This is a genomic window from Streptomyces sp. PH10-H1 (assembly GCF_030063355.1).
Classification (GTDB): Bacteria; Actinomycetota; Actinomycetes; order Streptomycetales; family Streptomycetaceae; genus Actinacidiphila.
Window position 1 is genome coordinate 1 of record NZ_JASISZ010000010.1, and the last position, 113,510, is coordinate 113,510.

Annotated in this window: 104 protein-coding genes, 5 tRNA genes and 5 pseudogenes (1 of these 114 running past the window's edge); 77 read left to right on the plus strand and 37 right to left on the minus strand. The window is 70.4% G+C overall.

Annotation, left to right across the window (positions count from 1 at the left end; translation table 11 throughout):
• Window positions 1-798: pseudogene (locus tag QMK24_RS08900) on the minus strand (PucR family transcriptional regulator); the annotation flags it as partial.
• 134 nt (window positions 799-932) lie between these two features.
• Between QMK24_RS08900 and QMK24_RS08905 the strand changes: the two are divergent.
• A complete protein-coding gene (locus QMK24_RS08905; protein WP_283464781.1) occupies window positions 933-1,862 on the plus strand; it encodes a proline dehydrogenase family protein in 930 nt (309 codons plus the stop codon).
• Between the two features lie 43 nt (window positions 1,863-1,905).
• Window positions 1,906-3,534: an L-glutamate gamma-semialdehyde dehydrogenase gene (gene pruA / locus QMK24_RS08910; protein WP_283464782.1), complete on the plus strand. Its 1,629-nt coding sequence runs from the start codon at window positions 1,906-1,908 to the stop codon at window positions 3,532-3,534.
• 510 nt (window positions 3,535-4,044) lie between these two features.
• On the opposite strand, the gene QMK24_RS08915 is transcribed toward pruA, so the two are convergent.
• The gene (locus QMK24_RS08915; protein WP_283464783.1) at window positions 4,045-5,637 is read right to left on the minus strand and encodes a purple acid phosphatase family protein; all 1,593 of its coding nucleotides are present in this window, start codon (window positions 5,635-5,637) and stop codon (window positions 4,045-4,047) included.
• A 129-nt stretch (window positions 5,638-5,766) separates the two neighbouring features.
• Here QMK24_RS08915 and QMK24_RS08920 point away from each other — a divergent pair, with 129 nt between their 5' ends.
• A complete protein-coding gene (locus QMK24_RS08920; RefSeq protein WP_283464784.1) occupies window positions 5,767-6,804 on the plus strand; it encodes a 3-isopropylmalate dehydrogenase in 1,038 nt (345 codons plus the stop codon).
• Window positions 6,805-6,991: 187 nt separating this feature from the next.
• A complete protein-coding gene (locus tag QMK24_RS08925) occupies window positions 6,992-8,095 on the plus strand; it encodes a branched-chain amino acid aminotransferase (protein ID WP_283464785.1) in 1,104 nt (367 codons plus the stop codon).
• Window positions 8,096-8,167: 72 nt separating this feature from the next.
• Here QMK24_RS08925 and QMK24_RS08930 read toward each other — a convergent pair whose 3' ends face one another.
• Complete coding sequence (locus QMK24_RS08930) at window positions 8,168-9,643, minus strand: cytosine permease (RefSeq protein ID WP_283464786.1); 1,476 nt, start codon at window positions 9,641-9,643, stop codon at window positions 8,168-8,170.
• A gap of 137 nt (window positions 9,644-9,780) precedes the next feature.
• Between QMK24_RS08930 and ureA the strand changes: the two genes are divergently transcribed.
• From ureA to cimA, 6 genes are all read left to right on the plus strand, one after another.
• Window positions 9,781-10,530, plus strand: a complete 750-nt coding sequence (ureA, locus tag QMK24_RS08935) for an urease subunit gamma (protein ID WP_283464787.1) — start codon at window positions 9,781-9,783, stop codon at window positions 10,528-10,530.
• Entirely contained in the window at window positions 10,527-12,218 is a 1,692-nt protein-coding gene (locus QMK24_RS08940; RefSeq protein ID WP_283464788.1) for an urease subunit alpha, read from the plus strand. The genes ureA and QMK24_RS08940 overlap by 4 nt, the downstream gene beginning before the upstream one ends.
• A gap of 48 nt (window positions 12,219-12,266) precedes the next feature.
• Window positions 12,267-13,301 carry an agmatine deiminase family protein gene (locus QMK24_RS08945; RefSeq protein ID WP_283464789.1) on the plus strand — a complete coding sequence of 345 codons (1,035 nt, stop codon included), beginning with the start codon at window positions 12,267-12,269 and terminating at the stop codon, window positions 13,299-13,301.
• A 15-nt stretch (window positions 13,302-13,316) separates the two neighbouring features.
• A complete protein-coding gene (locus tag QMK24_RS08950) occupies window positions 13,317-13,928 on the plus strand; it encodes a TetR/AcrR family transcriptional regulator (protein ID WP_283464790.1) in 612 nt (203 codons plus the stop codon).
• A gap of 81 nt (window positions 13,929-14,009) precedes the next feature.
• Window positions 14,010-15,374: an MFS transporter gene (locus tag QMK24_RS08955; protein ID WP_502962452.1), complete on the plus strand. Its 1,365-nt coding sequence runs from the start codon at window positions 14,010-14,012 to the stop codon at window positions 15,372-15,374.
• Window positions 15,375-15,651: 277 nt separating this feature from the next.
• Window positions 15,652-17,250 (plus strand): citramalate synthase, encoded by a 1,599-nt coding sequence (cimA, locus tag QMK24_RS08960; RefSeq protein ID WP_283464791.1) that lies wholly within the window; start codon window positions 15,652-15,654, stop codon window positions 17,248-17,250.
• Window positions 17,251-17,593: 343 nt separating this feature from the next.
• Here the strand turns inward: cimA and QMK24_RS08965 are convergent.
• A pseudogene (locus QMK24_RS08965) lies at window positions 17,594-17,836 on the minus strand (helix-turn-helix domain-containing protein); the annotation flags it as partial.
• Window positions 17,837-17,948: 112 nt separating this feature from the next.
• On the opposite strand from QMK24_RS08965, the pseudogene QMK24_RS08970 reads away from it, so the two are divergent.
• Window positions 17,949-18,350, plus strand: a pseudogene (locus QMK24_RS08970) (ATP-binding protein); the annotation flags it as partial.
• 104 nt (window positions 18,351-18,454) lie between these two features.
• Here the strand turns inward: QMK24_RS08970 and QMK24_RS08975 are convergent.
• The 3 genes from QMK24_RS08975 to QMK24_RS08985 all read right to left on the minus strand — a co-directional run bounded on the left by QMK24_RS08975 (window position 18,455) and on the right by QMK24_RS08985 (window position 22,123).
• Window positions 18,455-19,303, minus strand: a complete 849-nt coding sequence (locus QMK24_RS08975; RefSeq protein WP_283464792.1) for a class II fructose-bisphosphate aldolase — start codon at window positions 19,301-19,303, stop codon at window positions 18,455-18,457.
• 41 nt (window positions 19,304-19,344) lie between these two features.
• The gene (locus tag QMK24_RS08980) at window positions 19,345-20,223 is read right to left on the minus strand and encodes an SIS domain-containing protein (RefSeq protein WP_283464793.1); all 879 of its coding nucleotides are present in this window, start codon (window positions 20,221-20,223) and stop codon (window positions 19,345-19,347) included.
• A 136-nt stretch (window positions 20,224-20,359) separates the two neighbouring features.
• The gene (locus QMK24_RS08985) at window positions 20,360-22,123 is read right to left on the minus strand and encodes a glycoside hydrolase family 35 protein (RefSeq protein WP_283464794.1); all 1,764 of its coding nucleotides are present in this window, start codon (window positions 22,121-22,123) and stop codon (window positions 20,360-20,362) included.
• A 188-nt stretch (window positions 22,124-22,311) separates the two neighbouring features.
• Between QMK24_RS08985 and QMK24_RS08990 the strand changes: the two genes are divergently transcribed.
• The 6 genes from QMK24_RS08990 (at window position 22,312) to QMK24_RS09015 (ending at window position 29,322) form a co-directional block, all read left to right on the plus strand.
• The gene (locus QMK24_RS08990) at window positions 22,312-24,690 is read left to right on the plus strand and encodes a polysaccharide lyase 8 family protein (protein ID WP_283464795.1); all 2,379 of its coding nucleotides are present in this window, start codon (window positions 22,312-22,314) and stop codon (window positions 24,688-24,690) included.
• A gap of 69 nt (window positions 24,691-24,759) precedes the next feature.
• Window positions 24,760-25,323, plus strand: a complete 564-nt coding sequence (locus QMK24_RS08995; protein ID WP_283464796.1) for a GNAT family N-acetyltransferase — start codon at window positions 24,760-24,762, stop codon at window positions 25,321-25,323.
• A gap of 100 nt (window positions 25,324-25,423) precedes the next feature.
• Entirely contained in the window at window positions 25,424-26,482 is a 1,059-nt protein-coding gene (locus QMK24_RS09000; RefSeq protein WP_283464797.1) for an HpcH/HpaI aldolase/citrate lyase family protein, read from the plus strand.
• Between the two features lie 5 nt (window positions 26,483-26,487).
• On the plus strand, window positions 26,488-27,360 hold the full coding sequence (locus QMK24_RS09005) for an HpcH/HpaI aldolase/citrate lyase family protein (RefSeq protein ID WP_283464798.1): 873 nt from the start codon (window positions 26,488-26,490) through the stop codon (window positions 27,358-27,360).
• Window positions 27,361-27,507: 147 nt separating this feature from the next.
• Window positions 27,508-29,091 carry an acyl-CoA carboxylase subunit beta gene (locus QMK24_RS09010; RefSeq protein ID WP_283464799.1) on the plus strand — a complete coding sequence of 528 codons (1,584 nt, stop codon included), beginning with the start codon at window positions 27,508-27,510 and terminating at the stop codon, window positions 29,089-29,091.
• A 6-nt stretch (window positions 29,092-29,097) separates the two neighbouring features.
• Window positions 29,098-29,322, plus strand: a complete 225-nt coding sequence (locus tag QMK24_RS09015) for an acyl-CoA carboxylase epsilon subunit (protein ID WP_283464800.1) — start codon at window positions 29,098-29,100, stop codon at window positions 29,320-29,322.
• 66 nt (window positions 29,323-29,388) lie between these two features.
• On the opposite strand, the gene QMK24_RS09020 is transcribed toward QMK24_RS09015, so the two are convergent.
• The 8 genes from QMK24_RS09020 to QMK24_RS09055 all read right to left on the minus strand — a co-directional run bounded on the left by QMK24_RS09020 (window position 29,389) and on the right by QMK24_RS09055 (window position 39,798).
• A complete protein-coding gene (locus QMK24_RS09020) occupies window positions 29,389-29,967 on the minus strand; it encodes a GTP-binding protein (RefSeq protein WP_283464801.1) in 579 nt (192 codons plus the stop codon).
• Entirely contained in the window at window positions 29,948-30,478 is a 531-nt protein-coding gene (locus tag QMK24_RS09025; protein WP_283464802.1) for a DUF742 domain-containing protein, read from the minus strand. The genes QMK24_RS09020 and QMK24_RS09025 overlap by 20 nt, the downstream gene beginning before the upstream one ends.
• 99 nt (window positions 30,479-30,577) lie before the next feature.
• Window positions 30,578-30,991, minus strand: coding sequence for a roadblock/LC7 domain-containing protein (locus QMK24_RS09030; RefSeq protein ID WP_269272720.1), 414 nt, complete (start codon window positions 30,989-30,991; stop codon window positions 30,578-30,580).
• 9 nt (window positions 30,992-31,000) lie between these two features.
• A complete protein-coding gene (locus tag QMK24_RS09035; protein WP_283464804.1) occupies window positions 31,001-34,123 on the minus strand; it encodes a sensor histidine kinase in 3,123 nt (1,040 codons plus the stop codon).
• 312 nt (window positions 34,124-34,435) lie between these two features.
• Window positions 34,436-35,041, minus strand: coding sequence for a GTP-binding protein (locus QMK24_RS09040; protein ID WP_374117340.1), 606 nt, complete (start codon window positions 35,039-35,041; stop codon window positions 34,436-34,438).
• On the minus strand, window positions 35,022-35,429 hold the full coding sequence (locus QMK24_RS09045) for a DUF742 domain-containing protein (RefSeq protein ID WP_283464806.1): 408 nt from the start codon (window positions 35,427-35,429) through the stop codon (window positions 35,022-35,024). Before QMK24_RS09045 ends, QMK24_RS09040 begins: the two co-directional genes overlap by 20 nt.
• Before the next feature lie 67 nt (window positions 35,430-35,496).
• Window positions 35,497-35,910: a roadblock/LC7 domain-containing protein gene (locus QMK24_RS09050; RefSeq protein WP_285370762.1), complete on the minus strand. Its 414-nt coding sequence runs from the start codon at window positions 35,908-35,910 to the stop codon at window positions 35,497-35,499.
• A 9-nt stretch (window positions 35,911-35,919) separates the two neighbouring features.
• On the minus strand, window positions 35,920-39,798 hold the full coding sequence (locus tag QMK24_RS09055; RefSeq protein ID WP_283464807.1) for a sensor histidine kinase: 3,879 nt from the start codon (window positions 39,796-39,798) through the stop codon (window positions 35,920-35,922).
• Window positions 39,799-40,390: 592 nt separating this feature from the next.
• Between QMK24_RS09055 and QMK24_RS09060 the strand changes: the two genes are divergently transcribed.
• The 9 genes and pseudogenes from QMK24_RS09060 to QMK24_RS09100 all read left to right on the plus strand — a co-directional run bounded on the left by QMK24_RS09060 (window position 40,391) and on the right by QMK24_RS09100 (window position 44,005).
• On the plus strand, window positions 40,391-40,573 hold the full coding sequence (locus tag QMK24_RS09060; RefSeq protein WP_283464808.1) for a hypothetical protein: 183 nt from the start codon (window positions 40,391-40,393) through the stop codon (window positions 40,571-40,573).
• Window positions 40,574-40,700: 127 nt separating this feature from the next.
• Window positions 40,701-41,483 carry a fumarylacetoacetate hydrolase family protein gene (locus QMK24_RS09065; protein WP_283464809.1) on the plus strand — a complete coding sequence of 261 codons (783 nt, stop codon included), beginning with the start codon at window positions 40,701-40,703 and terminating at the stop codon, window positions 41,481-41,483.
• The gene (gltX, locus tag QMK24_RS09070) at window positions 41,476-42,954 is read left to right on the plus strand and encodes a glutamate--tRNA ligase (RefSeq protein ID WP_283464811.1); all 1,479 of its coding nucleotides are present in this window, start codon (window positions 41,476-41,478) and stop codon (window positions 42,952-42,954) included. The genes QMK24_RS09065 and gltX overlap by 8 nt, the downstream gene beginning before the upstream one ends.
• A gap of 98 nt (window positions 42,955-43,052) precedes the next feature.
• Window positions 43,053-43,319, plus strand: a pseudogene (locus QMK24_RS09075) (HAD family hydrolase); the annotation flags it as partial.
• A gap of 200 nt (window positions 43,320-43,519) precedes the next feature.
• A tRNA-Gln gene (locus tag QMK24_RS09080) sits at window positions 43,520-43,591 on the plus strand.
• A 21-nt stretch (window positions 43,592-43,612) separates the two neighbouring features.
• Window positions 43,613-43,685 (plus strand) — tRNA-Glu (locus tag QMK24_RS09085).
• Between the two features lie 61 nt (window positions 43,686-43,746).
• Window positions 43,747-43,819 (plus strand) — tRNA-Glu (locus QMK24_RS09090).
• Window positions 43,820-43,831: 12 nt separating this feature from the next.
• Window positions 43,832-43,903 (plus strand) — tRNA-Gln (locus tag QMK24_RS09095).
• A 29-nt stretch (window positions 43,904-43,932) separates the two neighbouring features.
• A tRNA-Glu gene (locus QMK24_RS09100) sits at window positions 43,933-44,005 on the plus strand.
• A 99-nt stretch (window positions 44,006-44,104) separates the two neighbouring features.
• On the opposite strand, the gene QMK24_RS09105 is transcribed toward QMK24_RS09100, so the two are convergent.
• Window positions 44,105-44,752 carry a MerR family transcriptional regulator gene (locus QMK24_RS09105; protein ID WP_283464812.1) on the minus strand — a complete coding sequence of 216 codons (648 nt, stop codon included), beginning with the start codon at window positions 44,750-44,752 and terminating at the stop codon, window positions 44,105-44,107.
• Between the two features lie 84 nt (window positions 44,753-44,836).
• Between QMK24_RS09105 and QMK24_RS09110 the strand changes: the two genes are divergently transcribed.
• Window positions 44,837-45,328, plus strand: coding sequence for a DUF4188 domain-containing protein (locus QMK24_RS09110; protein ID WP_283464942.1), 492 nt, complete (start codon window positions 44,837-44,839; stop codon window positions 45,326-45,328).
• A 110-nt stretch (window positions 45,329-45,438) separates the two neighbouring features.
• On the opposite strand, the gene ndgR is transcribed toward QMK24_RS09110, so the two are convergent.
• Window positions 45,439-46,155, minus strand: a complete 717-nt coding sequence (ndgR, locus tag QMK24_RS09115) for an IclR family transcriptional regulator NdgR (protein WP_138356489.1) — start codon at window positions 46,153-46,155, stop codon at window positions 45,439-45,441.
• A gap of 161 nt (window positions 46,156-46,316) precedes the next feature.
• On the opposite strand from ndgR, the gene leuC reads away from it, so the two are divergent.
• The 4 genes from leuC (at window position 46,317) to QMK24_RS09135 (ending at window position 49,499) form a co-directional block, all read left to right on the plus strand.
• Complete coding sequence (gene leuC / locus QMK24_RS09120; protein ID WP_283464814.1) at window positions 46,317-47,747, plus strand: 3-isopropylmalate dehydratase large subunit; 1,431 nt, start codon at window positions 46,317-46,319, stop codon at window positions 47,745-47,747.
• Between the two features lie 5 nt (window positions 47,748-47,752).
• Window positions 47,753-48,346: a 3-isopropylmalate dehydratase small subunit gene (gene leuD / locus QMK24_RS09125; RefSeq protein ID WP_283464815.1), complete on the plus strand. Its 594-nt coding sequence runs from the start codon at window positions 47,753-47,755 to the stop codon at window positions 48,344-48,346.
• A 153-nt stretch (window positions 48,347-48,499) separates the two neighbouring features.
• Window positions 48,500-48,733, plus strand: a complete 234-nt coding sequence (locus QMK24_RS09130; protein WP_283464817.1) for an SCO5555 family protein — start codon at window positions 48,500-48,502, stop codon at window positions 48,731-48,733.
• Between the two features lie 124 nt (window positions 48,734-48,857).
• A complete protein-coding gene (locus QMK24_RS09135) occupies window positions 48,858-49,499 on the plus strand; it encodes an HU family DNA-binding protein (RefSeq protein WP_283464818.1) in 642 nt (213 codons plus the stop codon).
• Between the two features lie 154 nt (window positions 49,500-49,653).
• Here QMK24_RS09135 and QMK24_RS09140 read toward each other — a convergent pair whose 3' ends face one another.
• Window positions 49,654-49,881, minus strand: coding sequence for a hypothetical protein (locus tag QMK24_RS09140; protein ID WP_283464820.1), 228 nt, complete (start codon window positions 49,879-49,881; stop codon window positions 49,654-49,656).
• 84 nt (window positions 49,882-49,965) lie between these two features.
• Window positions 49,966-50,598: a 2-phospho-L-lactate guanylyltransferase gene (cofC, locus tag QMK24_RS09145; protein ID WP_283464944.1), complete on the minus strand. Its 633-nt coding sequence runs from the start codon at window positions 50,596-50,598 to the stop codon at window positions 49,966-49,968.
• A gap of 454 nt (window positions 50,599-51,052) precedes the next feature.
• On the opposite strand from cofC, the gene QMK24_RS09150 reads away from it, so the two are divergent.
• Genes QMK24_RS09150 through QMK24_RS09160 form a run of 3 tightly spaced genes read left to right on the plus strand, consistent with a single transcriptional unit; the run spans window position 51,053 to window position 54,067 of the window.
• A complete protein-coding gene (locus QMK24_RS09150; RefSeq protein WP_283464822.1) occupies window positions 51,053-51,898 on the plus strand; it encodes a lysophospholipid acyltransferase family protein in 846 nt (281 codons plus the stop codon).
• A complete protein-coding gene (locus QMK24_RS09155) occupies window positions 51,899-52,900 on the plus strand; it encodes an NAD(P)H-dependent glycerol-3-phosphate dehydrogenase (RefSeq protein ID WP_283464823.1) in 1,002 nt (333 codons plus the stop codon).
• 12 nt (window positions 52,901-52,912) lie between these two features.
• The gene (locus QMK24_RS09160; RefSeq protein ID WP_283464824.1) at window positions 52,913-54,067 is read left to right on the plus strand and encodes a D-alanine--D-alanine ligase family protein; all 1,155 of its coding nucleotides are present in this window, start codon (window positions 52,913-52,915) and stop codon (window positions 54,065-54,067) included.
• A gap of 12 nt (window positions 54,068-54,079) precedes the next feature.
• Here the strand turns inward: QMK24_RS09160 and QMK24_RS09165 are convergent, their stop codons facing one another.
• Entirely contained in the window at window positions 54,080-54,559 is a 480-nt protein-coding gene (locus QMK24_RS09165; RefSeq protein ID WP_283464825.1) for a DUF3515 domain-containing protein, read from the minus strand.
• 20 nt (window positions 54,560-54,579) lie between these two features.
• The gene (locus QMK24_RS09170) at window positions 54,580-54,813 is read right to left on the minus strand and encodes an Lrp/AsnC family transcriptional regulator (protein ID WP_283464826.1); all 234 of its coding nucleotides are present in this window, start codon (window positions 54,811-54,813) and stop codon (window positions 54,580-54,582) included.
• A gap of 148 nt (window positions 54,814-54,961) precedes the next feature.
• Between QMK24_RS09170 and QMK24_RS09175 the strand changes: the two genes are divergently transcribed.
• Together QMK24_RS09175 and thiD are read left to right on the plus strand one after the other, a co-directional pair.
• Window positions 54,962-55,942, plus strand: a complete 981-nt coding sequence (locus QMK24_RS09175) for a thiamine-phosphate kinase (RefSeq protein WP_283464827.1) — start codon at window positions 54,962-54,964, stop codon at window positions 55,940-55,942.
• 42 nt (window positions 55,943-55,984) lie between these two features.
• On the plus strand, window positions 55,985-56,818 hold the full coding sequence (gene thiD / locus QMK24_RS09180; protein ID WP_283464828.1) for a bifunctional hydroxymethylpyrimidine kinase/phosphomethylpyrimidine kinase: 834 nt from the start codon (window positions 55,985-55,987) through the stop codon (window positions 56,816-56,818).
• A 117-nt stretch (window positions 56,819-56,935) separates the two neighbouring features.
• Here the strand turns inward: thiD and rpmB are convergent, their stop codons facing one another.
• Window positions 56,936-57,121 carry a 50S ribosomal protein L28 gene (rpmB, locus tag QMK24_RS09185; RefSeq protein WP_138356476.1) on the minus strand — a complete coding sequence of 62 codons (186 nt, stop codon included), beginning with the start codon at window positions 57,119-57,121 and terminating at the stop codon, window positions 56,936-56,938.
• A 209-nt stretch (window positions 57,122-57,330) separates the two neighbouring features.
• On the opposite strand from rpmB, the gene QMK24_RS09190 reads away from it, so the two are divergent.
• From QMK24_RS09190 to mutM, 10 genes are all read left to right on the plus strand, one after another.
• The gene (locus QMK24_RS09190; protein WP_283464829.1) at window positions 57,331-59,025 is read left to right on the plus strand and encodes a DAK2 domain-containing protein; all 1,695 of its coding nucleotides are present in this window, start codon (window positions 57,331-57,333) and stop codon (window positions 59,023-59,025) included.
• Between the two features lie 92 nt (window positions 59,026-59,117).
• The gene (gene recG / locus QMK24_RS09195; RefSeq protein WP_283464830.1) at window positions 59,118-61,310 is read left to right on the plus strand and encodes an ATP-dependent DNA helicase RecG; all 2,193 of its coding nucleotides are present in this window, start codon (window positions 59,118-59,120) and stop codon (window positions 61,308-61,310) included.
• A gap of 84 nt (window positions 61,311-61,394) precedes the next feature.
• Window positions 61,395-61,913 carry a hypothetical protein gene (locus tag QMK24_RS09200; RefSeq protein WP_283464831.1) on the plus strand — a complete coding sequence of 173 codons (519 nt, stop codon included), beginning with the start codon at window positions 61,395-61,397 and terminating at the stop codon, window positions 61,911-61,913.
• 69 nt (window positions 61,914-61,982) lie between these two features.
• Window positions 61,983-62,564, plus strand: a complete 582-nt coding sequence (gene rsmD, locus QMK24_RS09205; protein WP_283464945.1) for a 16S rRNA (guanine(966)-N(2))-methyltransferase RsmD — start codon at window positions 61,983-61,985, stop codon at window positions 62,562-62,564.
• A 26-nt stretch (window positions 62,565-62,590) separates the two neighbouring features.
• Window positions 62,591-63,070 carry a pantetheine-phosphate adenylyltransferase gene (gene coaD, locus QMK24_RS09210; RefSeq protein ID WP_283464832.1) on the plus strand — a complete coding sequence of 160 codons (480 nt, stop codon included), beginning with the start codon at window positions 62,591-62,593 and terminating at the stop codon, window positions 63,068-63,070.
• Window positions 63,071-63,127: 57 nt separating this feature from the next.
• A complete protein-coding gene (locus tag QMK24_RS09215; protein WP_283464833.1) occupies window positions 63,128-64,207 on the plus strand; it encodes a cell division initiation protein in 1,080 nt (359 codons plus the stop codon).
• 155 nt (window positions 64,208-64,362) lie between these two features.
• The gene (locus QMK24_RS09220) at window positions 64,363-64,980 is read left to right on the plus strand and encodes a YceD family protein (protein WP_283464835.1); all 618 of its coding nucleotides are present in this window, start codon (window positions 64,363-64,365) and stop codon (window positions 64,978-64,980) included.
• A gap of 2 nt (window positions 64,981-64,982) precedes the next feature.
• Complete coding sequence (gene rpmF / locus QMK24_RS09225; protein ID WP_283464836.1) at window positions 64,983-65,156, plus strand: 50S ribosomal protein L32; 174 nt, start codon at window positions 64,983-64,985, stop codon at window positions 65,154-65,156.
• 19 nt (window positions 65,157-65,175) lie between these two features.
• Window positions 65,176-65,913, plus strand: a complete 738-nt coding sequence (gene rnc / locus QMK24_RS09230; protein WP_283464837.1) for a ribonuclease III — start codon at window positions 65,176-65,178, stop codon at window positions 65,911-65,913.
• 70 nt (window positions 65,914-65,983) lie between these two features.
• Complete coding sequence (gene mutM, locus QMK24_RS09235; RefSeq protein ID WP_283464840.1) at window positions 65,984-66,850, plus strand: bifunctional DNA-formamidopyrimidine glycosylase/DNA-(apurinic or apyrimidinic site) lyase; 867 nt, start codon at window positions 65,984-65,986, stop codon at window positions 66,848-66,850.
• On the opposite strand, the gene QMK24_RS09240 is transcribed toward mutM, so the two are convergent.
• Together QMK24_RS09240 and QMK24_RS09245 are read right to left on the minus strand one after the other, a co-directional pair.
• Window positions 66,823-67,233: a winged helix-turn-helix transcriptional regulator gene (locus QMK24_RS09240; RefSeq protein ID WP_283464842.1), complete on the minus strand. Its 411-nt coding sequence runs from the start codon at window positions 67,231-67,233 to the stop codon at window positions 66,823-66,825. The two genes, mutM and QMK24_RS09240, sit on opposite strands and share 28 nt — an antisense overlap.
• Before the next feature lie 70 nt (window positions 67,234-67,303).
• On the minus strand, window positions 67,304-68,155 hold the full coding sequence (locus QMK24_RS09245; RefSeq protein ID WP_283464844.1) for a CAP domain-containing protein: 852 nt from the start codon (window positions 68,153-68,155) through the stop codon (window positions 67,304-67,306).
• A 122-nt stretch (window positions 68,156-68,277) separates the two neighbouring features.
• Here QMK24_RS09245 and QMK24_RS09250 point away from each other — a divergent pair, with 122 nt between their 5' ends.
• The 4 genes from QMK24_RS09250 (at window position 68,278) to QMK24_RS09265 (ending at window position 74,660) form a co-directional block, all read left to right on the plus strand.
• Window positions 68,278-68,559: an acylphosphatase gene (locus QMK24_RS09250; protein WP_283464845.1), complete on the plus strand. Its 282-nt coding sequence runs from the start codon at window positions 68,278-68,280 to the stop codon at window positions 68,557-68,559.
• 343 nt (window positions 68,560-68,902) lie between these two features.
• A complete protein-coding gene (locus tag QMK24_RS09255; RefSeq protein WP_283464847.1) occupies window positions 68,903-69,106 on the plus strand; it encodes a hypothetical protein in 204 nt (67 codons plus the stop codon).
• Between the two features lie 180 nt (window positions 69,107-69,286).
• Window positions 69,287-73,006, plus strand: coding sequence for an AAA family ATPase (locus tag QMK24_RS09260; protein WP_283464849.1), 3,720 nt, complete (start codon window positions 69,287-69,289; stop codon window positions 73,004-73,006).
• Window positions 73,007-73,241: 235 nt separating this feature from the next.
• Window positions 73,242-74,660: a sugar porter family MFS transporter gene (locus QMK24_RS09265; RefSeq protein WP_283464850.1), complete on the plus strand. Its 1,419-nt coding sequence runs from the start codon at window positions 73,242-73,244 to the stop codon at window positions 74,658-74,660.
• Between the two features lie 28 nt (window positions 74,661-74,688).
• Here the strand turns inward: QMK24_RS09265 and QMK24_RS09270 are convergent, their stop codons facing one another.
• A complete protein-coding gene (locus QMK24_RS09270; RefSeq protein ID WP_283464852.1) occupies window positions 74,689-75,675 on the minus strand; it encodes an LLM class flavin-dependent oxidoreductase in 987 nt (328 codons plus the stop codon).
• Window positions 75,676-75,951: 276 nt separating this feature from the next.
• Between QMK24_RS09270 and ftsY the strand changes: the two genes are divergently transcribed.
• Entirely contained in the window at window positions 75,952-77,157 is a 1,206-nt protein-coding gene (gene ftsY / locus QMK24_RS09275; RefSeq protein WP_283464853.1) for a signal recognition particle-docking protein FtsY, read from the plus strand.
• A gap of 208 nt (window positions 77,158-77,365) precedes the next feature.
• Here ftsY and QMK24_RS09280 read toward each other — a convergent pair whose 3' ends face one another.
• A complete protein-coding gene (locus tag QMK24_RS09280; RefSeq protein WP_283464854.1) occupies window positions 77,366-78,049 on the minus strand; it encodes a bifunctional DNA primase/polymerase in 684 nt (227 codons plus the stop codon).
• Between the two features lie 276 nt (window positions 78,050-78,325).
• On the opposite strand from QMK24_RS09280, the gene nsdA reads away from it, so the two are divergent.
• The 6 genes from nsdA (at window position 78,326) to QMK24_RS09310 (ending at window position 86,542) form a co-directional block, all read left to right on the plus strand.
• Window positions 78,326-79,786 (plus strand): transcriptional repressor NsdA, encoded by a 1,461-nt coding sequence (gene nsdA, locus QMK24_RS09285; protein ID WP_283464855.1) that lies wholly within the window; start codon window positions 78,326-78,328, stop codon window positions 79,784-79,786.
• A 278-nt stretch (window positions 79,787-80,064) separates the two neighbouring features.
• Complete coding sequence (locus QMK24_RS09290) at window positions 80,065-81,417, plus strand: ammonium transporter (RefSeq protein ID WP_283464856.1); 1,353 nt, start codon at window positions 80,065-80,067, stop codon at window positions 81,415-81,417.
• On the plus strand, window positions 81,414-81,752 hold the full coding sequence (locus tag QMK24_RS09295; protein WP_283464857.1) for a P-II family nitrogen regulator: 339 nt from the start codon (window positions 81,414-81,416) through the stop codon (window positions 81,750-81,752). The genes QMK24_RS09290 and QMK24_RS09295 overlap by 4 nt, the downstream gene beginning before the upstream one ends.
• Window positions 81,753-81,779: 27 nt before the next feature.
• Window positions 81,780-84,263: a [protein-PII] uridylyltransferase gene (locus QMK24_RS09300; protein WP_283464859.1), complete on the plus strand. Its 2,484-nt coding sequence runs from the start codon at window positions 81,780-81,782 to the stop codon at window positions 84,261-84,263.
• 142 nt (window positions 84,264-84,405) lie between these two features.
• Window positions 84,406-85,947 (plus strand): signal recognition particle protein, encoded by a 1,542-nt coding sequence (ffh, locus tag QMK24_RS09305; protein WP_283464861.1) that lies wholly within the window; start codon window positions 84,406-84,408, stop codon window positions 85,945-85,947.
• A gap of 79 nt (window positions 85,948-86,026) precedes the next feature.
• Window positions 86,027-86,542: a GNAT family N-acetyltransferase gene (locus QMK24_RS09310; RefSeq protein ID WP_283464862.1), complete on the plus strand. Its 516-nt coding sequence runs from the start codon at window positions 86,027-86,029 to the stop codon at window positions 86,540-86,542.
• Between the two features lie 52 nt (window positions 86,543-86,594).
• Here QMK24_RS09310 and QMK24_RS09315 read toward each other — a convergent pair whose 3' ends face one another.
• Together QMK24_RS09315 and QMK24_RS09320 are read right to left on the minus strand one after the other, a co-directional pair.
• Entirely contained in the window at window positions 86,595-87,491 is an 897-nt protein-coding gene (locus QMK24_RS09315; protein WP_283464863.1) for an NAD(P)H-binding protein, read from the minus strand.
• 42 nt (window positions 87,492-87,533) lie between these two features.
• The gene (locus QMK24_RS09320) at window positions 87,534-89,480 is read right to left on the minus strand and encodes a glycoside hydrolase family 20 protein (protein ID WP_283464864.1); all 1,947 of its coding nucleotides are present in this window, start codon (window positions 89,478-89,480) and stop codon (window positions 87,534-87,536) included.
• 213 nt (window positions 89,481-89,693) lie between these two features.
• On the opposite strand from QMK24_RS09320, the gene ftsH reads away from it, so the two are divergent.
• Entirely contained in the window at window positions 89,694-91,613 is a 1,920-nt protein-coding gene (gene ftsH, locus QMK24_RS09325) for an ATP-dependent zinc metalloprotease FtsH (RefSeq protein ID WP_283464866.1), read from the plus strand.
• A gap of 140 nt (window positions 91,614-91,753) precedes the next feature.
• On the opposite strand, the gene QMK24_RS09330 is transcribed toward ftsH, so the two are convergent.
• The gene (locus tag QMK24_RS09330) at window positions 91,754-92,578 is read right to left on the minus strand and encodes a methyltransferase domain-containing protein (RefSeq protein WP_283464867.1); all 825 of its coding nucleotides are present in this window, start codon (window positions 92,576-92,578) and stop codon (window positions 91,754-91,756) included.
• A 151-nt stretch (window positions 92,579-92,729) separates the two neighbouring features.
• Between QMK24_RS09330 and proS the strand changes: the two genes are divergently transcribed.
• From proS to QMK24_RS09405, 15 genes and pseudogenes are all read left to right on the plus strand, one after another.
• The gene (gene proS / locus QMK24_RS09335) at window positions 92,730-94,142 is read left to right on the plus strand and encodes a proline--tRNA ligase (protein WP_283464868.1); all 1,413 of its coding nucleotides are present in this window, start codon (window positions 92,730-92,732) and stop codon (window positions 94,140-94,142) included.
• A 232-nt stretch (window positions 94,143-94,374) separates the two neighbouring features.
• Window positions 94,375-94,971: a hypothetical protein gene (locus tag QMK24_RS09340; protein WP_283464870.1), complete on the plus strand. Its 597-nt coding sequence runs from the start codon at window positions 94,375-94,377 to the stop codon at window positions 94,969-94,971.
• Window positions 94,972-95,166: 195 nt separating this feature from the next.
• Window positions 95,167-95,616, plus strand: a complete 450-nt coding sequence (gene rpsP / locus QMK24_RS09345; RefSeq protein ID WP_283464871.1) for a 30S ribosomal protein S16 — start codon at window positions 95,167-95,169, stop codon at window positions 95,614-95,616.
• A gap of 2 nt (window positions 95,617-95,618) precedes the next feature.
• Window positions 95,619-95,858, plus strand: a complete 240-nt coding sequence (locus QMK24_RS09350; protein ID WP_269273729.1) for an RNA-binding protein — start codon at window positions 95,619-95,621, stop codon at window positions 95,856-95,858.
• 178 nt (window positions 95,859-96,036) lie between these two features.
• Window positions 96,037-96,600 carry a ribosome maturation factor RimM gene (rimM, locus tag QMK24_RS09355; RefSeq protein WP_283464872.1) on the plus strand — a complete coding sequence of 188 codons (564 nt, stop codon included), beginning with the start codon at window positions 96,037-96,039 and terminating at the stop codon, window positions 96,598-96,600.
• Entirely contained in the window at window positions 96,600-97,409 is an 810-nt protein-coding gene (gene trmD / locus QMK24_RS09360) for a tRNA (guanosine(37)-N1)-methyltransferase TrmD (RefSeq protein WP_283464873.1), read from the plus strand. The genes rimM and trmD overlap by 1 nt, the downstream gene beginning before the upstream one ends.
• A 135-nt stretch (window positions 97,410-97,544) precedes the next feature.
• Entirely contained in the window at window positions 97,545-97,892 is a 348-nt protein-coding gene (gene rplS, locus QMK24_RS09365; RefSeq protein ID WP_138356441.1) for a 50S ribosomal protein L19, read from the plus strand.
• A gap of 66 nt (window positions 97,893-97,958) precedes the next feature.
• Window positions 97,959-98,690, plus strand: a complete 732-nt coding sequence (lepB, locus tag QMK24_RS09370) for a signal peptidase I (protein WP_283464874.1) — start codon at window positions 97,959-97,961, stop codon at window positions 98,688-98,690.
• On the plus strand, window positions 98,683-99,906 hold the full coding sequence (gene lepB / locus QMK24_RS09375) for a signal peptidase I (RefSeq protein ID WP_283464876.1): 1,224 nt from the start codon (window positions 98,683-98,685) through the stop codon (window positions 99,904-99,906). The genes lepB (QMK24_RS09370) and lepB (QMK24_RS09375) overlap by 8 nt, the downstream gene beginning before the upstream one ends.
• On the plus strand, window positions 99,797-100,774 hold the full coding sequence (lepB, locus tag QMK24_RS09380) for a signal peptidase I (protein ID WP_502962459.1): 978 nt from the start codon (window positions 99,797-99,799) through the stop codon (window positions 100,772-100,774). The genes lepB (QMK24_RS09375) and lepB (QMK24_RS09380) overlap by 110 nt, the downstream gene beginning before the upstream one ends.
• Window positions 100,775-100,808: 34 nt before the next feature.
• Window positions 100,809-101,525 (plus strand): signal peptidase I, encoded by a 717-nt coding sequence (gene lepB, locus QMK24_RS09385; RefSeq protein WP_283464878.1) that lies wholly within the window; start codon window positions 100,809-100,811, stop codon window positions 101,523-101,525.
• Entirely contained in the window at window positions 101,525-102,004 is a 480-nt protein-coding gene (locus QMK24_RS09390; RefSeq protein ID WP_283464946.1) for an NUDIX hydrolase, read from the plus strand. Before lepB (QMK24_RS09385) ends, QMK24_RS09390 begins: the two co-directional genes overlap by 1 nt.
• Window positions 102,005-102,043: 39 nt before the next feature.
• Window positions 102,044-102,373 carry a DUF2469 domain-containing protein gene (locus QMK24_RS09395; protein ID WP_283464879.1) on the plus strand — a complete coding sequence of 110 codons (330 nt, stop codon included), beginning with the start codon at window positions 102,044-102,046 and terminating at the stop codon, window positions 102,371-102,373.
• Between the two features lie 129 nt (window positions 102,374-102,502).
• Complete coding sequence (locus QMK24_RS09400; protein WP_283464880.1) at window positions 102,503-102,862, plus strand: YraN family protein; 360 nt, start codon at window positions 102,503-102,505, stop codon at window positions 102,860-102,862.
• Window positions 102,862-103,023: pseudogene (locus QMK24_RS09405) on the plus strand (magnesium chelatase domain-containing protein); the annotation flags it as partial. The gene QMK24_RS09400 and the pseudogene QMK24_RS09405, both read left to right, overlap by 1 nt.
• A 73-nt stretch (window positions 103,024-103,096) precedes the next feature.
• Here the strand turns inward: QMK24_RS09405 and QMK24_RS09410 are convergent.
• Window positions 103,097-103,309: a hypothetical protein gene (locus QMK24_RS09410; protein WP_283464949.1), complete on the minus strand. Its 213-nt coding sequence runs from the start codon at window positions 103,307-103,309 to the stop codon at window positions 103,097-103,099.
• 83 nt (window positions 103,310-103,392) lie between these two features.
• Complete coding sequence (locus QMK24_RS09415) at window positions 103,393-103,587, minus strand: NUDIX hydrolase (protein WP_283464881.1); 195 nt, start codon at window positions 103,585-103,587, stop codon at window positions 103,393-103,395.
• 153 nt (window positions 103,588-103,740) lie between these two features.
• Here QMK24_RS09415 and QMK24_RS09420 point away from each other — a divergent pair, with 153 nt between their 5' ends.
• Both QMK24_RS09420 and QMK24_RS09425 read left to right on the plus strand, forming a co-directional pair.
• Window positions 103,741-105,195 carry an MFS transporter gene (locus QMK24_RS09420; protein ID WP_283464882.1) on the plus strand — a complete coding sequence of 485 codons (1,455 nt, stop codon included), beginning with the start codon at window positions 103,741-103,743 and terminating at the stop codon, window positions 105,193-105,195.
• Window positions 105,192-105,386: a hypothetical protein gene (locus QMK24_RS09425; RefSeq protein WP_283464883.1), complete on the plus strand. Its 195-nt coding sequence runs from the start codon at window positions 105,192-105,194 to the stop codon at window positions 105,384-105,386. The genes QMK24_RS09420 and QMK24_RS09425 overlap by 4 nt, the downstream gene beginning before the upstream one ends.
• On the opposite strand, the gene QMK24_RS09430 is transcribed toward QMK24_RS09425, so the two are convergent.
• From QMK24_RS09430 to QMK24_RS09440, 3 genes are all read right to left on the minus strand, one after another.
• The gene (locus tag QMK24_RS09430; RefSeq protein WP_283464884.1) at window positions 105,347-106,180 is read right to left on the minus strand and encodes a phosphatase PAP2 family protein; all 834 of its coding nucleotides are present in this window, start codon (window positions 106,178-106,180) and stop codon (window positions 105,347-105,349) included. The two genes, QMK24_RS09425 and QMK24_RS09430, sit on opposite strands and share 40 nt — an antisense overlap.
• On the minus strand, window positions 106,177-107,085 hold the full coding sequence (gene lgt / locus QMK24_RS09435; RefSeq protein ID WP_283464947.1) for a prolipoprotein diacylglyceryl transferase: 909 nt from the start codon (window positions 107,083-107,085) through the stop codon (window positions 106,177-106,179). Before lgt ends, QMK24_RS09430 begins: the two co-directional genes overlap by 4 nt.
• Window positions 107,086-107,535: 450 nt before the next feature.
• Window positions 107,536-109,023: a SulP family inorganic anion transporter gene (locus QMK24_RS09440; protein ID WP_283464885.1), complete on the minus strand. Its 1,488-nt coding sequence runs from the start codon at window positions 109,021-109,023 to the stop codon at window positions 107,536-107,538.
• Window positions 109,024-109,423: 400 nt separating this feature from the next.
• On the opposite strand from QMK24_RS09440, the gene QMK24_RS09445 reads away from it, so the two are divergent.
• On the plus strand, window positions 109,424-109,837 hold the full coding sequence (locus QMK24_RS09445; protein WP_283464886.1) for a MerR family transcriptional regulator: 414 nt from the start codon (window positions 109,424-109,426) through the stop codon (window positions 109,835-109,837).
• A 60-nt stretch (window positions 109,838-109,897) separates the two neighbouring features.
• On the opposite strand, the gene QMK24_RS09450 is transcribed toward QMK24_RS09445, so the two are convergent.
• Genes QMK24_RS09450 through QMK24_RS09460 form a run of 3 tightly spaced genes read right to left on the minus strand, consistent with a single transcriptional unit; the run spans window position 109,898 to window position 112,709 of the window.
• On the minus strand, window positions 109,898-110,455 hold the full coding sequence (locus QMK24_RS09450) for a hypothetical protein (protein WP_283464887.1): 558 nt from the start codon (window positions 110,453-110,455) through the stop codon (window positions 109,898-109,900).
• Window positions 110,452-112,008 (minus strand): tyrosine-type recombinase/integrase, encoded by a 1,557-nt coding sequence (locus QMK24_RS09455; RefSeq protein ID WP_283464888.1) that lies wholly within the window; start codon window positions 112,006-112,008, stop codon window positions 110,452-110,454. The genes QMK24_RS09450 and QMK24_RS09455 overlap by 4 nt, the downstream gene beginning before the upstream one ends.
• A 35-nt stretch (window positions 112,009-112,043) precedes the next feature.
• The gene (locus QMK24_RS09460; protein WP_283464890.1) at window positions 112,044-112,709 is read right to left on the minus strand and encodes a nitroreductase; all 666 of its coding nucleotides are present in this window, start codon (window positions 112,707-112,709) and stop codon (window positions 112,044-112,046) included.
• A gap of 113 nt (window positions 112,710-112,822) precedes the next feature.
• Here QMK24_RS09460 and QMK24_RS09465 point away from each other — a divergent pair, with 113 nt between their 5' ends.
• On the plus strand, window positions 112,823-113,510 hold the 5' portion of the coding sequence (locus tag QMK24_RS09465; protein WP_283464891.1) for an IS5 family transposase. 242 nt of this gene lie beyond the right edge of the window; 688 of the gene's 930 nt are visible here — the first part of the coding sequence; it begins with the start codon at window positions 112,823-112,825; its stop codon lies beyond the right edge, outside the window.

The following is a 113,510-nucleotide window of genomic DNA, read 5'->3' on the forward strand; positions in this document are numbered from 1 at the left end:
CTCCCGCAGCCGGGCGGCGGCGGTGCGGGCGGGGGAGAGGTGCTGGGCCGAACGCAGCCGGACCAGTACGGCCAGCGGCTCGGCGGCGGGCACCGGCCCCAGCGGCCCGGGGGACGGGACCCGGCAGAGCGCGGCGGCACCGGGGGTCGTACGGATCCCGGGCAGCTCCCGCTCGCCGTCGGTGGGGTCGTCGGAACCGGCGGATGCTGAGGCGGAGGCGTCGGGGGCCGCCGTCCAGCCCAGTACGCAGACGAGCGCGTGCACCTCGTCCGCGTCCGGGCCGAGAGCCGCGCGCAGCGCGCCCCGCGCGGTCTCGCGCCGCTCGCCGGGGCCCGCGGTCAGTGCCGCGCGCAGCTCGCGGCCGACGTCGGCGCCCGCCCGGGACTCGGCGGCCAGCCGGTCGCCGATCCGGTCGCAGACCTCCATCGCGGCGATGAGCCGCGGATCCGGGCCGGGCGCGGCGTCCGAGTCGTCCAGCAGCCACACATAGCCGTGGACGATGCCGCGATGGCGCACCGGCAGGCAGATCCGGCCCCGGAAGACGCCCGCGGACGGGGCGGCGGGGATGCGTACCGGGCCGGTGGCGCGGGCGATGCCGAAGCGTTCGAACCAGGAGCGGACCTCGGTCGTCGAGCGGCGGGTGAGGATCGACCGGGTACGGACCGGGTCCATCGCGCCGTCGTCCTCGCTGTCGTGCGCGCCGAAGGCGATCAGCCGGAAATCGCGGTCCTCCAGGGTCGCGGGCGCGCCGACGAGCGCGGACACCTCGTCGACCAATTCCTCGTAGTCACCTCGCACCCCGCCATTGTCTCTTACATCTGTATGAGGGATGCCGCACGGATGCGTGACAGGTGTCGATGGTTCACCGGGTAGGTGGACCCTAGATTTCGCGGTGTTGCTGCCTGTTCATGCTCATCCTGGAGGAGCCCCCCGTGCTCGGTCCCGTGTTGCTCGCCGCCTCGCGCAGCGACCGCATGCGCCGCATCGTCGCCGCCGCGCCGATCACCCGTCCCGTGGTGAACCGTTTCGTCGCCGGTGACGAGCTGCATCCCGCCATGGACACCGTCCGTGAGCTGACCGCGTCCGGTCTTGAGGTCACCCTCGACCACCTGGGCGAGGACGTCACCGACCGGGACACGGCGAACGCGACCCGGGATGCGTACCTGAGCCTGCTGCGGGCCCTGGAGACCGAGGGTCTCGGCACCCGCGCCGAGGTCTCGGTGAAGCTGTCCGCGTTCGGGCAGGCACTGCCCGGCGGCGGCCACGACATAGCGCTGGAGAACGTGCGCGAGGTCGCGGAACTGGCCACCGTGATCGGCACCACGGTCACCCTGGACATGGAGGACCACACCACGGTCGACTCGACCCTGGCGATCCTCGCCGAGCTGCGCCAGGAGCACCCGGACACCGGCGCCGTCATCCAGTCGTATCTGTTCCGCACCGAGGACGACGCCAGGAAGCTGGCCGTGGCCGGCTCGCGCGTACGTCTGGTGAAGGGCGCGTACGACGAGCCCGCGAGCGTCGCCTTCCAGTCCAAGGCCGAGGTCGACACGGCGTATGTGCGCGTCCTGAAGATCCTCATGGAGGGCGAGGGCTACCCGATGGTCGGCTCGCACGACCCGCGCCTCATCGCGATCGCCCAGGAGCTGGCCGCCCGCTACGGCCGCAAGCCCGGCAGCTACGAGTTCCAGATGCTCTACGGCATCCGTACCGCCGAGCAGCGCCGCCTCGCCGACGACGGCGAGCGCATGCGCATCTACGTGCCCTACGGCGCAGACTGGTACGGATACTTCATGCGCCGTCTCGCGGAGCGCCCGGCGAACCTCGCCTTCTTCCTCCGTTCCTTCCTCCCCAGCCGCTGAGCGACCGCCCTCCCGTCGCCGTCAACCCCAAGGAGCGCATTTCATGGACGCTGTGACCCAGGTCCCCACGCCGGTGAACGAGCCGATCCACTCCTACGCCCCCGGGTCCCCGGAGCGCTCGCGGCTCGAAGCGAAGCTGAAGGAGCTGGCCGGCAATCCGGTCGACCTGCCGATGACCATCGGCGGCGAGAAGCGGATGGGCGGCGGCGAGCGCTTCGACGTCGTACAGCCGCACAATCACAGCGCCCGGATCGGCACCTACGCCAACGCCACGGCCAAGGACGCGCAGGACGCGGTGGACGCCGCCCTCGCCGCCGCCCCGGCGTGGCGCGCGCTCTCCTTCGACGACCGCGCCGCAATCATCCTGCGCGCCGCCGACCTGCTGTCCGGCCCCTGGCGCGAGACGCTGGCCGCCTCCACCATGCTCGGCCAGTCGAAGACCGCCCAGCAGGCCGAGATCGACTGCCCGTGCGAGCTCGTCGACTTCTGGCGCTTCAACGTCTCCTTCGCCCGGCAGATCCTCGCCGAGCAGCCGATCAGTAGCGCGGGCGTGTGGAACCGCAGCGACCACCGGCCGCTCGAGGGCTTCGTCTACGCGATCACGCCGTTCAACTTCACGGCCATCGCGGGCAACCTGCCGACCGCCCCCGCCCTGATGGGCAACACCGTCGTATGGAAGCCGTCCCCGACGCAGACCCACGCCGCCGTGCTGCTCATGCAGGTGCTGGAGGCCGCGGGTCTGCCCAAGGGCGTCATCAACCTGGTGACCGGCGACGGCATCGCCGTCTCCGAGGTGGCGCTCACCCACCCGGACCTGGCCGGTATCCACTTCACGGGCTCGACCAGGACCTTCCAGCACCTGTGGAAGACGGTCGGCACCAACATCGAGAAGTACAAGACGTACCCGCGGCTGGTCGGTGAGACCGGTGGCAAGGACTTCGTCGTCGCCCACCCGTCCGCCGACCCGGCGATCCTGAAGACCGCGCTGACCCGCGGCTCCTTCGAGTATCAGGGCCAGAAGTGCTCGGCCTCCTCCCGCGCCTACATCCCGCGCTCCATCTGGGAGAACGGCTTCAAGGAGGAGTTCGCGGCCGAGGTCGACGGCATCACCATGGGTGACGTCACCGACCTGTCGAACTTCATCGGCGCCGTCATCGACGAGCGCGCCTTCGCCAAGAACAAGGCCGCCATCGACCGCGCCAAGGCCGACCCGACGGTCGAGGTCGTCGCCGGCGGCACGTACGACGACTCGGTCGGCTACTTCGTCCGCCCGACCGTCCTGGTCTCGAGCGACCCGGCGAACGAGATCTTCCGCGACGAGTACTTCGGCCCGATCCTCGGTGTCCACGTCTACGAGGACTCCGACTTCGACGCGATGCTCGCCCAGATGGAGTCCGTCTCGCCGTACGCCCTGACCGGCTCGATCATCGCCCAGGACCGCGCCGCCGCGGTCGACGCCATGGAGAAGCTGCGCTTCGCGGCAGGCAACTTCTACATCAACGACAAGTCGACCGGCGCCGTCGTCGGCCAGCAGCCCTTCGGCGGCGGCCGCGCCTCCGGTACGAACGACAAGGCCGGCGCCGCGTCCAACCTGATGCGCTGGACGTCGACCCGCTCCATCAAGGAGACGCTGGTCCCGCCGACCGACTACCGGTACCCGCACCAGGGCTGACCAGCCCCCGCGGCCTCGTCCGCGGCCCGCGCGCAGACCGCCGCCCCCGCTCTCCGGTCCCCATCCGGACGCGGGGGCGGCCTGCGTTCGAGTGGCATCCGTCTCAGATAGTAGGAAGTCCGAGTAACTGTGGAGACATAACGGCGGAGCTGGCCTAGCTTTGTAGGAGCCGAACGACACGCTTCACCAGCGATCGGCGGATGCGAACCGGTGCGATTCCTCGCAGGTCACCCCCTGCAGCGCCCGTTCCCCGCCCCGTTCTGTGGCGACAACCATCTCCTTGATCTTCCTTTGGAGCTGATCACCATGGACGAGACCGCACGCGAGAACGCGATGAAGGCACTGCAGCGCTCGCTCGACCGCCGGGACAACGGCGGCAGCACCGGTCACGAACGCCGCTAGCCGGTAGCAGTGGGTTTGTCCTCAATCGCCGGACGGGCTGAATTCAGCCCGTCCGGCGATTGAGGCCGTTTCGCTTCGCGCGGCGCGCCACCGTGCTGTGTTTGTCGTTCACTTCGCCCTTCGGGCCACCGTGAAGTGGTCGATGCGCTCGCCCGTCTCCGCCAGCGCCGACACCGTGAGGGTCGACGTACGGCCGGCGGACGCCGGCTCGACCTCGACGGCGATGAACGAGTAGCCCGTGTAGCGGACCCGGGACCAGGCGACGTTCTCGGTGACCTTGCCGCCGCCCTTGGCCGAGTGCCAGGTGGCCACGGAGTCGACGTGGTTCTCGTGACCCTCGAACGAGTCGGGGGCCGGGAAGTTGTAGAGGCTGCGGCCCGCGCCGCCGGCCGTCACGTACACGATGCCGTCGCGGTCCGGGTGCACCGTGTCGCCGATGGCGACCGGCTTGGAGACCTTGCCGCCGCGGATCGCGTCGGTGCGCTCGTAGACGTGGTTGTGGCCGTTGACGACCAGGTCGACCTGGTGCTTCTCGAAGAGCGGCACCCACTTCTCCTGCACACCGCCGTCGGAGGCGTGGGCGTTGGTGGTCGAGAAGGCGCAGTGGTGGAAGAAGACCACGATGAAGTCGATACCGCGCTGCTTGCGCAGCTCACCGAGGCGCTGGTCCAGCCACGCGGTCTGCCGGCCGGCGCTGATGTCGTAGTTGGCCGGGATCTCGTACGAGACATCGTTCGCGTCGAGGGCGACGACGGCGGTGTTCCCGTAGACGAAGGAGTACGCGCCCGGCTGGTTCTTCGCGTCCGGGCCGTTGCCCGGCAGGCTCCAGCGGGCCTCCTGGCCGCCGTAGCCGTTGGGGGAGTACCAGGCCTCCATGTCGTGGTTGCCGGTCGTCACCATCCACGGGACGCGGGCGGCCACGGACTCCGTCTGCGCGAGGAACTGGTCCCAGTTCCGCGCGTCGTAGACGTTGGAGTCGGACTGCTGGCCGGAACCGGCCGGGTCGGCGTAGCAGATGTCGCCGGCGTGCAGGTGGAAGGCCGGGTTCTGCGCCAGGATCAGGCTGTCGTTGGCCAGTGCGTGGTAGCTGACGCCCTGGTCGCCGAAGGCGGTGAAGGTGAAGCTCTCACCGCGGTGGGCCGGGGCGGTGGTAAAGGTGCCGATGGTGCCGAACGCCTGCCCGGAGGCCGGGTCGAAGCCCTCGTGGCCGACGCCGTAGTAGTACGTGGTGCCGGGGCGCAGCCCGTCCAGCGCGGCGTGCAGGTAGTACTGGTCGACGGGCGGCAGCTTGCTGTTGAGCAGCTGCGGGGTGTGCAGCGCCCGCACCTCCGCCTCGATCTTGTGGCTGAGCGCCCACGGCCGCAGGCCCACCCGGATGAAGGGCTTCTTGACGGCGAGCGGGACCTGCCAGGAGACCCGGAACTGGGTCTTGGGATCGGCGCCGAAGGCAAGGTGGCGGCCGAAGGGGGCGACGAGCGCGCCGCTGACGTGATGCCCGGTCGCGGGCTTGCTCAGCAGCGTGGTCGAAGCGGCGGTCGCGGTGCCGCTCAGCAGCCCGGCCCCCGCCACCGCACCGGCGGCGGCGACGGTGCCACGTATGACCCGTCGGCGGGTGAGCTTCGAGCGCAGGTATTCGTGCTGTTCGGCCATGCTCATCCGGTCGGCGAGCTTGTCCGCGATACCCATACGTGGTGTGTCCATGACCCGCAATCTCGCATTCCAGGTCAACCCGCAGTCGTACTAAGGGTGAACGGTGTATGACGGCATTCCCAGGTGTCCGTCATATGGACGTAACGTGTCAATCAATGGGACGCCGAGTAGGGTTTCCCCATGTCTCGCACCCTCAGCCTCGCAGTGATCCCCGGTGACGGAATCGGCCAGGAGGTCGTGGCCGAAGGCCTCAAGGTCCTTGCCGCCGCGCTCCCTTCGGACGTGAAGCTGGAGACGAAGTCCTTCGACTTCGGCGCCAAGCGCTACCACGCGACGGGTGAGACGCTCACCGACGCCGATCTGGCGCAGCTGAAGAAGCACGACGCGATCCTGCTGGGCGCGATCGGCGACCCGTCCGTGCCGTCGGGCGTGCTGGAGCGCGGCTTCCTGCTGAAGCTCCGCTTCGCCTTCGACCACCACGTCAACCTCCGCCCCAGCAAGCTCTTCCCGGGCGTGCCCACCCCGCTGGCCGGCACCCCGGACATCGACTTCGTCGTGGTCCGCGAGGGCACCGAGGGCCCGTACACCGGCAACGGCGGCTCCATCAGGACCGGCACCCCGCACGAGGTGGCCACCGAGGTGAGCCTGAACACCGCGTTCGGCGTCGAGCGCGTGGTGCGTGACGCGTACGCCCGCGCCCAGGCCCGCCCGCGCAAGAAGCTGACGCTGGTCCACAAGAACAATGTGCTGGTGTACGCCGGCCACCTGTGGACGAACATCTTCAACAAGGTCGGCGAAGAGTTCCCCGAGGTCACCACCGACTATCTGCATGTGGACGCCGCGACGATCTTCCTCGTCACGCAGCCCGAGCGCTTCGACGTGATCGTTACCGACAACCTCTTCGGCGACATCATCACCGACCTCGCCGCCGCCGTCTCCGGCGGCATCGGGATCGCCGCCAGCGGAAACATCAACCCCAGCGGCGACTTCCCGTCCATGTTCGAGCCGGTGCACGGCTCCGCCCCCGACATCGCGGGCCAGAGCAAGGCGGACCCGACCGCCACGGTCCTGTCCGTGGCCCTGCTGCTCCGGCACCTGGGCTACGAGGACCAGGCCGCCCGCGTCGAGGAGGCCGTGCGAGCGGACCTCGTCGAGCGGTCCGCGCCGCGCAGCACCGTAGAGGTGGGCGACGCGCTCGCCGCTCGCGTGGCCGGCTGAAACACCCGGCCTCTGGGCTTCACGCCCGAGCGGGTGCGACCATCGACCCCGGGCCGCACATTTATGCCTAGGGCCCCATCGCTGCGATAATCAGCGGTGGGGCCGCTGTGCGAGGGGAAACTCGGACGTCCAAGCACTGGGACGCGGGTGCGGTCCGCCATGACCTCACGGTGAAGGACACGCAGACATGACGACGCCCACGATCGAGCTCAAGCCTTCCTCGCACCCGCTGTCCGACGCGGAGCGCGAGGCGATCCTTGTCAATCCCGGGTTCGGCCGCCACTTCACCGACAACATGGTGACGATCCGGTGGACCGAGGGCCGCGGCTGGCACGACGCGCAGCTTGTGCCGTACGCCCCGCTCTCCATCGACCCGGCGAACATGACGCTGCACTACGCGCAGACGATCTTCGAGGGCCTGAAGGCGTACCGCCAGCCGGACGGCACGGTCGCCACCTTCCGCCCGGAGGCCAACGCCAAGCGCTTCCAGGCGTCCGCCCGCCGTCTCGCGATGCCCGAGCTCCCCGTCGAGACGTTCATCGAGGCCGTCGACGCGATCGTCGGCCAGGACAAGGCGTGGGTGCCCAGCGCGGGCGAGCAGTCGCTCTACCTGCGGCCCTTCATGTTCGCCACCGAGGTCGGGCTGGGCGTCAAGCCGGCCAACGAGTACCTCTTCATGGTCATCGCCTCGCCGGCCGGCGCCTACTTCTCCGGCGGTGTGAAGCCGGTTTCCGTCTGGCTCTCCGAGGAGTACGTGCGCGCCGCGCCCGGCGGCACCGGAGCCGCCAAGGCCGGCGGCAATTACGCCGCCTCCCTCGTCGCCCAGGCCCAGGCCATCGAGCACGGCTGCGACCAGGTCGTCTGGCTGGACGCGATCGAGCGCAGCTGGATCGAGGAGATGGGCGGCATGAACCTGTACTTCGTGTACGGGGCCGAAGAGGGCCGGAAGCCGCGGATCCTCACCCCCGAGCTCACCGGCTCGCTGCTTCCCGGCATCACCCGTGACTCGCTGCTGCGGATCGCCGCCGACCTGGGTTACGAGGTCGGCGAGGGCCGGATCTCCGTCGAGGACTGGAAGCGCGGCTGCGCCGACGGCTCGCTCACCGAGGTCTTCGCCTGCGGCACCGCCGCCGTGATCACCCCGGTCGGCTCCGTCAAGTCCACCCGCGCCGACTGGCCGGTGGCGGACGGGCAGCCCGGCACCGTCACGATGAAGCTCCGGGAGGCGCTGCTGGCCATCCAGACCGGCACCGCGCCCGACCCGCACGGCTGGATGCACCCGCTGGGCTGATCCCTTGTTCATGCCGAAGGCCCCGCACGCTCGAGCGTGCGGGGCCTTCGGCATGAAGCGCGACAGCGGGTCTCAGGTGGTCGCCGGGGACAGCGCCGCCTCCTGCGGATTCGGCACCGTCTGAGCCGCCGTCCGAGCCGCCGGCCGATCCACCGCAAGCGGCACCGGATGCGGCTTCCGCGCGGTCAGCGCGAGATAGGCGGCAGCCGTGACGGCCGCCGCAAGGAGGAAGCTGAGGTCGATGCCCCAGGTCCATCCCAGCAGCGGACCGCTGTAGAGCGGGGTGTCGACGGCCGCCAGGCCGACCGCGGAGCCGGCGGCCCAGGCGAGCACCGCCGGCACATTCCAGCCGCCCCGGTACCAGTAGAGCCCGCCGCGGCCACGGCGGTTGAAGACCTGCAGCGCGTCGGAGTCGTACCTGCCGCGGATCTTGAAGAAGCCGAGCAGGGTGATGACGGCCCAGGGCGTCCCGACGGCGGTGAGCAGCAGGACGAACGAGGTCATGGCGTCCTGTGCGGCCCAGACGAAGTGCCCCAGGAAGACGAGCGCGGTCGAGACGCCCGCGACGACGTAGGTGGCCTGGGTACGGCTGGCGCGCGGCAGGATCGCGTCGAGGTCGAGACCCATGCTGTACAGCATCAGCCCGGCATTGCCGACCGAGCCCGCCGACGCGTTCGCCAGCAGCAGCGCGAGGTACCAGGCGGGGGCGGCGGCCACCAGCGGACCGGCGTAGTCGTCGGCCGCGCCGACGGACAGCGCGGTGAAGGTGCCGAAGAGCTGCGGCACGAGCAGCCCGACGACCAGGCCGAGGCAGGTGGACCAGAACACCTTGCGCTGGGTGAAGCGGCGCGGCGAGATGTAGCGGGTGTAGTCGCCGAGCAGCGTGATGAAGGCGATGGGACCGCTCAGCCCGGCGGACACGGCGGCCAGCAGCCAGGTCGGCCAGAAGCCGCCGAGCAGGTAGCTGGTGCCCTCGACGGGAGCGGTGGTGAAGCTGCCGGCGTAGGCGATGAAGCCGATGAGCAGCAGCACGGTCAGACCGACGGCCAGGGCGCGGCTGAGCCGCAGCAGCATCCGGTAGCCGAAGACGGCGAAGGTCGCGGTGCACGCGGCCAGCAGTGCGTAGACGATCGCGTAGCTCGCGCCCCCGGTCGGCAGGCCGAACAGCCGGTGCAGACAGCCGACGACGGCGTCGCCGCCGACCCACAGGGTCAGGGCGGTGTAGCCGAGCGAGAGCAGCAGGCCGATGACCGAGCCGAGGAGCCGGCCGCGGACTCCGAAGTGGGCGCCGCTGCTGGTGGAGAGATTCGTCGCGCTGCGTAGCGAGACGAGGGCGAGCGGCGCGGTCAGCAGGGTGCCGACAAGGGTGCCGATCACCAGGGCGGAGACCGAGGCCCACCAGCCGAGGCCGAAGGAGACCGGCAGCCAGCCGAAAATGATCACGCCGAGGGCGAGATTCGATCCGAGCAGGATGCTGACCAGGTCACGGGGGCCGCTGGTGCGCTCCTCGTCGGGAACGGTGTCGACTCCGCGTTGCTCGATCTGCATGGGCGGTCTCCCTACGCGTTTCTGCCATCTTTGAGCGACGTTCAATGTCTCCCACGTATGGCCTACGGTCAATACTTCCTGTCCGAGAGATGAATTGTTAGAGTGTTGTTCTAAACAGCGATGCCGGGAGGCGCGACGTGCGACTGACCCCCACAGAGCGGGACCGCCTGCTGCTGTTCGGCGCAGCCGAGCTGGCGCGGGCCCGCCGGGCCCGAGGCCTGCGGCTGAACGTGCCGGAGGCGACCGCGCTCATCGCGGACACGGTCTGCGAGGCTGCCAGGGACGGCAGCCGGCTGGCCGAGGCCATCGAGGCCGCGCGCTCGGTGCTCGGTCCCGACGACGTACTGCCCGGCGTGGCCGACATGGTCAGCCAGGTGATGGTGGAGGCGGTCTTCGACGACGGCTCCCGGCTCGCCGTCGTCACCGACCCGATCGGCGGGGGCTCGCTCGGCGATGACGCCCCCGGTGCTGTACTGACCGGCCCCGCCGTTCCCGAGCGGACGGCGGCCGTGACGCTGACCGTGCACAACACCGCGTCGGTGCCGGTCAGCGTCACCTCGCACTTCCACTTCTTCGAGTCCAACCCGCGGCTGGACTTCGACCGGTCCGCCGCGTACGGCATGCGGCTCGCCGTCCCGGCGGGCTCCTCGGTGCGCTTCGGCCCGGGGGAGTCGGCGCCGGTGGGCCTGGTGCCGATCGGCGGCGCCCGGGTCGCGATCGGCTTCGCGGGCCTGGTGGACGGCCCGCTGGACGCGCCAGGTGCCCGCGAGGAGGCCCTGCGCAGGGCCGCGGCCTGCGGTTATCTCGGCGTGGGGACCACTGGAGCCACGGGCGCCACCGGGACCACGGAAACCACGGGGATCACATCTTTGGAGGACGGGTCATGACCGGAATCGACCCGCGCGAGTACGTCGCGGTGCACGGCCCCCGGGCCGGGGACCGGGTGCGCCTCGGCGACTCCGGGCTCGTCATCCGTGTCGAGTCAGACGCCCAGCTGCCCGGTGACGAGTTCCTGGCCGGCTTCGGCAAGACCGCCCGCGACGGACTGCACCTCAAGGCCGCCGCCGTCCGCGACACCTGCGACGTCGTGATCAGCAACGTCGTGGTGATCGACGCGGTGCTGGGCATCCGCAAGGTGTCCATCGGCATCCGCGAGGGCCGGATCTGCTCGATCGGCCGGGCGGGCAACCCCGACACCCTCGACGGGGTGGACGTCGTTGTCGGCACCGGCACCTCGATCGTCTCCGGTGAGGGCCTGATCGCCACGGCCGGCTCGGTGGACACTCACGTCCATCTGCTCTCGCCGCGCATCATGGAGGCCTCGCTCGCCTCCGGCGTCACCACGATCATCGGCCAGGAGTTCGGCCCGGTGTGGGGCGTCGGCGTCAACTCGCCCTGGGCGCTGCGGCACGCGTTCAACTCCTTCGACGCCTGGCCGGTCAACATCGGCTTCCTCGCCCGCGGCTCGTCCTCCGACCCGGCCCCGCTGGTGGAGGCGCTCGCCGAGGGCGGCGCTTCCGGCTTCAAGGTGCACGAGGACATGGGCGCCCACACCCGCGCGCTGGACACCGCGCTGCGTGTCGCCGAGGAGCACGACGTACAGGTGGCGCTGCACAGCGACGGCCTGAACGAGTGCCTGTCGGTGGAGGACACCCTCTCCGTCCTCGACGGCCGGACCATCCACGCCTTCCACATCGAGGGCTGCGGCGGCGGGCACGTACCGAACGTCCTGAAGATGGCGGGCGTGCCGAATGTCATCGGCTCGTCCACCAACCCGACGCTGCCCTTCGGGCGGGACGCGGTCGCAGAGCACTACGGCATGATCGTCTCCGTCCACGGCCTCAAGCCCGATCTGCCCGGCGACGCGGCCATGGCCCGCGACCGGATCCGCGCCGGGACGATGGGCGCCGAGGACGTGCTGCACGACCTGGGCGCGATCGGCATCACCTCCTCCGACGCGCAGGGGATGGGGCGCGCGGGCGAGACCGTACGCCGCACCTTCCAGATGGCCGGGAAGATGAAGGCCGAGCTCGGCCCCATGGAGGGCGACGGCCCGGACGACGACAACGCGCGCGTGCTGCGCTACATGGCCAAGCTCACCATCAACCCCGCGATCGCCCACGGTCTCGCCCATGAGGTCGGCTCCCTCGAAATCGGCAAGCTCGCCGACATCGTGCTGTGGCGGCCGCAGTACTTCGGCGCCAAGCCCCAGATGGTCCTCAAGTCCGGCTTCCCGGCGTACGGCGTCACCGGCGACCCCAACGCGGCCACCGACACCTGCGAACCCCTCGTCATCGGCCCGCTCTTCGGGGCGCACGGCGCGACCGCCGCCGACCTGTCGGTCGCCTTCGTCGCCCGCGCCGCCGTCGAGTCCGCCGACGACCGCATGCCGACCCGGCGCCGCCGCGTCGCGGTGCACGGCACCCGCGGTATCGGCCCCGCCGATCTGCGGTTCAACTCCCGCATCGGCCAGGTCGACGTGAACGGCGGCTCCGGTCTGGTCACGCTCGACGGCGACCCGCTGCGCTCCGAACCGGCCGACCAGGTGTCGCTCAGCCGCCTGTACTTCTTGTGAACGGCACAGCCAGTGAACGACACAGTCCCGACCTTGAGGAACGACCCCATGACCCAGCGCCCCGCAGCCGACGGTTTCCGGATGCCCCCGGAGTGGGCCCCGCACACCCGTACCTGGATGGCCATGCCGTCCCCGAGCACCACCTTCGCGGACGACGAGGACCTCGACGTCTCCCGCCGCGCGTGGGCCGAGGTCGCCCGCACCATCAGCCGCTTCGAGCCGGTGACGATGCTCACCACGCCCGGTGACGGCGACGCGGCCCGTACGCTGCTCGGCCCCGGTGTCGATGTGGTGGAGCAGCCGCTGAACGACGCCTGGATAAGGGACATGGGCCCGACGTTCCTGGTGGGCAACGGCGAACTCGCCGCCGCCGACTGGGTGTTCAACGGCTGGGGCGCCCAGGACTGGGCGCAGTGGGACCTCGACTCCCAGGTCGGCGCGAAGGTCGCCGAACTGGCCGGCGCGCGCTCCTACACCTCGCGGCTGGTCAACGAGGGCGGCGGCATCCACATCGACGGCGAGGGCACCGTACTGCTCACCGAAACCGTCCAGCTCGACCCCGGCCGCAACCCCGGCTGGACCCGCGAGCAGGTGGAGGAGGAGCTGCACGCGTTCCTCGGCACGAGCAAGGCGATCTGGCTGCCGCGCGGGCTGACCGCCGACTACGGGCGCTTCGGCACCCGTGGACATGTCGACATCCTCGCCGCGTTCGTCCGGCCCGGCACGGTCGTCGTCCACAGCCAGCAGGACCCGTCGCACCCCGACTACGAGGTCTCCCAGCAGACGGTCAAGCTGCTCGCCGCCTCCACCGACGCGCGCGGCCGCACCCTCGAGGTCGTCGAGCTGCCCGCTCCGACGGTCACCGAGGAGGACGGCGAACTGGTCGACTACTCTTACGTGAACCACTACCTGTGCAACGGCGCCGTCGTGCTGTGCTCCTTCGACGACCCGGCCGACCGGGTCAACGCGGAGATCTTCGGCCGGCTGTTCCCCGAGCGCGAAGTGGTCCTCGTCGACGCCCGCACGATCTTCGCGCACGGCGGCGGCATCCACTGCATCACGCAACAGCAGCCCCAGGTGTAACCGTCGGAGGACGCGGTGACAGGACAGCCCCGCGCCAGACGGCGGCTCAAGCAGCCCCGTGAGCTGGTGATGGCCGCCGCCATGACGGCCATAGCGGAGCGCGGTCTGGCCGAGCTGACCCTCGCCGGCCTTGGCCGCGAGGTCGGCATGAGCAGCGGCCATGTCCTCTACTACTTCGGCAGCAAGGACGAGCTGCTGCTCCAGACCCTGGAGTGGAGCGAGGACCAGCTCGGCGCCCAGCGCCGCGCCCTGCTCTCCCGGCCGCTGCCCGCCCGGGAGCGGCTCGACCTCGTCATCGACCACTACCTCGCCGACGGCCACCGCGATCCGCACTGGGTGCTGTGGTCCGAGGTATGGACCCGCTCCCAGCTCGGCGAGGAGGGCCTCCAGCGGCAGCTCTCCCTCGAACTGGCCTGGCACCGTGACCTGGTCGCGCTGGTCGCCGAGGGCATCTCCCGGGGGGAGTTCCGCCCGGTCGACCCCGAACGCTTCTCCGTCCGGCTCCGGGCGCTGCTGGACGGTTTCGGCACCCATCTGGTCGTCGGCCTGCCCGGCACGGACCGCGTGGCGGTGCTCGGCCATGTGCGGGAGTTCCTCGAGGACGGGCTGTTCGCGCCCGCCGCCTGAACGCAACGCACGCAAGTACACAGCATCGTTGCCGCATGCACCCTTGTCGGAGAACGCCCGGTTCCGGCACGGTCGTTGACCATGGGACAGAGCGTGCAACAGACCGAGGGACAGGCCAAGGAAAAGGCCGGGGGACAGACGCACTGGAAGAAGATCTGGGTCGGGTCGTCCGGCAACATGGTCGAGTGGTTCGACTGGTTCGTCTACTCGACGTTCGCGACGTACTTCGCCGCCTCGTTCTTCCCCAAGGGGGACGAGACCGCCCAGATGCTGAACACGATGGGCATCTTCGCGGTCGGCTTCTTCATGCGGCCGGTGGGTGGCTGGCTGCTCGGCCGGATCGGTGACCGCAAGGGGCGCAAGGCGGCGCTGACGCTCTCCGTCTCGCTGATGTCGGCGAGCGCGGTACTGATAGCGGCGGCGCCGACGTACGCGGTCGCCGGGTACGGGGGCGCGGCGGTGCTGCTGGTCGCGCGGCTGCTCCAGGGGCTGTCGGTCGGCGGCGAGTACGCGGCGAGCGCGACCTATCTGACGGAGGCGTCGGCGCCGGGCCGCCGGGGGTTCGCGTCCAGCTTCCAGTACGTGTCGATGACGGTGGGGCAGATCATCGGGCTCGGCCTGCAGCTGATCCTGCAGCACACGATGTCGGACGGGGCGCTGCACAGCTGGGGCTGGCGGATCCCGTTCATCGTCGGCGCGCTCGGCGCCGCCATCGTCTTCTACCTGCGGCGCAGCATGCTGGAGACCGACGTCTACGAGGGGGCGTCCGGCGAGGCCGCCGCGGCGGGCGAGGAGCGCGGCACCCTCAGGGCGCTGTGGAACCACCGGCGCGAGGCGTTCCTCGTCATGGCGCTCACGATGGGCGGCACGGTCGCCTACTACACGTACACCGTCTACCTCACCAAGTACCTGTCCAGCAGCGCCGGACTGCCCAAGCAGACCGCGACCCTGGTCAGCTTCTGCGCGCTGGCGGTCTTCGCCTGCCTCCAGCCGCTCGCCGGAGCGCTGTCCGACCGGATCGGCCGCCGGCCGCTCCTGATCACCTTCGCGGTCGGCTCGACCTTCCTCACCGTGCCGATCATGACGATGTTGAAGCACGTCAGCGGCTTCTGGTCGGCCCTCGGGCTGGCGCTGCTCGCACTGGTGGTGGTCACCGGCTACACGTCGATCAACGCCTGTGTGAAGGCCGAACTGTTCCCGACCCATATCCGCGCGCTGGGCGTCGCGCTCCCGTACGCGCTGGCCAACGCCCTGTTCGGCGGCACCGCGGAATACGTCGCCCTGTGGTTCAAGAAGGGAGGCATCGAGTCCGGCTTCTACTGGTACGTGGCGGGCTGCGCGGCGGTGTCGCTCGTCGTCTACCTGGCCATGCGCGAGACACGGGAGATCGACCTCCACCGGGTGGGGCGCGACGCCCCGGATCGCGAACGGGCGCTCGCATCCTGAGACGGCGGGATCACGGGGGCAGGTCTGTGTCAGACTGCCTCCGTGCTCTCCAGCGTCATGATTATGGACAGCGCACGCCGGTCCGCAGTGCTCGCACCGTAGAAAACGTACGGCAGCGACCACCGTGTCCCAGACCCGCGTGCAGACCTCTCGCATCCGCGAGAGGTCTTTTCGTTTCCCGGCACACCCTCGCCGGGCGGCGGAGCACGAGGGATCATTGGGGGCAAGTGGAGACGGGTCTTCCGGTACCACTCACCCGACAGGAGTTCTCACGACCATGACAGCCGAATTGGACGACAGCTTCCACGTCTTCGACACGACGCTGCGCGACGGCGCGCAGCGCGAGGGGATCAACCTCACCGTCGCCGACAAGCTGACGATCGCCCGGCACCTGGACGACTTCGGGGTGGGGTTCATCGAGGGCGGCTGGCCCGGCGCCAATCCGCGCGACACCGAGTTCTTCGCACGCGCCGCCACCGAGCTGGAGCTGCGGCACGCCACGCTGGTCGCCTTCGGCGCCACCCGCCGCCCGGGCGGCAAGGCCGCCGAGGACCCGCAGGTCAAGGCGTTGCTGGACTCCGGGGCGCCGGTGATCACGCTGGTCGCCAAATCGCACGACCGGCATGTCGAGCTGGCGCTGCGCACCACGCTGGAAGAGAACCTGGAGATGGTCCGCGACACCGTCTCCTACCTGGTGGAACAGGGCCGCCGGGTGTTCGTCGACTGTGAGCACTTCTTCGACGGCTACAAGGCCAACCCCGAGTACGCGAAGCAGGTCGTGAGGGCCGCGCACGAGGCCGGCGCGGACGTCGTCGTGCTGTGCGACACCAACGGCGGGATGCTGCCCGCCCAGGTCCAGGCCGTGGTCGGCCTCGTCCTCGCCGACACCGGCGCCCGGCTGGGCATCCACGCGCAGGACGACACCGGCTGCGCCGTCGCCAACACCCTCGCCGCCGTGGACGCGGGCGCCACCCATGTGCAGTGCACCGCCAACGGCTACGGCGAGCGGGTCGGCAACTCCAATCTCTTCCCGGTCACCGCCGCGCTGGAGCTCAAGTACGGGATGAAGGTGCTCCCCGAGGGCTCGCTGGCCGAGATGACCCGGATCTCGCACGCCATCGCCGAGGTCGTCAACCTCGCCCCCTCCACCCACCAGCCGTACGTCGGGATCTCCGCCTTCGCGCACAAGGCCGGCCTGCACGCCTCCGCGATCAAGGTCGACCCGGACCTCTACCAGCACATCGACCCCGAGCAGGTCGGCAACACCATGCGGATGCTCGTCTCCGACATGGCCGGACGCGCCTCCATCGAACTCAAGGGCCGGGAGCTCGGTTACGACCTCGGCGGTGACCGGGACCTCGTCGGCCGGGTCGTCGCCCGTGTCAAGGAGCGCGAGCTCCAGGGCTACACCTACGAGGCGGCCGACGCCTCCTTCGAGCTGCTGCTCCGCGAAGAGGTCGACGGGCGGCCCCGCCGCTTCTTCCGGGTGGAGTCCTGGCGCGCGATCGTGGAGGACCGCCCCGACGGCACCCACGCCAACGAGGCCACCGTCAAGGTGTGGGCCAAGGGCGAGCGCATCGTCGCCACCGCCGAGGGCAACGGCCCCGTCAACGCACTGGACCGCGCGCTGCGCGTAGCCCTGGAGAAGATCTACCCGCAGCTCGCCGAGCTCCAGCTCGTCGACTACAAGGTCCGTATCCTCGAAGGCCGTCAGGGCACCGGCTCCACCACCCGCGTCCTGGTCTCCACCAGCGACGGCCGCGGCGAATGGGCCACGGTCGGCGTCGCGGAGAACGTCATCGCCGCCTCCTGGCAAGCCCTCGACGACGCCTACGCCTTCGGCCTGCTGCGAGCGGGCGTCGACCCGCAGGAGTAGCCGGGGGCGGGGCGGGAGTAGCCGGGGCCGGGCGGGTGCACGGCAGCCGGCTGCTGTGCACCCGAGACCACACCGCCCCAGGCGGTGTGGTCCGTCCGGGGCGGGAGGGTCGTCGCGGCGGCCCCCACGACGCGAGCGGCGCGGTCGCGATAGTGATCCTCGTACGCGCTCGGTCAGGTCCCGCAGGGGAACTAACCCGCAGCCTCCGGCTCCAACGGCTCGTCAACGCTCGCCCGTGTCATCCGCGTCATCCCGGACCCGGGCGTCCGGGCTGTTTCCTGCGCCGCCCCAAGTCGCCCCAAGCCGCTGCATAGTGCCGACTGGGCCGGCCGCCTTGCACATCGGGCTCGCGACTGACTGCTACCGCCAACACGCCTTTGGTGTCCAGGAGTTCATCGAGTTGTTCGGCGAGGTCCATCTTCAGGGGTCTGCGGCCCTGTTCGATCGAGCCGATGGTGTCCTCGTGCACGCACAAGCGCTCGGCGAGTGCGGGCTGGGTCAAGTGGGCAGTCTTCCGGAAGTGACCGAGCTGGGCTCCGATCACGTCCCATGAGGTGATCTTCCTGGGCTTGTTCGCCGGATGCATGGGATCTCCGTTCCCGTCCGTCGTCGTACGTGACCCGGTCCGTCGTCGTACAACAGATCCGTACGACGTGACTCGGTGGTTCATCGTAGTCACGTAACGTGACAGTTGGTGCATGGACGATGAGATTCAACGCCCGTATTTCCGTGAGGCGTTCTATCGCCGGGAGCGCCGTTCCGTACCCGCTGCCAGGGGGTTCGTCGCCCGCTCGCTGGCCGACTGGGGTCTGACGGAGCTCGCCGACGACGTGCTGCTCTGTGTGAGCGAGCTCGCCACTAATGCCCTCGCCCACGGCGTTCCGCCCGGCCGGGGCTTCCGGCTGCACCTCACGCTGGAGAGCAGCGGCCTGCTGCGGGCCGAGGTGCACGACAGTGGCGGCGGGAGTGTCCGTATGTGCGACACGGCCGGGCCGCAGGACGAGGGCGGCCGGGGACTGCTCCTCGTCACCGCGCTGTCCGACCAGTGGGGGGTGGGCCGACGCGACCCCGGCAAGATCGTGTGGTGCGAGTTCGCGGGCTCAGCGGCTGAACGTGCCGCCCCGTCCCGCCCCGTACGGCACTTCGCAGCACTCCGCCCCGCTGGAGATAATCCAACGGGGCGGAATCAGCCGACAGTCGACGCTCAGACCGTGACCGCTCCCGCGGCCAGGACGAGCAGCAGGCGGGCGACCTCCTCGGCGACGGCCTCGCGGCCGGGACCGAGGTACTTGCGGGTGTCGGTCAGCTGGGGCTGCGCCGCCAGCGTCGCGCGCACCGCCGCCGTGAATCGGGCGTTGAGGTGCGTGGCGATATTGACCTTCACCATGCCGTGCGCGACGGCCCGCGCCAGGTCCTCGTCCGAGACGCCCGACGAGCCGTGCAGAACGAGCGGCACCGGTACCGCCGCGCGCAGCCGTCCGATCAGGTCGAAGTCCAGCGTGGCGGTGCGGGTGCTCATCGCGTGCGAGGTGCCGACGGCGACGGCCAGACCGTCGACCCCGGTGGCCGCCACATACGCCGCCGCCTCGGCCGGGTCGGTGCGTACGCCCGGCGCGTGCACGCCGTCCTTGCCGCCGACCTCGCCCAGCTCGGCCTCCAGCCAGACGCCCGCGCGGTGGCAGTGCGCGGCGACCGAGGCGGTGACCGACACGTTCTCCTCGTACGGCAGCGTGGACGCGTCGAACATCACTGAGGTGAGGCCCAGCGCGACGGCCTCCTCCACCAGCGCCCGGTCGGTCGCGTGGTCGAGGTGGACGGCGACCGGCACGGAGGAGGCGCGGGCGATGGCGAGGGTCGCGGCCGCGATCGGCTCCAGAGCCCCGTGGTAACGCACCGCGTTCTCGCTGATCTGCAGGACGACCGGCAGCCCCGCGCGTTCCGCGCCCGCCGTGATCGCGGTGGCGTGCTCCAGCTGGATGACGTTGAACGCGCCGACCGCCCGGCCCGCGGCTTTCGCGGGGCCGGTGATCTCACCTGTGCTGACCAGTGGCATGGGATCCCCTGAGGGCACTCGGAACGGATGGAATGCCCAGGTCAGGACAGGACGACGGAACGGGTCAGGTTGCGCGGGGTGTCGGGGTTCAGGCCCTGCGCCTCGGCGATGGCGACCGCGAGCCGCTGCACGCGGATCAGGTCGGCCAGCGGGTCGGTGCCGGACGCCTCCAGGGTGCCGCCGGTGCGCGCCACGTCCCCGTCCAGGCCCTCCGGCAGGTCGCCGAAGACCCAGGCGATCCGGTTCGGGCCGGTGATCGAGATCGGGCCGTGCCGGTACTCCATCGCCGGGTACGCCTCGGTCCAGGCGCCCGCCGCCTCCCGCATCTTCAGGCCGGCTTCCAGTGCGATGCCGTACGCCCAGCCGGTGCCCAGGAAGCTGAACTGCTCGGCGCCGAGCAGCGACGGCGACAGCTCCTCGGCGATCGCGCGGCGCGCGTCGGCGACCGCGGGGGTGATGTCCTCGCCCAGGTGGGTGCGGAGCAGCGCCAGCACGCTGGTCGCGAAGCGGGTCTGGACGACGGACTTCTCGTCGGCGAAGTCGAGCACGACCAGGTCGTCCACGAGGTCCACGATCGGGGTGGCCGGGTCACCGATGACCGCCGTGGTGCGGACGGTGCCGCGCACCGTGCGGAGCAGATCGAGGACCTCGGTGGTGGTGCCGGAGCGGGTGATGGCCACGATCCGGTCGTAGTCGCGGCCGTAGGGGAACTCGGAGGCGGCGAAGGCGTCGGTCACACCCAGTCCGGCGCGCTCGCGCAGCACCGCGTACGACTGGGCCATGAACCACGAAGTGCCGCACCCCACGACCGCGACCTTCTCGCCGGTGGCGGGCAGCGCGCTCGCGACCTCGGGGATGATTCCGGAGGCGCGCTCCCAGCACTCGGGCTGGGTGGCAATCTCTTCCGCGGTGATCGACATGGAAGTGCAGTCCCTTCATGGTGCCTGACCGTCAAGGCGGACGGTACTGGATGCCCCGTGCTGGGCGAGAGGCGAGGTGGAAAAATGGACTAGACCAGATGGGGCCCGCCGTGGGCTCACGGGCAGCCCCGCACGCTCAGCCGAGGTCGGCCTCGGTGCGGATCTCGACGAACGAGCCGGTGTTCCCGTCGAGTTCGAGTACGGCGATCTCATTGCGGCCCGCACGCAGCAGCGGCCACGGCACATAGAGCGTCCGCTGCGGGCCGCGCTCCCAGTAGCGGCCCAGGCAGAAGCCGTTGACCCAGACGTAGCCCTTTGCCCAGCCGGGCAGCGCGAGATAGCCGTCCGCGGGCTCGTCGATGTCCAGGAAGCCGCGGTGGAAGGCGGCCTCGCCGCCGCGGGGTTCATCCGGTGCGGCGCCCCAGGGCAGGCCGTCGGTCGTCCCGTCGCCGAGCGGCACCGGCTCCGCGGTCCAGCCGTGCAGGTACTGCTGGGTGTGCAGCACGGCTGCCACGCCCTTGCGATCGCCGATCGCGGCGCCGTAGTTGACCCGGCCCATGGATTCGACGAGCAGCTCGAGGCGGGCGCCCGTTCTGGTCACCGCGATCTCGGGCCGCTCGCCGCCGTCGCGTTCCAGGACGGCGGTCCGCGTGCCGTCCACGAAGACATGTGCCCGGTCGGCGAGGCCCTCCAGGGTCAGCGGATACGCCTTGCGGGGGCCGGGTACGGCGGTCCGGTACAGCACCAGGCCGTGGGCCAGGCCCAGTTCCTCGAAGGAAGGCGGCGTTGGCGCGTGCACGGTGCCGGTCGAGAGCTGCCCGATGACGTCGAGGAGCGGCACGGATTCGGTGAGTTCGATCCGGGCGGGCTCCAGGAGCGGCGGCATCGGCTCGGGGTCCGGCGGCGTCTGTTCGGCGTACCCGGCGAGCACCTCGCGGAACGCCCAGAACTTGGCGGTGGGCGCGCCGCGCTCGTCGATCGGGGCGTCGTAGTCGTAGGACGTGATCGTCGGCTGGTAGCCCGCGCCGGTGCGCGGATCGGCGGTGTTGGCGCCCGCCCAGGTGCCGAAGTTGGTGCCGCCGTGCGCCATGTAGAGATTGACGGAGGCGTCGTTCTCCAGGATCTCGCGCAGCGCGCCGGCGGCGTCCTCGGGGGAGCGGACGGTGTGCTTCTCACCCCAGTGGTCGAACCAGCCGTTCCAGAACTCCATGCACATCGCCGGGTCGTCCGGCCGGAAGCGGCGCAGCTCGGCGAAGGCCTCGGTGGCGCGGCTGCCGAAGTTGACGGTGGCCAGCCGGCCGGGCACCGACCCGCCGGTGAGGAAGAAGTCCTCCGGGCCGTCGGAGGTGAACAGCGGCACGTCGATCCCGCGCGAGCGCAGGCCGTCGGCGAGGTGTTCCAGGTAAGCGGTATCCGTACCGAATGACCCGTATTCATTCTCGATCTGGATCATCAGGACATTGCCGCCCCGGGTGGTCTGGTGCCGGGCGATCAGCGGGATCAGCCGGTCGTACCAGCGGTCCACCCGCGCCAGGTACTCCGGGTCGTTCACCCGCAGCCTCGCGTTCCGGTCCGCCAGCAGCCACCAGGGCAGTCCGCCGTTCTCCCATTCCGCGCAGATGTACGGGCTGGGCCGGACGATCGCGTGCAGCCCGGCCTCGGCGGAGGCGCGCAGGAAGGCGTCCAGGTCGGCGATGCCGCCGAAGTCGTACGCGCCGGGGCGCGGCTCGTGGAGATTCCACGGGACGTACGTCTCCACGGTGTTCAGCCCCATGGCGCGCAGCATGCGCAGCCGGTGCGGCCACTGCTCGGGGAGGGTGCGGAAGTAGTGCAGCGCGCCGGACAGCAGGCGCAAGGGGCGGCCGTCGAGGGAGAAGCCCTCGGGTGACATCTCGAGCATGAGGGTTCTCCGGTGCGGGCGAGCTGAATGGCTTCCGCGTGATCGTAAGTGGGTGTTCGTGTCGACACAATCAAACGAATCAGACAGTGTTCAAACCGTTGTGAGCGGCAGAACGGCCATGGTAGAAACCGCTTACTAGAGAGAAGTGAAGCACACCGTCGTCTTCGCCCGTGGAGGTTCCAACCGCCATGCCCTCCCCCTGGTCCCGCCGCACGTTCCTCGCCGGAAGCGGCGCCGCGGCCGTTGCCGCAGGCTTTGTGAACGCCTCGCCCGCTCTCGCCGCCGACGCCTACGACACCCTGCGGCTGCGCTGGCGCGCCCTGACCCTGGGCGCCGGCTTCGACGTGGCCGGGGAGCCGTACGCGACAAAACTCGCCACCCTCGGCGCCGCCGCGCGCACTTCGCTGGCGTCCATGGCCCCGGTCACCGGATCGCTCTGGCCCGACCAGCCGCTGAGCGCCTCCGCCTCCGTCACCGGCAGCCACGCGCGGCTCAACGAGATGGCGCAGGCGTGGGCCCAGCCCGGCACCGGTTCCACCGCGGACCCCGCGATGATCGAAGCCGTCGGCCAGGGCCTGGACCATCTCCACGGCCAGGTCTACAACGAGAACACCACGTCCTTCGGCAACTGGTGGGACTGGCAGATCGGCAGCCCCCGGCTCCTGCTGGACTGCGTCACCGTCGCCTACGACGTCCTGACGGCCGCGCAGACCGCCTCGTATCTGCGGGCCGTCGACCACTTCGTGCCGGACTCCGCCGTCGCCTCGTACACGGGTACCAGCACCGGCGCGAACCGCGTCGACCTGTGCCGGGTGCTCGCCACCCGGGGCGTGCTGGGCAAGTCGGAGGCGAAACTCGCGCTCGCCCGCGACGCGCTCTCGCCGGTCTTCCCGTATGTGACGTCCGGGGACGGCCTGTACGCCGACGGCTCGTTCGTCCAGCACACCTGGGTCTCGTACACCGGCTCGTACGGCGAGGTGCTGATCGACGGCCTGGCGCGGCTGTTCGCCCTGCTCGCCGGTTCGACGTGGGAGGTCACCGACCCGAACCGGCAGATCATCCTGGATTCGGTCGAGAAGGCGTACGCGCCCTTCCTCTACAACGGCCTGGTGATGGACTCCGTCGCCGGCCGCGCCATCAGCCGGGGCATCGCCACCACCGACCCCAACCGAATCCAGGCCGACGACCACCGGCGCGGCCATCCGCTGCTGGCCCATATCGCGCTGCTCGCCGAGGGCGCTAGCGCCGCCGAACGGACCCGGTGGCAGGGCCTGGTCAAGGGCTGGATGGAGCGGGACTACTACAGCCCGGTCATGGCGGACGCCAAGCTCGGCATCGCCGACCTCGCCCGGCTGGAGGCAATAGCCGGCAGCGCCGTCACCGCCACGGCGGAACCGGTCGCGCACCGGCTCTTCCCCGGCATGGACCGCGCCGTGCACCGCCGCGCGGCCTGGGCCGCCTCGATCGGCATGGCCTCGAACCGGATCACGTACTACGAGAACGGCAACGGCGAGAACCTGCGGGGCTGGCACACCGGCTCGGGAATGCTCTCCTGGTGGGGTTCCACCTACGGTAACGGCCAGTACAGCGACGCCTTCTGGCCCACCGTCGACCCCTACCGGCTGCCCGGCACGACGGTGTCGAAGAAGGCGCTGGCGGACGGGGCAGGCGGCGCCTGGGGCGCGGCACGGCCGGACGTGACCTGGGTCGGGGGCACCACGGACGGTGAGTTCGCGGCGGTCGGCCAGCACCTCAAGGGCCTGTCCAGCACGATGAGCGCGCGCAAGTCGTGGTTCTGCCTGGACGACACGGTCGTCTGCCTCGGCGCGGGCATCTGCGGCAGCGACGGCGTGGCCGTCGAGACCGTCATCGAGAACCGCAACCTCGGCGCGACCGGCACCCACGGCCTCGCCGTGAACGGCACCACGCAGCCCGCCACCCTCGGCTGGTCCGCGACCCTCACCGGCACCACCTGGGCCCGGATCACCGGCTTCGGCGGCTATGTCTTCCCCGGCGCCGGGGGAGCGACCGTCAAGGCCCTGCGCGAGGCGCGCACCGGCACCTGGTCCGCCATCAACACCGGCGGCACGGCCGACGCGCTCACCCGCCGCTATCTGACGCTGTGGTTCGACCACGGGGTGAACCCGGTGAACGCCTCTTACGCGTATCTCGTGATGCCGGGCGCGACCGCCGCCGCCACCGCGGCCCGCGCCGCCGCCACCGGCTGGCTGGTGACCCTGGCCAACACCGCCGCGCAGCAGGGCGTCTCGGTGCCGTCGCTGGGGTTCACCGGGATCAACTTCTGGTCCGCGGGCAGCGTCGGCGGCGTCACCGCGTCCGCCCCGGCCTGTGTGCTGATCCGCGTCAGCGGTTCCACGGCCACGATCTGCGTGTCGGAGCCGCCCCGGTCCGGTGCTTCGATCGATCTCACCTGGAACCGGCCGGTCTCCGCCGTCACCGCCAAGGACGCCACGGTCACCGTCGGCGCCACCGGCTCCTCGCTGCGGCTCACCATCGCCCCCGGCACCGCCGGCGCCACCCACCGGGCCACGGTCACCCTGGGCTGACGGCCGTGGCCGAATGGTTCGCCGTTAAATGATTGGTTCACGCGGGCGCCCTCCTCGTAGGGTGCCCGCGTGACTCATGACGGCACGCACGACAGTGGCCGGCCCAGTGCGCAGCACGGCAAGCCGGAGATCAGGCCCGCGGATGTGGCGGACGCGGCGGTCATCGCCGAGATCCATCTGGCGTCGCGGGCGGGCACCATGCCGTATCTCCCACCGCAGAAGCGCAGCCTGGAAGAGGTCACGTGGTGGGTGGAGAACATCGTGCTCACCGAAGGGCGGGCCTGGCTGGCGGTCGACGGGTCCGGTGAGGTGCTCGGCTATGCCGCGCTGGAGGGCGACATGCTGGAGCAGCTGTATCTGCGCCCGGCGGCCCGCCGCCGGGGCGTCGGCTCGGTGCTCCTCGGCGAGGTGATGCGGCACAGCCCCGACGGCCTTTCGCTGCACGTCTTCCAGGCGAACACCGGTGCCCGCGCCTTCTACGAGCGGCACGGCTTCACCGTCCTCGACACCAATGACGGCAGCCGCAACATGGAGAACCTGCCCGACATGACGATGCGCTGGATTCCCGGCGCGGACACGGACCCGGAGACCGGCGTGGGCGAAGAGCTGGGTTCCGCTGCTGACACGCGGTGACCAACGGCACACATACTGGCCGGTAACGTATGGGTGGGCGGAGCCGTAGGGTGAGCGCCGTACGATCCTCCCCACCCTCGACCGACATCCGGGAGACCGCATGCGCTCCGCGAAGGACTTCTTCCGCCCGCTGGCCGTAGGGGCTCCGGCCCCGGTACGGGAGGTGCCGTTCCGGCCCTCGCGGATGATCCACTTCTTCGACCCGGGCAACGAGAAGATGGCCGCCAAGGTCCCCACGATCGCGCCCCAGGTGGACGTGCTGCTGGGCAACCTCGAGGACGCCATCCAGGCCGACCGCAAGGAGGCCGCCCGCGCCGGGCTGGTGGACATCGCCAGGTCGACGGAGTTCGGCGACACCCAGCTGTGGACCCGGATCAACAGCCTGGACTCGCCGTGGGCCCTGGACGACCTGCTCACCCTGGTCACCGAGATCGGTGACAAGCTCGATGTGATCATGGTGCCGAAGGTCGAGGGCGCCGAGGACATCCACTACGTGGACCGGCTGCTGGCCCAGCTGGAGGCGAAGGCCGGCGTAAGGCGGCCGATCCTGGTGCATGCCATCCTGGAGACCGCCACCGGCGTGGCGAACGTCGAGGAGATCGCGGGCGCGAGCCCCCGGATGCAGGGCATCTCGCTCGGCCCGGCCGACCTGGCCGCCAGCCGCCGGATGAAGACCACCCGGGTCGGCGGGGGACACCCCGGCTATCTGGTCCGGGAGGACCCGGGCGCCGACGCGGACGCCCCGCGCGCCACCTACCAGCAGGACCTGTGGCACTACACCATCGCCCGAATGGTCGACGCCTGCGCCGCGCACGGGATCCTGCCGTACTACGGGCCCTTCGGCGACATCCGCGACACCCTCGCCTGCGAGGACCAGTTCAGGAACGCCTTCCTGCTCGGCTGCGTCGGCGCCTGGAGTCTGCACCCGGTGCAGATCGCCATCGCCAAGAAGGTCTTCTCGCCCGCCCCGGCCGATGTCGCCTGGGCCCGCAAGGTGATCGACGCGATGGGCGACGGCACCGGAGCCGTCATGATCGACGGCAAGATGCAGGACGACGCGACGTACAAGCAGTGCCTGGTGGTGGCCGAGCTGGCCGACACCCTCGCCGCCCGCGACCCCGAGCTCGCCGAGGCCTACGCCGCGGCAGAGAAGGAGTGACGACCATGACGGACACCACCCTCCGCCCCCGCCGCTCCGTGCTCTACATGCCCGGCGCCAATGAGCGCGCACTGGAGAAGGCCAAGACCCTCGCCACCGACGCGCTCATCCTCGACCTCGAGGACTCCGTCGCCCCCGACGCCAAGGCCGACGCCCGCAAGCGCGTCGCGGCCGCCGCCGCGTCCGGGGAGTACGGCTACCGCGAGGTGACGATCCGGGTCAACGCCCCGGACACCCCGTGGCACGCCGACGACCTGCGGGCCGCCGCCGAGGCCGGCCCGGACGCCGTCGTCGTCCCCAAGGTCGACTCCCCGGAGACCGTACGGGCCGTCGAGCGCGCCCTGGAGGCGGCCGGCGCCCCCGACCGCACCGCGATCTGGGCCATGATCGAGACGCCGCGGGCGATGTTCGACGCCCGCGCCATCGCCGCCGCGAGCGAGCGGCTGACCGTCCTGGTGATGGGCACCAACGACCTCGCGAAGGAACTGCACGCCGAGCACGTCCCCGGCCGTGCCCCGCTGCTCACCGGCCTGTCGCTGGCCCTGCTCGCCGCCCGCGCCACCGGCAAGACCATCTTGGACGGTGTCTACAACGACGTGCAGGACCTGGCGGGCTTCGAGGCCGAATGCCTCCAGGGCCGGCAGTTCGGCTTCGACGGCAAGACCCTGATCCACCCCAAGCAGCTGGAGCCCTGCAACCGGCTCTTCGCACCCTCTGAGGATGCGGTGGCGCACTCCCGCCGGATCATCGAAGCCTTCGATCAGGCCACGTCAGAGGGGCGCGGCGTGGTCACGGTCGACGGCCGGATGATCGAGAACCTGCATGTCGAGGACGCCCGCCGGATCCTCGCGCTGGCCGGAGCGGTCGCCGGACGGTAGGGCGAAAGGTACAAAAAGCCGGGTCTCGCGCACTCTGTGCGGGGCCCGGCCCTTATCCGGTTCTGTCGATACCCGCCATGAAGTACGAGCGGACACTGTACGAAGTCGACCCCCCGTCGAACGGGGTCCCGCTCGTACTGTCGATACATGAGCTTTCTGGATGAGGTGCCCGCCGAGGTGAACGACGCTCGCGGGCGCGTGGCCGAGCTTCGCGCGATCCGCGAGCAGGTCCTCCGCGGCCCCAGCGAGCGGGCGACCGAGGCGCAGCGCGCCAAGGGCAAGCTGACCGCACGCGAGCGGATCGGGCTGCTGCTGGACGAAGGCTCCTTCAACGAGGTCGAGCCGCTGCGCCGGCACCGTGCCACCGGCTTCGGCCTGGAGGCCAAGAAGCCGTACACCGACGGCGTCATCACCGGCTGGGGCACCGTGCACGGCCGGACCGTGTTCGTGTACGCCCACGACTTCCGGATCTTCGGCGGCGCGCTCGGCGAGGCGCACGCCACCAAGATCCACAAGATCATGGACATGGCCATCTCCTCCGGTGCGCCGCTGGTGTCGCTGAACGACGGCGCCGGGGCCCGTATCCAGGAGGGCGTCTCGGCGCTGGCCGGCTACGGCGGGATCTTCCAGCGGAACACCCGGGCCTCGGGTGTCATCCCGCAGATCTCGGTGATGCTCGGCCCGTGCGCGGGCGGCGCGGCCTACAGCCCGGCGCTCACCGACTTCGTCTTCATGGTCCGTGAGACCTCGCAGATGTTCATCACGGGACCGGACGTCGTCCAGGCCGTGACCGGCGAGAAGATCTCCCAGAACGGCCTCGGCGGCGCCGATGTCCACTCCGAGATCTCCGGCGTGTCGCACTTCGCCTACGACGACGAGCAGCACTGCCTCGAAGAGGTCCGCTACCTGCTCTCCCTCCTCCCGCAGAACAACCGGGAGAACCCGCCGGCCACCGAGACCACCGACCCGGCCGACCGCCGCGGCGACGTCCTGCTGGACCTCGTACCGGCCGACGGCAACCGCGCGTACGACATGCGCAAGGTGATCGAGGAGATCGTCGACGAGGGCGAGTACCTGGAGATCCACGAGCGCTGGGCCACCAACATCATCTGCGCCCTGTCCCGGCTGGACGGCCAGGTCGTGGGCATCATCGCCAACCAGCCCAACAGCATGGCGGGTGTCCTGGACATCGCGGCCTCCGAAAAGGCCGCGCGTTTCGTCCAGATGTGTGACGCCTTCAACATCCCGCTCGTCACTCTCCTGGACGTACCCGGCTTCCTGCCCGGCGTCGATCAGGAGCATGGTGGGATCATCCGGCACGGAGCGAAGCTGCTCTACGCGTACTGCAACGCCACCGTGCCGCGGATCTCGATGATCCTGCGCAAGGCCTACGGCGGCGCCTACATCGTCATGGACTCCCAGTCCATCGGCGCCGACCTGACCTACGCCTGGCCCACCAACGAGATCGCGGTGATGGGCGCCGAGGGTGCCGCCAACGTCATCTTCCGCAAGCAGATCGCCGAGGCCGACGACCCCGAGGCCATGCGGGCCCGCATGGTCAAGGAGTACAAGGCGGAGCTGATGCACCCCTACTACGCCGCAGAGCGAGGTCTGGTGGACGACGTCATCGACCCGGCCGACACCCGCGAGGTCCTCATCCGCTCGCTGGCGATGCTCCGCACCAAGCACGCAGACCTGCCGTCGCGCAAGCACGGCAACCCGCCGCAGTAGCCCCGCATGAAGACGGAGATCACCTTGAGTACTCCCGCCGACGCCGTTGTGCGCGTCGAGAAGGGCCACGCCGACGCCGAGGAGCTCGCGGCCCTCACCGCCGTCCTGCTGGCGCGCGCCGCGGCCAACGGCCGCGTGGCGGCCGAATACACCGAGCCGCGCAGTACCGCCGGCTGGCGCCGGCTGGAGCGCCAGAGCGGCTTCCGCAGCGCCCACAGCTGGCAGGGCTGACGCGCCCCGCTCCACGGCGAAGGCCCCGCACACCGGACGGTGTGCGGGGCCTTCGCCGTGGTGGCGCTACCGCAGGCGCGCCATCAGGGCGTGTTCCACGAGTGTGATCAGCGCGGACTTGGCCTCGCCGCGGTGGCGGGCGTCCGTGGTGATGATCGGTGCCTCGGGCCCGATCTGCAGGGCCTCGCGCACCTCCTCGGGACCGTACGGCTGGTGGCCGTCGAAGCCGTTCAGGGCTATGACGAACGGCAGGCCGCTGTTCTCGAAGTAGTCGACGGCCGGGAAACAGTCCGCCAGCCGCCGGGTGTCGACCAGGACGACGGCGCCGATCGCGCCACGCACCAGGTCGTCCCACATGAACCAGAACCGGTCCTGGCCCGGGGTGCCGAACAGGTACAGGATCAGGTCCTCGTCCAGCGTGATGCGGCCGAAGTCCATCGCCACGGTGGTCGTGGTCTTGTCAGGCGCGTGCGTCAGGTCGTCGATGCCGGCTGATGCGGAGGTCATCACAGCTTCGGTGCGCAGCGGATTGATCTCCGAAACGGCGCCGACGAACGTGGTTTTGCCCACGCCGAACCCGCCCGCCACCACGATCTTCGCGGAGGTGGTGGAACGGGTCGCGCCGTTAGAGCTTCCGAAGTCCACTGAGAACCCTTTCAAGCAATGTCACTTCTGGCTGACCACCCGCGGACTCGTCACCACCGGGCTGGTGGACGGCGACCAGACCGGCTTCGGCGAGGTCGGCGACGAGAATCCGGGCGACGCCGAGAGGGATCGACAGCAGCGCGGAGATCTCCGCGACCGACTTGATCTCCCGGCAGAGAATGCAGATCCGCTGGTGTTCCGGCAACTGCCCGCGCAGCTGGGCGGGATCGGCCGTCGTACTGACCAACGCCTCGATGGCGAGCTGGTAACGCGGCCGGGTCCGGCCACCGGTCATGGCGTACGGCCTGACCAGCCCGGAGGGCGCCTGGGCGCGCGGCCGGCCGGACGTGGACCGCGGCGGCGGGGCCTGCGGCGGCTCGTACGGCTGGATCCGGGGCTGCCGGTAGCGGGGCTCGGGCTCAGGAGTCGGAGCCGAGGGGAAGTTGAAGCGGTTCAGAGGCGGCTGCTGTTGCTGGCTGCCGTACGGATCTCCGCCTGGTGGCGTTGTCACGGTTCCTCCTCCTGATGAGGTTGTGGGGGCTGCGTTCCCGCACCCTATGGGTACGGGGACGCGCCCGCACGCCTGTCCGTTAGTTGAGCAGGCACCCAATTAATTGAGAAGGCTGCCTTGCAGTTCCGAGCGGAGGTCGGGGGTGAGGACGGTCCCGGTCCGGTCGACGAGCAGTGCCATTTCGTAGCCCACGAGGCCGATGTCGCATTCGGGGTGGGCGAGTACGGCGATGGAGGAGCCCTCGGAGACGGACATGATGAAGAGGAAACCGCGTTCCATCTCCACGACGGTCTGGTTGACCGCGCCGCCTTCGAAGATGCGGGAGGCTCCGGCGGTGAGCGAGGTCAGGCCGGAGGCGACGGCGGCGAGCTGGTCCGCGCGGTCGCGAGGGAAGCCCTCGGACATCGCGAGCAGCAGGCCGTCGGCGGAGACCACCACCGTGTGGGACACCCCAGGGGTGTTGTCCACGAAGTTGGTGATCAACCAGTTCAGATTCTGTGCCGCCTGGCTCATCGGACTCAACTAACGCTCCTGGTTCTGAGGGCCACCGTAGTGATTGTCGGGGGCCTGGCCGTTCGTGTCAGTTCCCGCAGTGCGTCCCTGCTGGACGCCGCGGCGCAGATTACTCAACCGGCCGCGGACGTCCTCCGGCGCGCGGGAGACCTGTGGGCCGCCCTGCGGAGTCTGCTGTGCGGTGCCCGCGACCAGGTTGGCCTTGGGCACTCGACGGGGCAGGCCGGAGGGGGTTACCCCACCTGCCTTCGGCTCGCGGACCTGTTCGGCCCGCTGCCAGTGCTGGTCGTTCTGGGAACGCCAGTCGGTCTCGTCCTGCTCCGGCGCCTGTTCCGGCTCCGGATCGGGCTGAGGGGCCGGCGGTGCCGCTGCCGCCTCGTCGGGTTGAGGCCACTGCCGGTCACGGCGCGGCAGGCCGGGTTCCGTCAGCGAGGGGGAGCCTACGCTCTCCGGTGCCCCGAAGGAGGTTCCGGGAACGGATTCCGGTCCGGGCCGGTCCTGGTACGCCGTGGGCTGCACCCAGTCGTCCAGAACGGGTGGGGCGGGAGGTCCGGAAGGTGCGGGCTGGGCGGCGAAGTCCTGCTGCCACTCCGGCTCGTACGGCGCCTGTTGCTGATACGCGGGCTGCCCGTACTCGTCCTGGCCGCTGTACTCCCGCTGCCCGGTGAAGTCCTGCCCCGGGTAGTCCTGGCCCTCGGCGTAGCCGCCGTCGTACTGCGGCTCGTAGCCCTGCCGGCCCTGCTGCTGGGGGACCTCCTCGCGGTACACCGGAACGTCCTCCTGCCGGTCGGAGGCCGAGGCCTCCAGCTGGGCCCTGCGCTCCTCGCGCAGCAGTGAGCGGCCGACGGGGTCGAGCTGTCCGGTGCCGGGGGCCGCGAACGCGGACTCGTCGGAGCGCTGGTACTTCGAGTCGTCGAAGCCCAGCTCGGCGGCGGTCGGCTGGTAGCCGAACTCGGCGGTCGGTTGCTCGGGGACGATCCGCGACACGGTGAAGTCCGGCTCGTCGTCGGGCAGTTGGTCCTCGCCGCCGCCACCGTGGGTGATCAGCTCCGGGAGCATGACCAGCGAGGTGGTGCCGGCCTGCTCGCCCGAGGGGCGCAGCTGGACGCGGACGCCGTGCCGGTCGGCCAGCCGGCCGACCACGAACAGGCCCATGCGCTGGGAGATCGCGACATCCACGGTCGGCGGATCGGCCAGCTTGTGGTTGATGTCCGCGAAGTCCTCGGCGGTCAGGCCGATGCCCCGGTCGTGGATCTCGACCATGACGCGGCCGTCCGGCAGCCGGGTCGCGGTGACCCGCACCTTGGTCTGCGGCGAGGAGAACGTGGTGGCGTTCTCCAGCAGCTCGGCCAGCAGGTGCACGAGGTCGGTCACGGCGGTGCCGTGGATTTCCGTCTCCGGTATGCCGACCAGCTCGATGCGCTCGTACGCCTCCACCTCGGAGGCCGCGGCGCGCAGCACGTCGACGAGCGGGACCGGCTGGTTCCAGCGGCGGCCCGGCTCCTCGCCGGCGAGGACCAGCAGGTTCTCGCCGTTGCGGCGCATACGGGTGGCGAGGTGGTCCATCTTGAAGAGGTTCTCGAGCTGGTCCGGGTCCGCCTCGTTGTTCTCCAGCTCGGTGATCAGCGTGAGCTGCCGCTGGATGAGGCCCTGGTTCCGGCGCGAGAGGTTGGTGAAGATCGCGTTGACGTTGCCCCGCAGCAATGCCTGCTCGGCGGCGAGCCGGACGGCCTCGCGGTGCACCTGGTCGAAGGCGCGGGCGACCTCGCCGATCTCGTCGTGGCTGGTGATCGGAATCGGCTGGACGGTGGTGTCCACCCGGCCCGGGTCGGTACGCGACAGCTGGTCGACCAGCCCCGGCAGCCGCTGTTCAGCGACGTCGAAGGCGGCGTTGCGCAGCTTGCGCATGCTGCGGCTCATGTTGCGGGCCATCATGCCCGCGACGATGAAGGCGATGATCAGCGCGAGGACGACGATGACCGCGTTGACGATCGCGTCGGTCTTGGCGCCGGACGCGATGGTCTCCGCGTCGTTCACGGCGGTGTCGGCGAGGTGCTGCTCAACGGTCCGGTAGGCGTCGAAGGCGAGCGTCGTGGTGCCGAACCAGCTCTCCGGCGTGATGCCCTCGGCCTTGAGCTCCTTGGCCGACTTGTCCGAGGCGATCTCGGCGACCATCTTCTCCATCGACGGCGGGGGCACCAGCTTCGCGCCGGCCGCCGCTGCTTCCGTGGCGGCGGCGGTGAACTGCTCCTCGCCCTTCTTCTGCGCGGCGGCCTGGGCGTCCTTCAGCCGCTGCACATCGGCGGGGGTACCGCCGCCCTGATACTCCTGGATCGCGATGCCCTGGAGATACAGGTACGAGGTGAGGGCGGTCTGCTGGAGCTTGCGCTCCTTGGCCGGCACCTGGCCCTCGATCTGGATGTGCATGCCGATGGAGCGGGTCAGCGACTCGGCGGCCTTGGCCAGCGAGATGGCGTAGAGCGTGCGGCCGTAGCTGGTGATGTTGCCGGTGCCGAGACCGAGCTCGTTGGCCAGCTCCATCAGCGGGTGCTGGATGCCGACGTACGCCTCTTCGGTCTGCTTGTCCGGCAGCTGCCGGGTGTAGGCGGCCTGGCGCAGCTTCTGCAGTCCCGGCTCGACTGTGCGGAAGCCGTCCACCCGGCGCCTGAGGCCCTCGGTGGAGGGCATCTGGCGGACCGCTTCGTTGAAGGTCTCAGCGGCGGCGTCGGTGGCCGCGTAGGCCCCCGTCACGGCGGGATCGGTGCGCTTGCCCTGCAGCAGGGGAACGACGGTCACGTCGCGCTCGTTGATCAAGGCGTGGCTGTAGCCGGCCGCGGCGCGCACCAGGATGGCGGTGCGCTTGGCGGCGTCCGCCTGCTGCCAGGTCTGCACGGAGTTCTGCACCGTGAAGCCGCCCATGGCCAGAGCGACGAGAACCGGGATGAGGAGGATGGCGTTCAGCCGGGTGGCCACCCGCCAGTTGCGCACGGCGAAGCGGCTGCGGGATCCCGCGGGCGTCTCAGGGGCGGCGACCGCGGCAGTATCGGGCGCGCCGTCGTACCGCGGGGGCGGCGTGAAATTGCCCCGGGGGCCTTCTGCGGAGCCCGGCTCCGCTCGCCTGGTGTTCCTCACTCGACCAACAACCTCTCGGCGACAACACAGCAATGTGCCGTTACTACTCACGGGTTCTGCGAATTTCAGCACGTCATGGGGGTGCTAGCCAAACGTCGTACGGAGTGCAACGAACGATCGAACGGGGCTATATAAATAAGGCATAAGCTCAATGAGGGGGCAAACCGCACCGTTCGCATCACCCCTACGGAACCAGTCGAGCGCGGGGGGTGTTCATCGCACGCTGATTCTCTGTCGAAACGTTATGAACGCAAGAACCGGCCGTGTCAAAAGACACAGCCGGTCCTGGAGGCAACTGCCGAACTGGAGAGCTTACTTGAGCCGCGCCAGCAGTGCGTGCTCCACGAGTGTGATCAGCGCGGACTTGGCCTCGCCGCGATGGCGGGCGTCCGTGGTGATGATCGGTGCCTCGGGCCCGATCTGCAACGCCTCGCGGACTTCCTCGGGGCGGTAGGGCTGGTGCCCCTCGAAACCGTTGAGGGCGACAACGAACGGCAGGCCGCTGTTCTCGAAGTAGTCGACGGCCGGGAAACAGTCCGCCAGCCGCCGGGTGTCGACCAGGACGACGGCGCCGATCGCGCCACGCACCAGGTCGTCCCACATGAACCAGAAGCGGTCCTGGCCCGGTGTACCGAACAGGTACAGGATCAGGTCGTCGTCGAGGGTGATACGGCCGAAGTCCATCGCCACCGTGGTGGTCGTCTTGTCCTGGACGTGGCTGAGGTCGTCGATTCCGGCCGACGCGGAGGTCATGACGGCCTCCGTGCGCAGCGGGTTGATCTCCGAGACCGCGCCGACGAACGTGGTCTTGCCCACGCCGAAGCCGCCCGCCACCACGATCTTGGCCGAGGTGGTGGACCGGGCCACAGGCGGGCCATAAGCCGCCTGAGGTTGCGGTCTAGAGCTTGCGAAGTCCACTGAGCACCCTTTCGAGCAGTGTCACATCAGGCTGTCCGCCGGCCTCGCCACTGCCCGGCTGGTGAATAGCGACCATGCCGGCCTCTGCGAGGTCGGCCACGAGAATGCGGGCCACACCGAGCGGGAATCCCAGCAGCGCCGAGATCTCGGCGACCGACTTGATCTCCCGGCAGAGGTGGCAGATCCGCTGGTGTTCGGGAAGAAGTCCCTGGTACTGGCCCGGATCGGCCGAGGTGCTGACCAACGCCTCGATGGCGAGCTGGTAGCGCGGCCGGGTCCGGCCACCGGTCATGGCGTACGGCCGCACCAGCGGCTGGTCGCCTTCAACCCCGTACGGCGCGTGGTGGGACGCGCCGTACGGGCCCGGCGAGGCGGGTGGCGGGGTCATGAGGGTCCTCCGTGTCCGGGCAATGCGGTCGCGGTGCAGGAAGTACGCGTTGTCTGGTGAAGCGTGGTCAATGCATCAGGCTGCCTTGCAGTTCCGAGCGGAGGTCGGGGGTGAGGACGGTCCCGGTCCGGTCGACGAGCAGTGCCATTTCGTAGCCCACGAGGCCGATGTCGCATTCGGGGTGGGCGAGTACGGCGATGGAGGAGCCCTCGGAGACGGACATGATGAAGAGGAAACCGCGTTCCATCTCCACGACGGTCTGGTTGACCGCGCCGCCTTCGAAGATGCGGGAGGCTCCGGCGGTGAGCGAGGTCAGGCCGGAGGCGACGGCGGCGAGCTGGTCCGCGCGGTCGCGAGGGAAGCCCTCGGACATCGCGAGCAGCAGGCCGTCGGCGGAGACCACCACCGTGTGGGACACCCCAGGGGTGTTGTCCACGAAGTTGGTGATCAACCAGTTCAGATTCTGTGCCGCCTGGCTCATCGCACTCAACTAACGCTCCTGGTTATTCGTGCCGAAGCCCCGGCCGTCGGTGTTGCCATTGCCTGCCTCGCGGCCCTGCTGGATGCCGCGCCGGAGGTTCGTCAGCCGCCCGCGCACATCATCGGGCGCCCGGGAGACCTGCGGGCCGCCCTGCGGGGCCGCCTGGGGGGTGGCCCCGCCCGCGACCAGGTTGGCCTTGGGTACGCGACGGGGCAGCCCGGAAGGGGTCACCCCGCCCGCCGACGGCTCGCGGACCTGCTCGGCCCGCTGCCGGAGTTCATCGTTGGGCGAAGTGCGCCAGTTCGGCGTCTCGCGGGGCATCGGCTGCGTCGGCTGGGCCGGCGCGGCCGGCCGCTGCGGTGCGGCGGACGGAGCCGGCGCGGGCTGCTCGGCCCGCGCCCGCTGGGGCTGCTGCTGCACCGGCAGCGGCTGCTGGGGCTGGGACGGCTGCGCAGCCGGCCGGGGCTGCGGCGCCGCGGGACGGGCCGGAGCCGCGGGCGCTGCGGGCGCCGCCGCCGCGCTCTCGACGTGCACCTGCTGCATCCGCTCGGCCTGACCGGTACGGAACCAGTCGGACTCGATCGCTGCGAAGATCGGCGTCGGCTCGTCACCGCGCGACGGGGCCGGCGGCAGCGCCATCGGCTCCGAGACCGGCGGCAGTTGCGGCTCGGTGCCTCGGTTGGGCTGCCGGTTGGCCTGCTGCTGGAACCCCTGCTGCTGGTTGCCCTGCTGCGGGTAACCCTGCGGCTGTCCCGGCTGTCCCTGCGGTCCCGACTGGTTGCCGGCGAACCCGCCGTCGGCCGGGGATCCGCCGCGCTGCGGCAGACCCTGCCGGTCCTGGGACGGGACGCGCTGGCCCGGGTACGGCTCGGCCTGCGGCCGGCCGTTGACCGGGGGCGTACCGGGCACCGGGAACTGGCCGGTGTCGCTGCCGTTCGGGTAGTCGCTGCCACGGGGACCGCTCTGCGGGCCGCCCGGCAGCGGGAACTCGCCGGTTCCGCTGTTACCCGGGTTGCCGGGACGCGGGAACTCACCGCTGGGGGAGCCCGGCTGGTGCGCGTCGGGGCGTGCTCCGCCGCGTACCGGGTTCGGGCCCTGCGCTCCGCCGAACACGTCGGAACGGAAGCCGCCGGGTCCCGCGTCCTGCGCCGTGGGCGCCGGGTAGTGGTTCGGGGACGGGGCGAACGGGTCGCCGAGCGGCAGCCCCGCGTCCTGCCGGGAGCCCGCACCGGGACCGGCATTGGGGCGCTGGTAGTCGCCACGCGGCTGCGGGGACACCGGACGGCCGCCGGGCGGCGGACCGTCGAAGTCGGGGCGCTCGAACCGGGCGGTGGACTCCACGTCCTCGTGGCCGCGCGGAGTGTCCTGCGAGGGGCTGCGGTCGCCGGAGCCGCCGGGGGGCGGCGGGGGGAAGCCCTGCGGGGGCCCGCCGCGCTGCGGCTGGCCCTGCTGCGGCTGGCCGTCGCCCTGGGCCCAGCTCGGACCGGACGGCTGCGGCTGGCCCTGAGGCTGGCCGTTCTGGGGGGCACCACCCGCGCGGCGTGCGCCCGAGCCGGGAGCACCCGGGCCGCCGGGACCGCCTGCCGGGCCGGAGTTCAGTGCCGGGCGCGGTCCGGTGCCCGCGACCTGGCCGCGTTGCGGCGGCCGGCCGACCTGTCCCGCGGGACCGGCGGCGGCGCCGAAGGCGTTGGTGGCGGAGGCGCCGGGCCCGTTGGGGGTACCGGGCATGCCCGTGGCGATGGGGCCGCGCTTGCCGGCGGCCGCGTTCTTGGCGTTCTGGCCGCCCTGCGTGACGTCCACCGGCAGCATGACGAGCGCGGTGGTGCCGCCGGAGTCCGACGGGCGCAGCTGGATACGGATGCCGTGTCGCAGCGACAGCCGGCCGACCACGAACAGGCCCATGCGGCGCGAGACCGAGACGTCCACGGTCGGCGGGTTGGCGAGGCGCTCGTTGATGTCCGACAGGTCCTCGGGCGAGAGCCCGATTCCCGTGTCGTGGATCTCGATCAGCACCCGGCCGTCCGGCAGCGCGTGGCCGGTGACCTTCACCTTGGTCTGCGGGGAGGAGAACGAGGTGGCGTTCTCCAGCAGCTCGGCGAGCAGGTGGACGAGGTCGTTGACGATACGGCCGGTGACCTCGGCGGCGGGCACCGAGGTGAGCTCGATGCGCTCGTACTGCTCCACCTCGGAGGCCGCGGCGCGCAGCACGTCGACCAGCGGGACCGGGCGGGTCCAGCGGCGGCCCGGCTCCTCGCCCGCGAGGACGAGGAGGTTCTCGCCGTTACGGCGCATACGGGTCGCGAGGTGGTCGAGCTTGAAGAGGCTGGACAGCTGGTCCGGGTCCGCCTCGCGGCTCTCCAGCTCGGAGATGAGCGAGAGCTGGCGCTGGATGAGGCCCTGGCTGCGGCGCGAGAGGTTGGTGAACATCGCGTTGACGTTGCCTCGCAGCAGCGCCTGCTCGGCGGCGAGCCGGACGGCCTCGCTGTGGACCTCGTCGAACGCGCGGGCCACCTGGCCGATCTCGTCACGGCTGTGGATACCGATCGAGACGACGGAGGTGTCGACGTCCTGCGGGTCGGACTCCGACAGCTGCTTGACCAGCTCGGGCAGCCGCTTCTGGGCGACGTCCTGGGCGGTGTCCTGCAGGCGGCGCAGCGAGCGGATCATCGAGCGGGCCACGATGAAGGCGCCGACGACGGCGACACCGAGGACGATCAGGATGATCGCACCGTCGATGATCGCCTGGCGCTGGGCCTCGCCACGCAGTTTGAGGGCCTGCTGCTGCATCTCGTTGAGCAGCGACCGCTCGATGTTGGTCATCGCCTGGATCTTGCTGCGGGCGGCGTCGTCCCAGTCGCGGTACGTGGCGCCGGTGGCGGCGAAGGTGTCGATGCCGTGCTGCGAGTTGAGGATCCGCGTCGCGTTGGTGTCGTGGTTCTTGATCGTGTCGTTGCCGCCCTCGAGGGGCGCCATGAGCTCGACGGCGTCGGCGCCGCCGTAGATCTTCCCGAACCGGGTGAGCGCGGTCTTCTCGGACTGGGCGGCGGCCTTGGCGTACTGCCAGTCGTTCTCGGAGAGCGAGGCACCGGCCTGCGGGGCGAGCGCGGCGCTGATCACCGCACGCTGGATGGACTCGAACTCCTTGGCCGAGGAGAACGCGGCCAGCGCGCGGGTGCTGCGGATCATCTCCTGGTTGCTGGTCGCCTGCGCCATGTCCTGGGACAGCGAGAGCAGCGACTGGATGAGCGAGTCGTACTTGTTGACCGTCAGCGCGATGTACTGCGGCTGCGTGTAGGCCTGGTCACGGATCTCGTTGATGCCGCCCAGCTGCTGCTCGATGGCGAGCAGGGTGGAACGGACACCGACGAAGACCTGGTCGTTCGGGTCGACGTCGTCGGTGGTGCTCTGGAACAGCTTGCGGAAGCGGTCGGTCGCCTCCCGGGAGGCCCCGACGGCGTCGTCGCTCTTGCCGGTGCCCGAGGACATCGGTCCCGCGGAGCGGTCCCGCTCCTCCTGCAGCGCACCGGCGAGGTCGGTGGCGTGCTCGGTGATCTGGGTGAGCTGCTTCATGTGCTCGAGCTGGGTGATGTTGTCCAGCGAGCTCGAGATACGCAGCGCACCGAGCGAGGTCGCGGCGACCACCGGCAGGGCGAGCAGTGAGATCAGACGGGTGCTGATCCGCCAGTTGCGCATGGCTATTCGGGGGCCCGGCTTGCCGACGCCGCCCGTGATCCGGCCGGCGTCGATGCCGCTGTGCGTGGTTGAGCGTCCGGCGGCCGCGGTGTTCACGGCGTCGTCGGATCGCTGCGGCGACGGACCGCTGTTGGCTCCGCCGGGCTGCTCCGGGTCGCCCGCAGCGCCGCTGTCCCTCTTGAAACGTCCCTGCACTAGCGTCGCAACCTCTGGACCAGGCGTCCCCCGCACGTGCGGCGGGACGGTGTCGAGTCATGGGGGCCCCGGTCACCCCGGAGTAGGGATGAACCGACGATGCCCTTCACCGCCGCTCGATGCTCGAACGCGCCCCCTGACGCGCTGGCTCGATAGATGTGGCGGTCCGGGGAATTCCAGCACAGTGCAGGATCTCCAACAAGGCCCGCAGCCCAGTCAGTGGAATGAGTGACTGGATGCAGTGGTCCGAGCACGGAGCGTCTAGGTCCGTTTCGGAGAAAGCCCGCGATTCTGGAACTTTTGGGCACCACAGGACGGTCCGGGCAGGCTGACCCGGTCGTTCCGGAGCGGGGGGTAACGTCCGGGAACCGCCGCAATGTCCGCTTCGGTTGCCGGGATGGGGCGTCCGATTAGGGCTGTATGTCGGGTAGTTCGTGAGCAAAATCACAACAGGATCGTTGCCTGGGTCACGGAAATCGGGGAACTGTCGCCACTAGCCTGGATCTTTACGCAAGGCAGCGTGCTGTAAACCAGGGAATCCGCAGACCCGCGCCCGACCGGGCGCCTCAACCCCCCGAGGCCCAGACACCACATGAAGACCACCATGCTGTTCCGTCCGATCGCCAACCCGCGCCGCACGACCCTCATGCACCTCAAGGATGCCGAGGAGCTGCAGGCCCCGGTGATCGCGGCCGAGGACGTCATCATGGAGGCGCTGCCGCAGCAGACCGCCAACCCGCGCCGCACGATCCTCATGGACGCGCCCACCGCCTGATCGCACGTTCCGATCGCCGGCAGGGCAGGGCGGGAAGCACGGGGCGGGAAATCGGCGGGGAGCGCCCGGGGCCTCACGTTAATCTGGAGCAATCCAGTCTTCGGCCAGTGAGGGGCAGCAGCTTCCCGTGCGCATCGCCAGGTTCTCCATCGACGGCAATGTCGCCTTCGGCGCGGTCGAGGGCGACGCGACCGTCCCCGACGGCCTCGTCCTCGACATCATCAAGGGCATCCCGTTCGCAGAGTTCGCGCTCTCCGGCACCAAGGTGCCGGTGAGCAAGGTCCGGCTCCTGCCGCCGGTGCTCCCGAACAAGGTCGTCGCCATCGGCCGCAACTACACCGAGCACGCGGCTGAACTGGGCAATGAGGTCCCCACGGTCCCGATCACCTTCTTCAAGCCGTCCACTTCCGTGGTCGGCCCGGGTGACCCGATCGTGTACCCCTCGTTCTCGAACGAGGTGCACCACGAGGCCGAGCTGGCCGTCGTGATCAGCCGGCTGTGCCGCGAGGTCCCGCGCGAACGCGTCAAGGACGTCATCCTCGGATACACCTGCGCCAATGACGTCACCGCACGGGACGCCCAGCGCGCCGAAGGCCAGTGGGCCCGCGCCAAGGGCTTCGACTCCGCGTGCCCGCTCGGCCCCTGGATCGAGACCGATCTCGACCCCTCGGACCTCGCGATCACCGCGACGGTCAACGGCGAGCTGCGCCAGGCCGGACGGACCAGCCAGATGGTCCGCTCCATCGAGGACCTGATCGTGCACATCACCGAGGCGATGACGCTGCTCCCGGGCGACGTCATCCTCACCGGCACCCCCGCAGGCGTAGGACCGCTCAACGTCGGCGACGAGGTCGCCGTCTCCATCGAAGGCATCGGCACTCTCACCAACAAGGTGATCAAGCGTGGCTAGCGCATCCCCCGTACGTGTCCGTTTCTGTCCCTCGCCGACCGGTAACCCCCATGTGGGCCTGGTCCGCACCGCCCTGTTCAACTGGGCCTTCGCCCGGCACCACCAGGGCACTCTGGTCTTCCGCATCGAGGACACCGACGCCGCCCGGGACTCCGAGGAGTCCTACCAGCAGCTGCTCGACTCGATGCGCTGGCTCGGCTTCGACTGGGACGAGGGCCCCGAGGTCGGCGGCCCGCACGCCCCGTACCGCCAGTCCGAGCGGATGGACATCTACGCGGACGTCGCGAAGAAGCTCCAGGACGCCGGCCACGCCTACGACTGCTACTGCACCACGCCCGAGCTGGACGCCCGCCGCGACGCCGCCCGCGCCGCCGGCCGGCCCTCGGGCTACGACGGCCACTGCCGTGACCTCACCGGTGACCAGGTGGCGGCGTACAAGGCCGAGGGCCGCACCTCGATCGTCCGCTTCCGGATGCCGGACGCGCCGGTCACCTTCACCGACCTGGTGCGCGGCGAGCTGACCTTCACCCCGGAGAACGTGCCCGACTTCGGCATCGTCCGGGCCAACGGCAAGCCGCTCTACACGCTGGTCAACCCGGTCGACGACGCGCTGATGGAGATCACCCACGTGCTGCGCGGCGAGGACTTGCTGTCCTCCACCCCGCGGCAGATCGCCCTCTACGGCGCCCTCGCCGCGATCGGCGTCGGCAACGGCACCACCCCGGCCTTCGGCCACCTCCCGTACGTCATGGGCGAGGGCAACAAGAAGCTCTCCAAGCGCGACCCGGAGGCCTCGCTCAACCTGTACCGCGAGCGCGGCTTCCTGCCCGAGGGGCTGCTGAACTACCTGTCGCTGCTCGGCTGGTCGCTGGCCGAGGACCGGGACCTGTTCTCGATGGACGAGATGGTCGCCGCCTTCGACATCAAGGACGTCAACGCCAACCCGGCGCGCTTCGACCTCAAGAAGTGCGAGCACATCAACGCCGAGCACCTGCGCATGCTGGACGTGAAGACGTTCATGGCGGCCTGCACCCCGTGGCTGAAGGCCCCGTTCGCGCCCTGGGCGCCCGAGGCGTTCGACCAGGCGGCCTTCGAGGAGATCGCCCCGCACGCCCAGACCCGCCTCACCGTCCTCTCGGACATCACAGCCAATGTCGACTTCCTCTTCCTCGATGAGCCCGTGCGGGACGAGGCGTCCTGGCAGAAGGCGATGAAGGAGGGCTCCGACGCCCTGCTGCGCACCGCCCGCGCCAAGCTCGCCGACGCCGAGTGGGCGGCCGAGCCGCTCAAGGCCGCCGTTCTGGCGGCCGGCGAGGAGCACGGCCTGAAGCTCGGCAAGGCCCAGGCGCCGGTCCGCGTCGCGGTCACCGGCCGCACGGTCGGCCTGCCGCTCTTCGAGTCCCTCGAGGTGCTGGGCCGGGAGCGCACCCTGGCCCGTATCGACGCCGCCCTGGCCGAACTCGCCGCCTAGCGCCGTGACCGGCCGTCTTTCGGCCGCGTAGTCCTCGAGCGCCGTACGGGCTGAATTCAGCCCGTACGGCGCTTTTCGGCGTCCGGCGCCGCGACCGGGTGCGGGAGTTCCCGGGTGAGCCGCTGAGCGGCGCTGAGGCGCCGGAGTGGTTCCAGCGCCATGTGTCGCACTTCGAGGCCGCCTGGGGCCTGTTCCCGGACACCTTGCCCGTGCTGGAGGTGCTGGCGCCCGGCTGCCGGAAGGGAGTCCTGTCGAATTCCAGCGCTGCCCACCAGGAGCGCAAGCTGCGCACGCCGGGACAGCGGCACCACTTCGAGGTGCTGCTCCGCGCGGCCGAGGTGGGCGTCGGCAAGCCCGCCGCCGGGGCGTTCCTGGCGGGCTGCGCGGCGCTGGGCCCGCCGCCGGCCGAGGTGGCGTACGTGGACCGGGCCGCTGGCCGCGAATACCGGTTTTGGAGCCCCGTCTCCCATCGGGTAATGTTCTTCCTGCGCCGCCCAAGCGGGCCGAAAGGCCAGGCGGGGCAGCGCAACATCAAACAAACCCCCAGCAGGGGGTTGTGTTTTGGTGGGGTATGGTGTAATTGGCAACACGAGGGTTTCTGGTTCCCTTATTCTAGGTTCGAGTCCTGGTACCCCAGCGCAATACCAAACAAGTGCGAGCCCCCGTTGTGTAGCGGCCTAGCACGCTGCCCTCTCACGGCAGTAGCGCCGGTTCGAATCCGGTCGGGGGTACAGATCCTTCTCTCCGTCGCCTTCGGGTCGCACCCGGCCGTGACGATGCAGGATCGCTAGGGCCCCCGTTGTGTAGCGGCCTAGCACGCTGCCCTCTCACGGCAGTAGCGCCGGTTCGAATCCGGTCGGGGGTACTTGACACACCATGGGGTATGGTGTAATTGGCAGCACGAGGGTTTCTGGTTCCCTTAGTCTAGGTTCGAGTCCTGGTACCCCAGCGCAGTAACGTATGGCAAAGCAAGTGCGAGCCCCCGTTGTGTAGCGGCCTAGCACGCTGCCCTCTCACGGCAGTAGCGCCGGTTCGAATCCGGTCGGGGGTACGTAAGGAAGAGGCCCTCCGCAACAGCGGAGGGCCTCTTCCCGTTTCCCGCCGGTCCGGCCGGCTTTCCCGCCGGTCCGGCCGGCCTCGTAGGACCGTCTCAACCGCCCGCGCCGAAGCGGCGGTTGGACTCCTCGGCCTCCGCCAGCCGGCGCAGGCTCAGCAGCACCGGCTCGTAGAGCACGGTGAGCGCGACGGCCGCCTCGACCTGTTCGAGGGGGGTGGTGAACTCCTCGACGAGATCCAGGTCGGCGACGGCCAGTTGGGCCGCGGACCGGGCGTACGGTGCCAAGTGCCCGGCGTCGCAGGGGTATCCGAGCCGGGCCAGCGCGGCCACCGCCGCCACGAGCGTCCGCCAGGCGGGAGAACTGTCGCCCACGTCCCGGCATTCGGACCAGCCGAGCCGCTCCATGAGCAGTCCCACCTCCTGCCGCGCGATGACGGTCGCCGGATCGTCCTCGTCCGGCTCCGGACCGTGCGGCAGCGCCCGTACGGCCGCACCCAGCCGCATGTTCTGGTCCAGTGACTCGTCCTCGACGGCGGCCAGCACCTGGCGCGCGGTGGCGACCGGCATCTTGCCGACCTGGATCAGGGCGCGCACGAGGCGCAGCCGCCGCAGGTGGTCGTCGCCGTACTCGGCCTGGGTGGCGGTGATCCGGCGGCCCGGGGGCATCAGCTGCTCCCGCAGGTAGTACTTGATCGTCGCGGCGGGCACTCCGCTGCGCTCACTCAATTGCGCCAGCCGCATCCTCTTGCGCCCTTCTTTGGATAGTGGCACTATCCAAACATGGATAGTGCCACTATCCAATACGTCGAGGCCGGGGGATCCACCATGACTGCCAAGCCGATCGAGGGCCGGACCACCGCCGACGCCGGGGGCGAGGTGATCGTCTTCATCATCGGGATGCGGATCAACAACTTCCTGGCCGTGCGCAGCTGGTGGCCGGTGTTCACCGCGATGCCGCGCATGCTGAAGGAACTGTCGGGGGAGAAGGGCAGCGGCCTGCTGGGTTTCCGGGGCCGGCCCGGATTCCCGCGCGTCTTCGAAGTGATCCAGTACTGGGAATCGCGCGAGAAACTGCTCGCCTACGCGTCGGACCAGAACGGCGAGCACCGCCCCGCGTGGGCGGCCTTCAACCGGCGTGCGCGGGCCGGCAAGAACAAGGTCGGCTTCTTCCACGAGACCTATGTCGTGCCCGTCGGCGGCCATGAGTCGATCTACGTCAACATGCCGGAGTACGGCCTGGGCGAGGCCACCGGTGTGGTCCCGGTGGGCCGGCGGGGCGAGAGCGCCGCGGACCGCCTGGCGTACCGGGCGGGCTGACAGCCACGGCGACGCCTGCGGGCGGATGACCATGCACGGACGCCGGGGGCCTGGACCGGGCCCCCGGCGTCCGTGCGTGCCGGGATGGTGCGGGTCCGCGGTCGGCCGCGTCAGCCGTTGCGGCGCAGCGCCTCCGAGAGCCGTCCTGCGGCGTCGATGACGGCCTGGGCGTGCATCCGGCCCGGGTGCCGGGTCAGCCGCTCGATCGGTCCGGAGACCGAGACGGCGGCGACCACCCGGTTCGAGGGCCCGCGGACCGGCGCGGAGACCGAGGCGACGCCCGGCTCGCGCTCGCCGATGGACTGGGCCCAGCCCCGGCGCCGTACGCCGGACAGCGCGGTGGCCGTGAAGCGGGCGCCCTGAAGGCCGCGGTGCAGCCGTTCGGGCTCCTCCCAGGCCATCAGCACCTGGGCCGCCGAGCCGGCCTTCATCGGCAGCGTGGAGCCGACCGGCACGGTGTCCCGCAGTCCGGACAGCCGTTCCGCCGCGGCCACACAGATCCGCATATCGCCTTGGCGGCGGTAGAGCTGGGCGCTCTCGCCGGTCACGTCCCGCAGATGCGTGAGCACCGGGCCGGCCGTGGCCAGCAGCCGGTCCTCACCCGCCGCGGCGGCGAGTTCCGAGAGCCGGGGGCCGAGGATGAAGCGGCCCTGCATGTCACGGGCGACCAGCCGGTGATGTTCGAGCGCGACCGCGAGGCGGTGCGCTGTGGGGCGGGCGAGGCCCGTGGCTCCGACAAGCCCGGCCAGGGTGGCCGGGCCGGACTCCAGCGCGCTGAGCACCAGAGCCGCCTTGTCGAGAACGCCGACGCCGCTAGAGTTGTCCATGCAACGATATTCGCGTCTCACACTGTGAAACGCAAGTTCAATTTTCCGGCGCAGCCGTCAGGCTTGGGGGCACACGGCCGGGACGGCGTCCGGAGCGAGGGGACCGGACGGCGCCACATCAGACGAGTAGGCCGGCGGCGACGCCGGTCGGAGGGACAGCGATGGGTAGGACACTCGCGGAGAAGGTCTGGGACGACCATGTCGTCCGGCACGCCGAGGGCGAGCCCGACCTTCTCTACATCGATCTGCACCTGCTGCACGAGGTGACCAGCCCGCAGGCGTTCGACGGCCTGCGGTCGAACGGTCGCGTGGTGCGGCGGACCGATCTGACCATCGCCACCGAGGACCACAACACCCCGACCCTCGACATCGACAAGCCGATCGCCGACCCGGTCTCGCGCACCCAGCTGGAGACGCTGCGCAAGAACTGCGCGGAGTTCGGCGTCCGGCTGCACCCGCTGGGCGATGTCGAGCAGGGCGTCGTCCACGTGGTGGGACCGCAGCTGGGCCTGACCCAGCCCGGCACCACCGTGGTCTGCGGTGACAGCCACACCTCCACGCACGGCGCCTTCGGCGCGCTCGCGTTCGGCATCGGCACCAGCCAGGTCGAGCACGTACTGGCCACTCAGACCCTGCCGCTGGCCCGCCCCAAGACCATGGCGATCACCGTGGGCGGCGCACTGCCGGCCGATGTCACCGCCAAGGACCTGATCCTCGCGATCATCGCGAAGATCGGCACCGGCGGCGGCCAGGGCTATGTCATCGAATACCGCGGCCCGGCCATCGAGAACCTGTCGATGGAAGCCCGGATGACCGTCTGCAACATGTCGATCGAGGCGGGCGCGCGGGCCGGCATGATCGCCCCCGACCAGACCACGTTCGACTACCTCGCGGGCCGCGACCACGCGCCGGCGGGCGAGGACTGGGACGCCGCCGTGGCGTACTGGAAGACGCTGCGCACCGACGACGACGCGGTCTTCGACCACGAGGTCTACATCGACGGCACGTCGCTGGCGCCGTTCGTCACCTGGGGCACCAACCCCGCCCAGGGCGCCCCGCTGAGCGCCTCGGTGCCGGACCCGGCCTCGTACGACGACCCCAGCGACCGGCTGGCCGCCGAGAAGGCCCTGGAGTACATGGGACTTCACGCAGGTCAGCCGCTGCGTGAGGTCAAGGTCGACACCGTATTCGTCGGTTCGTGCACCAACGGCCGGATCGAGGACCTGCGCGCCGCCGCGTCGATCGTCGAAGGCCGGCGGGTGGCCGAAGGCGTCCGCATGCTGGTCGTCCCCGGCTCGGTGCGGGTCGCTCTGCAGGCCGTCGCGGAGGGCCTGGACAAGGTCTTCACCGAGTCCGGCGCCGAATGGCGGCACGCCGGGTGCTCGATGTGCCTGGGCATGAACCCCGACCAACTCGCGCCTGGTGAGCGCTCCGCGTCCACCTCCAACCGCAACTTCGAAGGACGGCAGGGCAAGGGCGGCCGTACCCACCTGGTATCGCCGCAGGTCGCCGCCGCTACGGCGGTACTCGGGCACCTCGCTTCGCCCGCGGACCTGACCGACGCCGACGCCCGTACCGCTGTGGAGGCCTGACAACGATGGAAGCTTTCACCACACACACCGGCCGGGCCGTACCGCTGCGCCGCGGCAACGTCGACACCGACCAGATCATCCCGGCCCACTGGTTGAAGAAGGTCACCCGCAACGGCTTCGAGGACGGGCTCTTCGAGGCCTGGCGCAAGGACGAGACGTTCGTCCTCAACCTGCCCGAGCGGGCGGGTGCGACCGTGCTGGTCGCCGGCCCCGATTTCGGCACCGGCTCGTCCCGCGAGCACGCTGTGTGGGCGCTGCAGAACTACGGCTTCAAAGCCGTCGTCTCGTCCCGCTTCGCTGACATCTTCCGGGGCAACTCGCTCAAGAACGGCCTGCTCACGGTCGTGCTGCCGCAGGAGACCGTCGAGCGGCTCTGGAAGCTGACCGAGGCCGACCCGACCGCCGAGGTCACCGTAGATCTGGTCGCCCGCGAGGTGCGCGCCGAGGGCATCACCGCCGCGTTCGAGCTGGACGACAACGCCCGCTGGCGGCTGCTGGAGGGGCTGGACGACATCAGCCTGACGCTCGCCAACGAGGGCGACATCACCACCTACGAGGCCGGGCGCCCGGCGCACAAGCCGAGCACCGTTCAGCTCTGAGGGCCCTCAGCCGGCTCCCAGCAGGGATTTCGAAGCGCCTTCCGCCGTCCGCGGAGGGCGCTTCGGCATGCCCGCACCACCGTATTGGCCCTGTCGGGCGAGACATTGGCCCTGTCGTGCGTGACAACTCACCGCAGATGGCACAATCGGCATATGGATCGCGATGGCCAACTCGAGCTCTACGGGGTCCTCGCAGCGCGACTCAAGGAGGCGCACGCACGCGTCGCAAATCTCCAAGTGCCCGATGACGTAAGGCTGCAGTTGAACCGGAAACTCCTCGTCGTGACCGCCGCGGCCAAGCATGATCTCGCAGGTGCGGCACGGCGTCTGGACGCCTTGATGAGGGAGCTCGACGAGGGCGGATTTCTTGATCGAGGAACTGTCTGAGAGCCGAGTTCGTTGCGGCACAAGGGTGATTCGCCCGTTTCGTATTTGATTTGCGGTATATATCCGCCTAACGTGCGAAAAAGCCCGTACTCATTCGCCGGGCAAAGTTTCCGAAGGGGAAGACGTGAACAAGGCGCAGCTCGTAGAAGCGATTGCCGACAAGGTGGGCGGTCGTCAGGCCGCCGCGGACGCGGTTGACGCGGTTCTCGACGCGATCGTCCGCGCGGTCGTCTCCGGCGACCGGGTATCGGTCACCGGATTCGGTTCGTTCGAGAAGGTCGATCGTCCCGCCCGCTACGCCCGCAACCCCCAGACCGGGGAGCGGGTCCGGGTCAAGAAGACCTCCGTTCCGCGTTTCCGCGCGGGGCAGGGCTTCAAGGACCTGGTCAGCGGGGCCAAGAAGCTCTCGAAGACCGAGGTCGCGGTCAAGAAGGCCCCCAAGGGCAGCCTGAGTGGCGGGGCTTCCACCCGCACCACCGCCAAGGCCGCGGCCAAGAAGGCCACCGCCAAGAAGGCCACGGCGGCGAAGAAGGCCGTGACCGCCAAGAAGGCAGCCCCCGCGAAGAAGACGGTGACCGCCAAGAAGGCCTCCCCGGCCAAGAAGGCGACGCCGGCCAAGAAGGCCGCCACCGCGAAGAAGGCCGCCACCGCCAAGAAGGCGACCGCCAAGAAGACCGCCCCGGCCAAGAAGGCCACGGCGAAGAAGGCGCCGGCGAAGAAGACCGCCGCGCGCAAGTCCCCTGCGAAGCGGGTCATCAAGAAGTAGTCCCACCCGCAGGCCGCGACGGGCCGGGCTCCCTTTGGGGAGCCCGGCCCGCGCCGTTTCCCGGACTGGGGCGGCCGTGGTGCCGGTGGCTGTGTCTGTGGTGCCTGTGCCTGTGCCTGTGGCGACTGTGGCGGTGATGTGCGGCCAGGGGCCGTTACGCCCGGGGCGCCTGGGGATCCGCGAAGGTCTGCAGCGTCAGGAAGACCACCCGGCGGTCGTCGCCGTCCCCTTCGGTGCGGATCCGCACCCGCTGGCCCGGCCGCAGCAGCCGCAGGCCGCCCGCGTCGAAGGCCGCCGCGTCGAAGGGCAGCGGAGTCCCGTCGTCGAGCAGCACACTGCCGCCACGGGTCCCTGGGTCGTATGTGTACGCGGTCGCCTGCATGTCCCGCAGCCTAGTGAACATCCCGGCCGTCGGGACATCGTCGGGACACCGTTCGGTCGGGACACCGTTCAGTCGGGACACCGTTCAGTCCGTGATCAGCAGCTCCGCGGCGACGTCCGCGGTGCGCGGGCCGACCCCCAGGGCGAGGGCCACCCGCAGATCGGCGAGGGTGTCGACGTCCTGGCGCACGGAGTCCACGCCGCGCAGCGTGATCTCCCTTGCGCCGGAGGCGCGGTGCCGGGCCCGGGAGGCACCGCCGAACGCCGGTGCGAGGTCATGACCCGGCGGCGCGGTGAGCAGCGTGGTGCCGATCGCCGCCGCATCGGCCAGAAATGCCCTCCCTGGGGCTCGCGCGGCGGCATTGAGCACCGCGGACAGCTCGGCGGGGCGCAGGGCCGGGAGATCGGCGTTCAGAGCCGCTACGGCCGCGTCGGGGCCGACCGCCCGGATGCGGTGCCCGCCGTATGCGAGGGCCGCGTTGAGTCCCGCCGCCGGGGAGTCGGGGACGATCCGCGCCCCCAGGGCGGCCAGTTCCGCCGCCGCCAGCGGATCGTCGGTGACAACGGTCACGCTCCGTACCTCCGCGCAGGCCAGCGCGGCTGCCACCGTGTCCTGGGCGAACGCCAGCGCCAGCCCCGGCCGTACCGGCCCCGCCGACGGCGCCAGCCGGCTCTTGGCCACGGCGAGCGGCTTCAGCGGTACGACGAGAGACCACATGACGGGAGCGGACACCGAACCATTGTGCGGGCCCCGCCCGCGCGGCCGAGACCGGTCCGCCGCCGCGGGCTTGGCCCGTTCTCATTCCCCAGGGGCGCGCCCTTCGGCTCACCTGCCCCCTCTGCCGGCGGTTCGCCTCCGGGCGCGTCAATCCCCTGCCGACGCTCCTCGGCGCTGCGCCCCTTCGTTCCTCAGGGGCTTGGCCTCGTCGCTTTCGGCAGGGGCGCGCCCTTCGGCTCACCTGCCCTCTCCGCCGGCGGTTCGCCTCCGGGCGCGTCAATCCCCTGCCGACGCTCCTCGGCGCTGCGCCCCTTCGTTCCTCAGGGGCTTGGCCTCGTCGCTTTCGGCAGGGGCGCGCCCTTCGGCTCACCTGCCCTTGGCGTTACGGTGTGCGTACCGGCGACACTTGTGCGGCTGCACTGGTGCCGCCCCGTGCAATGAGGAGGAAGTTCTGGTGTCCCGCCGCAGAATCGGCTTCTGGTACCGGCTCGCAGCCGTCATCGCGAAACCGCCGCTTCTTGTCTTCTTCAAGCGGGACTGGCGGGGAATGGAGCACATTCCGGCCGACGGTGGATTCATCACGGCGGTCAACCACAACTCTTACCTCGACCCGCTGTCGTACGGCCATTTCCAGTACAACACCGGGCGGGTGCCGAGGCTGCTCGCCAAGGCCGGGCTCTTCAAGATCTTCTTTGTCGGCACGATGCTGCGCGGAACGGGCCAGATTCCGGTGTACCGGGAGTCCACCGACGCCGCCAACGCGTTCCGCGCCGCCGTCGACGCGATCAACTCCGGCGAATGCGTCGCCTTCTATCCGGAAGGCACTCTGACCCGTGATCCCGGCCAGTGGCCGATGGTCGGCAAGACCGGCGTCGCCCGGGTCGCGCTGCTCACCAGGGCGCCGGTCGTCCCCGTCGCGCAGTGGGGCGCCAACGAGGCGATGCCGCCGTACGCCAAGGGCAAGAGGCTGGAGCTCTTCCCCCGCAAGACCCTGCGGGTCCTGGCCGGCCCGCCCGTCGACCTGACACGGTTCTACGGGCTGGAGCCCACCGCCGAGGTGCTGCGCGAGGTCACCGACGTGATCATGGCGGAGATCAGTGAACTGCTCGGGGTACTGCGCGGCGAGCGCGCGCCCGCCGAGCGCTACGACCCGCGCCAGGCCGCCCGCGTCCGCCGCGCGGTGAAGGCCGACAGGGCCGAGATGGCCCGCAAGGCCGAGAAGGCCCGCAAGGCCGAGAAGGCCGGGAGCATCGTGCAGCAGCCCGTGAAGAATCCGACGGATCAGCAGGAGGATGCGTAAGTGACCACGCGCTGCGCGGTGTACGGAACCGGCTCATGGGGCACGGCTTTCGCGATGGTGCTGGCCGACGCCGGCTGCCAGGTGACGATGTGGGGCCGCCGCCCCGAACTCGTCGCCGCCATCAACACCACCCACACCAACCCGGACTACCTTCCGGGTATCCAGCTCCCGCCGGGCGTCCGGGCCACCACCGACCCCGCCGAGGCCGCCCGCGACGCCGAGTTCGTATTCCTCGCCGTGCCGTCGCAGACGCTGCGCGGCAACCTGGCCGAGTGGGCGCCGCTGTTCCCGCCGGACTCCGTGCTGGTCAGCCTGATGAAGGGGATCGAACTCGGCACGACCAAGCGGATGAGCGAGGTCATCGAGGAGGTCGCCAAGGTCGGCCCCGACCGGGTCGCCGTGCTGTCGGGACCCAATCTCGCCAAACCGATCGCCGCCCGTCAGCCCGCCGCCTCCGTGGTCGCCTGCCAGGACGAAGTGGTCGCCAAGCGGCTGCAGAAGGCCTGTCATACCGCGTATTTCCGCCCGTACACCAACACCGACGTGATCGGCTGCGAACTCGGCGGCGCCGTCAAGAACGTGATCGGCCTCGCCGTCGGCATCGCCGACGGCATGGGCCTGGGCGACAACACCAAGGGCTCGCTGATCACCCGGGGGCTGGCCGAGACCACCCGGCTCGGCATCGCGCTCGGCGCCGACCCGCTCACCTTCTCCGGCCTGGCGGGCCTCGGCGACCTCGTCACCACCTGCTCGTCGCCGCTGTCGCGCAATCACACCTTCGGTACGAACCTCGGGCGCGGGATGACGCTCGCCGAGACCATCGCCGCCACCAGCCAGACCGCCGAGGGCGTGAAGTCCTGCGAGTCGGTGGCCGATCTGGCCCGCCGGCACGGTGTCGACATGCCGATCACCGAGACCGTCGTGGACATCGTGCACAACGGGAAACAACCCGTCGTCGCCCTCAAGGAGCTGATGTCCCGCTCCGCGAAGCCGGAACGGTAAGGTCAACGCGACATGAGCAACCTGCCTTCTTTCCAGAGCCCTGACCACCGGATTCGCAAGCCGCGGGTCGCCGTCGTCTTCGGCGGGCGCAGTTCCGAGCACGGGGTGTCCGTGGTCACCGCGGCCAGTGTGCTGCGCTCGATCGACCGCTCGAAGTACGACGTGCTTCCCATCGGGATCACGGCCGACGGCCGCTGGGCGCTGACCAGCGACGATCCGGACCGGATGGCGATCACCGACCGCCGGATGCCGACCGTCGAGCAGGTCACCGACCATGACGGCACCGTCGTGCTCCCGGTCGACCCGGCCAGCCGCGAGGTCGTCTACACGGAGCCCGGAGCGGTCCCCAAGGTCCTCGGCGAGGTCGATGTCGTCTTCCCCGTGCTGCACGGCCCGTACGGCGAGGACGGCACCCTGCAGGGCCTGCTGGAGCTGTCCGGCGTGCCCTACGTGGGCGCCGGCGTGCTCGCGTCGGCCGTCGGCATGGACAAGGAGTACATGAAGCGGGTCTTCATCTCCTTCGGACTGCCGGTCGGTCCCTACCTGGTGATCCGCCCCCGCGCATGGGAGAACGACCAGGCGTCGGCCCGCAGGAACATCGTGGACTTCGCCGCGGAACACGGCTGGCCGCTCTTCGTGAAGCCCGCCCGCGCCGGTTCGTCGATGGGCATCAGCAAGGTCGACGACCCGTCCGGTCTCGATGAGGCGATCGAAGAGGCCAGGCGCCACGACCCCAAGGTCATCATCGAGTCGCTGCTGCGCGGCCGGGAGATCGAATGCGGCGTCCTGGAGTTCGAGGACGGGCCCCGCGCCAGCGTCCCTGCCGAGATCCCGCCGGTCACCGCGCACGCCTTCTACGACTTCGAGGCCAAGTACATCGACTCGGCCGAAGGCATCGTGCCGGCGCCGCTCACCCCCGAGCAGACCGCCGAGGTCCAGCGGCTCGCCGTCCAGGCCTTCGACTCGGTCTCCTGCGAGGGCCTGGTCCGCGCGGACTTCTTCCTGCTCGACAGCGGAGAGTTCGTGATCAACGAGATCAACACGATGCCCGGCTTCACGCCCATCTCGATGTACCCGCGGATGTGGCAGGAGACCGGGGTGAGCTACCCGGAGCTGGTGGACCGGCTGATCCAGGCCGCGCTGCGCCGCCGTACCGGGCTGCGCTGACGCTGGATCGGGTCAGAGCTCGTTCGGGATCGTCTTCTTGACGGCGTCGGCGAGGTCGGTGAGGGGACCGACGTCGCCGGCGTACTTCTTGGGGAGGGTGACCTCGACGTACGTCTTGCGGAGCGTGGTGGTGAGCTTGAAGCTCCCGTCGCCCTGGGCCTGGATCAGCCAGCCGACACCGTTCACCTCCACCGAGTCCGCGCTGGAATCGTTCATCGCCTCCGGCCGCGGCACCCCGCAGCGCAGCACGATCGCCGGATCGCCCCACCCGGCGGTGAAGTCGGACGCGGGCCTGAGACCATGCACGCCGAGTCCATTGACCGAGTGCGGCAGATCCCTGTGCAGCGCACGGCAGTAGACGGCGGCCCGCGCGTCCGGAGCCGGTACGGGTGTCCCATCGACCGGACCGGCTGCGGAAACGAAGACCGCCGCCGCGGACAAGCACGCGACGGCGGCAACGGAAATCAGCGCGAACCGGCGAAAAGCTATCACCGGACGAGCATAGTCGGGGGCTACAGATGGACGACGGGACAGGTCAGAGTACGGGTGATCCCGTCCACCTGCTGTACCTTCGCGACCACCATGCGGCCCAGGTCGTCGACCGTTTCTGCCTGGGCCCGGACGATGACGTCGTAGGGACCGGTGACGTCTTCGGCCTGAAGAACGCCGGAGATCTTCGCAATCGTCTCCGCTACTGCCGAGGCCTTCCCAACCTCGGTCTGGATCAAGATGTACGCCTGTACCACGGAACCTCCAGGGCGGCTTCGAGGATCATGTGGGAGGGGGGACGCCACGTTATCGCGTCACCGCACGGCGCGGGGAGACCCGCGCGGTACCGAGCACTCGCTTTGAGCGGAATCTCCAGGGGAATGACGACGTGAAAGGGACAAACAGATGAAGGGGACCGTGGGCGAGTTGGGGGAGTTCGGGTTGATCAGGGAGTTGACCTCCCGGCTCACGACCACTCCCAATGTACGCCTGGGGCCGGGGGACGACGCCGCGGTGGTGGCGGCGCCGGACCGCCGGGTGGTCGCCACCACCGATGTGCTGCTCGAAGGGCGGCACTTCCGGCGTGACTGGTCCACCGCCTATGACGTCGGCCGCAAGGCCGCGGCGCAGAATCTCGCGGACATCGCCGCGATGGGCGCGGTGCCCACCGCCGTCCTGCTGGCCCTGGTCGTCCCGGCGGAGCTGCCGGCCACCTGGCCGATCGAGCTGATGGACGGGATCCGGGACGAGTGCCAGGTCGCGGGTGCCGCGGTGGTCGGCGGCGACGTGGTGCGCGGCGACACGATCACGGTCGCGATCACCGCTCTCGGCGACCTCTGCAACCGCGAGCCCGTCACCCGGTCCGGCGCCCGGCCCGGCGACGTCATCGCGGTGACCGGCTGGCTGGGCTGGTCGGCGGCCGGACTCGCGGTGCTGTCGCGCGGCTTCCGCTCGCCGCGTGCCTTCGTCGAGGCGCACCGGCGGCCCGAGCCGCCGTACCACGCGGGCCCGGCGGCCGCCGAGCTCGGCGCCACCGCGATGACGGACGTCAGCGACGGCCTGGTGGCCGACCTCGGCCACATCGCGACGGCCAGCGGGGTGCTGATCGATCTGAAGTCCGCTGACATCGACGTGCCGGCGCAGATGTCCGACATCGGGCAGGCGGTCGGCGTGGACCCGCTGCACTGGGTGCTGACCGGGGGAGAGGACCACGCGATCGTCGCGGCCTTCCCGCCCGACGTGAAGCTTCCGGCCCGCTGGCGGGTGATCGGCGAGGTGCTGAAGGCACCCGGCACCCCGCAGGTCACCGTGGACGGCGCGGCCTGGGACAAGGCCGGCGGCTGGGACCACTTCGGCGACGCCTCGGGACTCGGCGGCGAGGAATAGGGCCTGTCCGACGGATCATGAACGGGGACTAGATTCACCGGTATGCGTATACCTCCGCCGTCCGCGCCGCTGCCTGCGCCGCTGCCTGCACGGCCGCCGCGGGTGCTCACCGTCGCCGGATCCGATTCCGGCGGCGGTGCGGGCATCCAGGCCGACCTGAAGACGATGCTGGCACTGGGCGTGCACGGCATGAGTGTGGTGACGGCGGTCACCGCGCAGAACTCGCTGGGCGTCCAGGGGGCCTGGGAGCTGCCCGTGGCGGCCGTCCGCGCGCAGTTCCGCAGCGTGGTGGACGACATCGGCGTCCAGGCCGTCAAGACCGGGATGCTCTCCTCGGCCGCGATCGCCGCCGAGGTGGCCGGTCTGCTGGCGGATGTCGGCGTCCCGGTGGTCGTCGACCCGGTCGGCATCTCCAAGCACGGGGACTCCCTGCTGGCGGCCGAGGCCCTGGAGACCGTCCGCACCGCGCTGCTGCCGGTGGCCACCGTCGCCACCCCGAACCTCGACGAGGTCACCCAGCTGACCGGCGTCGTCGTGGACGGTGAGGCCGCGATGCACGGGGCGGCGGAAGCGGTGCTGGCGTACGGGCCGCGCTGGGTCCTGATCAAGGGCGGGCATCTCGAGGGCGACGCCGTGGACCTGCTCTCCGACGGCTCGCGGGACCTCTGGTTCCGCGCCGCACGGCACGACAACCGGCACACCCACGGCACCGGCTGCACCCTCGCCAGCGCCATCGCGTCGTTCCTGGCGCTGGGACTCGACGTGCCGGAGGCGGTGGGCGCGGCCAAGGAGTACATCACGGGCGCCATCGCGGCCGGATTCCCGCTGGGCGGTGGTATCGGCCCGGTCGACCACGCCTGGCGTCAGCGCCCGTGAGTCAGCGCCGGCAGGTCGGCACCCGTGAGCGACGCTGAGAACGCAAGAAAACCGGTCCACCCTGAGGTGGACCGGCTTCGAGTAGCCGCAAGGCTGCGCTGCTACGACGTGTACGCGTCAGCGCGAGACCTTACCGGCCTTGATGCACGAGGTGCAGACATTGAGGCGCTTCGGCGTCCGACCGACCACAGCACGCACCCGCTGGATGTTGGGGTTCCAACGACGGGGTGTACGGCGGTGCGAGTGCGAAATAGCGTTGCCGAAGCCCGGCCCCTTGCCGCAGACGTCGCAGTTGGCAGCCACGGGTCACTCCAAAGACTTCGAGATGCACTTACAGTGAAAAGCCCGGGAGACTCCCGGACAACCGGAGCAGCATACAACGACCACTCCCGGACAACGAAACTACCATGGTTACGAGGTCCCCCGTTCCGGGCCGACTGCCGCCGTGATCGGGGTCACGGCTACTCTCACCTGCAGCAGTCTCCGTTTCCGGTGTCCCGCAGGAGGACTTGGTGCCGCACACGCTCGACGCTTCCGCGGTGCGCGCGTGGTGCCGACTGGCCCTCCAGGCGCTGGGCCGGGCCCGCGAGGAGATCGACGCGATCAACGTCTATCCGGTCGCCGACGGGGACACCGGCACCAATCTGTATCTGACGATGGAATCCGCCGCGCAGTCCGTCGAGGCGGTATTCGACGGTCACGGCGCCTCCGGTGCCCGGCCCGACCTCGCCCAGGCCTTCGGCGCCATGGCCCACGGCGCCCTGATAGGAGCCCGCGGCAACTCCGGCACCATCCTCGCGCAGCTGCTGCGCGGCATGACGGAGGTCCTCACGGAGGGCGGCAGCGACGCGGAACTGCTGCGCAGGGCACTGCGCAGGGCCGCCGGATCCGCGTATCTGGCGGTCGCCCACCCCGTCGAGGGCACGATGCTCACCGTCGCCACCGAGGCGGCCGGCGCCGCGGAACGCCATGAGGGCGGGCTGGTGGCCGTCGCGAGAGCCGCCCACGAGGGTGCTCGCATCGCGCTCGCGGCCACCCCGGGGCAGCTCGACGTGCTCGACCGGGCCGGCGTCGTGGACGCGGGCGGGCGCGGGCTGGTGGCGGTGCTCGGCGCGCTCGTCGACGCGCTCTCCGGCGAGGTGCCGATGGGGCCGCTGGCCGACTACGCGACCGCCGTCCCGTACGGCTGCGGCGGGAGCGAAGGACCCGACCCCCACATCGTCCCCGGCGGCCCCGCCTTCGAGGTGATCTACCTGCTGGAGGCGGCGGACGCCGCCCTGCCCGCTCTGCGCGGCCGCCTGGACGGCCTCGGGGACTCCCTGGTGGTCGTCGGCGGCGACGGACTGTGGAACGTCCACGTCCACGTGGACGACGCGGGAGCCGCCATCGAGGCCGGAATCGAGGCCGGCCGCCCCTACCGGATCCGGGTCACCCACTTCGGCGACCAGTCCCGCGACCGGCCCGACACCGAGGCCGACACCCGCGCCCGCCCGGCCTCCGGTGCCCGGCACCAGGAGCCGGACAGCGTGAGGCCGCGAGAGCGCGTGCGGCGCGCGGTCGTCGCCGTCGTACGGGGCGACGGGCTGGCCGAACTCTGCGCGCAGGCCGGCGCGACCGTCGTCGCCGTACGGCCCGGCGACCCGCCCGCCAGCGGTGAGATCGCGGCCGCGATCCGCCGGGCGAACGCCCGCGAGGTGGTGCTCCTCCCGAACGACGCGGAACTGCGGCACGCCGCGGGCGTCGCCGCGGACCGGGCCCGAGCCGACGGCGTACGGGTCGCCCTCATCCCCACCCGCTCCCCGGTCCAGGGCATCGCCGCGCTCGCCGTCCACGAGCCCGCACGGCGCTTCGACGAGGACGTCGTCGCCATGACCTCGGCGGCCGGCGCCACCCGCTACGCCGAACTGGCCGTCGCCGAGCACCAGTCCTGGACCATGGCCGGCATCTGCCAGGCCGGCGACGTCCTCGGCCTGATCGACGGCGATGTCGCGGTCATCGGCGGAAACCTCGTCGAGACCGGCACCATCGTCCTGGACCGGATGCTCGCCGCGGGCGGCGAGATGGTCACCCTCGTCCTCGGCGCCGACGCCCCGCCGGATCTCGCGGACCGCATCGAGGCCCACGTCCAGGGCAGCCACCTCGCGGTGGACACCGTCGTCTACCAGGGCGGCCAGCAGACCTGCCCGCTGCTCATCGGCGTGGAGTAGCCGTATCCATCGCGGCTTCGACAGCGGCGCGGCCTCCGGGCCAGCCGCTGGGCGCCGACGAATGTCGGTCCCATAGGCCAAGATGGACGGCGATGTCTGCTGCCCTTGACGAATCACTGCGCAAAGTCGTCGGAGACCGCACCGCGAAGGTGCTCGCCGACCACCTCGACCTGCACACCGTCGGCGATCTGCTGCACCACTACCCGCGCCGGTACGCCGAACGCGGAGAGCTCACGCGCCTCGCCGACCTGCCGCTCGACGAACACGTCACCGTCGTCGCGGAGGTCGCCAAGGCGGACAAGAGGACGTACAACGGAGGGACCGGCGTCCGGCTGGAAGTCGTCGTCACCGACGGCAGCGGGTCGCTGACGCTGGTGTTCTTCAGCAAGGCGGCGCACGCGCACGCCCACCGGCTGATCCCCGGCCGCCGTGGCATGTTCTCCGGCAAGGTGTCGGTCTTCAACCGCACGCGGCAGCTCGCGCACCCCGACTACCAGCTGCTCGACGCGGACGACGGCAAGGACGGCGGGGAAGCGGCCGCGTTGTTCGCGAACCAGCAGATCCCGCTCTACCCGGCGTGCAAGCAGATCAGCTCCTGGCAGATCGCCCAGTCCGTGCAGACGGTTCTCAACTCGATGGAGGCCACCGGCTGGGCGGGCGTCGGCGAACCGCTGCCGGCCGCGCTGCGCGAGGCGCGCGGTCTCGCCCCGCTCTCCGAGGCGCTGGAGAAGGTCCACCGGCCGCGCACCAAGGCCGATATCGCCGAGGCCAGGGACCGGCTGAAATGGGACGAGGCATACGTCCTCCAGGTCGCGCTGGCCCGCCGCCGGGCCGCCGATTCCGCGCTGCCCGCCACCCCGCGCACCCCGCGCGCCGACGGGCTGATGACCACCTTCGACGCCCGGCTGCCGTTCACCCTCACCGAGGGCCAGCTGAAGGTCTCGGCGGAGATCTTCCATGACCTCTCGACCGACCACCCCATGCACCGCCTCCTGCAGGGCGAGGTCGGCTCCGGCAAGACGCTGGTGGCCCTGCGCGCCATGCTCGCCGTCGTCGACTCCGGCGGCCAGGCCGCGATGCTCGCACCGACCGAAGTGCTCGCGCAGCAGCACCACCGGTCGATCACCGAGATGATGGGCGACCTCGCGGGCGGCGGCATGCTCGGCGGGGCGGAGAACGCCACCAAGATCGTGCTGCTCACCGGCTCCATGGGGGTGCCCGCCCGCCGCCAGGCGCTGCTCGACCTGATCAGCGGGGACGCCGGGATCGTGATCGGCACGCATGCGCTGATCGAGGACAAGGTCCAGTTCCACGATCTGGGCCTGGTCGTGGTCGACGAGCAGCACCGCTTCGGCGTCGAGCAGCGGGACGCGCTGCGCGCCAAGTCAGCCAAACCCCCGCACCTGCTGGTGATGACCGCGACCCCGATCCCGCGCACGGTCGCCATGACCGTCTTCGGCGATCTGGAGACCTCCGTCCTGGACCAGCTGCCCGCGGGCCGCTCGCCGATCGCCACCCATGTCGTCCCCGCGAAGGACAAGCCGCACTTCCTGTCCCGCGCCTGGGAACGGGTTCGCGAGGAGGTCGAGAACGGCCATCAGGCGTACGTGGTCTGCCCGCGCATCGGCGACGAGGAGGACGCGAAGAAGAAGCCGGACGACGCGGAGCGCCGGCCGCCGCTGGCCGTCCTCGACATCGCCGAGCAGCTCGCCAAGGGGCCGCTGGCCGGGCTGCGGGTCGAGATTCTGCACGGCAGGATGCAGCCGGACGCCAAGGACGACGTGATGCGCCGGTTCGCCGCCGGCCGGGTGGACGTCCTCGTGGCGACCACGGTCATCGAGGTCGGCGTCAACGTCCCGAACTCCACTGTCATGGTGATCATGGACGCCGACCGCTTCGGCGTCTCACAGCTCCACCAGCTGCGCGGCCGGGTAGGCCGCGGCTCCGCCCCGGGCCTCTGCCTGCTCGTCTCCGAGGCGCACGAGGCGAGCCCCGCCCGGCAGCGCCTCGCCGCCGTCGCCGCGACCCTGGACGGCTTCGAGCTGTCCCGTGTCGACCTGGAGCAGCGCCGCGAGGGCGACGTCCTCGGCCAGGCCCAGTCCGGCACCCGCTCGTCCCTGCGCATGCTGACCGTCATCGACGACGAGGAGGTCATCGCCGCCGCCCGTGACGAGGCCACCGCCCTGGTCGCCGCCGACCCGGATCTGGCCGGCCACCCGGACCTCCGCAGCGCCCTGGAGAGCCTGCTCGACGCGGACCGCGAGGAGTACCTCGACAAAGGCTGAACGGCCTTGCTGAGCAGGCTGATTGTCAGTGCCCCCTGAGAGAATGGACGTAGTCCAAGTCGATGGACCTTTGGGGGCAAAAGCATGTCGTTCCGTCATCTCAACGAACTGCCGCTCGGCGACAAGGTCTTCCGGATCGAGCTCGCCAGCGACGACGACACCACCGTCACTCTCACCCTCTCCGGCTGGAGTGAGGAAGACCCCGGCACCCTCCTCGCCTCCGGCGACCTGCGCCTGCCCATGGCGGATGTCCCGTCCCTGCGGATCGCGCTCAACCGCGCGCTGCGCGCCCTGGCCCTCGTCGCCGACGTATCGGAACCGATCCCCGACCGTGACGTGCTCCGTGAGCTCTTCCCCGGCCACGGCGCCCCCTGGGTGCCGCAGCACGAGGAGGAACTGCTGCGCCGGTTCCACGACAGCGAGACCGTTGCCCGGATAGCCGCCCGCTTCGGGCGGACGCCGGATTCGGTCCGCACCAAACTGCGTGAGCTGGGTCACGACCCGCGCCGCCCCGAGTACTGCCCGCCCGACGGCTGCCTCTCCTGGTCCCGATACGCCTCCGCCTCCCTGGTGGGAGCCGTGGAGGAGCCCGGCTCGGAGTGACTCCGTATCGTGGGGGAACGACGTTGCTCGCGTCGTTTCCCCCACGATGTCGAGGACGTGACCGACGAGATGACCCGCGTGATCGCCGGAGCCGCCGGTGGCCGCCGCCTGGCCGTGCCTCCGGGCAATGGGACCCGCCCCACCTCGGACCGCGCCAAGGAGGGCCTGTTCTCCACCTGGACGTCGCTGCGCGGCACGCTGCACGGAGCCAGGGTGCTGGATCTGTACGGCGGCTCCGGGGCGGTCGGCCTGGAGGCGCTGTCGCGCGGCGCCGAGCACGTCCTGCTGGTCGAGGCCGATCCGGTCGCGGCCCGCACCATCAGGGAGAACGTCCAGATGATCGGGCTGCCGGGCGCCGAGGTACGGGCCGCCAGGGCCGAGCAGATCCTCGCCGGCCCGGCGCCCGCGCGGCCGTTCGACGTGGCCTTCCTGGACCCGCCGTACGACCTGTCAGCCGAGGATCTCCGGGAGATCCTGCTCACACTGCGGATCCAGGGGTGGCTGGATGACGGGGCGATCGTCACCGTGGAACGGCGCACCCGCGGCGGAGTCTCTCCCTGGCCGGTCGGCTTCGAGGCAGTCAGGGCCCGTCGCTACGGCGAGGCGACCCTTTGGTACGGTCGCGCCGCCGAAGTTACCGCCGAGTCATGAACGGCCCGGAGAGCGAGGAGTCTCAGTTGCGTCGCGCAGTCTGTCCGGGGTCCTTCGATCCCATCACCAATGGACATCTCGACATCATCGCCCGCGCCTCCAGGCTGTACGACACCGTGTACGTGGCGGTGATGATCAACCAGTCCAAGCAGGGTCTGTTCTCTGTCGAGGAGCGCATCTCCCTGATCCAGGAAGTGACCGCGGAGTTCGGGAACGTGCAGGTCGAGGCGTTCCACGGCCTGCTCGTCGACTTCTGCAAGCAGCGCGACATCCCGGCCATCGTCAAGGGCCTGCGCGCGGTCAGCGACTTCGACTACGAGCTGCAGATGGCCCAGATGAACATCGGGCTGTCCGGGGTCGAGACGCTCTTCGTCCCCACCAACCCCACCTACAGCTTCCTGTCCTCCAGTCTCGTCAAGGAGGTGGCCCAATGGGGCGGCGACATCTCCCACTTGGTGCCGCCGGCGATCCTGGCGGCTCTCAACGACCGGCTCGGGCAGCGCTAGAGTCTGCATGTCCCGTCCGGACCCGGCCGGGCCCCGCCGAGGAAAGACTGACGCCCCGTGGACGTGCAGAAGAAGCTCGACGAGATCGTCGCGGCCATCGAAGGCGCGCGGTCCATGCCGATGTCCGCCTCCTGCGTGGTCAACCGCGCCGAGCTGCTGAGCAGGCTCGAGGAGGTGCGCTCGGCGCTCCCCGACTCGCTGTCGCAGGCCGAAGCACTGCTCGGCGGCCGTGAGCAGATGGTCGAGGACGCCCGCCTCGAAGCGAACCGGATCATCGAGTCCGCGCACGCCGAGCGCGGCTCGCTGATCTCGGACACCCAGGTCGCCCGGCAGTCCCAGGGCGAGGCGGAGCGGATCGTGGCCGAGGCCCGCCGTGAGGCGGAGGAGATCCGCGCCGAGGCCGACGACTACGTGGACAGCAAGCTCGCCAATTTCGAGGTCGTCCTCACCAAGACCATCGGCTCCGTCGACCGGGGCCGCGAGAAGCTGCTCGGCCAGGGTCCCGGCCTGGACGAGCAGGGCTACGAGGACGCGGACGCCCCCGAACGCAGCGCCGACCCGGAGACCCTGCGCCGCCGGGCCGACGACTATGTGGCCACGAAGCTCGGAGCCTTCGAGGCGGTGCTCTCCAAGACCCTGGAGGCCGTCGGCCGCGGCCGGCTGAAACTGACCGGCCACAGCGTCGAGGACGAGCTGGGCGCCCACATGGCGGCCCAGGACGCCGCGGACGCGGCGGCCGGCCACCAGACCGACGCCGAGTTCATGGCGGGCCTGGCGGCCCCGGTCCCCGAGCAGGCCCAGCAGACGGACTACACGTACGACGCGACGCCCGTCCCCGCCCCCGACTACGGCTACCAGCAGCAGGAGTACGTCCAGCAGGCCGCGTACTCCGACCCGTACGCCGCACAGCAGCAGGGCTACCCGGAGCAGGCCGGATACGGCTACCAGCCGGACTACGGACAGCAGCAGCAGGCCTACGCCGACCCGCAGGCGCAGTTCCCGCAAGAGCAGCAGCCCTACGCCCAGCAGCAGCACCAGCAGCATCAGCACCAGGCCGCCGCCCTGGACGAGACCAGCCTGTTCGACACCGGCATGATCGACCTGAACCGGCTGCGGGAGCTGGAGCAGGGCCGCTGACGGCGCTCGCCAGCGGCCGGTGGGACCGGCGGCCGGCGGGGCAGGGAAGGGGCGAGTTGGGTCCTTGGCGCACGTCCAGTATCCTGACCTTTCCAGCCGTGTGAATCGCCGGCTCTTCGGGCTGCCCACCCCCCGGGTGAGGGCAAGCCGGACCGATGAAAGAGGAAGCCCTGAAAACCCCCCGTCTCGACCACCGCGACCCGCTCGTGTTCGACACGCATGAGCTGGGTCGTCGTCCTGGTTCGATGCGGAAGGTCTCCCGTTCGGTTCCGGCACCGAAGGACCTCGGTATCGAGGTCATCACGGTGCCCGAGAACGCGCCCGTACAGCTGGAGCTCCGCTTGGAGTCGGTCATGGAAGGGGTACTTGTCACAGGTACCGTCCGTGCGCCGCTCACAGGGGAGTGCGTAAGGTGTCTGGAGCCGTTCGAGCGCAAGCTCGATGCGGAATTCCAGGAGATGTACTCCTACCCCGACGCCGACACCCGGACCGCCCGCAAGGACGAAGCCGGTGACGACGCGGAGGAGGAGGCTCTCTTCCTCGAGGACGACCTGTTCGATCTCGAACCCGCGCTGCGGGACGCGGTGGTGCTCGCACTGCCGCTGCAGCCGGTGTGTCAGGAAGACTGCCCGGGACTGTGCTCCGAGTGCGGAGAGCGGCTCGCGGACGATCCGGACCACCACCATGAGGTCGCCGACATCCGTTGGGCGGCCCTGCAGGAATTTAAGAAGAGCGGTGCCGACCAGGGCGCCGACGAGAACCAGGAGAAGTAGCCGTGGCTGTTCCGAAGCGGAAGATGTCGCGCAGCAACACGCGCCACCGCCGTGCGCAGTGGAAGGCTGTTGTTCCGAGCCTGGTGGCGTGCGAGAGCTGCCACCAGCCGAAGCAGAGCCACATCGCGTGCCCGAGCTGCGGCACGTACAACCGTCGTCAGGTCCTCGAGGTCTGATCGGCGGGTGACAGGCTCCATGTCAGACGCCAAATCGCCGAAGCAGGCGCCGGCGGACACAGCCTGGTCTCACACGCTTCTGGAAGGGCGGCTCGGGTACACACTCGAGCCCGCCCTTCTGGTGCGTGCGCTGACCCATCGCTCGTTCGCGTACGAGAACGGCGGTCTGCCCACCAATGAGCGGCTGGAGTTCCTCGGGGACTCCGTGCTCGGTCTGGTGGTCACGGACACGCTGTACCGCACCCACCCCGACCTGCCCGAAGGCCAGCTGGCCAAGTTGCGGGCCGCGGTGGTCAACTCGCGTGCGCTGGCGGAAGTGAGTCGCGACCTCGACCTGGGCGGATTCATCCGTCTCGGACGGGGTGAGGAAGGCACCGGCGGCCGGGACAAGGCATCGATCCTCGCGGACACCCTCGAGGCGGTCATCGGCGCGGTCTACCTGGACCAGGGGCTGGACGCCGCTTCCGAGTTCGTCCACCGGCTCTTCGATCCACTGATCGAGAAGTCGTCCAACCTCGGGGCAGGCCTGGACTGGAAGACCAGTCTCCAGGAGCTGACCGCGAGCGAGGGTCTCGGTGTCCCCGAGTATGTGGTCACCGAATCGGGCCCCGACCACGAGAAGACCTTCACGGCTGCCGCCCGCGTCGGTGGTGTCGAGTACGGCGCCGGCACCGGCCGCAGCAAGAAGGAAGCAGAACAGCAGGCGGCCGAGTCCGCCTGGCGTGCGATTCGCGAATCCGCAACCGCGGCGAGCTGAACGCACACACGTCAGTACGAGCCCACCGGCACTCAGCCGGTGGGCTCGACGCGTACCCGGAGGAGGAGCGGTGCCCGAGCTGCCTGAGGTCGAAGTCGTCCGCATCGGGCTGGAGCGCTGGGTCACCGGCCGCACCGTCGCGGACGCGGAGGTGCTGCATCCGCGCGCCGTCCGCCGTCATCTCGCGGGTTCGGAGGACTTCGCGGACCGGCTGGCCGGTGCGCGGATCGGCCCGGCCCGCCGCCGCGGCAAGTATCTGTGGCTGCCGCTGGACGGCGAGACCTCGCTGCTCGGACACCTCGGCATGAGCGGCCAGCTGCTCATCCAGCCGCACGGGACCCCGGACGAGACCCATCTGCGGATCCGGATCCGGTTCGACGACGAGCTCGGGACGGAGCTGCGCTTCGTGGACCAGCGCACCTTCGGCGGCCTGTCGCTCCACGACGTCGTACCGGGGGACCCACAGGGCCTGCCCGTACCGCTCGCGCACATCGCCAGGGACCCGCTCGACGACGCCTTCGACGAGGATCTCTTCCACGCCGCGCTGCGCCGCCGCCGGACCACGATCAAGCGCGCCCTGCTCGACCAGTCGCTGATCAGCGGGGTCGGCAACATCTACGCCGACGAGGCGCTGTGGCGCTCCCGGCTGCACTACGAACGGCCCACCGCGACGCTGACCCGGCCCAGGACCGCCGAGCTGGTGACCCATGTCCGCGAGGTGATGGCGGACGCGCGGGCGGCCGGCGGCACGAGCTTCGACAGCCTGTACGTCAACGTGAATGGTGAGTCCGGCTACTTCGACCGGTCGCTGGACGCCTACGGCCGGGAGGACGAGCCGTGCCGCCGCTGCGGTACCGCGATCCGCCGCCGCCCCTGGATGAACCGTTCCAGCTACTTCTGCCCGCGCTGTCAGCGCCCGGCGCGCTCCGCGTCGTAGGCCTGCCGGGCTGCCAGCACCTCGGGCATCCGGCCTTCGACCAGGTGGATCAGGTCGAGCAGCCGCTGGGTGGTGTCCAGGCCCAGCGGGGTGAGGCGGTATTCGACGCGCGGCGGGTTGGTCGCCTGCGCCTCGCGGTGCACCAGCCCGTCGCGTTCCAGCGCGTGCAGCGTCTGGGAGAGCATCTTCTCGCTCACGCCCTCGACCCGGCGGCGCAGCTCGTTGAAGCGCAACGTGTCCTCGCCAAGCGCGCCGAGCGTCAGACTTCCCCAGCGGCCCGTCACGTGCTCCAGGGTGCCGCGTGAGGGGCAGCTGCGGGCGAAGACGTTGAAGGGGAGCTGGGGTTCTTGCAGCGACACGTCGTGCTGGGGGCAGTCGGTCATAAGGGCAGCGTACGCCTGGATTGCGCTAACCGACAGGCTGCGCTTTCGAAAAGTTAGTATTTGGATCCTGCTAGAACCCGAAGTCCTGTGTCCACCAGGGGCCGCCCGAAGCGAAGTGGACTCCCACGCCGAGGGTCTTGTAGTCGCAGTTCAGGATGTTGGCCCGGTGGCCGGGGCTGTTCATCCAGGCGGACATCACGGCCGCCGCGTCGGCCTGGCCGCGGGCGATGTTCTCCCCGCCGAGATTGGTGATGCGGGCCGCCTTGGCCCGGTCCCAGGGCGTGCTGCCGTCCGGGTCGGTGTGATCGAAGAAGTCGCGGGCCGCCATGTCCTGACTGAACGCCTGGGCGAGTTTGGCCAGCGACGCGTCCGTGGCGACGGGGGAGCAGCCGACCTTGGCGCGCTCGGCGTTCACCAGCGACAGCACGGCGGCCTTGGCGGCGGTGGTGCTGCCGTCCTGGGTCGGCGTCGTGGTGGGGGTGTGGGTCTGCGTGGCCGCGGGGGAGGTCGACGGGGCGGCCGTCGTACGGGAGGGCGTCACCTTCGGGGACGGGGTGATGCCGGTCGCGGTGGCGGAGGTCGTGGGCGCCGTCGTCGGGGCGCTGCTGCGGGTTCCGCCGCGGCTGGTGGGTGCGGTCGTGCGGCCACCGGTCTGCGGAGTGGGGGAGCCGGCGTCCGTCACCGAGGGGCCGGACGAGCCGTCCGTCTGGGTGCGTGATGCGGCGTTGTCGCGCTGGCCGAGGCCACCCGACGGTCCGTTCAGCGACGGCAGCAGCCCGGAGGACATCGCCACGGCGCCCACGGCCAGGGCGGCGGACGACGCCAGCAGTCCGGTGCGTACGGGACTGTGCGGGCGCCGGCGACCCCGGTGGCCTCGCTGCGGCGTGGCGGTCTCGGCGACTGTGCGACTGTGGCGGCCCATGTGGCGGTGTCCTCACTTTCTCGGATTGACCCGAACGGGTGAGTCCTGTTGCCGGGCGACTGTATCGAACGACGCACGGGACTGGAGTGAAGCCTGCGCAACTGACGGGATAGCGTGCGCACATGAACGAAAATGTCCGGCTTACGGCATGGGTGCGCGGGCGCGTCCAGGGCGTCGGTTTCCGCTGGTGGACCCGGGCCAACGCGATGCGGATCGGCGGTCTGACCGGATACGCCGGCAACCTCGGGGACGGCCGGGTGCAGGTCGTGGCCGAGGGGGAACGCAAGCAGTGCGAACAACTGCTCGACTGGCTGGGTACCGGGGACACGCCCGGCCGGGTCGACGGCGTCACCGAGATCTGGGGCCGGCCGCGCGGTGGCTATGACGGATTCGAGATCCGCTGACGGTCACTCCGCGCGTACATGCCGCGGGCATTCACCGACGGCAAGGTGCCGCGGGACAGTTGCCATATCCGGAGTGTCGTGCAAGGCTGCCGACATCGAGGATGATCTCGACGCCCCACGGGCAGCCGCCGGCGCTATTTCGCCGTGTTTTCTGAGGCCGACCCGAGGACTGGGCTGTGATCGTGTTGACCGTCCAACTATTTGGTGAGACGCTGGAAGCCCCGCGCATCGTAGCCGTAATGCAATCGAAGCGGCGGCTTCGGCGCTCCGCGCGGGTGCACATACCCCTCACTCACGACCCTACCGCTCCCGGTCGGTCACTCAGCGTGGAGGACCATCAATCATGGCAAAGGCGCTTCTCGGTTACGTCGGCGGCCCCGACCCGCGACTCCTCGCCGAGATGCGAAGGCTTCAGCAGCGCGTTCAGGATCTGGAGTCCGAGCTCGTTCGGATGCAGGCCGAGAACGATGAACTGACTGTGGCGTCGCACGAAGAGTCGCTGCTCAGCAGCATCGATGTATCTCGCGCGGAACCCGTACTCGCCTGATCCGGACCCAGTACCCGGACGGGTGCCACGGCACCGCTAGAGAATTTTGCAAGGGACGCTTCGGCGTCCCTTCGTCGTTCCGTCCTCCCCGCAGGCCCCCCGACGATCACTGATCTCTTCGTCTGATGTGCCCTGCACCTTCCCTGGCGAAACCGAAGCCGGAAGGTAGAGTCCGACGGCGTGCATCTCAAGAGCCTCACGCTGCGCGGATTCAAATCCTTCGCCTCCGCCACGACGCTGCGCTTCGAGCCCGGCATCACGTGCGTCGTAGGCCCCAACGGGTCCGGTAAGTCCAATGTGGTGGACGCGCTCTCCTGGGTCATGGGCGAGCAGGGAGCCAAGTCGCTGCGCGGCGGCAAGATGGAGGACGTCATCTTCGCCGGCACCACCGGCCGCCCGCCGCTGGGCCGCGCCGAGGTGTCGCTGACGATCGACAACTCCGACGGTGTGCTGCCCATCGAGTACGCCGAGGTCACCATCACGCGGATCATGTTCCGCAACGGTGGCAGCGAATACCAGATCAACGGCGACACCTGCCGGCTGCTGGACATCCAGGAACTGCTCTCCGACTCCGGTATCGGCCGCGAGATGCACGTCATCGTGGGCCAGGGCCAGCTCGACTCCGTCCTGCACGCCGACCCGATGGGCCGCCGCGCCTTCATCGAGGAGGCGGCCGGGGTGCTCAAGCACCGCAAGCGCAAGGAGAAGGCGCTGCGGAAGCTGGACGCGATGCAGGCCAACCTCGCGCGCATACAGGATCTGACGAACGAGCTGCGGCGGCAGCTCAAGCCGCTGGGACGGCAGGCGCAGGTCGCGCGGCGCGCCGCCGTCATCCAGGCCGACCTGCGGGACGCCCGGCTGCGGCTGCTCGCCGACGATCTCGTCATCCTGCGCGAAGCGCTGCGGGCCGAAGTCGCCGACGAGGCGTCGCTCAAGGAGCGGCGCGACGCGGTGGAACGGGAGCTGGCGGCCGCCCTGCAGCGCGAGACCGCGCTGGAGGAGCAGGTCAGAGCACTCGCGCCGCGGCTGGCCGACGCGCAGGCGACCTGGTACGGCCTCTCCCAACTCGCCGAACGGGTGCGCGGCACGATCGGGCTCGCCGAACAGCGGGTGCGGCACGCCACCGGGCAGCCGGCCGAGGAGCGGCGCGGCCGGGAGCCGGAGGACATGGAACGCGAGGCGGCCCGGATCCGCGAGCAGGAGGCCGAACTCACCGAGGCGCTCGACGCGGCGCAGCGGGCGCTGGACGACACCGTCGACCACCGCGCCGCCCTGGAACGGGAACTCGCCGCGGAGGAACAGCGGCTCAGGTCCGTGGCGCGGGCGATCGCGGACCGCCGCGAGGGCCTGGCGCGGCTGCAGGGCCAGGTCAACGCGGCACGTGGCCGCGCCGGTTCCGCCGAGGCGGAGATCGGTCGGCTCGCCACCGCCCGTGACGAGGCACGGGACCGCGCCGAATCCGCGCAGGAGGAGTACGAGGAACTCAAGGCGCGGGTGGACGGCCTGGAGGCGGACGACTCCGAGCTGGAGGAGCGCCTCGACGCCGCCGGGCGCGAACAGCAGCAGGCCGAGGAGGCGTTCTCGGCCGTACGCGAAGCCCTCACCGCGGCCGAGCGTGAGCGCGCCGCCCTCACCGCCCGCCGCGACGCGCTGGCCCTCGGACTGCGCCGCAAGGACGGCACCGGCGCGCTGCTCGCCGCCGGCGACCGGCTCAGCGGGCTGCTCGGCCCCGCCGCCGAACTGCTCACCGTGGCGCCGGGCTTCGAGGTCCCCGTCGCGGCCGCCCTCGGCGCGGCGGCCGACGCGATCGCCGTATCGGGCCCTTCGGCCGCCGCCGACGCGCTGCGGCTGCTGCGCAAGGAGGACGCAGGCCGCGCGGCCCTGCTGGTGGCGGACGGACCGTCCTCCGGGGTGTGGGCAGGTGTCGCGCGGGTCGAGGCGGGGGCAGCCACAGGCGCGGCTCCGGGAGAGGGCGGGCACAGCCCGGCCACCGGCCCGCAGCCGGCAACGATGCATCAGGCCGCCGTGGCCGCCGCCGTACCGCACGCGCGCGGCGAAGCCGCCACGCTGACGGCCGGCACCCGCCCCGCCGCCGCCCTCGTCGGCGGGCCGGACGATCTGCTCCCCGCGGTCCGCCGTCTCCTGCGCGACACGGTCGTCGTGGAAACCCTCACCGACGCGGAAGCCCTCGTGGCCGCGCACCCGGGGCTCACCGCCGTCACCGCCGAAGGCGACGTGCTGGCCGCGCACTTCGCGCACGGCGGGTCGGCGGGGGTGCCGAGTCTGCTGGAGGTGCGGGCCGTCGTCGACGAGGCGGCGCGGGAACTGGAGCGGCTGGCGGCGCTGTGCGGGTCGCTGGCGGAGGACCAGCGGGAGGCGAAGGAGCAGCGCGCGGCAGCTGCGCGGACTGTCGACGCGCTCGCGCAGCGGCGGCGGGCGGCGGAGAAGGAGAAGTCGTCGGTCGCGCAGCAGTTGGGGCGGCTGGCCGGGCAGGCGCGCGCGGCCGGGGGAGAGGTGGAGCGCAGCGCCTCCGCCGTGGGGCGGGCCGAGGAGGCGCTGGCCGTGGCGATGGAGGAGTTCGAGGAGCTGTCGGTACGGCTGGGGGAGGCCGGGGAGACCCCGGGCGAGGAGGAGCCGGACACCTCCGTACGGGACCGCTTGGCCGCCGACGGGGCCAACGCCCGTCAGACCGAGATGGAGGCGCGGCTCCAGGTCCGTACCCACGAGGAGCGGGTGAAGGGGCTGGCCGGACGGGCCGACGGGCTGGACCGTGCGGCCCAGCTGGAGCGCGAGACGCGGGCCCGCGCCGAGCGGCGCCGGGCGCGGCTGGAGTACGAGGCGCGGGTCGCCGCGGCGGTGCTGGCCGGTGCGCGGGCCCTGCTGGAGTACGTGGCGGTGTCGGTGTCCCGTGCGGAGGAGGAGCGCGCGGCGGCCGAGCGGGCGCGGGCGGAGCGCGAGGCGCAGCTGGGGGAGGAGCGCCGGCAGGGCCGGGAGCTGAAGGCAGAGCTGGACAAGCTGACCGACTTCGTCCACAAGGGCGAGGTGCTGGGCGCAGAGAAGCGGCTGCGTATCGAGCAGCTGGAGACCAGGTCGCTGGAGGAGCACGGCATCGAGCCGTCGGGACTGGTGGACGAGTACGGCCCGCACCATCCGGTGCCGCCGTCGCTGCCGGCCGAGGGCGAGGAGCTGCCGGAGGACCCGGAGCACCCGCGCAACCAGCCGAGGCCGTTCGTGCGCGTGGAGCAGGAGAAGCGGCTCAAGGCGGCGGAGAAGGCCTACCAGCAACTGGGGAAGGTCAATCCGCTGGCGCTGGAGGAGTTCTCCGCGCTGGAGGAGCGCCATAAGTTCCTGACCGAGCAGCTGGAGGACCTGAAGAAGACCCGGCTGGATCTGCTGCAGGTCGTCAAAGAGGTCGACGAGCGTGTTGAGCAGGTCTTCTCGGCGGCGTACCACGACACGGCGCGGGAGTTCGAGGGGGTGTTCTCGCGGCTCTTCCCCGGTGGCGAGGGCCGGCTGATCCTGACCGATCCGAACAATATGCTCACGACCGGCGTGGACGTCGAAGCGCGGCCGCCCGGGAAGAAGATCAAGCGGCTGTCGCTGCTGTCGGGTGGTGAGCGCTCGCTGACCGCGGTGGCGCTGCTGGTGTCGATCTTCAAGGCCCGGCCGAGCCCGTTCTATGTGATGGACGAGGTCGAGGCGGCGTTGGACGACACCAACCTGCAGCGGCTGATCCGGATCATGGAGGAGCTCCAGGAGAGTTCACAGCTTGTCGTGATCACCCACCAGAAGCGGACGATGGAGGTCGCCGATGCCCTGTACGGCGTATCCATGCAGGGCGATGGGGTCTCCAAGGTGATCAGCCAGCGGTTGCGCGAAGGCAAGCGGCAGACCGCCTGACCCTTCCTGCACTCTTCCTGACTCTTCACGTCTTCAATGTTTGAACTCAAGCGAGTGATCTCTGTGCTCATGGCTGCTCGCGGCGACTGCTGACCCCCTGTTGACTTCGAAACTTGAAGGCATAGTCTCGGCAACGTCACTTTTACATTCGAGTGGTGGCCGCCCGGGGGGCGGTCGACCCTGGAAGATCCAGCCCCTCACGCGAGGGCTCACCGCCGAGCCCCAGGAGTACACGTTGACCAGCACCGCACGTGCGGCCGGCCCGGAAGGCCGACTGGCTCATCCGGATCACCTCGGCCATGTCATCTTCATCACCGCGGCCGCCGCCATGGGCGGCTTTCTCTTCGGCTACGACAGCTCGGTGATCAACGGCGCCGTCGAGGGCATCCGCGGTAAATACGACATCGGATCCGCCACCCTCGCCCAGGTCATCGCCATCGCACTGATCGGCTGCGCCATCGGCGCCGCCACCGCGGGCCGTATCGCCGACCGCATCGGCCGGATCCGCGTCATGCAGATCGCCGCCGTGCTCTTCACGATCAGCGCCGTGGGTTCCGCGCTGCCGTTCGCCCTGTGGGACCTCGCGATGTGGCGGGTGTTCGGCGGTATCGCCATCGGTATGGCCTCGGTGATCGGCCCCGCGTACATCGCCGAGGTCTCCCCGCCCGCCTACCGGGGACGGCTGGGCTCCTTCCAGCAGGCCGCCATCGTGGTCGGCATCGCCATCTCCCAGCTCGTCAACTGGGGCCTGCTCAACGCCGCCGGCGGCGACCAGCGCGGAAAACTGATGGGCCTGGAGGTCTGGCAGGTCATGCTGGGCGTGATGGTCGTGCCGGCCATCCTGTACGGGCTGCTGTCCTTCGCCATCCCCGAGTCGCCGCGCTTCCTCATCTCCGTCGGCAAGGTCGACACCGCGAAGCAGGTGCTCGCCGACGTCGAGGGCCGGCACATCGACCTCGACGCACGGGTCGCCGAGATCGACCACGCCATGCGCAGCGAGCACAAGTCCCGCTTCGGCGACCTGCTCGGCTCCCGGTTCGGATTCCTGCCGATCGTCTGGGTCGGCATCGGCCTCTCGGTCTTCCAGCAGCTCGTCGGCATCAACGTGGCGTTCTACTACTCGTCCACGCTGTGGCAGTCGGTGGGCATCGACCCGGGCAGCTCCTTCCTGTACTCGTTCACCACGTCGATCGTGAACATCATCGGCACCGTGATCGCGATGATCTTCGTCGACCGGATCGGCCGCAGGCCGCTCGCGCTGATCGGCTCCGTGGGTATGGCCGTCGCCCTGGGGCTGGAGGCCTGGGCCTTCTCCGCCAAGACCACCGCCGGGACGCTTCCCAACACCGAGGGCACCGTGGCGCTCATCGCCGCCCATGTCTTCGTGCTCTTCTTCGCCCTCTCGTGGGGTGTCGTGGTCTGGGTCTTCCTCGGCGAGATGTTCCCGAACCGGATCCGCGCCGCGGCGCTCGGCGTGGCCGCCTCGGCGCAGTGGATCGCCAACTGGGCGATCACCGCGAGCTTCCCGAGCCTGTCGGACTGGAACCTGTCGGCGACGTACGTCATCTACACCTGCTTCGCCCTGCTCTCGATCCCCTTCGTGCTCAAGTTCGTGAAGGAGACCAAGGGCAAGACCCTGGAGGAGATGGGGTAACGCCCCGTCATGGGCGGGTCGTCACGCCTCACCCCTTCAGGCGGGGCAGGACCTGCTCCGCCAGCAGATGCAGGCTGCGCCAGCCCTCGTCGACCGGCATGCCCCCGCACAGGGGGTGCAGGACCAGGCTCGCCTGATCCCCGCCGGCCTCGGCGAGGGCGACGCATTCGTCGGGCGTGACGATCCGGTAGACACCTTCGCCGCGCAGCTCCTCGACCCCGGTGGCGGCGGAGCGCACCGCGGACCGGATGTCGGCGGACTGCCAGGAGGCGTACATCCGGGCCTCGTGCAGCAGGTGCTCGCCGTACTGCGCCCAGGCGCGGTCGGGGTCCTCGGCGATGTGCAGCAGCGGGACCTTCGCCGGCGGCATCATGCACCAACCCTCGGTGCCGTACTCGGCGAGCCGCTCCTGGTAGTACGCCTCCAGTTCCGGCAGATGCGCGCTCGGGAACAGCGGCAGACCGAGCCGGGCGGCGCGGCGGGCGGCGGCCTTCGAGCTGCCGCCGACCAGCAGCAGCGGATGGGGCCGGGTGAACGGGCGCGGGGTGACCCGTACCGTTCTGCCGCGGTAGGCGAAGGGCTCGCCGGTCCACGCGGACAGGAGCGTCTCCAGGATCTCGTCCTGGAGCTTGCCGCGCCGCGTCCAGTCCTGGCCGTGCGCGTCGTATTCCGCCTGCCGGTAGCCGATGCCGGCCACGGTCACGAGCCGGCCGCCGCTGAGCAGGTCCAGGACGGCGATGTCCTCGGCGAGCCGCAGTGGATCGTAGAGCGGGCCGATCAAGGCGGAGATGGTGACCGCGATCCGGCGGGTGGCGCCGAAGACCGCGCCCGCGAAGGTGAGGGGCGAGGGCAGCCAGCCGTTGGCCGCGCCGTGGTGTTCCTCGGTCTGGATGGTGCCGACGCCGCGGTCGTCGGCGTAGGCCGCCATTTCGAGGGCCGCCTTGTAGCGGGCGCTCAGCGACGAGGGTTCGGCCGCGGGATCGACGAGGTTGAAACGGACGACCGTGATGGGCATGGCAGACGTTTCCCTTCGCCGGTGATGGGCCAGATGGACGCTAGCTGACGGCATGTCAGATTGGTAGGGGCGCGCGCCCGCGGCGCACGGGCCGGCCCGGAGGGCGCCCCGGCACCCGGCCGCATCGACGGGGACGGCGCGGCGACGGCGCGGGGACCGGGCCGGGCGGGGCCGGGCGGAGGCCGGAGCGGAGGCCGGAGCGAGGGAGGGGGAGCCGACCGGGCCGGGCGGTCTTTGTCGCGGCCACCCGCGCACGTGACCGATACTGGTTCGGATATGGAAACCGTCATCCTTGCTGTAGTCATCGCCCTGGTCGCGGTCGTCGCGGCCGGCGGACTGGTGGTCGGCAGCCGCCGCAAGAAGCAGCTGCCGCCCGCACCGCCGAGCACGCCGACCATCACCACGCCGCCCGCCGAGCCAGGCGTCGGGGACGAGGCGGAAGTCCCACGGGACGAACCCCGCCGGACGATCGAAGAGGTCGTCCTCCCCGAAACGCCTGGCGTGCCGGACGCCGTGGAGGAGCTGCCGTTCCCGGCCGCTCCGGAAATCGAGCAGCCGGAACCCAGCGCGGGCCGCCTGGTGCGGCTGCGCTCCCGGCTGTCGCGTTCACAGAACACCCTCGGCAAGGGGCTGCTCGCGCTGCTCTCCCGCGAGCACCTCGACGAGGACACCTGGGAGGAGATCGAGTCCATCCTGATCACCGCCGATGTGGGTGTCGCGCCGACGCAGGAGCTGGTGGACCGGCTGCGCAGCCGGGTGAAGGTGCTCGGCACCCGCACCCCCGCCGATCTGCGCGCCCTGCTGCGCGAGGAGCTGCTGACGCTGGTCGACCCCTCGCTGGACCGGGTGCTGCGTACCGAGAGCCATGAGACGACACCGGCCGTGGTGCTGGTCGTCGGCGTCAACGGCACCGGCAAGACCACGACCACTGGCAAGCTCGCCCGCGTCCTGGTGGCCGACGGCCGCAGTGTGGTGCTGGGCGCGGCGGACACCTTCCGTGCCGCCGCCGCCGACCAGCTGCAGACCTGGGGCCAGCGGGTCGGTGCCCGCACCGTGCGCGGACCCGAGGGCGGCGACCCGGCGTCGGTCGCCTTCGAGGCAGTGAAGGAAGGTATCTCCGCGGGTGCGGACACCGTCCTGATCGACACCGCGGGCCGGCTTCACACCAAGACCGGTCTGATGGACGAGCTGGGCAAGGTCAAGCGGGTCGTGGAGAAGCACGGCCCGGTCGACGAGGTGCTGCTGGTGCTCGACGCGACCACCGGGCAGAACGGACTGGTGCAGGCCCGGGTCTTCTCCGAGGTCGTGGACATCACCGGCATCGTGCTCACCAAGCTGGACGGCACCGCCAAGGGCGGCATCGTGATCGCGGTCCAGCGCGAGCTGGGCGTTCCGGTGAAGCTGATCGGTCTGGGCGAGGGCGCGGACGATCTGGCGCCCTTCGAGCCCGAGGCGTTCGTCGACGCCCTGATCGGCGACTGAGACGACCTGTCCGGCCGGCCAACGGCCGCGAGAGTTGTATACGTAAGGGGCGCCCCTCCCGAAGGGCGCCCCTTACGCCTCCCCGGGATATGGCTTCGGCGGCCGGATGGCGGTCGGCGGTCGCCGGGGAAGAGCGGCTCGGTGTGCTGCGCTCGATGTGCTGCGCTCAGTGCAATGCAGTCGGTGTGCTGCTCTCAGTGTGGCGCTGTCAGGACCGTACGAGCCAGGGGCCGGGCGCGCGGTCGCGGTGGCAGACGTACGCCAGGGTGCCGAGCAGCAGCCGGGCCTCCGGCGGCTGGTGGACCGAGTCGAGCATCGGGGACCTGAGCCAGCGCACGGGCCCATGGCCGCCGAGGTCGGACGGCGGGGCGGTGACGTGGTCGCCGAGCCCCAGGCAGCGCAGATCGAGGTCGGCGTCGTCCCAGCCCATCCGGTAGAGCAGGTGGGGGAGCTCGGACGCGGCGCCCGGCGCGACGAAGAACTGCGCACGGCCGGTCGGGGTGACCAGCACAGGACCGAGCCGCAGCCCCATCCGCTCCAGCCGCACCAGAGCGCGGCGCCCGGAGTGCTCCGCAACGTCGATCACGTCGAAGGTGCGGCCCACCGGCAACAGCACCGCCGCTCCCGGTACCTGCTCCCACGCCGCCGCGGCCTGTTCCAGGGTCGCGCCGCCCGGGATCTCGTCGGCGAAGACCAGCGGGTGGGCTCCGGGCTCCTTGCAGCCGGGGTCACCGCAGGAGCAGACCCCGCCGCCGCGGGCGGCGCGCGCTCCCGGCGTGACCGCCCAGCCGCACAACCCCGTGTACTCCGCCACCGTGGTGCACGCCGTGGCGCGTTCCCTGCGGCGCGAGCCGGACCGGATATCCCGAATGCCGCCGATCGTGAAACCCATGACACCCCCAACGGGTCGCAGTCGCCGATGGTTACGCCCCTGCCTGACCGGCGTGTGTCAAGTGAATCGTGTGCAGCCGCGGAGGAGTTCATTCGAAGGGGTGGCGAATGGTGGCGTTTCCGTGGTGGCACTCGCCGGATGGGTGATCGTAGGATTACTTTCGGTTCGTGAGGCCAGCCATGTGTCCCTTCCGGGTATGCCGGAGGCAAGATATCGGCCCGGACTCAACGGGCCTTGGCCGTAAGGGCGTTGGGCGACTCGGATGGGGGCCTACCGGTGGGCGGCACACAAGACAAGCAGCCCAACGCGCAGTTGAACTCGTGGTTCGTGCGCAGTGGCTGGTCGAAGGGCGAGTTGGCACGTCAGGTCAACCGCAGGGCGCGTCAGATGGGCGCCCACCACATCAGCACCGACACCTCCAGGGTGCGGCGCTGGCTCGACGGCGAGCAGCCGCGCGAGCCGATCCCGCGCATCATGTCCGAGCTCTTCTCCGAGCGATTCGGCTGTGTGGTCCCGGTCGAGGACCTGGGACTGCGATCCGCGCACCAGTCACCGTCCGAATCGGGCGTGGACCTGCCCTGGGCGGGCCCCCAGACGGTCCAGCTGATCAACGAGTTCTCCCGCAGCGACCTGATGCTCGGCCGTCGCGGCTTCCTCGGAGCCTCGTTGGCTCTCTCGGCGGGGCCCGCCCTCGTCGAGCCGATGCAGCGGTGGCTGGTGCCCACCTCGCTCGGCGGCTTCCCGCCGCCGGCCACCGGGGTGCCGCGTGATACCGGCAACCGGCCGAACCGGCTGTCCGAGCCGGAAATGCAGCTGCTGGAGACCACCACCGTGATGTTCCGGACGTGGGACAGCCAGTGCGGTGGCGGCCTGCGCCGCAAGGCGGTCGTCGGCCAGCTTCACGAGGTGACGGACCTGCTGCAGGAGTCGCACCGGGAGGCGGTCGCCAAGCGCCTCTACCGGGTGACCGGCGACCTCGCCGCGCTGGCGGGCTGGATGAGCTACGACGTCGGTCTGCAGCCCACCGCGCAGAAGTACTTCGTCCTGGCGCTGCACGCCGCCAAGGAGGCGGCGGACCGTCCGCTGGGCGCGTTCATCCTCTCCAGCATGAGCCGCCAGATGATCCACCTGAACCGGCCGGACGACGCGCTGGAGCTCATCCACCTCGCCCAGTACGGCAGCCGCGACTCGGCCACCGCCACCACCCAGGCGATGCTGCACGCGGTCGAGGCGCGCGCCTACGCCAACATGGGCCAGGTCAGCAAGTGCCACCGGGCGGTGCGGATGGCCGAGGACGCCTTCACCGAGACCCGCGGCAGCGAGGACCCGGACTGGATCAGCTTCTTCAACGAGGCCGAGCTGAACGCGGAGAACGCCCACTCCTACCGCGATCTCGCCTACGTGGCCGGCCGCAGCTCCACCTACGCCTCGCTCGCCCACCCGGTCATGGAGCGTGCGGTCGAGCTGTTCGGCCAGGACGCCGTCCACCAGCGTGCGTACGCCCTCAACCTCATCGGTATGGCCACCGTCCACCTGCTGGAGCGCAACCCCGAGCAGGCCGCCGATATGACCCACCAGGCCATCTCGGTGGCCAGGAAAGTGCGCTCGGAGCGGGTGAACACCCGGATCCGCAAGACCGCCGACACCGCGATGCGCGACTTCGGAGAGGTGGCGGAGGTCATCGACCTCTCCGAGCGGCTGGCGGTCGAGCTCCCCGAAGTGGCCGAAACCGCCTAGTCGGCGGCGTCTCCAGACTCCGGCCGCGGCAGTCCACCCGAACAGCCCGACTCGGCTCCCCCACGCCAGGTCAACCGGGTGGCTTCCGCGGCCGGTCCCGTATACGGCGACCGCGCCCTCCGGGAACGGTTCATCTTCACGTAACACGCGCGACGTCTTCGTCACCGCGGCGAAACACCCTGCGGCATCACCGGAAACCCGGCTGGGACAACCTCTGGGCGATAACCGGCCCACCCAGCTCGGTCCCGCAGGGCCGCTCGGATGACGAGGAGACGCCGATGGCACCAGCCATCATGACGCTTGCCGCTGACGCGCCCAAGCTCGATACCGGAAGTACGGCGTTCATGCTGCTCAGCGCCGCCCTGGTCATGATCATGACCCCGGGCCTCGCCTTCTTCTACGGGGGCATGGTCCGCGTCAAGAGCGCGCTGAACATGTTGATGATGAGCTTCATCAGCCTCGGCATCATCACCATCCTGTGGACGCTCTACGGATTCAGCTTTGCCTTCGACACCGGCAACGGCTTCATGGGCGGCACCGACTGGCTCGGGATGCGCAACATCGGCATCGCCGAGCTGTGGCCCGGATACGGCATCCCGGTCTATGTGTTCGCCGTCTTCCAGCTGATGTTCGCGATCATCACCCCGGCGCTGATCAGCGGCGCGCTCGCCGACCGCGTGAAGTTCACCGCCTGGGCGCTCTTCATCACCCTGTGGGCGACGATCGTGTACTTCCCGGTCGCCCACTGGGTCTGGGGGTCGGACGGCTGGCTGTTCAAGTACGGCGTGATCGACTTCGCCGGTGGTACCGCGGTCCACATCAACGCGGGCGCCGCCGCCCTCGGCGTGATCCTCGTCATCGGCAAGCGGGTCGGCTTCAAGAAGGACCCGATGCGGCCGCACAGCCTGCCGCTGGTCATGCTCGGCGCGGGCCTGCTGTGGTTCGGCTGGTTCGGCTTCAACGCGGGCTCCTGGCTCGGCGCCGACGGCGTCGCCGCCGTCGCGTTCACCAACACCCAGGTCGCCACCGCCGCCGCGATGCTCGGCTGGCTCGCCTACGAGAAGCTCAGGCACGGCTCCTTCACCACCCTGGGCGCCGCCTCCGGCGCGGTCTCCGGGCTGGTCGCCATCACCCCGGCCTGCGGTTCCGTCTCCCCGCTCGGCGCGATCGCCGTCGGCGTCATCGCCGGTGTGGCCTGCGCCGCGGCCGTCAGCCTGAAGTACCGCTTCAACTACGACGACTCCCTGGACGTCGTCGGCGTCCACATGGTCGGCGGTATCGTCGGCTCGCTGCTCATCGGCTTCTTCGCCACCGGCGGCGTCGGCCAGACCGCCAAGGGTCTGTTCTACGGCGGCGGGCTCGACCAGCTCGGCAAGCAGGCGGTCGGCGTGGGCGCGGTACTGGGGTATTCCCTGGTCGCGTCCGCCATCCTCGCCAAGCTCATCGACCTGGTCATGGGCTTCCGGGTCAGCGAGGACGATGAGGTCACCGGCATCGACCAGATCGAACACGCCGAGACGGCGTACGACTTCGCCGGAGCGGGCGGCGGCTCGGTCCGCACCACCGCGGTTCCCGGCCCCGGCAGCACGACCAGCGAGGCCGGCGCCTCGACGAAGAAGGTGGACGCGTGAAGCTCATCACGGCAGTTGTGAAGCCGCACCGGCTGGACGAGATCAAGGAAGCCCTGCAGTCCTTCGGAGTGCACGGCCTGACGGTCACCGAGGCCAGCGGCTACGGCCGGCAGCGCGGCCACACCGAGGTCTACCGCGGCGCCGAGTACACCGTCGACCTCGTGCCGAAGATCCGCATAGAGGTACTGGTCGAGGACGGTGACGCCGATCAGCTGATCGAAGTCATCGTCAAGGCCGCCCGCACCGGCAAGATCGGTGATGGCAAGGTATGGAGCATTCCGGTCGAGACAGCGGTCCGCGTACGCACCGGCGAGCGCGGACCGGATGCCCTCTAGCAAATAGCGCCCAGCGCTGGAGCACATGTGACGGACAGCGTCGAAGCGAAAGCGGACGACGATTCGGCCGAGGGGACCCCTGAGGGTCCCAGCGGCTACGCGGCGGCCCGGCTGCGTCTCCTCAACGAGGAGGCGCGGTCCGGGCCGCCGCGCCGTTCCGCCCTGTCGGGACTCACCGACCAATGGCTGGCGGCCCTGGCCGCCGGCGCGGCGGGGGAGACCGGCGTCGCCGGATACGCCCTGGTCGCCGTCGGCGGCTACGGCCGGGGCGAACTCTCCCCGCGCAGCGACCTCGATCTGCTGCTGCTGTACGACGGTTCCGCGGGCCAGGACCGGATCTCGGCGCTCGCCGACCGGATCTGGTACCCGGTCTGGGACCTGGGCCTGGACCTTGACCACTCGGTCCGCACCCCCGCCGAGGCCCGCGCGACCGCCGCCGAGGACCTCAAGGTCCAGCTCGGGCTGCTCGACGCCCGGCACATCGCGGGCGATCCCGCGCTCACCGCGTCCCTGCGGACCGCGATACTGGCCGACTGGCGCAACCAGGCCCCCAAGCGGCTGCCCGCCCTGCACGAGCTGTGCCAGGAACGGGCCGAACGCCAGGGGGAGCTGTCGTACCTCCTGGAACCCGACCTCAAGGAGGCCAGGGGCGGCCTGCGCGACGCCACCGCGCTGCGCGCCGTCGCCGCGTCCTGGCTCGCCGACGCCCCCCGCGAGGGGCTCGAGGAGGCCCGCACCCGGCTGCTGGACGCCCGCGACGCCCTGCACCTGGTCACCGGGCGGGCCACCGACCGGCTGGCCCTCCAGGAACATGACCAGGTCGCGTCGGCGCTCGGTCTGCTCGACGCCGACGCGCTGCTGCGCCAGGTCTACGAGGCCGCCCGCACCATCAGCTACGCCGCCGATGTGACCTGGCGCGAGGTCGGCAGGGTGCTGCGCTCCCGCGAGGCGCGCCCGCGCCGCCGCGGGCTGCTGCTCGGCCGCGGCCGCACCGACCCGGTGGCCGCCTCCGCGGAACGCACCCCGCTCGCTGAGGGCGTCGTCGAGCAGGAGGGCGAGGCCGTCCTGGCGCTGGCCGCCAGGCCGGAACGCGACCCCGTACTCCCGCTGCGCGCCGCCGCGGCCGCCGCCCAGGCGGGGCTGCCGCTCAGCCTCCACGCGGTGCGCCGGCTGGCCGCGGCCGCCCGGCCGCTGCCCGTGCCCTGGCCCGCCGAAGCGCGTGAGCAGCTGCTCACGCTGCTCGGCGCGGGTGAGGCCACGGTCCAGGTCTGGGAGGCGCTGGAGGCCGAGGGGCTCATCACCCAGCTGCTGCCGGACTGGGAACGGGTCCGCTGCCGCCCACAGCGCAACGCCGTCCACCGCTGGACCGTCGACCGCCACCTCGTCGAGACGGCGGTACGCGCCTCCGGGCTCACCCGCCGCGTCGGGCGGCCCGACCTGCTGCTGATGGCGGCGCTGCTGCACGACATCGGGAAGGGCTGGCCCGGCGACCACAGCGAGGCGGGCGAGGTCATCGCCCGCGATGTCGCCGCGCGGATAGGGTTCGGCCGCGCCGACGTGGACACGCTGGCGCTGCTGGTCCGCCACCACCTGCTGCTGATCGAGACCGCGACCCGCCGCGACCTCGATGACCCGGTGACCGTACGGGGCGTCGCCGACGTGGTGCGCGACACCGGCACGCTGGAGCTGCTGCACGCCCTGACCGAGGCCGACGCGCTCGCCACCGGCCCCGCCGCGTGGAGCAACTGGCGCGCCTCGCTCCTGGCCGACCTGGTCAAGCGCGTCGCGGAGGTGCTCGCTGGCGGCGAGGTGCCGGAGCCCGCCGACACCGAGCCGACGGCCGAGGAGGAACGCCTCGCGGTCGAGGCCGCCCGCACCGGCGGTCCGGTGCTCGCGCTGCACGCCCACGCGGAACCCGATCCGGAGGGCGGCGACGAGGCCGCCCCCGAGGCGCTGGGCGTCGAGCTGCTGCTCGCGGTCCCGGACCGGCCTGGGCTGCTCGCGCAGGCCGCCGGGGTGCTCGCCCTGCACCGGCTCACCGTGCGGGCCGCCGACCTGCGGGCCGTCGACCCGATAGGAGAGGGCCCGGTGACGCTGCTGAGCTGGCGGGTCGCCGCCGAGTACGGATCGATGCCCGAAGCCGCCCGGCTGCGCGCCGATCTGGGGCGGGCCTTCGACGGCTCGCTCGACATCGAGGCCCGGCTCGCCGAACGCGAGGCGGCCTACCCGCGCCGCCGCGCGCTCGCCGCGCCGCCGCCCCGGGTGACGGTCGCGTCCGGCAGCTCCCGGGTCGCCACGGTGATCGAGGTCCGGTCGCAGGACGCCCCCGGGCTGCTGCACCGGATCGGCACCGCCCTGGCGGCGACCGGGGTGAGCGTGCGGTCGGCCCGCATCAGCACCCTCGGCGCCAACGCGGTGGACGCGTTCTACGTGGTCGGCGCGGACGGCGCCCCGCTCGGCGAGATCCGGGCGGCGGAGGTGGCCCGCGAGGTGGAGCAGGCGCTGCGGTAGGGACTCGAACCGGCCACGCGAACGTGGTGATTCAGATGCCTTCGCCCGGCCGATCCGGCGGGCGAAGGCACCGGGGCCACAGGGCCGGATACCCTGGGGGACGATTGACTCCACCCCCCGACCGCAAGGATCCGCGACCGCCGTGTTCGATACCCTCTCCGATCGCCTGGCAAGTGCGTTCAAAAACCTCCGGGGCAAAGGCCGCCTCAGCGAGGCGGACATCGATGCCACCGCGCGCGAGATCCGTATCGCCCTGCTCGAGGCGGATGTCGCGCTTCCCGTGGTCCGCGCGTTCATCAAGCAGGTCAAGGAACGGGCCAACGGGATCGAGGTCTCCCAGGCCCTGAACCCGGCACAGCAGGTCATCAAGATCGTCAACGAGGAGCTCGTCGGCATCCTCGGCGGCGAGACCCGTCGGCTGCGGTTCTCCAAGAACCCGCCGACCGTGATCATGCTTGCGGGTCTGCAGGGTGCCGGTAAGACCACCCTGGCGGGAAAGCTCGGCTACTGGCTGAAGAGCCAGGGCCACACCCCGCTGCTCGTGGCCTGTGACCTCCAGCGCCCCAACGCCGTCACCCAGCTCTCCGTCGTCGCGGAGCGCGCGGGCGTCGCGGTCTTCGCGCCCGAGGCGGGCAACGGTGTCGGTGACCCGGTCAAGGTCGCCCAGGACTCCATCGAGTACGCGAAGACCAAGCAGTACGACGTGGTCGTCGTCGACACCGCCGGCCGGCTCGGCGTGGACGAGGAGCTGATGCGGCAGGCCGCCGACATCCGCGACGCCGTCCGCCCCGACGAGATCCTCTTCGTCGTCGACGCGATGATCGGCCAGGACGCGGTCAACACCGCCGAGGCGTTCCGCGACGGCGTCGGCTTCGACGGTGTGGTGCTCTCCAAGCTCGACGGTGACGCCCGCGGTGGCGCCGCGCTCTCCATCGCGCATGTGACCGGCAAGCAGATCATGTTCGCCTCCAACGGCGAGAAGCTCGACGAATTCGACACCTTCCACCCGGACCGGATGGCGTCCCGCATCCTCGGCATGGGCGACATGCTCAGCCTGATCGAGAAGGCCGAACAGACCTTCTCCCAGGCCGAGGCCCAGAAGATGGCCGACAAGCTGGCCAAGGGTCCGAAGGAGTTCACCCTCGACGACTTCCTGTCCCAGATGGAGCAGGTCCGCAAGATGGGCTCCATCTCCAAGCTGCTCGGCATGCTGCCCGGCATGGGGCAGATCAAGGACCAGATCGCCAACCTCGACGAGCGCGATGTGGACCGCACCGCCGCGATCATCAAGTCGATGACCCCGGCCGAGCGCCAGGACCCGACGATCCTCAACGGTTCGCGCCGGGTCCGGGTCGCCAAGGGCTCCGGCACCGAGGTCAGCGCCGTCAAGGGCCTCGTCGAGCGGTTCTTCGAGGCGCGCAAGATGATGTCGCGGATGGCGCAGGGCGGCGGCATGCCCGGTATGCCGGGGATGCCCGGCATGGGCGGCGGCAGCAAGAAGAAGAAGCAGGTCAAGCAGGCCAAGGGCAAGCAGCGCAGCGGCAACCCGATGAAGCGCAAGGCGGACGAGGCGGCGGAGGCCGCACGCCGCGCGGAGCAGGCCGACAGCCCCTTCGGTCTGCCGGCCGGCCAGGAAGCGCAGAACTTCGAACTCCCCGACGAGTTCAAGAAGTTCATGGGCTGACCCTCCGGTCACTCCCGCACCGCACGGCGAGAGCGCCCCCAGCTGGGGGCGCTCTTCGCGTGCGGGGCATGATGGCGCCATGCGCGTATCCATCCGAGAACCACGTCCGGGCGACGCCGACGCGTACGCCGCGGCCGTCCTGCGGTCCGCCGAGCACCTGAGCCCGTGGAATCCGGTCGATCCGGACGGTTTCCATGAACTGCTGCGCCGTCAGGGCCCGTCGCTGCGCACGTTTCTGATCATGAACGACGAGGACGGCGGCATCGTCGGCAAGGTCAACGTCGCGAACATCGTCCGCGCGCGCTTCCGCAACGGTGTCCTCGGTTACGACAGCTACCTGCCGTACGCGGGCACCGGCCGGATGAGTGAGGGCCTGCGGCTGGTCGTGGACCGCTGCTTCACCAGCTATCCCGACGGGCTCGGGCTGCACCGGCTGGAGATCAATGTGCAGCCCGACAACGGCCGGTCCCTCGCGATGGCCAAGCGGCTCGGCTTCCGCCACGAGGGCTTCACGCCGCGCATGCTCTTCCTGAACGACGACTGGCGCGACCACGAGCGCTTCGCGCTCACCGAGGAGGAGTGGCCCGGCGCCTGACCCGTACCGCCCCGGCCGGCGAGCAGGGGGCGTCAGCGGAGGCCGGCGGACCTCAGCGGAAATCGGCGGCGTGATCGGCCGCCCATTCGCGGAAGGTGCGGGGCGGCGTGCCGGTGAGATCCTCGACGGTGGCGGTGACCGGTTCGGGGGACTCGGCCATCGCGGCCCAGGCCTTCATGACGGTGTCCAGGCCCGAGGGCGGCAGCCAGGCGAGCACCTGCCGCCGCTTCTCCTCCTCCGGCATCTCCTCGAACCGCACCGGGCGGCCGATGGCCTCGCCGATGGCGTGCGCCTGCTCGGCCTGGGTCACGAGCGCGGGGCCGGTGAGGACGTACTCGGCCCCCGAGTGCACATCGTCCGGAGCGGTGAGTACGTGTGCGGCGACCGCCGCGATGTCCCGCTCGTGGATCAGCGGCCTGGCCAGCGCGCCGTTCAGATCGCGTACGACGCTCTCGTCACGGACCTGCTGCGCCCAGCCGAGGGTGTTGGAGGCGAAGCCGACCGGGTGCAGGAAGGTCCATTCCAGCCCGGACCGTTCGATCAGCCGCTCCATCCGGCTGTGGAACGAGGTGATCGGGTCGGCCTGCCCGCCGGTGTCCTCCTGGGCGCCCAGCATCGAGAGGTAGACGATGCGGCGGGCGTGCTTCCCGACCGCGTCCAGGACGGCGGGCGCCGCCTCGGTGTCCAGGAACGGCCAGACGAGGAACACGGTGTCGACCCCGTCGAGCGCCGCGTGGAGGCTCCCGGGGTCCGACAGGTCTCCCGCCACGACCTCGGTGCCGCCGGGCAGGCCGGCGGCGCCGGGGTCGCGGGCCAGCGCCCGGAACGCCGCGCCCTGGTCGCGCAGGTGGGATACGACCTGTCGTCCGACGTTGCCGGTCGCTCCGGTGACCAGGATCATGGCGCTCTCCTCGTGTTCAGCTCGCTGCTCGGTGGTGGTTCCCAGCATGCGAGTTAAACCAAGGTTGAGGTCAAGCGGCGGCTCAGCGGGTCATACGGCGTCGTGGTACGCCTCGACCTCCCACAGCGAGTAGCCGTAGGACGTGCCGCGCTGGGTGAGGTGGATCCGCAGATACCGTCCCGAACCGCTGAGCCCTGTCAGGTTCTGGGTGCCGCCGGAGGCGCTGGTGGCGGAGTACACGGTGGTCCAGGTGGTGGCGTCGTCGGACAGCTGGATCCGGAACGCCTTGGCGTAGGCGGCTTCCCAGGTGAGCTTGACGTGGTTGACGGCCTGACTGCTGCCCAGGTCGATCCGCAGCCACTGCGGATCCGCGTACGCGCTGGACCAGCGGCTGCCGTAGCTGCCGTCCACGGCGTTCGCCGCGGGGAAGGCGGGCGTCTCGGTGCTGGAAGCGGTCACCGGGCGGCCGAGGGCCAGGTCGCCGGCCGCGGTGTCGCCGGGCCAGCCGGGTGGGCGGCCGACGGCGGTGATGAGCGGCTGGAACTCCGCGTACGTCGCGACCGGTTTGGGAGAGCCCCAGGTCTGCTGGGCCAGGGCGCGCAGCGGGGCCATGATCCCGGCCGCGGTCTGCTGCTCGGTCTCGGCGTTCGGGTTGTCGCACCAGACGTGCAGCGCTGAACCCCGGTTGCGGGACGGGTCGGTGAGGGTGGCGCCGCCCTGGAAGACGCCGGTGTTCCAGGTCTCGTACATGTACCGGGTGTCGGGCTTGGCGCCGCCGTACACGTAATAGGTCGGTGTCCAGCTCGAGTTCATGACGGTATGGCCCGCGGCGACGAGCTGTTGTGGCGTGAGGCCGTAGTTGTACCAGTAGTCGACGGTGATGTCGGCGTTCGGGACGACGGTGCCGTCGCCCGGCTTGATGCCGTCGTTCCACATCCGCATCGTCCGCCCGCCGGCCCTGACGATCGCGTCGGCCCAGTTGACGAATCCGTAGAAGACGTCTTTGGCGGTGGCGTTCGCCCCGTAGTGGGCGCGGGCGTAGCTGAGGAGCTGCGGGTAACTGCCGTAGTTGGTGACGTATTCGTCCGCGCCCAGGTGCCAGTAGGTGGCGGGGAACAGCGGCAGGTACTCGTTGATCAGGTCATTCATGAGGGTGTACGCGGCCGGGTTGGACAGGTCGATGAAGTCGTTGCTCGGAGTGCCCGAGCTGTTGGTGAGGCGTAGTTCGGGGTGGGCGGCCAGCACCGCGTCCATGTGGCCGGGCATGTCGAGCTCGGGCACGACGGTGACGTGGTAGCGGGCGCCCAGCGCGATGAGATCGGTGATCTCCTGCTTGGTGTAGTGCGCGGCGGAGGTGATCTCGGGGTGGGTGGCGCTCTCCAGCCGGAAGCCGTAGGTGTCCGACAGGTGCAGATGGAAGTAGTTCATCTTGAGGTAGGCGAGGTCTTTGATCTGGTTCCGCAGCCACGGCAGGGTGAAGTACTTCCGCCCCAGGTCGACCATCAGCCCGCGCTCGGGCTTGGCCGGCCAGTCGCGCGCCGTACCCGCGGTGATCGTGCGGGACTGCTTGAGGAGCTGGAGCACCGAGCGGCTGCCGTAGAAGGCACCGGCGTCGGCCCGTGCCTGGATGGTGACGGTGGCGGCGACGGTGAGCGCGTAGCCCTCGGTGCCGAGCGCGGTGTCCGCGGAGCCGAGGGTGAGGAAGAGGTCGCCGGGCAGCACGGAGGAGGCCGCGCCCGTGGCGTGGGTGACGGCCGTGCCGGTGAGCTGCGTCAGGTCGTCGGCGAAGACCTGCCCGGTGGTGTCGAGCGCGGCCGCGTAGGCGCTGTCGGTGACGACCCGGCTGCCGGGACCGAAGGTGTACGAGCCGCTGCCGGCCGTCCACTGCTGGAGCGCGGGGATGGTGCGCGGTGCGGCGGTGGCGGCCTGCGCCCGGCCCTGTGAGAGCGGTACGGCGAGAGTGAGGAGCAGGCCGAGAAGCACGCCGAGGACGGCTAAGGGGCCGCTCGGAACGCGGGCACGCGGGGAGCACTGCATGGTCGTGGACTCCTGCCCTGAAGGGGGATGGCGCGGGAGTGGTCTGGACAACCTGGTGCGCCCTCAGTGCAGCGTTATTACCTATACATGTCAACGGTGCGGGCGTCGTCGGCCCGCGGTGAGCGCGGCCCGTGATGCGCTCGGCCCGGCGGATTCCTCTCGATTGGGTGCGAGCGGCGGCGGCACCGGCGAGGCGTGCGTAATGTCGGAAAAGTGACGAATCCGGTGCCGCCCCGCCAGAAGCCCGACGATCCCTGGCGGTCCGAGGGCGCCCCGCCGGCCCCGCCGCCGCGCCGCAAGCGGACCGGCTGGGCCGGGATGATCCTCACCGCGCTGGCGGTCTTCCTGATCACCGATCTGGTGCTGTCGTACTTCACGGGCGGCAACACCCCGACGGTTTCGTACACCGAGTTCGGCAAGCAGCTGGCCGCGAACAACATCTCGAAGATCTACTCCAAGGGCGAGGCCATCGAGGGCGAGCTCAAGGACAAGAAGCCCGTCCCGGACGGCGGCGGCGACTACACCAAGTTCAAGACCCAGCGCCCGTCCTTCGCCGACGACGGGCTGTGGGCCACCCTGGCCAAGAACGGCGTGACCGTCACCGCCGAGCCGGTCGTCAAGGAACGCAGCTTCCTGTACAACTTGCTGATCTCCCTCGCCCCGATGCTCCTCCTCGTGGTGCTGTGGATCGTCATCGCCCGGCGGATGAGAGGCTCCCTGGGCGGCGGACTGGGTGGCCTCGGCCGCAAGGCCCCGCCCAAACCGGTCGTCCCCGGGCTCGGCAAGCGCACCACCTTCGACGACGTGGCCGGCATCGACGAGGTCGAGGCCGAGCTGAGCGACATCGTCGACTTCCTCAAGCGGCCCGACGCCTACCGGGCGCTCGGCGCCAGGATGCCGCGCGGTGTCCTGCTCGCCGGCCCGCCCGGCACCGGCAAGACCCTGCTGGCGCGGGCGGTCGCGGGCGAGGCCGATGTGCCGTTCTTCTCCGCCTCCGCGTCCGAGTTCATCGAAATGATCGTCGGCGTCGGCGCCGGCCGGGTGCGCGAGCTGTTCGCGGAGGCCCGCAAGGTCGCCCCGGCGATCGTCTTCATCGACGAGATCGACACCATCGGCCGGTCCCGCAGCGGCGGCGGCGGTATGGGCGGCCATGACGAACGCGAGCAGACCCTCAACCAGATCCTCACCGAGATGGACGGCTTCTCCGGCTCCGAGGGCGTCGTCGTCCTCGCCGCCACCAACCGCGGCGACGTCCTCGACCCGGCCCTCACCCGCCCCGGCCGCTTCGACCGGACGGTCGTCGTCAGCCCTCCCGACCGGCCGGGCCGGGCCGCGATCCTCAAGATCCACACCCGGGGGGTGCCGATGGAGGAGAACGTCGACCTCGACCGGATCGCGCGCATCACGCCCGGGATGACCGGTGCCGAACTCGCCAACCTCGCCAACGAGGCCGCGCTGCTGGCGGTGAAGCGGGACAAGGACCTGGTCGGCCAGAGCGAGTTCTCCGCCGCCCTGGAGAAGGTCCAGCTCGGCGCCGAACGGCCCCTGGTCATGCCCGAGGAGGAACGGCGGCGCACCGCGTACCACGAGTCCGGCCACGCCCTGCTCGGCATGCTGCAGCCCGGCGCCGACCCCGTACGCAAGATCACCATCGTGCCGCGCGGCCGGGCGCTCGGCGTCACGCTGTCCACACCGGACGCCGACAAGTACGCGTACACCGAGGACTATCTGCGCGGCCGGATCATCGGCGCGCTCGGCGGAATGGCGGCCGAGCACGTCGTCTACGACGTCGTCACCACAGGCTCGGAGAACGACCTCGAACAGGTGACGGGCCTGGCCCGCGGCATGGTCGGCCGCTGGGGCATGAGCCGGCGCATCGGCCGGCTCACCGCGATCCCCAACGACGCTCAGCAGGCGTACGGGCTGTCCGCCGCCCCGGCCACCCTCGATGCCGTCGACCACGAGATGCGCCGGATCGTCGACGAGTGCTACGACGAGGCCTGCCGGCTGCTGCGCGACAACCGCCACAAGCTCGACGCCCTCGTGGAGGCGCTGCTGGAGGCGGAGACCCTGGAGGAGGCCGAGGCGTACGCGGCGGCGGGCATCACCCGGCTCGCGAAGACCGAGGACTAGCGATTCTCCGCCGGAGCGGACGGTGTGGGCGGGTTACGGGCTGGTTATGGGCCGACCGCGGGCCAAACAATGGACTGGACGCGGACTGGACGCGGACTGGACGCGGACTGGACGCGGACTGGACGCGGACTGGACGCGGACTAGACGCGGGCGACCACGTAGCGGAAGACGTTCTCCATCCGCACCGTTCCGTCGGCGCGCCGGTACGGGTGCAGGGCCTCCGCCAGCTCCTTCTCCACCTGCGGCTGGTCGGTGGCCTCCACGGCCGGGTCGAACAGCCCGGTGGAGATCAGCCCGCGTACCGCGCTGTCCATGTCCGGATAGCCGAAGGGGCAGGCCACCCGGCCCGATCCGTCGGGACGCAGCCCGGCGTCGCGGGCCACCTCCTCCAGATCGTCACGGCCGCTGAGCCGGCTCCTGACCGCGTGACCGCGCGGTTCCGCCAGCCGCGCCGCAACACACAGCACCCGGGAGGTGGCACACCGCTCAGAGGGTCCCCAGCCGGCCAGCACCACGGGACTGCCGTGCTCCGTCAGCCGCGCCGCCTCCGTGAGGTCGGGCAGCAGCTCGTCGCAGGGCGACGCCGGATCCAGCGCGGTCACCATCGTGAACGGCGCGCCCGCCCGGTCGGCCGTGCGCTCCGGGCCGCCGCACAGTAACTCGATGCGGGCTTCGTGCCGGGCCGGCGCACCCCACCGCGGTTCGGGGAGCAGCCGCTCCCGGGCCAGCGCGAGCCGCCGTTCATCCGGATCGCAGCCGGTGACGGCCGCGCCGCGGGCCGACGCCATCAGGAGCGCGAGCCCGGATCCGCAGCCCAGTCCCAGCAGGCAGGTGCCCGGGCCGACCTCGAGGCGGTCGTACACGGCCTCATAGAGCGGAACGAGCATCCGCTCCTGGATCTCCGCCCAGTCCCGCGCCCTGGTATCGGCGCCTGTCCTGGATCCGCGAACGAGCGTGGGTGTCATCGAGCCGCCCCAATCAGCCGAGTCGCCGTCCTCGTGTACCCCCCACTGCTTCGTGCATGCCCCCGAAAGCCAGACAACTCCGGTTTTGGGCTCCCGTCCAGAGGGCCGCCCGATTCACGTCAGCGGGTCATGTCCCCGTAACATCGGCGGCATGGCAAAGGCTCCCGTTCTCACGCCCCAGGCGGACGACTTCCCCCGCTGGTACCAGGACCTGATCAACAAGGCCGAACTGGCCGACAACGGCCCGGTACGCGGCACCATGGTGATCCGTCCGTACGGGTACTCCCTCTGGGAGCGGATGCAGCAGGAGGTCGACGCCCGCATCAAGGACGCGGGCGCCCAGAACGCCTACTTCCCGCTCTTCATCCCGCAGTCGTACCTGACGAGGGAAGCCGAGCACGTGGAGGGCTTCGCCCCCGAGCTCGCGGTCGTCACCCACGGCGGCGGCAAGGAGCTGGACGAGCCGATCGTCGTCCGCCCGACCTCCGAGACGATCGTCAACGAGTACTTCTCCAAGTGGGTGCAGAGCTACCGCGACCTGCCGCTGCTGATCAACCAGTGGGCGAACGTCGTCCGCTGGGAGATGCGCCCGCGGATCTTCCTGCGCACCACCGAGTTCCTCTGGCAGGAGGGCCACACCGCGCACGCCACCTACGAGGACGCGCGCGCCTACGCCGCGCGCATTCACCAGGATGTGTACGCCGACTTCATGGTGAACGTGCTGGGCATCGATGTGGTGCTCGGCCGCAAGACCGCCAGGGAGCGCTTCGCCGGCGCGATCAACACCCTCACCCTCGAGGGCATGATGGGCGACGGCAAGGCCCTGCAGATGGGCACCAGTCACGAGCTGGGCACGAACTTCTCCAAGGCGTTCAACACCTCGTACCTCTCGACCGAGGGTAAGCAGGAGCTGGTCTGGCAGACCTCATGGGGCGTCTCGACCCGTATGGTCGGCGGCCTGATCATGTCCCACGGCGACGACAACGGCCTGCGCGTCCCGCCGCGCCTGGCGCCGGTGCAGGTAGCGGTTCTGGCCATCAAGGGCGACGACACGGTCATCGCCAAGGTGCACGAGATCGGCGCCCGCCTCAAGGCGGCCGGCATCCGTGTCCAGGTGGACGCCCGTACCGACACCCCGTTCGGCCGCCGGGCCGTGGACTGGGAGCTCAAGGGCGTTCCGGTCCGCGTCGAGATCGGTCCGCGCGACCTCGAGAACGGCACCGCGATGCTGGCCCGCCGCATCCCGGGCGGCAAGGAGCCGGTGGCCCTCGAAGCGCTGGAGGCCCTGCTGCCCGCGATCCTCGAAGAGGACCAGGCGCAGCTGCTGCGGGAGACGCGGGAACGCCGCGAGTCCCGCACCGTCGACGTGGCCACCATCGAGGAGGCGGCCGAGGCCGCCGCCACCGGCTGGGCGCGTATTCCGTGGGCCGACCTGGGTCCGGAGGGCGAAGCCAAGCTGGCCGAGCAGAGCGTTTCGGTGCGCTGCCTGATCGCTCCGGACGGCTCGGTCCCGGACACGGACGACGCCCCGGGCACGATCGCGATCGTCGCTCGCGCGTACTGACCGGTCGGCGGCGTCACCGACCGGTCGGTCGGGGTCGCTGACGGTCACTGGCCGGAAACAGCCGTACGTATTCGGAAGTACGTCCTGGAATGCATGCCAGTGCGTGGGTTCTCCACTATTCTCCGCACCCGCCCTGCGCCGGACGTATCCCTCCGGAACTGACCGATGAGTGCAAATTATTTGGGGTGGCCCGGAATCGGAACACTGGGCCACCCCGGCTCGTTGTTACGGCGTGAGCACGACACCACCAGTTCTCGCCGCCGAACTGGCAGTCGCGTGGGCCGACATTCAACGGCACCACCCCGAACTGCCGGATCTGGCCGCGCCAGAGTCCCTTATCGGAGAGTCCTCGTCCGCTTGCGGGACCGAGCTCTCCTTCGAAAGGCTGCTCCACGAGGCCGTGCACGGAGTCGCCGCAGCACGCGGTGTCCGTGACACGTCGCGGGCCGGCCGCTACCACAACCGCCGTTTCCTGGCGATCGCCGACGAGCTAGGGCTCGACCATGCAGAGGAGCCGCATCCCAGCAGTGGCTTCTCGCTGGTCGGACTCCGTCCCGACACGAAGAAGCGATACCGGTCCACCATCGACCGGCTGCACCGGGCCCTCAAGGCCCACACCGTCGCCACCACCGCGGACACCGCGCGCAGTTTCCGCGGCCCGGCCGCCCGGCACGGCTCGTCCGGTGGCGGAGTACGCGTCAAGGCGGTGTGCGACTGCGGGCGCAATGTCCGCGTCGTGCCGTCCGTCCTCGCTCAGGCACCGATCATGTGCGGCGCCTGCGGGCAGGCTTTCCGCATCCCGGAGGTCGTGGGCGCCGGCGTCGGGTGAGGTGAGCGGAGGCCGACGGGACGCCCGGATTAGCCGGGCGTGTCACCGTGTGGCAGAATGGCCAGCTGAGAACTCGACAGCCGTGCAGGAACCCTCTCTCCTTCGGCTGACGCGTCCGTCGGGCGCACGAATCCCACAACCCCACGTGGGTGTCCGCTGTGCCCAACCTCGTCAACACCAGGAGAACCCACTCCCGTGGCAGTCAAGATCAAGCTGAAGCGTCTGGGCAAGATCCGTTCGCCTCACTACCGCATCGTCATCGCCGACTCCCGTACCCGCCGTGACGGCCGGGCCATCGAAGAGATCGGCCTGTACCACCCGGTGCAGAACCCGTCGCGCATCGAGGTCGACACCGAGCGTGTCCAGTACTGGCTGAGTGTCGGAGCGCAGCCGACCGAGCCCGTGATGGCCATCCTCAAGGTCACCGGCGACTGGCAGAAGTTCAAGGGCCTGCCGGCCCCGGCTCCGATGCTCGTCGCCGAGCCGAAGGCCGACAAGCGCATCCTCTTCGAGGCCGCTGCCAAGGACGCCGGCAACGAGCCGAAGGGTGAGGCAATCACCCCGAAGGCGAAGAAGGCCGAGAAGAAGGCCGATGACGCTGTCGAGGCCGCAGTTGAGGCCCCGGCCGAGTCCACCGAGGCCTGAGCATGCTCGAGGAGGCTCTCGAGCACCTCGTGAAGGGCATCGTCGACAATCCCGATGATGTGCAGGTGTCCGCGAAGACCCTGCGCCGCGGGAGCGTCCTCGAAGTCCGGGTACACCCGGACGACCTCGGCAAGGTGATCGGCCGCAACGGCCGCACCGCACGCGCTTTGCGCACTGTCGTGGGCGCCCTCGGCGGCCGTGGCATCCGCGTCGACCTCGTCGACGTGGATCAGGTCCGCTGAGACCAATGCAGTACCGGCACGGGCCGGGGGCGGCGATTGCCGGCCCCGGCCCGTTGTCGCGTTCCGGAGCGGTCCGGAAGAGCTGGTTCGCAGGGGCCGGTCCGGAAGGGCCGTTTCCGAAGAGCTGGTTCCGAAGAGCTGATGAAGCAGAAGAATGTCTGAGCGAAGGGCAAGCAGAGTGCAGCTGGTAGTCGGCCGGATCGGGCGTGCCCACGGCATCAAGGGCGAAGTCACCATCGAGGTGCGCACCGACGAACCGGAACTGCGGCTCGGACCGGGCGCGGTGCTCGCCACGGATCCGGCCACGGCCGGTCCGCTGACCATCGAGTCCGGCAAGGTGCACAGCGGCCGTCTGCTGCTGCGCTTCGAAGGCGTGCGGGACCGTACCGGCGCCGAGGCGCTGCGCAATGTCCTGCTGATCGCCGAGGTGGACCCGGCGGAACTGCCCGAGGAACCCGACGAGTACTACGACCACCAGCTGGTCGACCTCGACGTGGTGACCGTGGACGGTACCGAGGTCGGCCGGATCCTGGAGATCTCGCATCTGCCCGGGCAGGACCTGCTGATCGTCAGCCGCCCGGACGGCACCGAGGTGATGATCCCGTTCGTCAGCGAGATCGTCCCGGAGATCGATCTGGAGCTGCAGCGGGCCGTGATCGACCCGCCGCCCGGGCTGCTCAACGACGCCGAGGCCGTGATCGTGAGCACCCGGGACAGCGACGGCGCCGACGGCACCGCCTGATGCGTATCGACGTCGTCACGATCTTCCCGGAGTACCTGGAACCGCTGAACGTGTCGCTGGTCGGCAAGGCGCGGGCCCGCGGGCAGCTCGATGTGCGCATCCACAATCTGCGCGACTGGACCCACGACCGGCACAACACGGTGGACGACAGCCCGTTCGGCGGCGGCCCCGGCATGGTGATGAAGCCCGAGCCGTGGGGCGAGGCGCTCGATTCGGTGCTGGAGTCGGGGGAGGGGCGGCCGGTGCTGGTCGTCCCGACGCCCAGCGGCCTGCCGTTCACCCAGGAGCTGGCGGTCGAGCTGTCCGAGAAGCCGTGGCTGGTGTTCACGCCCGCGCGTTACGAGGGCATCGACCGCCGGGTGATCGAGGAGTACGGCGACCGGCTCGACGTCCGTGAGGTCTCCATCGGCGACTATGTGCTGGCCGGCGGCGAGGCCCCGGTCCTGGTGATCGTCGAGGCGGTGGCCCGGCTGCTGCCCGGCGTGCTGGGCAACGCGGAATCGCACCGCGACGACTCCTTCGCGCCCGGCGCGATGGCCGACCTCCTGGAGGGGCCGGTCTACACGAAGCCGCCCGTATGGCGGGGGCGCGAGGTCCCCGAGGTGCTGCTGAGCGGGCACCACGGGAAGGTCGCCCGCTGGCGCCGGGACGAGGCGTTCCGGCGCACCACCGCCAACCGGCCGGATCTGATCGAGCGCTGCGACCCCGCCGCCCTGGACAAGCACGACCGGAAACTGCTGGCGGAGCTGGGCTGGGAGGAGCGGGCGGACGGCCGATTTGGGCGCTCGGCGTCCGCCGTGGAAGAATAGGCAGCTGCTGTACGTCCGGCGCGCGCCCCTGCCACAGGGGGACCGACGTTCGCCCGATGGAGCGGCATCCCGAATCATCATCACGACAGTTCCGCCGATGACCTGTGGCATGGGCGAAGGAAGCAGAAGATCTCCATGCATATTCTCGACTCCGTCGACAACGCTTCGAAGCGTGACGACGTCCCGGCGTTCCGCCCCGGCGACACGATCAACGTCCACGTGCGTGTCATCGAAGGCACCCGCTCGCGTGTGCAGCAGTTCAAGGGCGTTGTCGTCCGTCGCCAGGGTGCCGGCGTCCGCGAGACCTTCACGGTCCGCAAGGTCAGCTTCAGCGTCGGCGTCGAGCGTACCTTCCCGGTGCACAGCCCGATCTTCGAGAAGATCGAGATCGTGACCCGCGGTGACGTCCGTCGCGCCAAGCTGTACTACCTCCGTGAGCTGCGCGGCAAGGCCGCGAAGATCAAGGAGAAGCGCGACAACTGAGCCCATCGCACTCGGCCGGCCCTTGGGCGGGGCGAGGAACGGATGGCCGTATAGGCTCTCCGCTCGATGGACACGGACGCAGGACTTTCGGAGCGCGATCGCGCTTCCACTGCAGAACAGCAGGGGGAGCAGCGGTCGCGCTTCGCTGTGTCCTGGCGGCCGGTGTTCCCTGGGCCCGCTTCGCGCTGGTGCTCGTGCTGGGTTTCGCGCTGGTGGCGGACGGCGCTGCCGGCCGTCGCGGGCGTGGCCGCCCTGTTCCTGGTGAACGCCTTTCTGCTGCAGCCCTTCCTCGTCCCGAGCGGGTCGATGGAGGACACCTTGCGGATCGGGGACCGGGTGCTGGTGAACAAGCTGGCGTACCGTTTCGGCCGGGTGCCGGAGCGCGGGGACGTCATCGTGTTCGACGGCGACGGCTCGTTCACCAGGACCGGTGGGACCGACTATGTGAAGCGGGTGATCGGCGTCGGCGGGGACCGGGTCACCTGTTGCGATCCGCTGGGCAGGCTCATGGTCAACGGCCATCCGCTGGACGAGGACTTTCTGTATCCGGGCGATACACCGTCCCGGGTACCGTTCGACATCCAAGTGCCGTCAGGGAGGCTGTGGGTGATGGGTGACCACCGTGACGACTCCCGCGACTCCCGTGACCATCTCGGCGAGCCCGGCGGCGGCACCGTCCCGCTGGACAAGGTGATTGGCCGGGCCGACTGGATCGCCTGGCCGCTGGGCCGCTTGTGCTCCCTGGACCGGCCGGCCGCCTTCGACGCCCTACCCGGACCGGGTCGCGGGCATGGGTAACCGCGGCAAGCCCCGTTACGGGCACCACCGTCCGGCGGCGGGTGTTGATGCGGGCGCGAGCACAGGTACGGCTCCGGGTCCGGGTTCGGTTTCGGGCACGAGGGCTGGGCACGGCCCGGCCGAGGGTTACGGGTACGGGACGGCGGACGGTTCCGCGCAGGGCCCGGCCGGGGGTTCCGGGCACGGCCCGGCCGGCGGCTCAGCACCGCGCACCGGTGGCAGCCGGGCGGACCGCCGGAAGCTGGCCCGCAAGGTCAAGCGCAAGCGGCGCCGGTCGGCGGCGCGGGAGGTGCCGCTCCTCCTGGTCGTGGCGCTGTTGATCGCCCTGGTGCTCAAGACGTTCCTGCTGCAGGCGTTCGTCATCCCGTCCGGCTCGATGGAGCAGACGATCAGGATCGGCGACCGGGTGCTGGTCGACAAATTGACTCCGTGGTTCGGCTCCCAGCCGCAGCGCGGCGATGTCGTGGTCTTCAAGGACCCGGGCGGCTGGCTGGCGAACGAGCCCAAGCCGAAGCCCGATCCGGTCGTCGTCAAGCAGGTGAAGGAGTTCTTCACCTTCATCGGGCTGTTGCCGGCCTCGGGTGAACAGGACCTGATCAAGCGGGTGATCGCGGTCGGCGGCGACACCGTGAAGTGCTGTGACAGGGACGGCCGGATCACCGTCAACGGCACCCCGCTGATCGAGCCCTACCTCAATCCGGGGAATCCGCCCTCGCAGCTGAAGTTCACGGTGACCGTGCCCGCCGGGCGGGTTTGGGTGATGGGCGACCACCGGTCCGATTCCGCCGACTCCCGCTACCACATGGACCAGCCGGGCCAGGGCACGGTGCCCCTGGATCTGGTGGTGGGCCGGGCGTTCGTCATCGCCTGGCCGCTGGGCCACTGGCGGAAACTGGAAGAGCCGGGCACGTATGCCTCGGTGCCCGACGCGCATGTTGCGGGCACGAACGCACTCGGCCTGCCCGCTAAGGTGGGCACGGCCAACAATGGGCAAGGAACGAACCACCCCCCGACTCCTGCGGAACTCCCGCTCGTTATGGGAGTGGTGGGCCTGCGTCAGTCATGGCGCGGGCGGCAGCGTGGAATGAGGAGTGAACGTGGGGGACCTGGCGGTCGGCGCACGATCCGGATCCGGCGAGCCCGAGGACGGGGACGCCCCGGTGGGCTCTGTCCAGCAGACGGTGGGCGGCGGCCCGGCCCCCGAACCGGGGCATGAGCACGGGCAGCCGCCCCAGGCGGAGGCCGGTGGCGCCGGCGATGGCGGAGACGCGGCGGACAGCGGTAGTCCCGGCAGGCCCGGCCGGCCGGAGCGGAAGCAGCGGTCGTTCTGGAAGGAACTGCCCCTGCTCATCGGCATCGCCCTGGTACTGGCGCTGCTGATCAAGACGTTCTTCGTGCAGGCGTTCTCCATCCCCTCGGACTCGATGCAGAACACCCTCCAGCAGGGCGACCGGGTACTGGTGGACAAGCTGACCCCGTGGTTCGGCTCCACGCCCGACCGCGGCGAGGTTGTCGTCTTCCACGACCCGGGCGGCTGGCTGCCGGAGAACCCGCCGCCCAAGGGCAACGCGGTGTCCAGGGCGCTGCAGCAGGCCCTCAGCTTCATCGGTCTGATGCCCTCCGCCCAGGAGAAGGACCTGATCAAGCGGGTCATCGGCATCGGCGGGGACACCGTCGAGTGCAATGGCACCGGCCCGCTGAAGGTGAACGGCAAGGCACTCGTCGAGCCGTATGTCTTCCAGGACAACACTCCGTGCACCATGGAGAAGCCGTTCAAGGTCACGGTGCCCAAGGACCGCATCTGGGTGATGGGCGACCACCGCCAGAACTCGCTGGACTCCCGTTACCACATGGACCAGCCGGGCAATGGGTTCGTCCCGGTCGACGATGTGGTCGGCCGCGCCTTCGTGAAGGCCTGGCCCATCAACCGCTGGGGCATGCTGCCCATCCCCGACACCTTCGACCAGCCGGGGATCAACGCGGCCGGTGCGGCGCTGCCGGCCGCCGCCGGGCTGGTGGGCGCGCTTCCGCTGGTGCTGATGCGCCGGCGCCGGCTGACGCGAAAGGGTGCCGAGGACTGCTGACCTCGGCACGTACTGCCGGGTAAGGTGCGGATCCATGAGCAGCAGTGCGATACGCAACAATGGCGGCCGGCTCGGACAGGTACTGTCCGGGCTGGCCGTGGCCTTGGGCTGTGTGCTGTTCCTGGGCGGCTTTGCCTGGGGAGCGGTGGACTACCGGCCCTACACCGTTCCGACCGCCTCCATGCAACCCACCGTGGAACCGGGGGACCGGATCCTGGCGCAGCGCATCGACGGTTCCGAGGTGCGGCGTGGCGACATCGTGGTCTTCCAGGACCAGCTGTGGGGCAGCGCCACCCTGGTCAAGCGGGTCGTCGGCGTGGACGGTGACGTCATCTCGTGCTGCGACAAGCAGGGCCGGATGCTGATCAACGGCAAACCGATCGAAGAAATAAGCTATCTGCTGAACGGCGGGCCCGCCTCGCGGGCCCCGTTCGACACCACGGTGCCCAAGGGGCAGCTCTTCCTTCTGGGCGACAACCGGGCCGAGTCGCTGGACTCCCGGGTGCACCTGACCGGCGGCAACGCCGGCACCGTGCCGCGCGGCGCGGTCCGCGCCCGGGTCGACGCCACGGCGTGGCCCCTGGGGCGGATGGGCATGCTGGGCCGGACCACGAACTTCTCCGCGCTGCCCGGCGGGACGTCGCAGCCGGGGCCGCTGCCGTGGATCACCGGCGCGGTGATCGCCGGCGCGGTGCTGATCCTCGGCGGAGCCTCGTACGGCCCGGTCGCCCGCAGGCTGCGCCGCCGGTGATCCGGCGGCGCGCGGCGCGGGTCGTCCTGCTGGATCCCGCGGACCGGATTCTGCTGCTGCACGGCTTCGAACCGGCCGACCCGTCGGTGACCTGGTGGTTCACGCCGGGGGGCGGAGTCGAGGAGGGCGAGAGCCTGGAGGTGGCGGCCCTCCGGGAGCTGGCTGAGGAGACCGGGATGACCTCGGTGGACCTGGGACCCGTGCTGTGGGAGCGGACCTGCTCGTTCGAGTTCGACGGGCGCCGCTGGGAGCAGGACGAGTGGTACTACCTGGGACGCACCGGGACGGCGGAGTTCGACACCCGCGGGCACACGGACCTGGAGCGGCGCAGTGTCATCGGGCTTCGGTGGTGGACCTGCGAGGAACTTCTGTCCTCTCGTGAGACGGTGTACCCGATCAGGCTCGCCGGGCTGCTGCGTACGCTGCTCGACGAAGGACCCCCACAATTTCCGATCCCCCTGGGGACGGAGCGTGACTGACGCACAATGGGGGGACGTACGGCTGAAGGGGAACATGCGATGAGCGCCGAGGACCTCGAGAAGTACGAGACCGAGATGGAGCTGAAGCTCTACCGGGAGTACCGCGATGTCGTCGGGTTGTTCAAATACGTGATCGAGACCGAGCGGCGTTTCTACCTGACCAATGATTACGAGATGCAGGTGCACTCGGTTCAGGGTGAGGTTTTCTTCGAGGTGTCCATGGCTGACGCCTGGGTGTGGGACATGTACCGGCCGGCCCGCTTCGTGAAGCAGGTCCGGGTCCTCACATTCAAGGATGTGAACATCGAGGAATTGAACAAGGCCGATCTCGATCTGGCGTCCGACGAAGCGGGCTTCAACAACAGCTGACGGGGCGGGTCGGGCCCGGAGCCGCGGGAGCCGACCACGGGCTTCGCTCGGTTCTGGGTTATCCACAGGCAAGTTCATGATCATCTGATGCGCACCACCTCCGTCACAGTGAGTGGCGGAGGTGGTGGCATGAACGCACGAGCAGCCCGTGGCCGGTATGGCGAGGACCTGGCGGCCCGCTGGCTCGCCACGGCGGGCCTGACGGTTCTGGAGCGGAACTGGCGGTGCCGTCGCGGCGAGGTGGACATCGTCGCGTCCGAGGGTGACGCGCTGGTGATATGCGAGGTGAAGACCCGCACCGGGAATGACTACGAGCACCCCATGGCGGCTGTCACCCCGCGCAAGGCGGCGCGGCTGCGGCTGCTCGCCGAGCAGTGGCTCAGCGAGCACGGCGGGCCGCCCTCCGGCGGGGTGCGGATCGACCTGGTCGGAGTGGTACTTCCCGGACGCGGTGCGGCTCGGGTCGAGCATGTGCGGGGGGTGGCCTGATGGGCTTCGCACGCACCTGCTCGGTGGCGCTGGTCGGTGTGGAGGGCGTGGTCGTCGAGGTCCAGGCCGATCTCGAACCCGGGCTCGCCGCGTTCACCCTCGTCGGGCTGCCCGACAAGAGCCTGAGCGAGAGCCGGGACCGGGTCCGGGCGGCGATCGTGTTCCCTGTCAAGTCCTGCGTGTTGAGTCTTTGCGGCCTCTCGGCCCCGCGGTGCTGCCCGGGCTCGGAGGGGTTCAGCTGTCCGGGTCGTCGTCCTGGTGGTCGTAGTCGGGGTTGGTGTCGAGGCGGAGGACCGGGGTGCGGTCGTCGCCGGAGCCGCGGTAGGTGAAGTCCTGCCGTCGGACTTCCTCGGCCTCCCAGTTGTCGACCTCCCAAGGCGATCGCTGTGCTTTGGTGGGGTCGCTCGGGCAGCCGTCAGGAGTCCGACGAGCGCGATCAGCACCCAAATTTCGAGGTAGCCGAAGACGACGGTCGGAGAGATGGCCGTCCAGAGGGTGCCGACGCCGCCGCCTGGCCGGTTTGAGGGGCCTCAGCGAAGGGCTTGGCGATCCGCTGGCGGAGGCGGTCGTCCGCTGATGCTGTCGATCTCGCGCCAGGCGGCGTCGGTGACCTCTTCGGTCTGGAGCGGTCCGACCTCGGCGTCGGTGCGGAAGAGGAACCGGAAGTCGATGTGCCAGTGCTCGGGCTCGTCCTTGGTGTCGTTGGCGGGGATGGGGTGAATCACTGCCGAGCTCTCCCTGGAGCTGGAACAGGCCAAGGCGGAGTGCACGAGCCAGCCGGTGACAGCCACCTGATCACCGACCTGCGGTCCTGTCTCGGCCTCGCCGTACGTGTGACGGTAACCGAATATTTCGGTAGCCGATGTACTCTGCGTGGCATGGATACCCGTATGACACCGCGCCCGTCCAGGAAACGATGGCGGGCCGTCCTGGTACAGGAGCGGGCCCGGCCGCAGGGGATACGTGCCTGGCCGAACGCGTGGTGGCTGGCCGTGGGGACGGTGTGTTTCGGGGCGTTCATGGGGCAGTTGGACGCGAGCATCGTCACTTTGACGTACGGCAGTCTGGGGGCGCAGTTCCACACGTCGCTGGCGGCGGTGGAGTGGGTGTCGCTGGCGTATCTGCTGACGCTGGTGGCGCTGGTGGTGCCGGCGGGCCGGCTGGCGGACGCGCACGGCCGCAAGCTGTTCTACCTGTACGGGTTCGCGGTGTTCACGGTGGCGTCCGCCGCGTGCGGGCTCGCCCCGTCCTTGGGCGTACTGGTGGGCTTCCGGGTGGTGCAGGCCGCGGGGGCGGCGATGATGCAGGCCAACAGCGTGGCGCTGGTGACGACCAGCGCGCCGCGCGAGAAGATGCGGACGGCGCTGGGGGTTCAGGCCGCCGCCCAGGCCCTGGGGCTGGCGCTGGGGCCGACGGTCGGCGGGGCGCTGGTGTCCACGCTGGGCTGGCGCTGGGTCTTCGGCGTCAACGTGCCGATCGGAGTGGTCGCGCTGGTCGCCGGGCACTACCTGCTGCCGCGTACCCGTGCCCGCCAGAGCGCCGGGAGGTTCGACGGGCTCGGGCTGGCGCTTCTTGCGGTGGCGACCACCAGCGGGCTGCTGGCGGTGTCGGGTGTGTCCGGGCTGCCGGTGCCCGGCTGGGCTGTCGGGGTGATGTTCGCGGTGTCGGCGGTGGCCGTCTGGGGTTTCGCGGTGCGGCAGCGGCAAGCAGCCGCGCCGCTGGTGGATCCCGCGCTGCTAAAAGTGCGGGCGGTGTCGTTCGGTCTGTGCGGGGCGTTGAGCGGCTATCTGGTGCTGTTCGGTCCGCTGGTGCTGGTGCCGGTGGTGCTGACGGGGGCCGGAGCGTCCGAGCTGACGGCGGGGCTGGTGCTGACGGCGCTGCCTGCGGGGTTCGCGTTGGCCGCGACGGGTGCGGACAAGGTGCTGCCGACAACCCTGTCCGACCGCGGCCGGTGCGTGCTGGGCGCGCTGGTGTTCACGGCGGCGCTGGCCGGGCTGCTGGTGCTGCCGCTGACCGTCGCCTGGCTGACACCGGTGCTGGCGGTGATCGGTCTGGGGCTTGGCAGCTTCACTCCGGCGAACAACACCATGATCATGGGGGCGGTCCCGGCGCGGTCGGCCGGCACCGGTGGCGGACTGGTCAATATGGCCCGCGGCCTGGGCACCGCGCTGGGCGTCGCGCTGGTCACGCTCGCACTGCACCTGGCGGACGGGGGTGCGGCCGGGGCCCGCTGGGCGGTGCTGGTCCTGCTGGGGGCGTCGGCTCTCGCCCTGGGCTGCGCATGGTTCGGGCCGCGCGGCCGCCCGTCACCGGCCGAGGAGGCGGCACGGTGAAGCATCCTGTGTCCCGGTGGCTGCGCGACGCGTGGGTGACCGGCGCGGACTTGCTGGTCACGGCCGCGTTGATCACGGCCGCCGTGCTGGTGCACTCTCGCTGGCTCGCGGCGGTGGCAGGGCTGTGGTCGGCACTGACGCTGCGCCAGGGCTATCTGGCGGTGCGGGCGCGCCGGTCCGGCAGGGGGTAGGCGGGGCGGCCGGTGAGCAGCCGCTGGATCAGGAAACCCGCCGCGAGGGTGGCGGCCCCGGCGGCCGCGTCGGCCACGAAGTGGTTGGCGGTGGACAGGATCACGGCGAACGTCGCCAGCGGGTAGAGCGCGCCAAGGATCTTGACCCACCTGCGGCGGGCCAGGTGGACCAGGGCCAAGCCGCTCCAGGCGGACCAGGCGATGTGGACCGAGGGCATCGCGGCGTACTGGTTGGACATCGACGCCACGTCGCCGGACGCCCACGATCCCCAGGTGTGGTGCGTGACCACCGTGTCGATGAACCCCTGGCCGGCCAGGAACCGCGGTGGCGCCAGCGCATAGAAGGTGAACCCGACCAGCGCGAGCAGGGTGGCCGCGAACAGGGCGGTGCGGGCCGAGCGGTAGAAGCTGGGATGGCGGACGGACAACCAGACCAGCACGCCGATGGTGACGATGAAGTGCAGCGTGGCGTAGTAGTAGTCCATCGGCACGATCAGCCAGGTCACCTTGTCCGCGGCGTGGTTGAAGGCCAGTTCGATGTTGAGGTGCAGGGCTTTCTCGGCGTCCCAGATCGTACGCGCCCGGTGCAGGGCGGCGTCCCTGTGCGCGGGCACCGCGTTGCGGGTGAGGGAGTAGGCCCAGTAGCCGAGCACGGTGAAGGCCAGCTCGACCCACAGCCGGGGCCGGCCCAGCGGGCGCAGCCGGGCGGGCAGCAGCGGTCCGAGGCGCACACCGGCAAGCGCGGGCCGGTCTGCCGCGGACGAGGAGACCGGGGGTTGGGTGGGGGCGGTCATCGCTTCTCCTCCACCTGCTGGTTGCCGGCCGGGGAGGCGGGGGCGGTCCCCTCGGCGGGGACGTGGTCGGGCGGGGAATTCGCCCCAGGCTCCGAGCCGCTGGGGCCGTCAGCATGCGGGTGGCGGGTCATCAGGAGGTAGATCAGGGCGCCGGCGAACAGCGCGGCGGAGACCCAGTCGTTCAGCCGCAGGCCGAGGAAATGGTTGGCGTGGTCGATACGCAGCGCCTCGATCCAGGCCCGGCCGGCGGTGTAGGCGAGCACGTAGCAGGCGAACAGCCGCCCGCGGCGCAGCCGGTAGCGGCGGTCCAGCACCAGCAGCAGGGCCATCACCCCCAGATCCCACAGCGATTCGTACAGGAACGTGGGGTGGTACAGGGCGGAACCGGGAGAGTCGGCGGGCCGGTGGGCGGGGTCGATGAGCAGTGCCCAGGGCAGGTGGGTGGGACGGCCGAAGAGTTCCTGGTTGAAGTAGTTGCCCCAACGGCCGATCGCCTGGGCGAGCACCAGGCCCGGGGCGAGCGCGTCGGCGAAGTCGGCGAGCTTCACGCCGCGGCGGCGGCAGCCGATCCAGGCGCCGACCGCCCCGAGGGCGACCGCGCCGGGGATGCCGAGCCCGCCGTCCCACACATACAACGCGTGGAGGGGCTGCTTCCCTGCGGTGAAGTACAGCTCCGGGTCGGTAACCACGTGGTAGAGCCGCCCGCCCAGCAGCCCGAACGGCACCGCCCACAGGGCGATGTCGGCGACATCGTCGCGGTGTCCGCCGCGGGCGGCCCAGCGGCGGCCGGTCAGCCATACCGCGGCGAAGATCCCGGCGATGATGCACAGCGCGTACGCGCGCACCGGCACCGGTCCCAGATGCCAGACACCCTGGGACGGGCTCGGCAGGTACGCCAGCAGCATGAAGATCATCACTTTCGCCGTACGGTCCGGCCGGTGCCGGCAGACCCGCCCGAGATTACATCGGATGCCGAACCTTTCGATCACCGGACCATCGGCGCCGCGCCGCCTCCGGGCCGATATCTTGCCTTCCGAAAATATCGTTCATCGAATATGTCGGATATCGAGGAAGGAGTGTCCTCGACGTTTCTCCGGGGCTTCACGAGCGTGCGGTGGGAATCCTCGCAGCTCAGCGGCCATCAAGGTGATCCTATCCGATGCAACAGGTGTGGTGCATGGGACGAACGGAGTTGGCCGGCTGGTCCTTGGGGTGCCGTTGGCGAGCGGCGAACCATCTGACAAGTAACCCGCCAGTAGCTTTTGGATCGAAGGTGCCACGCTGATCCGGGTGTTCGCTACTGACGATGAGAGGACCTCGGCCGACCGCCGGGGTCCTCTCGTCTCGGGGACGGTTCAGTGGCTGGTGAGTTCGCCGGTGAGCTTGCCGTGGAGGTCCGCGCTCGGATCGTTGAGGCCGATGATCTCGACGCTCTTGCCTCGCTGGGCGTATTTGGTCTCGATGGCGTCGAGGGCGGCGACGGAGGAGGCGTCCCAGATGTGGGCGGCGGACAGGTCGATGACGACCTGGTCCGGGTCGCCGGCGTAGTCGAACTGGCCGACGAGGTCGTTGGAGGAGGCGAAGAACAGCTCGCCGGTCACGGAGTAAACGACGCTGCTGCCGTCGGGGTCGGTGACCGCCGTGACGTTGGCAAGGTGGGCGACGCGCTTGGCGAAGATGACCATCGCGGTGACGGAGCCGACGCCGATGGCGAGGTTATCGGTGGCGACCACGCAGATGACGGTGATGACCATGACGGCGATCTCCCCGGTGGGCATCCGCTTGAGCGTCTTCGGCGCGATGGAGTGCCAGTCGAACGTCGCGAACGACACCATCACCATCACGGCAACCAGCGCGGCCATGGGGATGTCGGAGACGACCGGGCCGAAGACGATGCACAGCACCATCAGGAACACGCCCGCCAGGAACGTGGACAGGCGGGTGCGGGCTCCCGACACCTTCACGTTGATCATCGTCTGGCCGATCATCGCGCAGCCGCCCATGCCGCCGAAGAAGCCTGTGACGATGTTGGCGATGCCCTGGCCGATGGACTCGCGGGTCTTGGAGGAGTGGGTGTCGGTGATGTCGTCGACGAGCTTGGCCGTCATCAGGGACTCCATCAGGCCGACCAGTGCCATCGCGAACGCGTACGGGGCGATGGTCGTCAGCGTGTCCATCGTGAACGGCACGTCCGGCAGGCCGGGGACCGGAAGGGAGGACGGCAGGGCGCCCTTGTCGCCGACGGTCGGGACCGCGATGCCCGCGGCGACGGTCAGGATGACGATGGAGACGAGCGGGGCTGGGATCACGGTGGTGATCTTCGGGAAGAACACCATCAGCGCCAGCCCGGCGACGATCAGCGGGTACACCGGCCACGGCACGTCGTGCATCTCGGGGACCTGCGCCATGAAAATCAGGATCGCGAGGGCGTTGACGAAGCCGACCATCACCGAGCGCGGCACGAACCGCATCAGCTTCGCGACGCCGAGTGCGCCGAGCGCGACCTGGATGACACCGGCCAGGATGACGGCGGCCACGAGGTAGCCGAGGCCGTGCTCCCGGTTGAGGGGTGCGATGACGAGCGCGATGGCACCGGTCGCGGCGGAGATCATCGCGCGGCGTCCGCCGACGATGGAGATGGTCACGGCCATGGTGAAGGAGGCGAACAGGCCGATCGCCGGGTCGACCCCGGCGATGATCGAGAACGAGATCGCCTCGGGGATCAGCGCGAGGGCGACGACCAGGCCGGCCAGCACCTCGGTACGCCATACCTTCGGATTGTTCAGCCAGTCCGGACGCAGGCCGCGCAGCCGCGCGGCGGGAGAGACAACGGAAGAAGACAAGAGAACAGGAACCTGTCGTACTCGGGCACACCCCGTTCCGGCAGGCCGGGCGTGTGCGGGAGGGCGCGGAAGGGCCGGGCCGGCACCCCCGCGGACGGCCCGTGAGTAGGGGCCGGAAGTCAGAAGGGACGGAGCAGGGCCTGCGCGGCCGGGGCTCACATTGAGGAGCGAAGCGTCACGGTGGGCAGGCGGCGGCGCCGGGCGTCATGGGATCGCGCACGCTCTCTCCTGCAAGAATCGGATCTTCGCCGGGGGCGCCATCGGCCCCGACACGGCAACAGAGGGACAGCGGCAGGCCGCCCTCGCCATCAGCGACTCTACCCTAACGTTAGAGTAGAGATCGGCGGGGGCCGCATGGGACGCGGCCCGCCAGGACGAGACGGACCAGAGGATCACGGGCGTGGACGACAAGCACATGCAGATCGGCGAAGTCGCCGCGCGGACCGAACTGTCCCTGCGCACCATCCGGCACTACGAGGAGACCGGCCTGGTCGCCCCCTCCGCCCGCTCGCAGGGTGGTTTCCGCCTCTACACCGAGACCGATGTGCAGCGGCTCATGGTCATCCGCCGCATGAAGCCGCTTGGCTTCACCCTCGACCAGATGCGCGACCTCCTCGACGCCACCGACCTCCTCGACGCCGACGGCGACCTCGATGCCGGTGAGCGGGAGGCCCTGCTGACCCGCGTACGCGAGTACGAGCAGGCCGCCGCCGAGCAGGTCGACAAGCTCCGCGTCCAGCTGGCCCGTGCCGAGGACTTCGCCGCCACCCTCCGCACCCGCCTGGAACAGAACGTCCCCGCCGCCCGTCCCTGAATCGCTCCTCCTCCCGTCGACGTCCTCGGGCACGCCAGGAGTCCGCCTGTACTGAGAGGACTACCTGGGTGTGGTCGGTTCTGACCGGTTGAGCTGGGCCATGAGCTCGCGGTTGGCCGCGCGGGCTGCGGCCAGGTCGTCGTCTCGTTCCTGGAGTTTCAACTCCAGGTCGATGAGCTGCTGTTCGAGGGTGGTGATCCGGGCTTTGAAGTGCTCGGTGTCCTCCGGCCCCCCGGCGCCGGTCTCGCGCCAGACCTGGTCGCCGAGCACTTCGCTGAGCCGCGCTTCGAGGCGGCGGACCTGGGCGGCAAGGCGGGCGGTGCGGGCGTCGGCGGCCGCGAGGTCGGCCTTGAGTGAGGCCCGGCTGACGGCCGGGCCTCGGCCGCCGGGGGCGGTGACGGGTTCGGCGGCCTGGGCGTGGATCTGGGCGAGGAGGTCGCGGTGGCGGTAGAGGAAGGTGCGGTCGACGCCCGCGTGCCGGGCGATTGCGGTGACACTGATGTCCGTGCCGTTCTTCGCCGCGTCCGCCAGGGCGGCGAGAACGCGCTGGCGGCGGCGTCCGGTATCGGCGCGGCGGCCCACGACCATGGCCTGGACTGCGGGTTGGGGGGCGGTCATGCGGGTCGCTCCACTCGGAGGTCGGGCAAGGGCCGGCGGATGCGGGGCATGCCGAGGAAGTTCTGCCGCATCTGTCGGACGATCTGGGCGGCCTTCTGGATCTCGGCGCGTTCGGCCTCGGTGAGCGTGTTGACGTCGTCGGTGACCCGCTGGATCAGACGCCGGATGCGGGTGATCTCAGCATCCGACGGGGTGGCCTCGGCGCGGGCCCAGTCGTCGGCCTCGGACATCGATCTCAGCTTCTCCCGCTGCCGGAGCAGGTCGTCGAGGTAAGTACGCAGGTCGGGAAGGTAGGAGACGTCGGTGGAGAAGTGATCACAGCCCACGCAGCGGAAGCGGAGCGGGCAGGCTCCGCCGCCGGCGGCCACGTTGGAGGGCTCGGAGCAGGTGCCGAAGGGGACGACGACCGCGCCGATGGCCCGGCGGGCGCGTTCGGCGTCGAGCACGCTGGTGACCGCGCCCCAGATGCGGGCGCCGTGCCGGTCGAACTGCAACTGGGTGACGCGCTCGACCGCCTCCCGCAGGCGTACTTCCTTCACCTGGTAGTACGTCCTGGTGGTCTGGTAGTTCTCGTGATCCATGAGCTCGGCCAGGACGTCGATGGGGACGCCGGCGTCCGCGTGGCGCTGGGCGAAGGAGTGCCGGTAGGCGTAGGGGAAGATCTTCTCCTTGTCGAAGACAGTGCCGTCGTCGAGGACGAAATCGGGCAGGGACTCGACCCACTCACGGTGCATGCCACTGAGGTGGTTGGCGTCGACCGAGCGGTCCCCGCGAAGGTTCAGGTTCAGCGCGGGCAGCAGAACCAGCTGGGACGGCGGCCGGTCGGGGAAGCGTTCGCGTACGCGTTTCTGCTGCGCGATGATCAGCTCGGCGGTCGGCTCATGGATGGGCAATTGCCGCCCCATCCGCTGTTCCTTCCAGTTGTTGTAGAGCAGCACCGGCTTCTTCTGGCTGTCGCGGGTGAGGCAGTTCAGGTCCAGGCGGCAGATCTCCTCGGGCCGGCGGCCCGTGTCCATCAGCAGCTCGACGCTCAGCCGTATCTCGTAGCAGGTCATCGCCTCGAAGGTGTCCAGGTGGGCGCCGAGCTGGCGCATCACCTCGGCCGGGAGGTCCTGGCCCTCTTCCGAGGGCTCCGGCGGCTTGGGGACATCGTGGCGGGTGATGACGAAGTCGTCCGGCAGACCCGCCAGCGGCCCCTGCGGACGGGTCAGGCCCATAGCCCGTCCCTCCCGGAGCACGTTGCGGGCCTTGCCGACGTAGGCGATGCGCGTGCGGGTGGTCATCTGGCCGTTGGCTTCGAGGAACGACATCCTGTTCAGGAAGTTCTCAATGTCGGCGCGGGCCAGCGCGGCCTTGTCCATGCCGCGGTCGGGCCGGGCTCGCAAGGTGTCCGAGAGCTTGGCCAGGCCGTGAAGATGCTGTTGCGCGTGCGAGGAAGCACTCTTGGAACGGACCTTGGAGAGGTAGTCACGAGCCCAGCGTCTGGCACTCTCCCGCAGCCACGGCTGGTGGATCATGGTGAAGACGAGCGAGCCGCGGTGCCCGAACGCCACTAGGGCCTGTCCTGTCGATCTTGACCGGCCAGCGGTCACACTCCGATGAAGCTCACCGTTTCTGTCATGTCCGCCCGCTCGGTGCGCAGTTGCGGCACGCCCTCCTTCTCGTACCCCACTGAGACGCCGCAGAACAGTACGAGTCCGTCATCGGCTCCGACTGCCCGGCTGGCAGTCTCCCGGTACACGGTCCACATCACCTGGGGGCAACTGTGCAGCCCCTCGGCCCTCAACAACAGCATGACCGTCTGCAGGTACATCCCCGCGTCAGCCCACTGTCCGGGCCCCATCCTTCGGTCGAGGTAGCAGAACAGTACGGCCGGCGCTCCGAACGCCTCCGAGTTCAAGGTGGCGATCTTCCTGGGCCGGTCTGGGTCGTCGCGCTCGATCCCCAGCGATGCGTACCGCTGGGCGGCGGCAGCAGCAAAGCGGTCCAGATACGGCGAGGCCAGCCCGTCCGGGTACATCGGGTACTCACGCTCGTCGCCGGGGTCCCCCGCCAGTGCCCTGGATGTTGCGGCCCGCTTGAGTTCCGCCAAGGGTTCACCGATCACGACGTACAGATGCCACGGCTGGAGGTTCCCGCTGGACGGAGCCCGCGTCGCTGCGGTCAGCACTCGTTCGAGCACCTCCTTGGGCACGGGCTCATCGCTGAACGCCCGCACGGCCCGGCGACTGTCCACGGCCTCATACACATCCACGACTTCGCGTCCTCTCATTCAACCGGGCCCCTCCACCGTATTGAGCCTTCAGTACCGAGCATCGCCGGGGGTTGGAAGACGCCCCGACCTTCAGTCCAGTCGTTGACAGGACCGTGAGAGACAGAGGTGACTTGACGGACGCTCAGTGGGAACGGCTGAAACCGCTTCTACCGGTCAGCAATGGGCGCTGTGGCAGGTGGCGGGACCACCGCCAGGTCGTGAACGGGGTGCTGTACCGGATCCGCACGGGCGCGCACTGGCGCGATCTGCCGGAGCGGTACGGACCGTGGAAAACGGTGCACGAGCGGCATCGCCGCTGGTCGGCGGACGGAACATGGGAGATGCTCCTGCGGCGGATCCAGGCCGAGGCGGACGCGGCTGGCGAGATCGACTGGGATGTCTCGGTCGACTCGACGTCCGTGCGCGCACACCACCACGCCGCCGGCGCCCGGCACGCTCCGCCGCCCGCCATCAAAGAGGGGCTCCGCCCAGGCGGTCAGAGCCGCTCGGGTTTGGGCGGAACTGATCGACCGGCTGGCGGAGGTGGCGAGGGAGGTGAGGCGCTCGGCCGATCGCGCGGCGGGTTCACTACCAAGATCCACCTGAGCGCGGACGGCCGCTGCAGAGTGCTCTCGCTGGTCATCACGCCTGGGCAGTGCGCCGACTGCACCCAATTCGAGGCAGTCGTGGACCGGATCTGCGTACCGCGGCTGGCCTGTGGCAGGCCACGTACGAAGCCGGACAGCGTCAGTGCCGACAAGGGCTACAGCAACCGCCGAACTCGCCGCTACCTGCTCAGAC

Excerpts from the sequence above, each read along its gene's own strand:
- QMK24_RS08940 (WP_283464788.1), top strand. The coding sequence starts at position 10,527 with ATGACCGGAATCGACCCGCGCGAGTACGTCGCGGTGCACGGCCCCCGG.
- lepB (WP_283464878.1), top strand. The coding sequence starts at position 100,809 with ATGAGCAGCAGTGCGATACGCAACAATGGCGGCCGGCTCGGACAGGTA.
- lepB (WP_283464876.1), top strand. The coding sequence starts at position 98,683 with ATGGGTAACCGCGGCAAGCCCCGTTACGGGCACCACCGTCCGGCGGCG.
- rplS (WP_138356441.1), top strand. The coding sequence starts at position 97,545 with ATGCATATTCTCGACTCCGTCGACAACGCTTCGAAGCGTGACGACGTC.
- QMK24_RS08975 (WP_283464792.1), bottom strand. The coding sequence starts at position 19,303 with ATGCCACTGGTCAGCACAGGTGAGATCACCGGCCCCGCGAAAGCCGCG.
- cofC (WP_283464944.1), bottom strand. The coding sequence starts at position 50,598 with ATGTGGTCTCTCGTCGTACCGCTGAAGCCGCTCGCCGTGGCCAAGAGC.
- QMK24_RS09200 (WP_283464831.1), top strand. The coding sequence starts at position 61,395 with ATGTCGTTCCGTCATCTCAACGAACTGCCGCTCGGCGACAAGGTCTTC.
- QMK24_RS09310 (WP_283464862.1), top strand. The coding sequence starts at position 86,027 with ATGCGCGTATCCATCCGAGAACCACGTCCGGGCGACGCCGACGCGTAC.
- QMK24_RS09140 (WP_283464820.1), bottom strand. The coding sequence starts at position 49,881 with ATGCAGGCGACCGCGTACACATACGACCCAGGGACCCGTGGCGGCAGT.
- thiD (WP_283464828.1), top strand. The coding sequence starts at position 55,985 with ATGCGTATACCTCCGCCGTCCGCGCCGCTGCCTGCGCCGCTGCCTGCA.
- QMK24_RS09315 (WP_283464863.1), bottom strand. The coding sequence starts at position 87,491 with ATGCTGGGAACCACCACCGAGCAGCGAGCTGAACACGAGGAGAGCGCC.
- QMK24_RS09430 (WP_283464884.1), bottom strand. The coding sequence starts at position 106,180 with ATGACCGCCCCCACCCAACCCCCGGTCTCCTCGTCCGCGGCAGACCGG.
- QMK24_RS09105 (WP_283464812.1), bottom strand. The coding sequence starts at position 44,752 with ATGCGGCTGGCGCAATTGAGTGAGCGCAGCGGAGTGCCCGCCGCGACG.
- QMK24_RS09250 (WP_283464845.1), top strand. The coding sequence starts at position 68,278 with ATGAACGAAAATGTCCGGCTTACGGCATGGGTGCGCGGGCGCGTCCAG.
- trmD (WP_283464873.1), top strand. The coding sequence starts at position 96,600 with ATGCGTATCGACGTCGTCACGATCTTCCCGGAGTACCTGGAACCGCTG.
- QMK24_RS08915 (WP_283464783.1), bottom strand. The coding sequence starts at position 5,637 with ATGGACACACCACGTATGGGTATCGCGGACAAGCTCGCCGACCGGATG.
- QMK24_RS09130 (WP_283464817.1), top strand. The coding sequence starts at position 48,500 with ATGGATCGCGATGGCCAACTCGAGCTCTACGGGGTCCTCGCAGCGCGA.
- QMK24_RS09015 (WP_283464800.1), top strand. The coding sequence starts at position 29,098 with ATGAAGACGGAGATCACCTTGAGTACTCCCGCCGACGCCGTTGTGCGC.
- lgt (WP_283464947.1), bottom strand. The coding sequence starts at position 107,085 with ATGCTGCTGGCGTACCTGCCGAGCCCGTCCCAGGGTGTCTGGCATCTG.
- pruA (WP_283464782.1), top strand. The coding sequence starts at position 1,906 with ATGGACGCTGTGACCCAGGTCCCCACGCCGGTGAACGAGCCGATCCAC.
- QMK24_RS09110 (WP_283464942.1), top strand. The coding sequence starts at position 44,837 with ATGACTGCCAAGCCGATCGAGGGCCGGACCACCGCCGACGCCGGGGGC.
- QMK24_RS09240 (WP_283464842.1), bottom strand. The coding sequence starts at position 67,233 with ATGACCGACTGCCCCCAGCACGACGTGTCGCTGCAAGAACCCCAGCTC.
- QMK24_RS09060 (WP_283464808.1), top strand. The coding sequence starts at position 40,391 with ATGAAGACCACCATGCTGTTCCGTCCGATCGCCAACCCGCGCCGCACG.
- QMK24_RS09290 (WP_283464856.1), top strand. The coding sequence starts at position 80,065 with ATGGCACCAGCCATCATGACGCTTGCCGCTGACGCGCCCAAGCTCGAT.
- QMK24_RS09010 (WP_283464799.1), top strand. The coding sequence starts at position 27,508 with ATGAGCTTTCTGGATGAGGTGCCCGCCGAGGTGAACGACGCTCGCGGG.
- QMK24_RS09320 (WP_283464864.1), bottom strand. The coding sequence starts at position 89,480 with ATGCAGTGCTCCCCGCGTGCCCGCGTTCCGAGCGGCCCCTTAGCCGTC.
- QMK24_RS09450 (WP_283464887.1), bottom strand. The coding sequence starts at position 110,455 with ATGACCGCCCCCCAACCCGCAGTCCAGGCCATGGTCGTGGGCCGCCGC.
- QMK24_RS09045 (WP_283464806.1), bottom strand. The coding sequence starts at position 35,429 with ATGACCCCGCCACCCGCCTCGCCGGGCCCGTACGGCGCGTCCCACCAC.
- QMK24_RS09005 (WP_283464798.1), top strand. The coding sequence starts at position 26,488 with ATGACGGACACCACCCTCCGCCCCCGCCGCTCCGTGCTCTACATGCCC.
- QMK24_RS08985 (WP_283464794.1), bottom strand. The coding sequence starts at position 22,123 with ATGCTCGAGATGTCACCCGAGGGCTTCTCCCTCGACGGCCGCCCCTTG.
- ftsY (WP_283464853.1), top strand. The coding sequence starts at position 75,952 with ATGGAAACCGTCATCCTTGCTGTAGTCATCGCCCTGGTCGCGGTCGTC.
- rnc (WP_283464837.1), top strand. The coding sequence starts at position 65,176 with ATGTCAGACGCCAAATCGCCGAAGCAGGCGCCGGCGGACACAGCCTGG.
- QMK24_RS09280 (WP_283464854.1), bottom strand. The coding sequence starts at position 78,049 with ATGGGTTTCACGATCGGCGGCATTCGGGATATCCGGTCCGGCTCGCGC.
- QMK24_RS09395 (WP_283464879.1), top strand. The coding sequence starts at position 102,044 with ATGAGCGCCGAGGACCTCGAGAAGTACGAGACCGAGATGGAGCTGAAG.
- QMK24_RS09255 (WP_283464847.1), top strand. The coding sequence starts at position 68,903 with ATGGCAAAGGCGCTTCTCGGTTACGTCGGCGGCCCCGACCCGCGACTC.
- QMK24_RS09220 (WP_283464835.1), top strand. The coding sequence starts at position 64,363 with ATGAAAGAGGAAGCCCTGAAAACCCCCCGTCTCGACCACCGCGACCCG.
- QMK24_RS09245 (WP_283464844.1), bottom strand. The coding sequence starts at position 68,155 with ATGGGCCGCCACAGTCGCACAGTCGCCGAGACCGCCACGCCGCAGCGA.
- QMK24_RS09420 (WP_283464882.1), top strand. The coding sequence starts at position 103,741 with ATGGATACCCGTATGACACCGCGCCCGTCCAGGAAACGATGGCGGGCC.
- proS (WP_283464868.1), top strand. The coding sequence starts at position 92,730 with ATGGCAAAGGCTCCCGTTCTCACGCCCCAGGCGGACGACTTCCCCCGC.
- QMK24_RS08990 (WP_283464795.1), top strand. The coding sequence starts at position 22,312 with ATGCCCTCCCCCTGGTCCCGCCGCACGTTCCTCGCCGGAAGCGGCGCC.
- QMK24_RS09400 (WP_283464880.1), top strand. The coding sequence starts at position 102,503 with ATGAACGCACGAGCAGCCCGTGGCCGGTATGGCGAGGACCTGGCGGCC.
- QMK24_RS08930 (WP_283464786.1), bottom strand. The coding sequence starts at position 9,643 with ATGCAGATCGAGCAACGCGGAGTCGACACCGTTCCCGACGAGGAGCGC.
- QMK24_RS09000 (WP_283464797.1), top strand. The coding sequence starts at position 25,424 with ATGCGCTCCGCGAAGGACTTCTTCCGCCCGCTGGCCGTAGGGGCTCCG.
- lepB (WP_283464874.1), top strand. The coding sequence starts at position 97,959 with ATGGACACGGACGCAGGACTTTCGGAGCGCGATCGCGCTTCCACTGCA.
- QMK24_RS09160 (WP_283464824.1), top strand. The coding sequence starts at position 52,913 with ATGAGCAACCTGCCTTCTTTCCAGAGCCCTGACCACCGGATTCGCAAG.
- QMK24_RS08945 (WP_283464789.1), top strand. The coding sequence starts at position 12,267 with ATGACCCAGCGCCCCGCAGCCGACGGTTTCCGGATGCCCCCGGAGTGG.
- QMK24_RS09050 (WP_285370762.1), bottom strand. The coding sequence starts at position 35,910 with ATGAGCCAGGCGGCACAGAATCTGAACTGGTTGATCACCAACTTCGTG.
- QMK24_RS09330 (WP_283464867.1), bottom strand. The coding sequence starts at position 92,578 with ATGACACCCACGCTCGTTCGCGGATCCAGGACAGGCGCCGATACCAGG.
- leuC (WP_283464814.1), top strand. The coding sequence starts at position 46,317 with ATGGGTAGGACACTCGCGGAGAAGGTCTGGGACGACCATGTCGTCCGG.
- QMK24_RS09030 (WP_269272720.1), bottom strand. The coding sequence starts at position 30,991 with ATGAGCCAGGCGGCACAGAATCTGAACTGGTTGATCACCAACTTCGTG.
- rsmD (WP_283464945.1), top strand. The coding sequence starts at position 61,983 with ATGACCCGCGTGATCGCCGGAGCCGCCGGTGGCCGCCGCCTGGCCGTG.
- QMK24_RS08925 (WP_283464785.1), top strand. The coding sequence starts at position 6,992 with ATGACGACGCCCACGATCGAGCTCAAGCCTTCCTCGCACCCGCTGTCC.
- QMK24_RS08980 (WP_283464793.1), bottom strand. The coding sequence starts at position 20,223 with ATGTCGATCACCGCGGAAGAGATTGCCACCCAGCCCGAGTGCTGGGAG.
- cimA (WP_283464791.1), top strand. The coding sequence starts at position 15,652 with ATGACAGCCGAATTGGACGACAGCTTCCACGTCTTCGACACGACGCTG.
- QMK24_RS09270 (WP_283464852.1), bottom strand. The coding sequence starts at position 75,675 with ATGCCCATCACGGTCGTCCGTTTCAACCTCGTCGATCCCGCGGCCGAA.
- QMK24_RS08955 (WP_502962452.1), top strand. The coding sequence starts at position 14,010 with ATGGGACAGAGCGTGCAACAGACCGAGGGACAGGCCAAGGAAAAGGCC.
- QMK24_RS09350 (WP_269273729.1), top strand. The coding sequence starts at position 95,619 with ATGCTCGAGGAGGCTCTCGAGCACCTCGTGAAGGGCATCGTCGACAAT.
- leuD (WP_283464815.1), top strand. The coding sequence starts at position 47,753 with ATGGAAGCTTTCACCACACACACCGGCCGGGCCGTACCGCTGCGCCGC.
- QMK24_RS09175 (WP_283464827.1), top strand. The coding sequence starts at position 54,962 with ATGAAGGGGACCGTGGGCGAGTTGGGGGAGTTCGGGTTGATCAGGGAG.
- ndgR (WP_138356489.1), bottom strand. The coding sequence starts at position 46,155 with ATGGACAACTCTAGCGGCGTCGGCGTTCTCGACAAGGCGGCTCTGGTG.
- QMK24_RS08920 (WP_283464784.1), top strand. The coding sequence starts at position 5,767 with ATGTCTCGCACCCTCAGCCTCGCAGTGATCCCCGGTGACGGAATCGGC.
- recG (WP_283464830.1), top strand. The coding sequence starts at position 59,118 with ATGTCTGCTGCCCTTGACGAATCACTGCGCAAAGTCGTCGGAGACCGC.